This is a genomic window from Desulfitobacterium sp., assembly GCF_034927245.1.
Taxonomy (GTDB): domain Bacteria; phylum Bacillota; class Desulfitobacteriia; order Desulfitobacteriales; family Desulfitobacteriaceae; genus Desulfitobacterium_A.
Window position 1 is genome coordinate 1 of the sequence record NZ_JAYFQK010000020.1, and the last position, 105,281, is coordinate 105,281.

101 protein-coding genes, 1 tRNA gene, 1 pseudogene and 1 riboswitch are annotated in these 105,281 nt (G+C 43.1%); of the genes and pseudogenes, 25 read left to right on the forward strand and 78 right to left on the reverse strand.

Annotation, left to right across the window (positions count from 1 at the left end):
* Positions 1-366: 366 nt before the first annotated feature.
* The 22 genes from VB077_RS05440 to VB077_RS05545 form a co-directional block, all read right to left on the reverse strand.
* The gene (locus VB077_RS05440) at positions 367-1,233 is read right to left on the reverse strand and encodes an isocitrate lyase/PEP mutase family protein (protein ID WP_323414210.1); all 867 of its coding nucleotides are present in this window, start codon (positions 1,231-1,233) and stop codon (positions 367-369) included.
* Positions 1,234-1,266: 33 nt separating this feature from the next.
* Positions 1,267-2,700, reverse strand: coding sequence for a glutamate mutase L (locus VB077_RS05445; protein WP_323414211.1), 1,434 nt, complete (start codon positions 2,698-2,700; stop codon positions 1,267-1,269).
* A gap of 35 nt (positions 2,701-2,735) precedes the next feature.
* A complete protein-coding gene (locus VB077_RS05450; RefSeq protein ID WP_323414212.1) occupies positions 2,736-3,875 on the reverse strand; it encodes a 2-methylaconitate cis-trans isomerase PrpF family protein in 1,140 nt (379 codons plus the stop codon).
* A 1-nt stretch (position 3,876) separates the two neighbouring features.
* Positions 3,877-5,727 carry a cobalamin-dependent protein gene (locus VB077_RS05455; RefSeq protein WP_323414213.1) on the reverse strand — a complete coding sequence of 617 codons (1,851 nt, stop codon included), beginning with the start codon at positions 5,725-5,727 and terminating at the stop codon, positions 3,877-3,879.
* 33 nt (positions 5,728-5,760) lie between these two features.
* The gene (locus tag VB077_RS05460; protein WP_323414214.1) at positions 5,761-6,267 is read right to left on the reverse strand and encodes a 3-isopropylmalate dehydratase; all 507 of its coding nucleotides are present in this window, start codon (positions 6,265-6,267) and stop codon (positions 5,761-5,763) included.
* Positions 6,267-7,478, reverse strand: a complete 1,212-nt coding sequence (locus VB077_RS05465; RefSeq protein WP_323414215.1) for a 3-isopropylmalate dehydratase/homoaconitate hydratase family large subunit — start codon at positions 7,476-7,478, stop codon at positions 6,267-6,269. The genes VB077_RS05460 and VB077_RS05465 overlap by 1 nt, the downstream gene beginning before the upstream one ends.
* A gap of 35 nt (positions 7,479-7,513) precedes the next feature.
* The gene (locus tag VB077_RS05470; protein ID WP_323414216.1) at positions 7,514-8,935 is read right to left on the reverse strand and encodes an L-serine ammonia-lyase, iron-sulfur-dependent, subunit alpha; all 1,422 of its coding nucleotides are present in this window, start codon (positions 8,933-8,935) and stop codon (positions 7,514-7,516) included.
* A gap of 25 nt (positions 8,936-8,960) precedes the next feature.
* Entirely contained in the window at positions 8,961-9,848 is an 888-nt protein-coding gene (locus tag VB077_RS05475; protein WP_323414217.1) for an NAD(P)-dependent oxidoreductase, read from the reverse strand.
* A gap of 135 nt (positions 9,849-9,983) precedes the next feature.
* Positions 9,984-10,562, reverse strand: a complete 579-nt coding sequence (locus VB077_RS05480; RefSeq protein WP_323414218.1) for an amino acid synthesis family protein — start codon at positions 10,560-10,562, stop codon at positions 9,984-9,986.
* A 13-nt stretch (positions 10,563-10,575) separates the two neighbouring features.
* On the reverse strand, positions 10,576-11,421 hold the full coding sequence (locus VB077_RS05485) for a UPF0280 family protein (RefSeq protein WP_323414219.1): 846 nt from the start codon (positions 11,419-11,421) through the stop codon (positions 10,576-10,578).
* 26 nt (positions 11,422-11,447) lie between these two features.
* Entirely contained in the window at positions 11,448-12,920 is a 1,473-nt protein-coding gene (locus tag VB077_RS05490) for an indolepyruvate ferredoxin oxidoreductase subunit alpha (protein ID WP_323414220.1), read from the reverse strand.
* A gap of 26 nt (positions 12,921-12,946) precedes the next feature.
* On the reverse strand, positions 12,947-14,107 hold the full coding sequence (locus tag VB077_RS05495; protein WP_323414221.1) for an amidohydrolase family protein: 1,161 nt from the start codon (positions 14,105-14,107) through the stop codon (positions 12,947-12,949).
* Between the two features lie 19 nt (positions 14,108-14,126).
* Positions 14,127-15,110: a xanthine dehydrogenase family protein molybdopterin-binding subunit gene (locus VB077_RS05500; RefSeq protein WP_323414222.1), complete on the reverse strand. Its 984-nt coding sequence runs from the start codon at positions 15,108-15,110 to the stop codon at positions 14,127-14,129.
* Between the two features lie 18 nt (positions 15,111-15,128).
* On the reverse strand, positions 15,129-16,394 hold the full coding sequence (locus tag VB077_RS05505; protein ID WP_323414223.1) for a xanthine dehydrogenase family protein molybdopterin-binding subunit: 1,266 nt from the start codon (positions 16,392-16,394) through the stop codon (positions 15,129-15,131).
* Positions 16,395-16,416: 22 nt separating this feature from the next.
* The gene (locus VB077_RS05510; protein ID WP_323414224.1) at positions 16,417-16,890 is read right to left on the reverse strand and encodes a (2Fe-2S)-binding protein; all 474 of its coding nucleotides are present in this window, start codon (positions 16,888-16,890) and stop codon (positions 16,417-16,419) included.
* Positions 16,891-16,906: 16 nt separating this feature from the next.
* A complete protein-coding gene (locus VB077_RS05515; protein ID WP_323414225.1) occupies positions 16,907-17,773 on the reverse strand; it encodes a xanthine dehydrogenase family protein subunit M in 867 nt (288 codons plus the stop codon).
* A 367-nt stretch (positions 17,774-18,140) separates the two neighbouring features.
* Positions 18,141-19,760, reverse strand: coding sequence for a sigma-54 interaction domain-containing protein (locus VB077_RS05520; protein ID WP_323414226.1), 1,620 nt, complete (start codon positions 19,758-19,760; stop codon positions 18,141-18,143).
* Between the two features lie 116 nt (positions 19,761-19,876).
* Positions 19,877-20,500 (reverse strand): DUF1287 domain-containing protein, encoded by a 624-nt coding sequence (locus tag VB077_RS05525; RefSeq protein ID WP_416337035.1) that lies wholly within the window; start codon positions 20,498-20,500, stop codon positions 19,877-19,879.
* A 98-nt stretch (positions 20,501-20,598) separates the two neighbouring features.
* The gene (locus VB077_RS05530; protein WP_323414228.1) at positions 20,599-21,153 is read right to left on the reverse strand and encodes a hypothetical protein; all 555 of its coding nucleotides are present in this window, start codon (positions 21,151-21,153) and stop codon (positions 20,599-20,601) included.
* The gene (locus tag VB077_RS05535; RefSeq protein ID WP_323414229.1) at positions 21,146-21,763 is read right to left on the reverse strand and encodes a class I SAM-dependent methyltransferase; all 618 of its coding nucleotides are present in this window, start codon (positions 21,761-21,763) and stop codon (positions 21,146-21,148) included. Before VB077_RS05535 ends, VB077_RS05530 begins: the two co-directional genes overlap by 8 nt.
* 30 nt (positions 21,764-21,793) lie before the next feature.
* Positions 21,794-21,949, reverse strand: a complete 156-nt coding sequence (locus VB077_RS05540) for a hypothetical protein (RefSeq protein ID WP_323414230.1) — start codon at positions 21,947-21,949, stop codon at positions 21,794-21,796.
* 106 nt (positions 21,950-22,055) lie between these two features.
* Positions 22,056-22,757, reverse strand: coding sequence for a hypothetical protein (locus tag VB077_RS05545; RefSeq protein ID WP_323414231.1), 702 nt, complete (start codon positions 22,755-22,757; stop codon positions 22,056-22,058).
* Between the two features lie 339 nt (positions 22,758-23,096).
* Between VB077_RS05545 and VB077_RS05550 the strand changes: the two genes are divergently transcribed.
* On the forward strand, positions 23,097-23,387 hold the full coding sequence (locus VB077_RS05550) for a hypothetical protein (RefSeq protein WP_323414232.1): 291 nt from the start codon (positions 23,097-23,099) through the stop codon (positions 23,385-23,387).
* Between the two features lie 53 nt (positions 23,388-23,440).
* Here VB077_RS05550 and VB077_RS05555 read toward each other — a convergent pair whose 3' ends face one another.
* Together VB077_RS05555 and VB077_RS05560 are read right to left on the reverse strand one after the other, a co-directional pair.
* The gene (locus VB077_RS05555) at positions 23,441-25,120 is read right to left on the reverse strand and encodes an ABC1 kinase family protein (protein ID WP_323414233.1); all 1,680 of its coding nucleotides are present in this window, start codon (positions 25,118-25,120) and stop codon (positions 23,441-23,443) included.
* Positions 25,121-25,176: 56 nt separating this feature from the next.
* Complete coding sequence (locus VB077_RS05560; protein ID WP_323414309.1) at positions 25,177-25,500, reverse strand: phasin family protein; 324 nt, start codon at positions 25,498-25,500, stop codon at positions 25,177-25,179.
* 224 nt (positions 25,501-25,724) lie between these two features.
* Here VB077_RS05560 and VB077_RS05565 point away from each other — a divergent pair, with 224 nt between their 5' ends.
* From VB077_RS05565 to VB077_RS05575, 3 genes are all read left to right on the forward strand, one after another.
* Positions 25,725-26,270 carry a GNAT family N-acetyltransferase gene (locus VB077_RS05565; RefSeq protein WP_416337034.1) on the forward strand — a complete coding sequence of 182 codons (546 nt, stop codon included), beginning with the start codon at positions 25,725-25,727 and terminating at the stop codon, positions 26,268-26,270.
* Between the two features lie 163 nt (positions 26,271-26,433).
* Complete coding sequence (locus tag VB077_RS05570; protein WP_323414234.1) at positions 26,434-27,078, forward strand: C40 family peptidase; 645 nt, start codon at positions 26,434-26,436, stop codon at positions 27,076-27,078.
* Between the two features lie 89 nt (positions 27,079-27,167).
* Positions 27,168-27,482, forward strand: a complete 315-nt coding sequence (locus tag VB077_RS05575; protein WP_323414235.1) for a YmaF family protein — start codon at positions 27,168-27,170, stop codon at positions 27,480-27,482.
* A 3-nt stretch (positions 27,483-27,485) separates the two neighbouring features.
* On the opposite strand, the gene VB077_RS05580 is transcribed toward VB077_RS05575, so the two are convergent.
* A complete protein-coding gene (locus VB077_RS05580; protein WP_323414236.1) occupies positions 27,486-28,355 on the reverse strand; it encodes an SDR family oxidoreductase in 870 nt (289 codons plus the stop codon).
* Between the two features lie 153 nt (positions 28,356-28,508).
* Here VB077_RS05580 and trhA point away from each other — a divergent pair, with 153 nt between their 5' ends.
* The gene (gene trhA, locus VB077_RS05585; protein ID WP_323414237.1) at positions 28,509-29,162 is read left to right on the forward strand and encodes a PAQR family membrane homeostasis protein TrhA; all 654 of its coding nucleotides are present in this window, start codon (positions 28,509-28,511) and stop codon (positions 29,160-29,162) included.
* 64 nt (positions 29,163-29,226) lie between these two features.
* Positions 29,227-29,949, forward strand: a complete 723-nt coding sequence (locus VB077_RS05590; RefSeq protein WP_323414238.1) for an N-acetylmuramoyl-L-alanine amidase family protein — start codon at positions 29,227-29,229, stop codon at positions 29,947-29,949.
* On the opposite strand, the gene VB077_RS05595 is transcribed toward VB077_RS05590, so the two are convergent.
* Positions 29,918-31,513, reverse strand: coding sequence for a peptide chain release factor 3 (locus tag VB077_RS05595; protein ID WP_323414239.1), 1,596 nt, complete (start codon positions 31,511-31,513; stop codon positions 29,918-29,920). The genes VB077_RS05590 and VB077_RS05595 overlap by 32 nt on opposite strands.
* A 198-nt stretch (positions 31,514-31,711) precedes the next feature.
* Here VB077_RS05595 and VB077_RS05600 point away from each other — a divergent pair, with 198 nt between their 5' ends.
* Positions 31,712-32,170, forward strand: a complete 459-nt coding sequence (locus VB077_RS05600; protein ID WP_323414240.1) for a YbjN domain-containing protein — start codon at positions 31,712-31,714, stop codon at positions 32,168-32,170.
* A 142-nt stretch (positions 32,171-32,312) separates the two neighbouring features.
* Positions 32,313-32,519, forward strand: a complete 207-nt coding sequence (locus tag VB077_RS05605) for an alpha/beta-type small acid-soluble spore protein (protein WP_323414241.1) — start codon at positions 32,313-32,315, stop codon at positions 32,517-32,519.
* Between the two features lie 115 nt (positions 32,520-32,634).
* Here VB077_RS05605 and VB077_RS05610 read toward each other — a convergent pair whose 3' ends face one another.
* The gene (locus VB077_RS05610; protein WP_323414242.1) at positions 32,635-32,835 is read right to left on the reverse strand and encodes a hypothetical protein; all 201 of its coding nucleotides are present in this window, start codon (positions 32,833-32,835) and stop codon (positions 32,635-32,637) included.
* A gap of 46 nt (positions 32,836-32,881) precedes the next feature.
* A complete protein-coding gene (locus tag VB077_RS05615; protein ID WP_323414243.1) occupies positions 32,882-33,448 on the reverse strand; it encodes a hypothetical protein in 567 nt (188 codons plus the stop codon).
* A 128-nt stretch (positions 33,449-33,576) separates the two neighbouring features.
* Between VB077_RS05615 and VB077_RS05620 the strand changes: the two genes are divergently transcribed.
* The gene (locus VB077_RS05620) at positions 33,577-33,786 is read left to right on the forward strand and encodes a DUF1657 domain-containing protein (RefSeq protein ID WP_323414244.1); all 210 of its coding nucleotides are present in this window, start codon (positions 33,577-33,579) and stop codon (positions 33,784-33,786) included.
* Between the two features lie 58 nt (positions 33,787-33,844).
* On the opposite strand, the gene VB077_RS05625 is transcribed toward VB077_RS05620, so the two are convergent.
* From VB077_RS05625 to VB077_RS05650, 6 genes are all read right to left on the reverse strand, one after another.
* A complete protein-coding gene (locus VB077_RS05625) occupies positions 33,845-34,225 on the reverse strand; it encodes a DUF4363 family protein (protein ID WP_323414245.1) in 381 nt (126 codons plus the stop codon).
* A 19-nt stretch (positions 34,226-34,244) separates the two neighbouring features.
* Entirely contained in the window at positions 34,245-34,922 is a 678-nt protein-coding gene (locus VB077_RS05630; RefSeq protein WP_323414246.1) for a DUF421 domain-containing protein, read from the reverse strand.
* A gap of 165 nt (positions 34,923-35,087) precedes the next feature.
* Positions 35,088-35,504 (reverse strand): nucleoside diphosphate kinase regulator, encoded by a 417-nt coding sequence (gene rnk / locus VB077_RS05635; RefSeq protein ID WP_323414247.1) that lies wholly within the window; start codon positions 35,502-35,504, stop codon positions 35,088-35,090.
* A gap of 182 nt (positions 35,505-35,686) precedes the next feature.
* Positions 35,687-36,088, reverse strand: a complete 402-nt coding sequence (locus tag VB077_RS05640; RefSeq protein ID WP_323414248.1) for a hypothetical protein — start codon at positions 36,086-36,088, stop codon at positions 35,687-35,689.
* Positions 36,085-37,194: a ParM/StbA family protein gene (locus VB077_RS05645; protein ID WP_323414249.1), complete on the reverse strand. Its 1,110-nt coding sequence runs from the start codon at positions 37,192-37,194 to the stop codon at positions 36,085-36,087. The genes VB077_RS05640 and VB077_RS05645 overlap by 4 nt, the downstream gene beginning before the upstream one ends.
* 104 nt (positions 37,195-37,298) lie before the next feature.
* Positions 37,299-38,690: an ATP-binding protein gene (locus VB077_RS05650; protein WP_323414250.1), complete on the reverse strand. Its 1,392-nt coding sequence runs from the start codon at positions 38,688-38,690 to the stop codon at positions 37,299-37,301.
* 211 nt (positions 38,691-38,901) lie between these two features.
* A riboswitch (cobalamin riboswitch) is annotated at positions 38,902-39,078 on the forward strand.
* Between the two features lie 106 nt (positions 39,079-39,184).
* Between VB077_RS05650 and cobT the strand changes: the two genes are divergently transcribed.
* From cobT to cobS, 3 genes are all read left to right on the forward strand, one after another.
* A complete protein-coding gene (gene cobT, locus VB077_RS05655; RefSeq protein ID WP_323414251.1) occupies positions 39,185-40,312 on the forward strand; it encodes a nicotinate-nucleotide--dimethylbenzimidazole phosphoribosyltransferase in 1,128 nt (375 codons plus the stop codon).
* Between the two features lie 106 nt (positions 40,313-40,418).
* Entirely contained in the window at positions 40,419-41,036 is a 618-nt protein-coding gene (gene cobU, locus VB077_RS05660) for a bifunctional adenosylcobinamide kinase/adenosylcobinamide-phosphate guanylyltransferase (RefSeq protein ID WP_323414252.1), read from the forward strand.
* Positions 41,036-41,845, forward strand: a complete 810-nt coding sequence (cobS, locus tag VB077_RS05665) for an adenosylcobinamide-GDP ribazoletransferase (RefSeq protein ID WP_323414311.1) — start codon at positions 41,036-41,038, stop codon at positions 41,843-41,845. The genes cobU and cobS overlap by 1 nt, the downstream gene beginning before the upstream one ends.
* Before the next feature lie 98 nt (positions 41,846-41,943).
* Here cobS and VB077_RS05670 read toward each other — a convergent pair whose 3' ends face one another.
* On the reverse strand, positions 41,944-43,746 hold the full coding sequence (locus tag VB077_RS05670) for a GGDEF domain-containing protein (RefSeq protein ID WP_323414253.1): 1,803 nt from the start codon (positions 43,744-43,746) through the stop codon (positions 41,944-41,946).
* Between the two features lie 152 nt (positions 43,747-43,898).
* Here VB077_RS05670 and VB077_RS05675 point away from each other — a divergent pair, with 152 nt between their 5' ends.
* Positions 43,899-44,552, forward strand: a complete 654-nt coding sequence (locus tag VB077_RS05675) for a TVP38/TMEM64 family protein (protein ID WP_323414254.1) — start codon at positions 43,899-43,901, stop codon at positions 44,550-44,552.
* A gap of 81 nt (positions 44,553-44,633) precedes the next feature.
* Here VB077_RS05675 and VB077_RS05680 read toward each other — a convergent pair whose 3' ends face one another.
* The 4 genes from VB077_RS05680 to VB077_RS05695 form a co-directional block, all read right to left on the reverse strand.
* Entirely contained in the window at positions 44,634-45,611 is a 978-nt protein-coding gene (locus VB077_RS05680) for a TIM44-like domain-containing protein (RefSeq protein ID WP_323414255.1), read from the reverse strand.
* Between the two features lie 34 nt (positions 45,612-45,645).
* Complete coding sequence (locus VB077_RS05685; RefSeq protein WP_323414256.1) at positions 45,646-46,326, reverse strand: PspA/IM30 family protein; 681 nt, start codon at positions 46,324-46,326, stop codon at positions 45,646-45,648.
* Positions 46,327-46,800: 474 nt separating this feature from the next.
* Positions 46,801-47,568 (reverse strand): acyl-[acyl-carrier-protein] thioesterase, encoded by a 768-nt coding sequence (locus VB077_RS05690; protein ID WP_323414257.1) that lies wholly within the window; start codon positions 47,566-47,568, stop codon positions 46,801-46,803.
* 47 nt (positions 47,569-47,615) lie between these two features.
* On the reverse strand, positions 47,616-48,755 hold the full coding sequence (locus VB077_RS05695) for a glycerate kinase (RefSeq protein ID WP_323414258.1): 1,140 nt from the start codon (positions 48,753-48,755) through the stop codon (positions 47,616-47,618).
* 395 nt (positions 48,756-49,150) lie between these two features.
* On the opposite strand from VB077_RS05695, the gene VB077_RS05700 reads away from it, so the two are divergent.
* Positions 49,151-49,846, forward strand: a complete 696-nt coding sequence (locus tag VB077_RS05700) for a TerC family protein (RefSeq protein ID WP_323414259.1) — start codon at positions 49,151-49,153, stop codon at positions 49,844-49,846.
* Positions 49,847-49,922: 76 nt separating this feature from the next.
* Here the strand turns inward: VB077_RS05700 and hypE are convergent, their stop codons facing one another.
* The 4 genes from hypE to hypF are packed head-to-tail and all read right to left on the reverse strand — an operon-like array spanning position 49,923 to position 54,481.
* On the reverse strand, positions 49,923-50,915 hold the full coding sequence (gene hypE, locus VB077_RS05705; protein WP_323414260.1) for a hydrogenase expression/formation protein HypE: 993 nt from the start codon (positions 50,913-50,915) through the stop codon (positions 49,923-49,925).
* The gene (hypD, locus tag VB077_RS05710; RefSeq protein ID WP_323414261.1) at positions 50,916-52,004 is read right to left on the reverse strand and encodes a hydrogenase formation protein HypD; all 1,089 of its coding nucleotides are present in this window, start codon (positions 52,002-52,004) and stop codon (positions 50,916-50,918) included. It lies immediately after the preceding gene.
* Positions 51,991-52,218 (reverse strand): HypC/HybG/HupF family hydrogenase formation chaperone, encoded by a 228-nt coding sequence (locus tag VB077_RS05715; RefSeq protein WP_323414262.1) that lies wholly within the window; start codon positions 52,216-52,218, stop codon positions 51,991-51,993. The genes hypD and VB077_RS05715 overlap by 14 nt, the downstream gene beginning before the upstream one ends.
* 1 nt (position 52,219) lies before the next feature.
* On the reverse strand, positions 52,220-54,481 hold the full coding sequence (hypF, locus tag VB077_RS05720; protein WP_323414263.1) for a carbamoyltransferase HypF: 2,262 nt from the start codon (positions 54,479-54,481) through the stop codon (positions 52,220-52,222).
* Between the two features lie 277 nt (positions 54,482-54,758).
* Between hypF and VB077_RS05725 the strand changes: the two genes are divergently transcribed.
* Genes VB077_RS05725 through VB077_RS05740 form a run of 4 tightly spaced genes read left to right on the forward strand, consistent with a single transcriptional unit; the run spans position 54,759 to position 58,485 of the window.
* A complete protein-coding gene (locus tag VB077_RS05725; protein ID WP_323414264.1) occupies positions 54,759-55,835 on the forward strand; it encodes a hydrogenase small subunit in 1,077 nt (358 codons plus the stop codon).
* 1 nt (position 55,836) lies between these two features.
* On the forward strand, positions 55,837-57,396 hold the full coding sequence (locus VB077_RS05730; RefSeq protein WP_323414265.1) for a nickel-dependent hydrogenase large subunit: 1,560 nt from the start codon (positions 55,837-55,839) through the stop codon (positions 57,394-57,396).
* A gap of 16 nt (positions 57,397-57,412) precedes the next feature.
* On the forward strand, positions 57,413-58,003 hold the full coding sequence (cybH, locus tag VB077_RS05735; RefSeq protein ID WP_323414266.1) for a Ni/Fe-hydrogenase, b-type cytochrome subunit: 591 nt from the start codon (positions 57,413-57,415) through the stop codon (positions 58,001-58,003).
* Positions 58,000-58,485 carry a HyaD/HybD family hydrogenase maturation endopeptidase gene (locus tag VB077_RS05740; protein WP_323414267.1) on the forward strand — a complete coding sequence of 162 codons (486 nt, stop codon included), beginning with the start codon at positions 58,000-58,002 and terminating at the stop codon, positions 58,483-58,485. Before cybH ends, VB077_RS05740 begins: the two co-directional genes overlap by 4 nt.
* Positions 58,486-58,525: 40 nt before the next feature.
* Here the strand turns inward: VB077_RS05740 and hypB are convergent, their stop codons facing one another.
* From hypB to VB077_RS05760, 4 genes are all read right to left on the reverse strand, one after another.
* A complete protein-coding gene (gene hypB / locus VB077_RS05745; protein ID WP_323414268.1) occupies positions 58,526-59,206 on the reverse strand; it encodes a hydrogenase nickel incorporation protein HypB in 681 nt (226 codons plus the stop codon).
* On the reverse strand, positions 59,206-59,547 hold the full coding sequence (gene hypA / locus VB077_RS05750; RefSeq protein ID WP_323414269.1) for a hydrogenase maturation nickel metallochaperone HypA: 342 nt from the start codon (positions 59,545-59,547) through the stop codon (positions 59,206-59,208). Before hypA ends, hypB begins: the two co-directional genes overlap by 1 nt.
* 124 nt (positions 59,548-59,671) lie before the next feature.
* Positions 59,672-60,871 carry an iron-containing alcohol dehydrogenase gene (locus VB077_RS05755; protein ID WP_323414270.1) on the reverse strand — a complete coding sequence of 400 codons (1,200 nt, stop codon included), beginning with the start codon at positions 60,869-60,871 and terminating at the stop codon, positions 59,672-59,674.
* Between the two features lie 43 nt (positions 60,872-60,914).
* Positions 60,915-62,648, reverse strand: a complete 1,734-nt coding sequence (locus VB077_RS05760) for a cell wall-binding repeat-containing protein (protein WP_323414271.1) — start codon at positions 62,646-62,648, stop codon at positions 60,915-60,917.
* Positions 62,649-63,000: 352 nt separating this feature from the next.
* On the opposite strand from VB077_RS05760, the pseudogene VB077_RS05765 reads away from it, so the two are divergent.
* Positions 63,001-65,127, forward strand: a pseudogene (locus VB077_RS05765) (thioredoxin domain-containing protein).
* Positions 65,128-65,235: 108 nt separating this feature from the next.
* Here VB077_RS05765 and VB077_RS05770 read toward each other — a convergent pair.
* The 4 genes from VB077_RS05770 to VB077_RS05790 form a co-directional block, all read right to left on the reverse strand.
* Positions 65,236-66,303 carry an HD-GYP domain-containing protein gene (locus VB077_RS05770; protein WP_323414272.1) on the reverse strand — a complete coding sequence of 356 codons (1,068 nt, stop codon included), beginning with the start codon at positions 66,301-66,303 and terminating at the stop codon, positions 65,236-65,238.
* Positions 66,304-66,421: 118 nt separating this feature from the next.
* Positions 66,422-66,874, reverse strand: coding sequence for a hypothetical protein (locus tag VB077_RS05775; RefSeq protein ID WP_323414273.1), 453 nt, complete (start codon positions 66,872-66,874; stop codon positions 66,422-66,424).
* A 491-nt stretch (positions 66,875-67,365) separates the two neighbouring features.
* Positions 67,366-68,052, reverse strand: coding sequence for a DUF421 domain-containing protein (locus tag VB077_RS05785; RefSeq protein ID WP_323414275.1), 687 nt, complete (start codon positions 68,050-68,052; stop codon positions 67,366-67,368).
* A gap of 170 nt (positions 68,053-68,222) precedes the next feature.
* Positions 68,223-68,309: transfer RNA gene (locus tag VB077_RS05790), tRNA-Leu, on the reverse strand.
* 142 nt (positions 68,310-68,451) lie between these two features.
* On the opposite strand from VB077_RS05790, the gene aspD reads away from it, so the two are divergent.
* A complete protein-coding gene (gene aspD, locus VB077_RS05795) occupies positions 68,452-70,101 on the forward strand; it encodes an aspartate 4-decarboxylase (RefSeq protein WP_323414276.1) in 1,650 nt (549 codons plus the stop codon).
* Here aspD and VB077_RS05800 read toward each other — a convergent pair.
* Positions 70,098-70,763 (reverse strand): 4Fe-4S dicluster domain-containing protein, encoded by a 666-nt coding sequence (locus tag VB077_RS05800; RefSeq protein ID WP_323414277.1) that lies wholly within the window; start codon positions 70,761-70,763, stop codon positions 70,098-70,100. The genes aspD and VB077_RS05800 overlap by 4 nt on opposite strands.
* Before the next feature lie 303 nt (positions 70,764-71,066).
* Between VB077_RS05800 and VB077_RS05805 the strand changes: the two genes are divergently transcribed.
* On the forward strand, positions 71,067-72,047 hold the full coding sequence (locus VB077_RS05805; protein WP_323414278.1) for a hypothetical protein: 981 nt from the start codon (positions 71,067-71,069) through the stop codon (positions 72,045-72,047).
* Between the two features lie 109 nt (positions 72,048-72,156).
* Here VB077_RS05805 and VB077_RS05810 read toward each other — a convergent pair whose 3' ends face one another.
* From VB077_RS05810 to VB077_RS05845, 8 genes are all read right to left on the reverse strand, one after another.
* Positions 72,157-74,508, reverse strand: a complete 2,352-nt coding sequence (locus VB077_RS05810) for a cytochrome c3 family protein (protein ID WP_323414279.1) — start codon at positions 74,506-74,508, stop codon at positions 72,157-72,159.
* A 32-nt stretch (positions 74,509-74,540) separates the two neighbouring features.
* On the reverse strand, positions 74,541-75,563 hold the full coding sequence (locus VB077_RS05815) for a hypothetical protein (protein ID WP_323414280.1): 1,023 nt from the start codon (positions 75,561-75,563) through the stop codon (positions 74,541-74,543).
* A 294-nt stretch (positions 75,564-75,857) separates the two neighbouring features.
* Positions 75,858-77,408: a cytochrome c3 family protein gene (locus tag VB077_RS05820; RefSeq protein ID WP_323414281.1), complete on the reverse strand. Its 1,551-nt coding sequence runs from the start codon at positions 77,406-77,408 to the stop codon at positions 75,858-75,860.
* A gap of 148 nt (positions 77,409-77,556) precedes the next feature.
* Positions 77,557-78,516, reverse strand: a complete 960-nt coding sequence (locus tag VB077_RS05825) for a 6-bladed beta-propeller (protein WP_323414282.1) — start codon at positions 78,514-78,516, stop codon at positions 77,557-77,559.
* Between the two features lies 1 nt (position 78,517).
* Positions 78,518-79,201 (reverse strand): tetratricopeptide repeat protein, encoded by a 684-nt coding sequence (locus VB077_RS05830; protein WP_323414283.1) that lies wholly within the window; start codon positions 79,199-79,201, stop codon positions 78,518-78,520.
* A gap of 13 nt (positions 79,202-79,214) precedes the next feature.
* Positions 79,215-80,303 (reverse strand): hypothetical protein, encoded by a 1,089-nt coding sequence (locus VB077_RS05835; RefSeq protein WP_323414284.1) that lies wholly within the window; start codon positions 80,301-80,303, stop codon positions 79,215-79,217.
* 5 nt (positions 80,304-80,308) lie between these two features.
* On the reverse strand, positions 80,309-81,523 hold the full coding sequence (locus VB077_RS05840) for a NapC/NirT family cytochrome c (RefSeq protein ID WP_323414285.1): 1,215 nt from the start codon (positions 81,521-81,523) through the stop codon (positions 80,309-80,311).
* 284 nt (positions 81,524-81,807) lie between these two features.
* Entirely contained in the window at positions 81,808-82,467 is a 660-nt protein-coding gene (locus VB077_RS05845; RefSeq protein WP_323414286.1) for a response regulator transcription factor, read from the reverse strand.
* 310 nt (positions 82,468-82,777) lie between these two features.
* On the opposite strand from VB077_RS05845, the gene VB077_RS05850 reads away from it, so the two are divergent.
* Complete coding sequence (locus tag VB077_RS05850) at positions 82,778-83,800, forward strand: hypothetical protein (protein ID WP_323414287.1); 1,023 nt, start codon at positions 82,778-82,780, stop codon at positions 83,798-83,800.
* 158 nt (positions 83,801-83,958) lie between these two features.
* On the opposite strand, the gene larC is transcribed toward VB077_RS05850, so the two are convergent.
* A complete protein-coding gene (gene larC / locus VB077_RS05855; protein ID WP_323414288.1) occupies positions 83,959-85,185 on the reverse strand; it encodes a nickel pincer cofactor biosynthesis protein LarC in 1,227 nt (408 codons plus the stop codon).
* A 1-nt stretch (position 85,186) separates the two neighbouring features.
* Positions 85,187-85,942, reverse strand: coding sequence for a nickel pincer cofactor biosynthesis protein LarB (gene larB / locus VB077_RS05860; protein WP_323414289.1), 756 nt, complete (start codon positions 85,940-85,942; stop codon positions 85,187-85,189).
* 161 nt (positions 85,943-86,103) lie between these two features.
* Between larB and VB077_RS05865 the strand changes: the two genes are divergently transcribed.
* Positions 86,104-86,517 (forward strand): CBS domain-containing protein, encoded by a 414-nt coding sequence (locus tag VB077_RS05865; protein ID WP_323414290.1) that lies wholly within the window; start codon positions 86,104-86,106, stop codon positions 86,515-86,517.
* A 37-nt stretch (positions 86,518-86,554) separates the two neighbouring features.
* On the opposite strand, the gene VB077_RS05870 is transcribed toward VB077_RS05865, so the two are convergent.
* Positions 86,555-87,292, reverse strand: coding sequence for an SDR family NAD(P)-dependent oxidoreductase (locus VB077_RS05870; protein WP_323414291.1), 738 nt, complete (start codon positions 87,290-87,292; stop codon positions 86,555-86,557).
* Positions 87,293-87,521: 229 nt separating this feature from the next.
* Between VB077_RS05870 and VB077_RS05875 the strand changes: the two genes are divergently transcribed.
* Positions 87,522-88,670 carry a VanW family protein gene (locus tag VB077_RS05875; protein ID WP_323414292.1) on the forward strand — a complete coding sequence of 383 codons (1,149 nt, stop codon included), beginning with the start codon at positions 87,522-87,524 and terminating at the stop codon, positions 88,668-88,670.
* Positions 88,671-88,807: 137 nt separating this feature from the next.
* Positions 88,808-89,797, forward strand: a complete 990-nt coding sequence (locus VB077_RS05880) for a polyprenyl synthetase family protein (RefSeq protein ID WP_323414293.1) — start codon at positions 88,808-88,810, stop codon at positions 89,795-89,797.
* Positions 89,798-89,871: 74 nt separating this feature from the next.
* Here VB077_RS05880 and VB077_RS05885 read toward each other — a convergent pair whose 3' ends face one another.
* The 15 genes from VB077_RS05885 to resB form a co-directional block, all read right to left on the reverse strand.
* Positions 89,872-90,909 carry a tetraprenyl-beta-curcumene synthase family protein gene (locus VB077_RS05885; RefSeq protein WP_323414294.1) on the reverse strand — a complete coding sequence of 346 codons (1,038 nt, stop codon included), beginning with the start codon at positions 90,907-90,909 and terminating at the stop codon, positions 89,872-89,874.
* Positions 90,910-91,065: 156 nt separating this feature from the next.
* Positions 91,066-91,281 carry a twin-arginine translocase TatA/TatE family subunit gene (gene tatA / locus VB077_RS05890; protein ID WP_323414295.1) on the reverse strand — a complete coding sequence of 72 codons (216 nt, stop codon included), beginning with the start codon at positions 91,279-91,281 and terminating at the stop codon, positions 91,066-91,068.
* A gap of 166 nt (positions 91,282-91,447) precedes the next feature.
* Positions 91,448-92,209: an SDH family Clp fold serine proteinase gene (locus VB077_RS05895; RefSeq protein ID WP_323414296.1), complete on the reverse strand. Its 762-nt coding sequence runs from the start codon at positions 92,207-92,209 to the stop codon at positions 91,448-91,450.
* Positions 92,210-92,322: 113 nt separating this feature from the next.
* Entirely contained in the window at positions 92,323-92,604 is a 282-nt protein-coding gene (locus tag VB077_RS05900; RefSeq protein WP_323414297.1) for a hypothetical protein, read from the reverse strand.
* A 36-nt stretch (positions 92,605-92,640) separates the two neighbouring features.
* Entirely contained in the window at positions 92,641-93,930 is a 1,290-nt protein-coding gene (hemL, locus tag VB077_RS05905) for a glutamate-1-semialdehyde 2,1-aminomutase (protein WP_323414298.1), read from the reverse strand.
* A gap of 42 nt (positions 93,931-93,972) precedes the next feature.
* A complete protein-coding gene (locus VB077_RS05910) occupies positions 93,973-95,004 on the reverse strand; it encodes an Lrp/AsnC family transcriptional regulator (protein ID WP_323414299.1) in 1,032 nt (343 codons plus the stop codon).
* Position 95,005: 1 nt separating this feature from the next.
* Positions 95,006-96,004: a putative heme d1 biosynthesis radical SAM protein NirJ2 gene (nirJ2, locus tag VB077_RS05915; RefSeq protein WP_323414300.1), complete on the reverse strand. Its 999-nt coding sequence runs from the start codon at positions 96,002-96,004 to the stop codon at positions 95,006-95,008.
* A 42-nt stretch (positions 96,005-96,046) separates the two neighbouring features.
* Positions 96,047-97,018 carry a porphobilinogen synthase gene (gene hemB / locus VB077_RS05920; protein ID WP_323414301.1) on the reverse strand — a complete coding sequence of 324 codons (972 nt, stop codon included), beginning with the start codon at positions 97,016-97,018 and terminating at the stop codon, positions 96,047-96,049.
* A gap of 39 nt (positions 97,019-97,057) precedes the next feature.
* Positions 97,058-98,233, reverse strand: coding sequence for a putative heme d1 biosynthesis radical SAM protein NirJ1 (nirJ1, locus tag VB077_RS05925; protein WP_323414302.1), 1,176 nt, complete (start codon positions 98,231-98,233; stop codon positions 97,058-97,060).
* 2 nt (positions 98,234-98,235) lie between these two features.
* Entirely contained in the window at positions 98,236-99,741 is a 1,506-nt protein-coding gene (cobA, locus tag VB077_RS05930; protein ID WP_323414303.1) for a uroporphyrinogen-III C-methyltransferase, read from the reverse strand.
* A 27-nt stretch (positions 99,742-99,768) separates the two neighbouring features.
* On the reverse strand, positions 99,769-100,689 hold the full coding sequence (hemC, locus tag VB077_RS05935; protein WP_323414304.1) for a hydroxymethylbilane synthase: 921 nt from the start codon (positions 100,687-100,689) through the stop codon (positions 99,769-99,771).
* Positions 100,690-102,024 (reverse strand): glutamyl-tRNA reductase, encoded by a 1,335-nt coding sequence (gene hemA, locus VB077_RS05940; RefSeq protein ID WP_323414305.1) that lies wholly within the window; start codon positions 102,022-102,024, stop codon positions 100,690-100,692. It lies immediately after the preceding gene.
* Entirely contained in the window at positions 102,006-102,638 is a 633-nt protein-coding gene (locus tag VB077_RS05945; protein WP_323414306.1) for a bifunctional precorrin-2 dehydrogenase/sirohydrochlorin ferrochelatase, read from the reverse strand. Before VB077_RS05945 ends, hemA begins: the two co-directional genes overlap by 19 nt.
* 78 nt (positions 102,639-102,716) lie before the next feature.
* Positions 102,717-103,577, reverse strand: a complete 861-nt coding sequence (ccsB, locus tag VB077_RS05950; protein ID WP_323414307.1) for a c-type cytochrome biogenesis protein CcsB — start codon at positions 103,575-103,577, stop codon at positions 102,717-102,719.
* A gap of 34 nt (positions 103,578-103,611) precedes the next feature.
* Positions 103,612-104,934, reverse strand: coding sequence for a cytochrome c biogenesis protein ResB (gene resB / locus VB077_RS05955; protein ID WP_323414308.1), 1,323 nt, complete (start codon positions 104,932-104,934; stop codon positions 103,612-103,614).
* Between the last annotated feature and the right edge of the window lie 347 nt (positions 104,935-105,281).

Genomic DNA, 105,281 nt, shown 5'->3' on the forward strand with positions numbered 1-105,281 from the left:
TTCAAAAAGGAGTGCGGTTAGGCCTTTTTGGCATGCCCATTTTATGAGTGGGGTTCTTCATCTCCTTTTGCTCATCGTAATTCCCAGGGACTTTATCCCATCTTGGAGATTTCCTCCCTTTTTATTCCGAGAGGCTATTTACCATTTACAAAGTATCGGACATAATTATTCGAACCTGAGTATGACTTGGACTTGGGTGCAAACCCTCCTCGACCATGCTTATCGACTTAGCTGTGGGGCTAGAATGCGAAAATATAAAGATGTAAGAATAAGGGCTCGATTCTATACCATCGCTTGTCGAGGTTTAGTCAAAGGGATTCACGATGCATCACCCCCTTAAATAGGATGTTTCATTAGATATACGGCTTATCCTAATACATATTTTGCTTCAATTTCACGAATCTCGGGAAGACCGATCATTTTATTGAATTCAGGGAAAGGAATCATTTGATCCATGAGCCCTTTCGTCGTTCCTTTTGCTTTCAACTCTTCCATCAAATTCTTCATCGCTTGTGCTGTAATATAGGTAGAAGCGGTTGGGAAGATAACTAAGTTGTAGCCGATACCTTCCAATTCGTTCGTCGTTAACAATGGGGTACGTCCGCCTTCAACCATATTCGCTAGGACCGGTACATTAAAATTAGAGGTAATCATTTTCATTTCTTCTACAGATTCGGGGGATTCAATAAAGATAACGTCAGCTCCGGCTTCTTCATAGGCTTTTCCACGACGGATTGCCTCATCAATTCCATGAACAGTACGCGCATCGGTACGGGCAATGATAACGAAATCCGGGTTTTGACGTGCCTCTACAGCAGCCTTAATCTTGCCGACCATTTCCTCCATCGGAATTACTTGTCTTCCTGTCATATGACCGCATTTTTTCGGTGCAACTTGATCTTCCAGTTGAATTGCAGCAACTCCAGCCATCTCATATTGGCGAACTGTACGCATAACGTTGACAGCATTTCCAAAACCGGTATCTCCGTCAGCAATAACCGGAATATCTACAGCGCTGGCAAAGTTATTCGCACGTGCTAACATTTCCGTCATGGTGAGGAGACCTACGTCTGGCGTGCCAAGGTGACTGGCTGCCTGACCATATCCCGTCATGTAAACCGCAGAAAAGCCTGTTTTTTCAATAATCTTTGCAGTCAATGCATCATGAGCACCTGGGGCAACGAGAATCTCTTTTGCAGCTAATAATTCTCTCAGTTTTTTTCCTTTGTTCATCTTAATAACTCCTTTGTTTGCTTAATTCTTTTCTTAATTACCACCATAAATATTGTTAAGAGCCAATTTTAAGGCTTCATTAGGAAACTCTTGGGCTAAAGCGCCAATGGTGTAGAGTAAATAACTCTTATCTATAATAAATTGTGGATTTTCTGGGAGTAAGGATATTCCTCTGTTAGTAAAGGCTTTTATTAGAATTTCTTGACAATCTTCTTCCGATGAATGAGCGAAAATACCGCCCACAGCGACAACTTTCTGAAGCTTTCTTAAATCACGTCCGACAGCAGTTCCCGGAGCAACGCCCATGACCGGGTCAAAATTCTGTGCTAAATATCCCGCATGACGTTTGATGGCGATTTCAATGGCTGTTATCGCCATAGCTTTATCGAATTGTTTTTCTTTTTCAGTGACACTGATGTGTTCGGGATTCTTCTCCAGATTTTTCGTATAAGTGATCAGTTCTTCGCCTAAATCTTCACCTTCTAAACCAACCTTGGCCAAAACTCCTATGGCACCGGCCGTTTCCACGATTCCGGTCGCGCTTACCCGTAATCCCAGATTACCCTCAACCGTCCTATAGGAGACCTGTTTTTCGTTAGAAATAACCAAGCCTTTTTCCTCATTGCTCAATTCGGCTAATTCCGGCACAACGGAATGCACGTCTGTCGTAGCCCCACCAATATCGATAACCATAATGCTGCCTAAGCCTTCATTCTCAGTCGTTCCAAGGGCTAATACCTCAGTTCCCATGAGTACAGCGCCAGGTGTAGGCATCACACTCTTGTTTGAAACCATTTCCAGAAGTCGTCCTAAACCTTTGGCCTGAGTAATTTGACGGATAAACTCCCTATGAATCGCTTCCCGCGCCGGTTTAACCTTAAGCTCATGGATCGTTGGCATGACATTGGGGACCCTGATCGTACGAACATCGTGTGAGCTTAGAAATGCTTCAACCTTCGGTTGAACCTGAGCATTGCAGGCGATGATCACTACACCGCCGCATTTACTTTTCACAATAATTTGAGCATTTTCCAGAACGGAATCCTCATCACCGCCGTCTGTTCCGCCGGCAAGGAGAATAATATCCGGTTTGATCTCCTGTAAAACCTCTTCCCGGAAGTCAACAGGTGTCTCGTGGGAAATAATCTCTAAGACTCTTGCCCCGGCGCTCATCGCTACTTCTTTAGCTGCTTTTGCCGTAACACGCGGCATATATCCCATAGCGATCATTCTAAGTCCGCCTGCTGCCGAGCTTGTTGCCAAAACGTTTTCCGGCGCAACATCGGATAAGCCCATACTTTGAGCGAGGTTTTTACGTGCATTTACCAGCCCAATCTCAATATTCGAGACCGTTGTCGGTGCTTGTGACCGACCGATAAAGCTCAAAATCTTATTTTCTTTCTTAAACGCAGTAACTTTGGTATACGTGCTTCCTACGTCATAGACCAATAAATCTACGTGTTGCATTTTATCATCCCCTGGAAATATTTTTTGACCAGGAGTTACTTCACAATATAACTGTAACCGTCCATGATACGGCGTGAAGTACGCCCAAAAGCCGCCCGTTTAACTTCAAGAGTTTTACCGTTAGCTTCGACCTCAACTTCAATCTCGATAACCCCTGCCGGATGACCGATACGGACTAAGGAGTTTTGAGAACGTGAGACTTCATTAACTATGGTTCCCGGGATTTTAGATGCCGCCCCTGTACATGTTGTACCCGTTCCCGCATAGGTTTTATGCATTACTTGCATGAACATAAGTCTGGAAACCAGATCAACATCGCTCGCCGGAATTGTCCGTCCTGTCGTAAAATCAACATAATCTTGGGATTCGCTGACAAATGCGATCATGGGAAATGCAGGACTGTTTTTAAGAGCATCTTCTTCGTTCTTAGCCATTCCGATTATCGTTGCTGCTTTACCGCGGATTTGCTCAAGAATTCCCAGCATCTTCTTGTTGGCACCGAGTTCGGCCGGTTTTTCAATTCCGGTCAACCCTAAATCTTTAGCTCTTACAAACACCATAGGATTAGCAACATCAACAATGGAGACTTCTAATTTACCGATTTCCGGAATATCCATAACATCAATGGCATTGCCTGTGGGTAATATTTTATTAGTTACAGCTCCGGCTGTACCCGCGAAATCAAGCATAATCTTAGCTCCGGTACCGGGAACGCCGGCAATTTTATAGTCTCCAACCGCGCGGGCCTTTCCGTCCTTAACCGGTACCTCGGCAACAAGAATTTTACCCGTGTTTGTATTATGAATGCGAACCGTTGTAACCGGTTCTACCGCACGCACCAAACCTTCATCAATTGCAAAAGGGCCTACTCCGGCGGAAATGTTTCCACAGTTACCGGAATAATCGACGAGTGCTTCAGTAAAACTGACTTGTCCGAACGTATAATCCACATCGGCGTCCGGACGTGTCGCCGGTCCGATAATAGCTACCTTGCTTGTTAAAGGGTCAGCTCCGCCAAGACCATTGATTTGTCTTACATCCGGACTGCCAAAGATTGCGAGAATCTCTTGATCTCTTTCTTTGGCATCTACTGCCAAATCGTTTTCCATTAAGAAAATACCTTTACTCGTACCCGCACGTAAAATTGCAGTGCGGATTTTGCGTTGATCACTCATTCTACTTTTCTCCCTTACCGCTTACTTTCTCTTGAACCCATTTGATAGCATCTTCCGGATTTGTTCCCGGTCCGAAGAAACCATCAACTCCAAGGAAACCTGTTCCTTCGTTATTTATTTTTGCTTCAAACATCGCATGTTCTTCTTCTTTTTCGGCAATCCGGCCACCCGCCATAAGGACAACCTTATCTCGAATACCGAGTTCATTTAAACGTTGTTCTACCCGCGGGAATAACGTGGTTCCAAGCCCCAGAAGGTTGCTGACCCCGATAACATCAACTTTCGCCTCTGCCGCAACTTCTGCTACTGTTTCCGGAAGATTCATCCCCCGCAGATAGATTACCTCATAGCCTGCTTGTTCAAACGCTTCACGAATGGTGTTAATGCCAACGACGTGTGCATCAGCTCCAACCGTAGCTAATAAGATCTTCTCTTTTTGTGTCACGGTAGCTTTTGCATCAACTTTAACGTTTTCTTTGGTAAAAGACAGCTTCTCGGCGGGAACTCCTACAGGACTGTAACCGGGGATATAGCGCCGTATTCCGTCCTTATCGCGATGTGTTTTAACGCCGCGTTTAAGATCCCAGCCACCGGCCCGTGGGGCATCGAGAATACCGGATTTACCTGCCGCGACAATAATATCAATTAATTCCTCATCACTGTACTTCAACCAGAATTCGGGATCGATTTCCTCAGGTTTAAGCTGTTTGTTAAGACCGAACGCTGCAGTTAAAACAGCCATCGCTTCATTAATAATTTCATCTTTTCTTTGGTCAATAGCCGGATCGTTGATTTCATAAGAAGCAACATTGGTGAACACATTTTGTGTTGCCCAGATCGCCTTCGCCATGGAGGCTCCTGTAGGGATCCCTACGTTTTCGGCAGCCTTAGGACGATAGAAGTTTGCACCGCCTAATTTAGCACTTACGGCCATACGGGCAAAATGAGCTTGTTCGGCAATGAGGTCAGCCGGTGGATTTTGGAAGGTTTCCGGAACAACGATCAGGAATTCACTCCACATGACCTGCTTAAAGGCACGCATAACGGCTAAATCAGCTAACAGATTGATTCCGCCGACATTCATCTGAATCCCGCTAAGCGCCCTTGGCAAGCCGGCATGAACTGCAAGGCCCTCTGCTAAAAGACACATGGCCAAGGCCATACCGTCGGTCCCGCCGATGTTGTTAAGATGCTTATGAGAATCGGTTTGCACAAAGATGTTATTATCTGCGCAGATCTGTAACGCTTTGTAGCCATTGGTCACTTTTGTTTTATAATCATGAATTCCGCGGCCACCGAAGTGAACATGGATAACCGGTCCAATATCTGTTCCATCAAAACCTGCAATCAAGGCATTGATAATGGATAGATGCGGTGTATCCCCTGTTGCATTAATACGAAGGGGATGTTTTACCCCACCGCCAAGCTGAATGAATTCGCGTTCTCCGTTAGGAGTAATTCCGCCTTTTCCTCTCGATTGTTCAATCAGTTCTGCTCCTTTGAGCGGATCAATATGCCGGGTTGCCTCCGAGTGAACAAATTGGAAAAGGGAGATTCCAAGTTCTTCAGCGATTTTATACATTTCCAAAGACTCTCTGTAAGTCTCTTCGGCACTATTTCTTCCAAGGATAGGGTTTTGAACCGGGATTCCTGTCTTAGCCGCTTGGCGGCCTAACTCGGCAATACGATATCCGCTGCGTTCAACACCATTAACAACTCTTGGATACGGGGCCGGCAGGCCTGTAACTGTACCGTCCGGACCTACTTTCGGCATCTCGACGCCAAAGACTCTTTCATAGGCCTGTACACTTTCATAGTCTTCGATGATAATCTTTTTCGTTTTCTCTTGCATTGAAGTCCTTCCTCCTAATAACCTTTTAAAAACCTAGGATAGATGGAGCTGCTTGCGCACCTTAGCAATAAGTCCCCCTGCCTCTAATGTCTCCAAAACATTAGCTGAAAGGAGCTGTCCTTGCAATTTTTCCCCAGTCTCGATGATCGTTATTTCAGCTGTTATTAGATCAACTTCGACCTGTTGTCCGTTTTTTATTTTATCCACTACATCTGCAATCAATACCGGTAAACCAATGTTAATGGAGTTCCGTCTGAAAATCCTAGCAAATGATTTAGCAATAACGACCCCGGTCCCCGCATCTTTTAAGGCAACCGGTGCTTGCTCCCGGCTTGAACCACAACCAAAGTTATCACCCGCAACGATGATGTCTCCCGGCTGTACTTTTTGAGCAAAATCCGGGATTTCACTTCCGGCAAGGGCATAGTCTTTTAACTTATCTATCGGAGCTGCCATAGCGTAGCCCGGTAGAATCTGATCTGTATCAACATTAACGCCGAATTTCCAAACCCGACCTCTTACCTTATTATTCCAAGCCATTAGTCTACCCCCCCTAGAGCGGCAATCGTGCCCGGAGCAACGATTTCCCCTGCGATAGCACTTTCCGCTGCTAAACGCGGTGAAGCAAGATAGACTTTACCATTCCGATGACCCATCCGCCCTGGGAAATTACGGTTGGTCGTCGAAACGGCAACATCGCCTTCAGCTAAAAGTCCCATATGGGCCCCGAAACACGGACCGCATCCCGGACTCGTAACAATACCCCCTGCTTGACGGATAACACGTGTAATGCCTTGATCTTCCATTTCCTGAGCAATGCTTATGGAAGCAGGGATTACTAATAAGGTTACAGCTTCAGCTACCTTGCGGTCCTTGAGCACCTCTGCGGCAATTTTCATGTCGCTTAGACGCCCATTTGTACAACTTCCAATCACAACTTGATTTATCTTAGTACCCGCGATATCGCTTACTTTCGAAACATTACCCGGATTAGGCGGGCAAGCAACACTTGCCGGAATCTCTTCAGTCTTAAATATATAGACTCCCTTAACCGGTCCAACAGGTTCATGTTCATCAGCAAAGTAACTGATCATCGTACCCATTTCAATTCCCATATTGGAAATGGTCATCTTGTCATCTAAGGTTAGATTTTCAATAAGACTGCCTGAATAAATAACTGCCCTGTCTGTAAAGCCGTTCGTTCCAAAATGTCCGATAAGATGCAGAATAACATCTTTCGCATATACCCCGGGCGAGAGCTTTCCTTCTAATCGAAGCTCATAGGTCTCCGGAACTTCTAAATCGAGTGTTCCCGTAGCCATCGTTGCCGCTAACTCCGTGGCTCCCACAGGTATAGCAATTGCCCCATACGCTCCAGCCGTACACGTATGTGAATCGGCACCCATTAGAATCGAGCCTCTGCTTAAACGGTGCTTTTCGGCAATAACCTGATGGATAACACCATCACATTTGTCATATACCTTAACCCCATAATCCTTAGAAAACTCCCTAAGAATATTATGAAGAGCTCTAACCTCCGGAGTAGCAGCCGGAATAATGTGATCTAAAACAAAAACGACTTTATGAGAATCGAAGACCTGATCAACCCCTATTTTTTTAAACTGTTCAACAGCCATAGGGCCGGTTACGTCATGAGCAATGACTAAGTCAACCTTAACGGTAATATCTTCGCCCGCTTGTACTTTCTCCAGCCCAGCAGCCTTGGCTAGGTACTTTTCTACTTGATTCACTTTTCTCCTCCTCCCAAACTCATAGTCCCAGCTATTTAGTCAACGAGTACAATTCCAAGTTTTTGAGCCGCAAGGCGGGCTTCTTCAATAGAAGGGCTGGCCTTCTTCAGCACCAGACGTGCACCGCCTCGATTAAGAGCTTCAACCATGCTATTTTGTTCAGTTGCATAAATTGTTACTTTTTGCAACTGAGGTTCATCGACTTCAACAATATCCACTTTAATCTTTTTATCGAGTACCTTTTGGATAACTTCACGATAAGCTTTACCATTGTCAGTGCTTGCACCAAGAACCGCACCCATGAGGATTCCCGGAACATTGATCCCACGACGGGCGAATAGCTCTGGATATAACTCGATCTTAACGCCGGTGATTTCACCTTTAGCTAACTCATGGGCAATTCGACCCGTATTTGTCGGTGAGCCGACAGCCTGGCTGCTGCCGCCAACGACTGCATCCCCAAAAGGCTTCACAATCGAATTCGCCTTACCGGCTAAAGCACGAGCTTCATTGATCGCTAATTCCATCGTTTGATTGATCGTATCGTGTTCACGATCTTTAATATCATCCGAAATGAAGTGTTCCACTTCAAGATTGGTTTTGAAGAAAGGCTGCATATATTTAATAACTACAGGCACGATTTGTTTCGCAGATACGGGGTGCACGGCAGCTGCCATTGAGATCATAACATCAACCGGAACATTAACCGGAATCGTCGTATAAAGTGCTAAATTGGCTGCAAGATTACCAATGACAACTCCCCCGCCGATATGGGTCGAGCAAAGTCCGGCAACCATAACCCTAGGTGTACATGGGTTACCAATCGTTGGTGAAAGCGCCAACACCATAGCTCTCTCCATCGCTTTGGGGCTTCCTTTACGAAGTTCGACTAAAGTCGCCGCGGTTGCCGCGGCACCTGCCCCAAATCCTTCCATATTACAGCCTGTAGAGGTCTTTCCTGCCCGGAAAATCGTTCCTACCTTAAGCATCACGGAAACTGTCCTTGCCAGTTCCTCTTTATCTTCAACCGTTTCCTGTAAAGCGCGGAATAAGCCGGTATAGGTGCAAGAATCTCCTGTACCTGCACACGGTTGTAATCCGCATGAATGGTTCCCGACTTGTGAGGCTAACGTATATACCAATATCCTGTTTACGAAATCATCTTCAAATAAGCGCTTTTCAAAATTATTGACAGCCAGTTCTTGGGGTACCTTGCCGAGCAAGAAACTTGAACCAGAGGTGATCCCTACCTCTGCGGCGTATAGATTATGAGCAAAAGCATTTAATACGGCATCAATAACCTCTTCCTTGCTCATCGAATTTTTATGCATTGCTTCAGCGATGACCACATCACTGACACGCAAATTTAAGTCATTGGCTACGTCGATGACTTCCCCTATTGTTAAGCTGCCCATTTCGTAGCCTTTTTCTTTTACAACATTAATAATTTCATTCATCTTGAATCACCTCCGGTTAAAATTTCTAGGCCCTGACATTTATATCTAATAATTCTTCAAGCGGTTTAATAATGGCTGAAATATCTTCGCGACCTAACCCTGCAGCCCGTGCATTTTCATAGAGTTGCTGTGCGACATTCGTTAACATCATTGGGACTTTAGCCTCTTTAGCCGTTTGTACGGCTAGTTCAAGATCCTTATACTGAAGATCAATAGCGAATCCCGGGGCAAAGTTTCCTTTCATTACGAAGTTTGGCATTTTAGCTGTCAATGCATAACTGTTACCGGAACTGACGCTGATGATCTCCAATAATGTTTTGGGATCAAGGCCAATTTTAGTCCCAAGGGCAAAAGCTTCTGCAGCGGCAGCCATATTAACGGCCAGAAGAAGATTATTGACAATTTTAACTGCGTCTCCGGCGCCAACACCGCCAACATGATAGATCTTTTTACCCATAACCTCGAGTAAAGATTGGAAACGATCGACTAGTTCTTGTTCACCGCCTACCATAATGGTCAGCGTTCCTTCGGTAGCGCCTTTGACCCCGCCGCTAACCGGTGCATCCATATAATTAATACCCTGATCGGCAGCAATTTTCGCGATTTTTTTAGTAAAACTGGGAGCTACACTGGACATATCGATAATCGCAAAGCCGGGCTTAGCACCCGCAAATACACCTTTTTCACCCAGAAGAACCTGTTCGACAATAGCTCCGTTAGGCAACATCGTAATCACAACTTCAACTTGTTCTGCAAGCTCCCGAGGGCTTTTTGCTTGGATAGCTCCATCTGCCGCAAGTTCTTCAACCGCAGCTGTATTCACATCATTGACAACAAGAGTATGCCCGGCTCGCATAATATTCTGAGCCATCGGCTTCCCCATTGCTCCTATACCAATGAAACCAACTTTCATTCTGTTACCTCCTAAATTTCTTCCGACCGCCCTGTGCAGGGATTTGTGGCGTAGTGCTTTTTTACCCGGAAGGAGAATGCACTACGTCACAAATCATTTTAAATTGTTCTATGTTAAGGTCTCTTCAGTAACTGCTTATCTTAAACCGTCTTCCCCTTTGATCTCCGATACTTGCAAACCGCCGATTCTTGGATGCGGACGTCCGGAGGCAGTTACAATGACAGCAACAACGATTTCGTCTGCTCTGGGAGCGTCAGGAATTCTAACTTCCATAGCATCATAATGGGTACGAACGAAAGCGGCATCTTTATAGTGTACAGGAACATCCAAACCGGTTCCTACGCCACCGAGTTTTTTAGCGGAAGGAATAATGGCTTTTCCGCCGCCGACTGCTTCACGGAAAGGTTTACCCATGCGTGGATGGAGAATTGCTGCCGCATGTTCCAGCTCTCCTTTTTCTCCGACAATGGCACCTTTACCATAGCTATTAGCCTCTTCCTTAGCAATGCCAAGGGCTTTAACAGCCTTTTCAGCTAACATTTGGCCTAATTGTTCTCCGATTTCACTAAGCTCTGTCAGATCTTCAACATATTCACCGGCGAATGGATTCTTAATAACTGCTGCCACAGAAGCTTTACGGGTTGGATTAGCCACAACCTTTTCCCCATCTTTATGAGTCTCTTCAACAACAGTCACAATTTTACGAATTTCCATTTTCATTTACCTCCTAAGAATTTATTGGATAACATAAACCTTCGGGGATCATGGCAACCAGATCATCGACAAAGATTGCTGCTCCCTGGATAACGCCCCTAGATCTTAATTCTTCGGCTTTGACCAAGGCATTTGCAAGCGCTTGACGTTTTGTTTCGGCTTTTAGGTTCTCTACTTTGACTGTAACCATATGACCCGGAATATCCGTATTCGGATCAAGCATCTCAGCAGGCATTTTTACGATACCCGGATCATCGGCGTCACAATGATTAGCAATGAGCGTGGCACAACTATCGGCAATTCGAGCTGTCTTGGCCAACACCGTAACAGAGTTTGCAATCCCTTTGGTGAAACTTCTTCCACCCAAGCCGCTTGTAGCAATTCCCCCGATACTATCCCCAGACGATAGTGACACGACATGAGTGAAACTGGGGGCGCCAATACTTGGCGTTAACCCCACTTTCGTCACTTCTCCATCTAATAGCCGAACTGCAATATCTCCGCCATTATTGATTATTACCTTGGTTGCTTTCTTCTCGACTAACCAATCCGCTACAAGATCCGAAAACGTCCCGGCAACTGCAGCCATTGGCGTCAATGTCTTATCTTCAGTTGCTCGTACTGCTTCGACCATGAGCCTTAGAGGTAATGGCAGTTCGGAAAGATCGGGATAGTTTACTGTTTTAATGTCCTTGGCTAGATTGAGAACCTTTGCAAGTTCTTCCAAAACAGTTATTGCATATCCGGCCGCATCTTGTAGTTCTTCTGTTAATTTATTTCTTTTTGAACTTGCCGCAAGTACCATCTGCATTGGCCCATAGTTTAAAAATACCCGTTCATCTGATAGTACCGTAATCATGCCTGTTCTCCCCGGATCGTACAATCCTATTTTTTGAGTTCGCTTAATTTCTTGATAGCCTGGATGTGTCCGCCGATTTCCTTATACTTTTCCAGAGGCATTGTATATTCTACAGGAGCAACGGTTGCCGGAGTTGGAACCCAAGTAAAGGCTTGGGGTACAACTTTTTCTACATCGACCATGAAGTTAATACCTCCACCCGGAAGTACATATGCTTCAGCGCCCCCGATGGTCATCCTAGCGTCTCCGCTATGAACTGCTTGTGTTACTTTAATTGGATTGGTAGCTACCCCTGCGCGGGCGCTGCCACCGGTACCTCCTACATAAAGGGCAGATACTCTTGAGTTTTCACAGTTTGCGGCAATATGATCAACTGCAGCTTTTACTTCGGGCGTCATAGGAATTTCATGGACGTTTCCCTTTTCATCCACTTGGAAAAGTGCTCCCTTTTGACCTGTTGTTTCCGTGACTAAGATTTTAATACCCGGTTTAGCGATAGACATGTCAACCGATTGGATTGCATCTCTAGGGTTCTCAATATCGGTGCCGCCCCAACCTTTTCCATGTTCTCCGAAATAACGTCCACGAGTACTTCTTCTGGCATTCGGTACAACACCGCTCCAACTGAGTCCGACAACTTCGCCGGCAAGATGTTCGGAAAGAAGACCGACAACGTGATGGTCAAGGATGATTGCCTCGTCGACCACTTCGCTGAGCTTGCCGGCAAACATACCAATCGTGGCACTACCGCAGCCCACCCGCATTTTTGTATCTTCTACACCGTTAACAATCGGAGCATAACCGACTTGGAGCTCTAACGTACTGCCTTCGTCAACTTTTAAAGTCACACGCTGTCCATTACAAATTTCTACAACCGTACGGGCGACGATAAAGCCGTCCTTGCCTGTAAGGAGATTAGCCCCGCCGATCGAAAGCATTTTAGATCCGTATTCTTCGGTATCGACCATCCCTACAACTTTACCGTTTCGTTTAACTTTTGCTCCTTCTTCACCGATAAAGAGATTGGTATCAATCTTAACTTTAGCGCCGCTATAACTCAGTGGGGCTTCGGTAACAACGGTAACAACCTCGACACCATTGACCGTATCTTGCACAATGTGCGGTGCAGGACGGCAGCACGGGTACGTTGTTCCTGCTCCTACAGCAGTAATGAGCGGTCCATTCTCAATGGCGTTGGCAACAAGCTCACGGTTGCGAACTAGCTTACCTTCAACGTTATGATAACGCTGGCAAGCCCCTGAATAACCTACTAGAATTTCACACTGAACCGGGCAAGATGCACATTTTACTGCCCCTTCTTTGATATCCGTGTTTTTAACAGCAGCTTGAAAAGGACAGACTTTCGTACAAACACCGCAACTTGTACAGTTGCTTTGAAGTACTGCTTTTTTATTTTCAATTAAGATAGCTTGGTTAGGGCACTCTCTGCTGCAGATTCCGCAACCTTTACAAAGTTCTTGATTGATTACTACTGTCACTTGAACATCCCCTCTTAAATAATTGTCTATTGAATCGTATAGTTGCGAGTCGTTGGAGGAGTATTCCGGCTTTTCGTCACTTTAATGACACCATCCACTATGACCATCGCAACACCCGGAAGGTCGCCAACTTCTAAAGCTTCCATAGCATCTGAACCGATCGAACCCATTGGAGCATCCATCACGACTAAATCAGCATCTTTTCCTTCTTCAATTAAACCGGTTTCCAATCCGAAAGTTCTAGCCGTATTTCCGCTAGCCATCGCTACGACTTTTTCACCCGGGATATTGGACATGGAAGCGATCAAGCTCATTGTTCTCAAAATGCCTAACGGAATAATACCTGTACCGGATGGGGAGTCGTTACCGAAAATAATACGATGTAAGGCATCTTTTTCAGCAAGTTTTCTAGCCACTAAATCACCGATTCTAGCATTGCCGCATTGAACGATTTCAAGAGTAAGCTCGGTTTGATTGATCAGTTTTTCAACTTCTTCCGGGGCAATAGCAGTGGGTCCACCGTTAATATGAGAAACAACCGTAGGTTGAGCTTCCATAACATCATCAGCCGTCACAGTGGAACTGCCTGGGATCGAGGTACCACCGCAATGCATGGCCACTTTCATGCCCCGTTTTTTAGCCCACTCGACCATGGGTCTTGCTTCTTCCGGCTTTTTAACACTGCCAAGACCGATTTCTCCGACTAACCATACGCCTTCTTTAGCCATTTCATCGAAATCAGCTTCAACTAAACCTTTTTCAAGAATGACAGCACCGCCATGAACCTTAAGTCCAGTGGAACGTAAGTTGTTATAAGACTTGTGGGCTAAAATCGCCAGTGCTTTTGTACCCGCGGGATCCTTTGGTCTTCCCGGTGTATGACATTCCCCGGCAGAGATAAACGTTGTCACCCCACCATGTACGGCACCTTCGATATAACCAATGGTGTTTTGACGGGGCGTAAAATCCCCAAGTACGGTATGAACGTGGGAATCGATAAGACCAGGGGTTACAGTCATGCCTGCAACATCCACCGTTTTTTCCACGTTGAAATCTTTAATGATATTGGAATTTCCGACCTTTGCAATTTTCCCATCTTGAATTACGATGGTGTTTGCGCTGCTGACGGGATTTTTAATATCCCCGGTAACTAATTTTCCAATGTTGGTAAGTGCTATGGTTGCCATAAAAATACCCCCTAAAGTTTTATTGTTTTATTTTTAATTGGGACAAAACTTTCTCTGGAGTTACGGGCAGTTCCATGATTCGGATTCCTAAAGCGTTATATACCGCATTGGCAATTGCAGCAGCGGTTGGAATTAGTGCAGGTTCCCCAACGCCCTTAGCTCCAAAGGGTCCGTTTTCAACAGGATCCTCTACAATAATCGGATAAACAGTTGGAACATCCATTGCGGTTGGAATGGTATAGGTCGCAAAAGATGGAGTTTTGATTTTGCCATCCTCTTTTTTGATTTCCTCGTAAAGGCCATATCCTAAACCCATCGTGCTTCCACCCTCAATTTGCCCTTCAACTTGCATAGGATTGATCGCAGTTCCTACATCATGGGCTGCAAAAATGTTAATAACTTCTACTTGTCCGGTCTCTGTATCCACTTCAATTTCTACGACTTGGGTCGCGAAAGCATAAGCTCCGTAAGGACTGCCTTCACCGGTTTCGCTTTCTAAGGCGGTTGTATTTGGATTGAACCAACCGTGGCCAATTGTTATTTTCCCTTTGCTGCGGCAACTGGCAATAACATCTTGGATCTTTTTAGCGTTGTCTTCTTTGCCTTTAACATAAACGCGATGATTCTTAACCACGATTTCTGAAGCTTCAGCACCGAATAGCTCAGCGGCTTCTCCGACTAATACTTTTTTAGCTTCCCGAGCTGCGCGCAACACGGCATTTCCTGAGATATACGTCTGACGGCTGGCAGAGGTAGCTCCCCCTTCGGGAGTAATTCCGGTGTCGGCAGATGTTATAAGAACATCATCAAAATCGACACCCAACTCTTCCGCGACGATTTGAGCCATTATTGTGTTTGAACCCTGACCAATATCAGCCGCCCCTGATAAGAGGTTGACAGTCCCATCATCTAATAAATCAACAAACGCCCCGGCGGGATTGGGTAAACCCGTGTTACCTACTCCATACCACATACAGCCAACACCAAAACCTCTTTTTTTCATCGATGTCTACCTCCCCTCTTAGTAAATCTTGCCTGCGATTTCGGTTGCTTTGTTATAAGCTTTATTGATCGTCTCCGAGATTCCTACACTTGTTTCTAATACTTGTCCCGTACCCGTTGTGCTTCCCGGTTTTAGAGCGTTAAGCAAACGAATTTGGATTGGGTTAAGCCCTACCTTTTCAGCAAGCATGTCCATTTGCTGCTCGTGCGCAAAAGCCACTTGTGGAACACCGAAACCACGCATAGCTCCGGCAGTCGGATTATTGGTGTAAACGGTATAAGCATCGACTTTTACATTAGGAATCTCATAGGGTCCGGTAACATGAACAGCAGACCTTGTGATCGTTCCCGGACCATAAGATGCATAAGCGCCCGTATCACCGATAATCGTTGCCTCAATTGCCAGCAGCTTGCCATTTTTATCCGCTGCCGTTTTATAATAGATTACACACGGATGACGCTTGGTGGTTGCCACAACCGATTCTTCCCTGCTATAAACTAGTTTTACCGGCCGTTTTGTCCGCAACGCCAAGATAGCGATATAAACTTGAACGGAAACATCCAGTTTTCCGCCAAAGCCGCCCCCGGTGGCTGCTTGGATAATTCTTACTTTGTTAACCGGTAAGGAGAGGTTGCGGGCAACTTCTTTACGGTCGAAGTGAGGATTCTGGGTACAAACATTTAAGACGACATTATCCCGATCGAGATAAGCAACACCCGCTTCGGGTTCAATGTAGGCATGTTCTTGCATTTGGGTACGATAAACATTTTCAATCACGATGTCTGCCTCAGCAAAGGCTTTCTCAACGTCCCCCTTGCGAACTTTTCTAAGCTGGACAACGTTCCCGCCTTCGTGAACCTTAGGAGCATCCGGTTTCATCGCTTCTTCAGGGTCAAACACAGCCGGAATCTCTTCTAATTCAACCTTAATAAGCGCTAAAGCTGCTTCGGCAATTTTCTCGCTCTCCGCGGCAACTACTGCTAAAGGTTCTCCAATTTTGCGGATTCTATCAATCGCCAAAACGGGCTCATCTTTGAGAATAATTCCGTGGCTATTGCTTCCGGGAATATCTTTAGCCGTCAGAACTGCATATACCCCAGGCAAAGCTTCAGCGGCGCTGGTATCTACGTTTTTCAAAATAGCATGGGGGACTTTGCCGCGCAGAATCTTTGCATAAAGCATTCCGGGCAGCTTCATATCAGCGGCAAATTGCGTTTTGCCCAAAACCTTATCTATGGCATCTTTACGAATTACGGATTTGCCTACGACGTTGAAATCCTGCATTATTTTCAACTCCTTTTTCAGCCTATTCCTTGCTTTGATTGGCAACCTTTTCGATTGCATTGGCGATCTTGGCATAACCGGTACAGCGACAAAGATTTCCGGAAATCTCGCGAATGATTTCTTCTCTATCCGGATGGGGGTTCTTATCAAGCAAAGCTTTTGCCGACATAATCATTCCCGGAGTACAAAATCCACACTGGACAGCACCCTCTTCAAGAAAGGCTTGCTGAAGAGGATGAATGTGCTCATAATCACCCAATCCCTCTATCGTTACAACTTCTTTCCCATCAACTTGAGGAGCCAGTACTAAACAGGAATTCGCCGTTTCTCCATTGATAACCACGGTACATGCACCGCAATCCCCTTCGCCGCAACCAATCTTTGTCCCGGTAAGCCCCAGATCTTCCCTTAAGAAATCGACCAGACGCATATCCGGTTCAACCTGAGTCGTCAGTTTTTCACCATTTAGAATGAAACTTATCGTTACTTTTGACATATCATCTACCCCCAAGCTAATTGCTCATCGTTCTCCAGGCATTTTCGAGTGCCCGCTTAATCAAGGTACCTGCGATCTCTTGACGATAGACCGCCGTTGAACGAACATCATCAATCGGTTTTACCGCATTGGATACAACGCCGGCGACTTCTGAAAGCAATTTTTCCGAGATAACATTCCCGATTAAACATTCTTCACCGGCGGGTACTCTGATCGGTGTAGCCGCGACAGAGCCCAGAGCAAATCTAGCCTTGTTCACGATTTTAGTCTTAGGATCCGCTTCAATAAACACTGCGGCATTCACAACCGAAATTGCCAAAGCTTTACGCTTGCCCAGCTTTTCAAAGCTGCTGCTTTGATTGACCCCTTGAGCTTCAAAGGATATTTCCGTGATTAACTCCCCGGGTTCGAGGTAAGTGCGCCCCGGACCCTTGAACAGGTCTTTTAAAAGGATTTCTCTGGTTCCGGTTGCACTTGCTATTGTGATTGTTGCATCGTAAGCCATCAGCGCAGGAACGGTATCGGCGGCCGGGGAAGCATTCCCCATATTTCCCCCTACAGTCCCATTATTACGAATTTGTGGGGATCCGACTAAACCTGCCGCTTTAGCTAAAGCCGGTGCATATTTCCTAATGGTATCTGATTCAAAGAGTCGAGTGTGCGTAGTTAAAGCACCGATGGTTATCTTGCCGCCCTCGACTTTTATACCTTTTAAACTATCCAAGGCGCCTAAATCTAAAATAGCTGAGGGATGAATAATGTTTTCTTTGATTTTAACCATGACATCAGTCCCACCCGCTAAAAGACAATAGCTCGGATTTTCCCTCATCAATATAATGGCTTCTTCTATCGTGTTTGGTCTGAAATACTCGAATTTGCTCACCTTTACTTGCGCCTCCCTTATCGAGCCCCAAATGTAAGCCCTTTGGTTTTAGTTTTTCCCAAATTTACTTATACTATTTGAGAATCTCATTTCTTCAAACTTTTTGTTACGTGCATAATAATAAGCAAGATTCGTGCCAACGCTTTTTAGTATGTCCCCAAAATAAAAAAAGGCCCCAAAGCCTTATTGTATGATCATTCTTTACTGAAAGAACGCTGACATAATAATCCATATTTCGATAGTCCATTCATTTTTATTACATAAATGAAACGTTTTTTTGTTAATTTTTTTGTTATTCTTTTCACTTTTGTAATATTTATCTTAGAAATAAAAAGAACCATTTCTATCGTGAAATGGTTCTTGATTCCTAATCTCTTTCCAGTTTTTCATCCAAGCCAAACTCAACTATTTTTCTCCAAAGTGTTGTTGTGCTTATTCCTAAAAGCCGAGCCGCTTTTACTTTTTTATATTTTACAACCTCTAAGGCTTCCTTAATTATTTTCTTCTCAGTCTCGCGTAAAGCATCCCCGAGGTTAAGATTGCCTGGCTTGATTTCAAGAACTACGGCATCTTTTACCGAATCCGATTCCTGACGCAAATATGATGGCAGATGTTTTGGCAAAAGTTCATATGTATCGCGTCCAACCATATTCATAGCATGTTCGATACAGTTTTGCAGTTCACGAACATTGCCAGGCCAATTATGATTTTTTAAAATTCCGATTGTCTCCGGATCAATTTTTTCAATAGCCTTACCAAAGGCAACATTATATTTCTGCATGAAATATTTTGCCAGTAAAATAATATCTCCTTGACGTTCTTTGAGAGGGGGTATTTTTATCTGTACCACATTTAGGCGATAAAATAAATCCTGTCGAAACTTGCCCTCGGCGATCAAAACATTTAAGTCCTTATTTGTAGAAGCGATAACACGCACATCTATTTTCTTAGGTTTTAAACCGCCAATACGAACGACTTCCCTCTCCTGCAGCACCCGTAATAACTTTGTTTGCAAGCCCAGTTCCATCTCACTAATCTCATCGAGAAAAATAGTACCCCCATTGGCTTGTTCAAACGCACCCGGGCTCCCGCCCTTTTTAGCTCCTGTAAAAGCTCCTTCTTCGTAACCAAAGAGATTGCTTTCGATAAGAGTCGCCGGCAAAGCTCCACAGTTTAGAGCTACAAACGGTTTAGCTCTTCTGGGACTTGCATTATGAATAGACTGGGCAAACAACTCTTTACCTGTCCCCGTATCCCCATAAATTAATATCGAGGAGATTCCATTGGCTACAAAATTAGCCATACTCTTCGTTTTTATTAAAGATTCACTTTCACCGATAATATCTTCAAAAGTATAGCGCGTATTTTGTAATTTTTTAACTTCTTCATATAATTTTTGCTGCCGCTTGGAAGTATCTTCGTTATTAAAACCGAATCCAAAGTTTTTAGTAATCGGTATGCGCACCGCCATAGCTCCCTGAACCGAAAAAGATTTACCAACTACCGGTTCTTGGGATTCCATCGCTGTCAGTGCTTGTTTACTAACTTTCCCTTTTAACTCTAATCGCTCTGTACCATCCGAATTATAACTGCTAGTGCGTTCACCAAACTCATTAAACAGAACTGCCTCACCGCCGGCTACCTGTGCAATCATAGGCAATGCTCGCTTTAATGATTCTTGTAACTTCTGTTCCTTTTTTAGCCGTTCCACATTACTGCAAGACAAAACAAAGTTACCTAAAGGTAAGGCCCAAGCATCCGCCAAATCGACAATCTGAGAAGAACCAACAAGCGGCTTCCCTTCAATCGCTGCTTTTTTGGCCAATTCATAAATCTTACCCTTAAGACTGGGAATTTCTTGACCATTATAGTCAAAGGTAGATATTCTTCTACCTTCATAATCAGTAATAACGGCATATCCCCCTGTTGTTTTGGCAAGTATAGGTAATAATCCGACAAGCTGTTCAAACTCCAAATGCGTCTCCATAATTAGCCCCCAAGGAATATATTGCTTCCGTTAAAGATAATACCATGCAGCACATCCGATGGCAATTACACAAAATTTTTCTTCTCCGCTCTTTCATACACCATTCACGAGTCTGGCTAAAAACGGGGAAACCGATAATGTCCGGTAATAGGTGACGGCCAACTCTGCAATTGGTCCGTCTCACTTGCAGTCGGTCCAGCGTTATGAAGCAAATAGGGTACACCATCCGGGCGGCGCTTATCTGAAATAATAGCGATGTGTTCATGCGGTGTACCAAATGTTACAATATCTCCCGGTTGCCACATATAAAGGTTTTCTACATCACCCGGTCTAATCTCCTTCGTTAGCTCCAAACCATGCCTGCTGAAGAAAACCTGAAGATTGGGAACTCTCCTGTAATCAATGTTTGGGTCAGGTTTTCCTTCAACACGAGGGTACTTTGATATGTTTTCACGTATATCTTTATCTACCATATCCTTGAGGTTGTAACCTGAATCTCGGAATGCCCTCCACACTACATCAGTACAAACCCCTTCTGTCTCCGGTGGATTCCCGCCTTGGTAATAAGCACTGCGGTATTGTGGTTTTCTGCTGACTTCCGCCTTGGCACCGGCTACAATATCCCTTAGATCATCTAAACCATCGCCGTCTTTATCAATGGGGCAAGAAATTTGTGCTATGTCTAGGGATTTTTCAAAAGGCAAATGGTTTTCGAGGGGTAACGGCTTCAACCTTGGCATAGTTGCAGCCGCTAGGACAAGGGCTAAACCAAGAAAACAGATACCGAGAGCAATGAACCTTTTCAAGTGTAATCCACCCCCTTTAGATATTCAGCTAATCATTCCTTATCTTCAGAACCATTCTCTTTCTTTAATCCAGCGGTTCTAAGGATATTTAGAAAATTAACCAAACCCTGTGATCCAAAGAAAATCCCTAAACCTATGATAAATTCTGTTATTCCACCTACAGAACCAAGAATTATTCTCGTAATAGAATTAGGAGACCCACTCAACGTGGATAAATTGGTTACTAACCTTGGTAGGGAGTTACCCATAAAGTAAAGGCCTAGAACCGAAAAAGCTACTCTTTGAATATCACCGGCCTCTATTCCTGAGCCCTTGTTAGAATTACTTTCCCCGGTAACCATAATTGCTGACATTTTATCAGAAAGAAACCATAGTAAAACTCCAACGAATATATAAAATAACGAAAAAATGATATTTAATGGCCTTTCATTTGCTATTGGGTCCGGCGTTGCCATTGAATAGAGAAGTATATTGGATAATACATTAGTCCCTTGAATAATAAAGAAGATACCCAAGACTTTACAAGCGAGGCTTGCAATTTCACGTTTACTCACTATTCTCCCTTCCCTTTCATAAGGCTCAAACAATTTCCAAGACCCCTGCGCACGATGAAATCTGTGTATATATTGGACTAAACCCTCTAATTCTCAATTTTTCCGTTATTTCATCTGCAACAATGTAGATTTCATCTACATCCCAGCCTTGCGCTTTTTCTCTACAATGTCTAAGCTCGTCCCGTGTTCGAAATGCTATATCTGCAATAACAACTTTCCCATCTTCTTTTAGGTTACCTTTGAGTAGTTTAAAAAAGTCTACCTTTTTATCATCCTCAAGATGATGAATGGCATAAGACGAAATTATATAGTTAAATTTCATCTGCTCAAATTCATTCGGTATACCTTTTGAAAAATCATGACATACGAACTGGCCCTTAGGCATATTTCGTTTTGCCAATTCCAGCATTTTTGGTGAAAAATCAATTCCATAAATCTCTGCGCCTTTATTGTATAATTCTTTGGTCAGTAAGCCGGTGCCGACACCAATATCTAAGATACTAGCACCGTCAGAGAAATTCACGCATCGATTTACGAAAGAAAGCACTTCGTAATAACCCTCAAACGGATAGCCTTCACATAAACGGGAGATTGACTCATCATATTCTCCAGCCCATTTATCAAACCCAATACTGTTTAACATTCGGAGCCTCCTTATACTAAATCCTATTATTTAGCCTCCTTTCTTTATAAATATGTCGAGTGCTTTAATACCCTTAGTTAAAAAACGGAAAAGTTGAATTAAACAAGCAAAACCTACAATCCATAAAACAAAATTAAATACAACGGCTAAACCAAATACGCCGGAATTGACACTTATAGGATTCATTTTCTAACCTCCAAATCATCTCGCTATTCTAAAAATTCATATTAATAAACTTTAGTGGTATATTTCTCCAGCTAATATAGTAAATCCTTCTATTCTATTTTTAGATTTAATCTATCGGTGAACGATATAAACAATCCCGCTTTTTATTGCAGTATAGGCACTGATCGTCCTGAAATGAAGGTAAGTCCTTACCGGCTAAAATGATCCCCATTAATGACTTTAGGGGATATAATGATAAATCTTTTTGGATCGTTATCCCAATTGCATAAGCTTCAGTAACCTGAAACAGTTCTTTTTCCGCTGCGATGGGTATACCTTGACATCCCGGGCTGAGCGTATGGCTTATTGTTTTAATATTGGTATTGACCTCGTTAAGTTGAACGTGAAATTCCCGGCGAATCCTTACTTCGGCCTCCCGCAATGCAGCAAGCCCAATCGCTTCAAGCATATAACCTGAAATATAATCTTTGGCCTTAAAAAATTCCGCAATCCATTCATCGATCATCGGGCCTAAAGTAATCGCAAATAAAGCCGCATACTTGCTCTTGTTGAATAAGGGATGTTTGTATGGTAATAACACTTTTCCTTCTTTGCTTTCAAGACGATCAGAATTTGGCTCGACTTCGGTAATAACAAACGTCCCTTTAGATTTTATCTCTTGGTTAAAAACTTGCAGGCATTGATCATATGTTTCTAATGGAAATTCAGAAGCATGATTTGTTGATAGGTAAGGTGCCAGATAATGTCTTACTTGCAGCGGGTCGTGAACCAATTCTTGGGATATAAAGTTGATCCTACGCTTAATCATGATCACCTCCGATATAGGAAACTTACTTCAGGTGGAGTTTTGACTCCATCTGAAGTTTAGTTGACTTATCCAGGGACTTAGCGCCACTTGCCTCCCACTTAAGAAGTGGGAGTCTTAGTGGCGGTTAGTCATCGGATATGACGGCGGGTATTAAAGCCATTAAAAAGCTTAGTATAGAAACTCTTCCAATGACCGAAGCTAAAACAGAATCTATATCAAAATTATACCGAAGATTGGGAAAAATGTGCAAGGAGGATAATAACCATGGGTGAGAAGAATATTCTGGCATATTTTTAAACTGTTGATGAAGCGGAGAAAACTGCGAATCAAATAAAAAATATGGGAATATCCAATGTCAAAATTGATCGTATTCACCAGTATGTACAAGATCCGACGGACCAATTGATGAATCCAATCACCGGACAAGTCGGAAGTATATCTGACTTAACGTTAGGCGATATCAGCGGCAATGCCAGTCCCTTAACCGCAGCCAGTACCTCTGCAAGCGGAATGAGTGACGGTGGCGGCTCCCATGTAACAGGCCGTGATATCCTTTTAGCGGCAATTGTAGATGAATCCCAATTCGAGTCTCTGCGCGAAGAAATCCGTTCCAATGGCGGATTGATCTGATTAGCAAAAGAGCACCGAACCACTTCGTGTGATTAGGTGCTCTTTTCACAAACCTAAAATCGTCCTGACCTGAATATGGAAACAATCAAGAGTATAAACATAATAAACGCGAAGGTAAAGCCGACATCTATTGCCGGGATACGGCCAAAGAGCATAGGCTGACTGCCAAAGGCCGATGCAATAATCAAGCCGGCCATGATGATACTAAACGCAAGAAGGACAAGGCTAAACGAAAGCTGATTACTTTGTCTGTCCATCTTTTTTAGGAAATTTCCGAGTTCAGGGGTAACGACTTCAAAACGGATTTTTCCATTTTGGGCAATGCGGAAAAACTCTTTCGCCTGTTGAGGTAGATCTACAGCTAAATCCAGCGTGTCCTTAATATTGTTCCATGTCATTTCAGCAACATTTTTGGGTTCAAAACGTTCCCTTAAGAGCCGTTTGCCATAAGGCTCTGCAATATCAATGATGCTTATTTCGGGATCTAATTGCTCAACAAGTCCCTCTAAACTTAAGAGGGATTTTCCGAGCATTACTAAATCAGAAGGGATCTGAATATGATGGCGGTAGGCAACTTTAAACAAGTCATTGACCGCTTCTCCCAAATGGATTTCGCTCATAGCTACATCCAGGTATTTTTCCCGAAGCCTATCAACATCCCGATAAAGAAGCTTCATATTTATATCTACCGGGACAATTCCCATATCAAGGACAGCATCAACCATATCTTTAGTTTTCCTGCGCATCATTCCGATAACAAGGGAAGAAAAATTGTACTTCATCTCGGTCGAAATGTGTCCGACCATGCCAAAGTCAATCAGGGATATGACTTGCCCCGGTAAAATTAATATATTTCCCGGATGTGGGTCCCCGTGAAAAAAGCCGGCAATCAGAATTTGGTTAAACATGATTTTTACTAAGTCTTCGGCAATCGTTTTTATGTTATAGCCCAATGATTTTAGTTCATCAATCTGACTTAATTTGACCCCATTTATATATTCCAAGGTAAGAATTCTCTTGCTTGAATAACCCCAATAAATCTTAGGAATATGAACCTCTTTTGATTTCTCAAATTGTGAGCTGATCTTCTCCGTGTTATGGCCCTCAATAGTATAATCAAGCTCCGCGCGCAAGGAACGAGCAAATTCCTCAACCATTTCTTTCAGTTGGTACTGTTTGGCCCAATCTATTCGGCGCTCGGCAATTATCGCGAGATCAAAAAGAATCTCCAAGTCCGTTTCAATTCCCTGCGTAATTTGAGGTCGCTGGACTTTAACAGCGACCTCTTCCCCCGATTGAAGAACGGCTCGATAGACTTGGCCTATTGATGCCGCGGCAATAGGTGTTTCGTCGAAGCATTGAAAAGCTTCTAAGGGTTTCTTCCCCAATTCTTGCTCGATGATTTGGCAGGCCTCACTATAGGGAAACGGTGCCACCTGATCCTGGAGTTTTTCCAGTTCCCGAATTAGGAAATCGGGTAAAATATCAGGGCGTGTGCTTGCGATCTGCCCTAATTTCACATAGGTTGGTCCCAGTTCCTCTAAAGCGTGACGCAAGCGCTCCCCGATGGTTTGAGAATCGATTTCCTCATGATTGCGAAAGAACAATCGTTTCGGTAAAGACAATAGATTAGTGAGCCCCATTTCTTCAAGGATAAGTCCAAATCCATGTCGTGCAAGAACAGTGGCAACTTCCCTATATCGATTTATATGTCGAATTCTTCTTCCAATCATTCTAGGCTCTCCTAATCCATTGATGCTCTCCCTTACTCAATTAAACCCCTTAAATCTTAATCATTGCCAGGCGTATGGGTATGAATATTACCCACTTGATTTTCCAAATCCGCGATTCTCTTTTCTAAACGCTCCATATCGGCATGTGTAGGAATCTTAAGTTCGACTAAGAGTTTTTGGATTTGTTCCTGCATTTTTGCATTGATTTCCTTCTGTTGTTCCTCACCCTTTTGGACAAGATCATTCACCAGATCCTTTGAATCCGAAACCGAAACTTCACCTTTTTTAACTAATTCATCCACTGTTTTCTCAATTTGCTCTTTGCTGACAATCGCAAAACCCAGTCCAAGTGCTAATCCCTTTTTTAAAAGATCAATCATCACATCATTTACCTCCCTAAATAATCATACCGTTAGTTATTCAATTCTTGTTCCTTGAGCTTTTTCCTTCTCCTCTAAAAAAATGTTTCCGGCCGCGTTTCCTTTGACTACGGAATGGATACCCACTTTTCATATCCTTATTGCTATTATTATGAACAAAGCCCTTTAAAATATAAGTTTTTTAAAATAATCTATTGGATAATTAAGGATTGTACATTATAATTATGAGAGCTTTTTGGAAAGGAAGATTTATTTTGGAATTAATCGCTACCCCGTTAAATGAACTAAAATTGAGATTTGCGGATATCAACGATGTTTCGCTGATCTTTGGATTCATTAAAGAATTGGCCGAGTATGAAAAAATGTCACAAGAAGTTATTGCCACTGAAGAAATTCTCAGGGATTCTCTCTTTAATCGAAAAATGGCGGAAGTCATCATTGCCGAATACAACGAAAGGCCGGTAGGGTTTGCCTTGTTTTTTCATAACTTTTCGACGTTTCTCGGGCTTCCGGGAATCTACCTAGAAGATTTATATGTCAAACCGGAAATGAGAGGAAAAGGGATCGGTAAAATTCTCCTCGAATTTCTCGCGAAATTGGCAATTGAACGTAATTGCGGCCGATTAGAGTGGTGGTGCTTAGACTGGAACGAGCCCTCCATCCGGTTTTACAAGAAATTGGGCGCTGTCCCCATGGATGAATGGACCGTTTATCGCGTAACCAACCAAGCTTTGAGCAATTTGGCTAAAGAGTTTGATTCCGCGAAGTAATCTATCACGCACATCTACCTTGTCTGCCATGTCTGCCAGGTCTTTTATGCACTGCCATATTTTATACAAGGACAAATTTAACATCAGTACGTTATACTAGAGACAACCCACTAATAAACAGTGAGTTGTCTTTTTATTATTGTTTCTTGAGAGGAGTTTTTTGATGAGTAAACTCATTAATATTGGACTGTCATCGATTTTATCCATAGGGCTGTTTGCCGGTTCTTTAACAGTCGCACCGAGCCAAATAACCTATGATCAACCTAATGAAGCTATAGCGGTCCAAGCAGAAACCGTTCAAATGCCTGAGGATAATACCATTTCTGTGGTAGAAGCTTCCCAAACTGCCTCAACTTCTCTAACACCTCGTCCCCAAACTCCAACACAAACATCGGTGTCAAGGAGTACCACCGGCCAGAAATCGATAGCATCAACCTCCAATCAAAAAGCAGCCGCAATTATTTCAACGGCCAAAAAGTACATCGGTGTAAACTATGTTTGGGGCGGTACTACACCAAGTGGTTTTGACTGTTCCGGTTATACCCAATATGTCTTCGCTCAAAACGGCATTTCTCTTCCGCGCATTTCCCGTGACCAATTTGATAAGGGGCAAGCTGTCTCCTTCGGCAATCTTAAGGCTGGGGATTTAGTCTTCTTCTCCTTAGATAACGATAAAGTGATTGACCACGTTGGTATTTATATTGGCAATGGGGAATTTATCAATGCGTCCACCTCAAAGGGGGTAACCATCTATCCCCTGGGTTCATACTGGAAATCCCACTTTGTAGGGGCCAAACGAGTTCTATAAAGGATAAATTTCTAAACCTCCTTATGATTCACTTCTAAGATTACATTTGCGTAGACTAAAGAAGTAATTTCAAAGGAGGTTTTTTTATTATGCAATATGCTCAATACGCCCCTAATCACAACCACGGAAGCGTCACTCATACATCATGTGATCATGGTCATAGTCACCAATGCCTTGATGTTACCGGTCCGGCTGTTCCAACCGCTGACGGAAGTCATGTGCATTCTTCCGAAAGCTATGTCCTCTATGAACACGGGCATTCCCACTACTACAAATCAGTATCCGGTCCTGCCCTTCCTCTTCCCAACGGTTTTCATGTTCATAATTGGAACTTCTACACCTTGGTTGATGAAGGCCATCGCCATCACGTCAGCGGCCCGGATATGCCGGCCCCCGGAATATAGCCATCAGCCATTGATAACTGTTCCCCCATTGACATGGAGAATTTGCCCCGACATGTAAGATGAATCATTGCTCGCCAGAAAAACATAAACAGGCGCGAGCTCCATAGGCTGCCCTGCGCGCTGCATCGGAGTTGTACTTCCAAAGGTCGCAACCTCAGCGGCCGGAAAAGATGAAGGAATCAGCGGTGTCCATATCGGTCCGGGTGCAACTCCATTTACGCGGATTCCTTGTTTAACCAAAGACTCGGATAGAGAACGGGTAAAGGAAACAACCGCACCTTTACTCGCCGAGTAATCAATCAGCTGTTCGTCGCCCTTATAAGCCGTGATTGATGCCGTATTGATAATGCTGGCCCCGGCTTGAAGATGGGGCAGCGCGGCACGTGTCATATAAAAAAACGAAAATATGTTTGTCTTAAAGGTTCGCTCCAGCTGAGCGGAAGAAATATTCAGCAGGCTTGTTTGCACATGCTGTTCGCCGGCATTATTGACAAGAATATCAATCCGCTTAAATATTTTGATGACCTCATTTACAACATTTTGGCAGAAGCTTTCATCACCCACATCCCCGGCTAGACTAAGGCAGCGTCGACCTAAGGCTTCTATCCGCTTCTTTGATTCTTCGGCATCCGCCTGCTCATTTAAATAAACAAAAGCGATGTCTGCTCCTTCTTTAGCATATGCCACTGCCACCGCACGGCCGATTCCACTATCCCCTCCGGTAATCAGGGCAACCTTGTCCTGAAGTTTTCCGTTTCCAATGTATTGCGGATCATCGAACAACGGCCGCGGATTCATCATTGCTTCAATTCCCGGTTTTTGATTTTGATGCTGCGCCGGAAACACGGATACGGGTTGTTTGGTTTGGTTCATATACATAAGACTCCTTTCGACGTTTTCCATGTGATCCATACACAATATCTATTTGCAATTATATTTATAAAATACTAAAATTAAGTAGATATTCGCTTACCACTACATATAATCAATATTTCAACAGAAATTTGCAATATATAGGAGGTTCACATGAAACTATCGAAAATCAAGGAGCCCATGAATACTCTTACCCACTTTATTCCCTTCATCGCAGCTTGGTTTGGGCTTGTTTCGTTACTTATCTTATCCCATGGGAATCTGTCTAAAACAATTACCCTGAGTATTTACGGATTAAGCGTTATTGCCCTATACGGTGCAAGTTCCCTTTATCATGCCCTTAGAACCACTCCCGCCAAAGAACTGACCTTACGCAAAGTCGACCATATGATGATTTATGTTCTCATTGCGGGCTCTTATACACCGGTCTTTTATTATGGCTTAAATGGCGTTTGGCGCTGGGTCATGCTCCTTGCCGTTTGGATCCTGGCAATTATCGGAATTATCCTGAAAATATGGTTTATGAACGCTCCTCGCTATGTATCTACCGCCTTTTATGTCACTTTAGGCTGGATTGCGCTTGTTCCTATTGTCCAGCTTATTCATAATCTTCCGTTGGGTGCTCTGATCATGATGGTGGCCGGAGGTGTCATGTATACCGTTGGCGCAGTAATCTATGCCGCCAAAATTTTCAAAATTCCCCGCTTACATCTTGGCTTCCACGAAATCTTTCACATCTTTATTGCAACGGGAACTCTGATCCATTTTCTTATGATCCTTATCTATTTTGTACCGATGACTGTTTGATTAAGTATGAACTCTCCTCTTTGCTCATATCTTTTTAAAGACACCGAGCAAAGGAGAATCTAAAATGATGCGCAGGCCAATTATCCTCTTCCTTCCTAAATCTGGGTTGCCTTTTTTATTCCTGGGAATTCTTCTTCTCTGCGGCGGAGCTTGGTATGCCTTCACCGAAACAATTCATCCGAGCTTAAAGGATAAGATTGTCATAATCGACCCCGGTCACGGCGGGCAAGACCCAGGTGCTCAATATGGTGGAATTGAAGAAAAGAATATCAACTTAACCATCGCTTTGCGTTTAAAAGAAAGCTTAAATGATAAAGGATGTAATGTTATATTGACTCGGGAGGTGGACAAGGATTTCTACCTCCCGAATTTTGTTCTCGGTAAAATGGCCAAACGTGCAGAACTTGACCAACGCATCAAGATGGCTAACATGAATCATGCGGATTTATTGATCAGCATTCATGCGAATAGTTATCCCGGTGGAAATTCTTATGGTATGGAGAGCTATTACCCTGTCAATTCACCGGAAGGCAAAGCCTTAGCCGAGTTTATTCAAAGCGAATTGAAACACATTCAACCCGATAATAAACGCGTCGCCAAAATCGGAGATTATTATCTTCTCAATCAAACCAAAATGCCTTCGGTATTAGTTGAGGTCGGTTTCCTTTCCAATCCCAAAGAACGCAAACTTTTGCAAACAACATCTTATCAGGAGAAAATCGCCGAAGCGATCACTACAGGCATTGAAAATTATTTTACACGGTTAGAACCGGTGGCCGATCCATGAATTCAATGGCGTAACGCTCACTCATCCAGTTCGCCTTCCATTTATCGAGAAGCAGAACAGCGTAATTTTCATCCTTATCTAAAACGACCATACTCATGCTTGAATCCTTAAGGATTCGTATCTTTTCCTCATCTTTAGCAATCCAGCGAACGATTTCGTAAGGCAAATGATTAATCTCAACATCTACCCCGTACTCATCACGCAAACGGTACTCCAACACATCAAACTGCAGCTGGCCAACCACACCGATTATCGGTGCCTCGACACCAATGTTCAAATCGTGGAAAACGTGAATCGCACCTTCTTCTTCCAATTCCTGAATGCCTTTGATGAACTGCTTCCGTTTTAAGGCATTTTTTATACTGACACGTGCAAAATTTTCCGGGCTGAAAAAAGGCATGGCTTCAAATTCAAGGCCGTCTTTTTCTGCCAAAACATCGCCGATCCGTAGAATTCCATTATCATGAACTCCAATAATATCACCGGCGTAAGCTTCATCCAAAATCGTCCGTTCTTGCGCAAAAAGCTGCTGGGGTTGAGCCAGACGAAGTTTGCGGTGTGAGCGCGTATGAATAACATTCATGCCGCGTTCATATTTTCCGGTGCAAATCCGGATAAAGGCAATGCGATCACGGTGCATCGCATTCATGTTCGCCTGAATCTTAAAGACAAACCCCGAGAATTGCGGACTCATTGGATCAAGCTCACCTTGGTTGGAGGTTCGCGCTCCCGGCCCGGGGGCAAGCTGTAAAAAGCTGTCCAAAAAATTAGGCACTCCAAAATTGTTAAGAGCACTTCCAAAAAAGACCGGCGTAACCTCTCCTCGATTGACTCTTTCTAAATCAAACCGATTACCCGCCATATCGAGCAATTCAATATCTCCTTGGAGATGTTGCAGGAGTTCCTCACCAATTCCGGCTTGGACTTCAGGATCATCGATTTGTCCTGACTGTGGAGCACTCGACTTCTCATAACGGGTACCTGCGTCATAACGAACCACATAACGGTTTTGACGATCGTAAATCCCTTTGAAGTTTCCCCCCATGCCAATCGGCCAGTTCATCGCATAAGCTTCAATTCCCAAGACTTTTTCTACTTCATCCATTAAATCGATCGGATCTTTTCCTTCTCGGTCAAGTTTATTAATAAATGTAAAAATTGGGATTCCCCGCCGTTTACAGACTTCAAACAACTTAATAGTCTGAACCTCGACCCCTTTAGCCACGTCGATCAACATGACTGCACTATCGACTGCTGTTAAAGTCCGATAGGTATCCTCACTGAAATCTTGGTGACCGGGAGTATCCAAAATATTGATAACATGCTCCTTATAGTTAAATTGCATTGCGCTTGATGTGATGGAAATTCCCCTTTGACGTTCCAGTTCCATCCAATCCGAGGTCGCATAGCGCTGAGTCTTACGGGCCTTTACATTACCCGCTAAATGAATTGCCCCTCCAAAAAGAAGCAGTTTTTCCGTCAAAGTTGTTTTTCCCGCATCAGGGTGTGAAATAATCGCAAAAGTCTTCCGTGATTGAATTTCGTCTTTCAATGACACGCTCACAATTATCTAAACTCCTTATATTTTCTTCACAGTATTATATTATATCATGCCAATAGAATCCTTGCGAATACCCTGCAAAAAGGAATCACAATAATTTGCCTGTTTAAGATTTTACAAACAAATATCTTTCGGCAGGAATACTTCACCTAAATGTGGAAAGAACAAACAAGAAATAGGATCGGTAAGGGAGGCAAGGAGATGACGCTGTTTCAAATTCTTTTTGAAACGTTAAACGACAATGGTTGGGAATTTGTTTATGATGACAAAAATGAAATTTTCCGTTTAGAAATTCGAGGAGTTAACTCTGATTACCATTGTTTTATCATCGTCGATGAAGAGCAAGAATCCCTTCTCTGTAATACCCATATTAATGAAAAAGTTCCGTTTCCTAAGCGACTGGAAATTTGTAATTTCATCAACCGTGTGAATTACGAACTTGCCAACGGAAATTTTGAAATGGATATGGACGATGGTGAAATCCGTTTTCGCACTTTTCTTGACCTTGAAAATACCGAACCTTCCCAAGAACAACTGATGAACCTTATTTGGAATGGCTCACAAAGCTTTGATACCTATTACCCCGGAATTATAAAGATTATCTGTGATGGCATGACTGCTGAGGAAGCCATGGCAATGTGTACACAAGAAGACGAATGAGTTTCCGCGATTTCCTCTATAAACCAGTTTTGGATATCTCTTAGTTAGGACGCAACAATTACCTGATTAAAGAAGGCCATTCAGCAAATAATAAGAACGTCCCAACTACTCGAAATTCAAAATTTTTAAGGAGGGAATAATCATGGCAGGAGAAAGAAACACAAACCAACCAGCAGCTCAAGGTGCATCTCAAGGTCTCGACCAATTCAAGTATGAAGTTGCAAACGAATTAGGCGTACAATTGGGCGGAGACCGCACCAGCCGTGAAAACGGTTCAGTCGGTGGCCAAATGACGAAACGCATGATTCAATTTGCTGAAGAGAACCTCAAAAAAGGAACTCGCTTCTAATCTTTCCGTCTCGTACATGTAGGGGCTGTCGCAAAACAGCCCCTTTTTCGTGCAGCGCCGGAGTGAACGAATAGGCTTGCGTTTATTTACCGACGCAAGCCTATCCTTCTAAAATCTAATATTTTATAGTACCATCCGTTTCTTCTAAGAACTTTTTCTTGGAGGCTAAATGCTCTTTAACATCCTTCAATTGATGAGGGGTTAATTCACCTGCATTCTCCGCCAAAAACTTTTCATTTTTGCTGATGTTGTTAAGGGTTAACTCCATTTTTTTTAGATCTTCATTTTGGAACTTGTTCCCGTCTTTGCGCGGCATTTTAATCACCTCTATTCTAGTTTTCCCGGAGCATTATTTTTGATTCTTAATTAAAGTTTATCTGATTCGTCTCTAAATAACGCGATATCTTTTCCTTTTCCTGGGCTTGGACATGAATAATCGCCTGTGCTTTTCCCTCTGTAATTCCATTCCACTTGAAAAGCAAACTCTGCTGATATTGCCGATCAATCACGGGGTCGATATACTGAAGCAAAACAACAAGATAGTACGCATTTTCTTCAATTTCCTCCGGTGTCAAACTGATGACCAAACTTGAACTTGTATCTTTGGGAATTTCATTGACCAAGTCATAGCGTTCATTATGGGTGGGCTTTTGTTGCAGATTCTGTTCAAAAACAACCGTTTGACTTGATAAATTTACCGCCGGATGAATTCCCACATTGTTAAACTTAAACTCAAACTGTACCCCTTTTTGTACGGTAACCTGGGGTGATTCTTTCAGTGATAAATAGGGTCTGGCATCTTCGCGCTGAATCTGCCAGGCTTTTAATGTTACATAAACTGTAATAAGAGCGGTCGTAGCAATAATCACTGTTCCAATTGTAGCTATAATACTGCTCCATTTTAATAATTTATCGTCCTTCTTCGACATGACCCTCTCCTTATTTTCTTAAAACGGAATTTACCAATTGTTCCAAAACCTTAACATTATAGAATTTAAGTCTGATTCATATAATAAGAATGTTTGCAAAAACAAAAGAAAATTAAGGAGGGATTGACTTGACTGTACAGGAAGATATACAAAAAGCCGCAGCTGCAGCTAAATCCGCTTTAGGAACGTATGAGACTTTTTCCCTTTCTACCCAGGATCAATCGGCTAAACAAATGTTTCAAGATATGTCTACCGATATGCAGCGTCATGTGGCACAGCTTAACAGCCGTTTAAATTATCTTGAGTCAAACAACGGATTAAATTCGACACAAGGATAATAACGGAAACTTACTTCAGATGGGGTTTTGACTCCATCTGAAGTTTTGTTGATTGGTCTTATAATATATTTTTAAGGTTAAAAATTTCCGCATCCGCAATATGTTCAAAAAGCAGCTGCAAAGTCGCTATTTCTCCGGAAGCTAAAACTGCATTTTGGGCTTGAATGTATTCGGACAATCGCACAATAGTTATATCGATTGTATCAATTTCTTGATGATTTACTAAAACACTCCATACATCTTTTGTCTCATTCCAAGCCTGTTGCAGGTTATTTAACTGGCGATGGGCTTGTTCCCAATCATGTTGATCAATTTGTTCATCAGCCGATTCAACGAATACCACTAATTTTTGGGTCGATGTATTGATATAATTATTGCCCCAGAAAGATCCACCGGCAAGCAAAACTATGATCGTAATAATAATGAGATAGGACCTCATAAATTCTCAATCCTTTCTGCTAACGCTTTAGTTTTTTTTGGATAAAAAGCGTTCCGCAGGTATCGAGACTCGCCAGAAATACATCCTCGATCCGATGGATATTCTGCTTTTTCAACTCATTCAGAAACCACGGTAAATCGATCTTATCGCGTTCAAAATTGTTTTTCTGTAATTTCCCATCCATGACCAATACGCTTGGCAATCCCTCGTAGGATGGAGCTATTCCGAAATCCTCCGGCGTTGCAGGCCTTTTCAGCGACTTCGGAAGAATACTCAGTTGCCCATTAGTTTCTAATACGGCAAACTCAACATCCGATATATTCGGGACATTTTTAATGCGTAACTCTACGAGTAAGTCTGTTAAATTATACCTATTTCGTTTAAGTTCAGCCTCAACAATTTTTCCGCGGGCGATTAAGACCGAAGGCGTACCATTCAAAAGAGCCCGTGCCCGTTCACTTTTTAATTCAAGAACAGCGAGCAAAGTACTTGCGAACAGAATGACGATAATTGGAATAATACCCGCGATTAGTGGAATACCCACATTTTCAGCCGGAATAGCCGCCAATTCGGAAATCATGATAATCCCAACTAAATCGAAGGGCTGCAATTGACCGATTTCGCGTTTACCCATAAGACGCAAAGCAATGACAACCAAAGCATAAAGAATCAGCGTTCGAGTCACAACAATCAACATTCTTATACGTGAGCTCCTTTCCTTCTCTTCACCATGCTTAATCTGTGTAATCTTAGGAGGGATATTATATTTTCCCCCACATTGTCCTTATTATTCCAGATTGTTAGTACAAAAAAAACTGTCCCAGAAATAGAGATCGTCTTCTATTTCTGAAACAGTTCCTTTTTAAAGTTCATACTCTCCTGCCGCTTCCGGCTGATAAAGTATTTTTTCCACTTTCAATTTAACGATTCCATCCGGAACCTTCCAATCAATAACATCGCCTTCGCGGAATCCAAGGATTGCCGTCCCAATAGGGGCTAAAACGGATATCCTGTCCTCAAAAAGATTCGCCTCATCGGGATAAACCAACGTATAGATTGACTCTTCACCGGATTCTAAATCCCTTAAGAGAACCTTCGAGTTCATGGTAATGATATCCGACGGGATCATCTTTGATTCCTCAATATTGGCCCGGTTAAGCTCTTGTTCAAGATCTTTCAAATAATCCTTATTCTTTACCGTACCAAATTCTCTTTCACGACTGATGAGTTTGCGTAAGCGTTCGCGGTCAGCTAATGTGATATGAATGGTGCGTATCATTTTTCATCTCCTCCTTTTTCTGTATAAAAGATAGAGCGACCATCTTACGCCTTACGCAGGATAGCCGCTGACTTAACCGGACTATTCAATCATTCATATGTATGCCACTCATACCCTATTATAGTTTATATTTCTAAAAAAGTAAATCTATTACTGAATTTGTATAGTAAGACTCTAATCAACTATTTTCCTTTATTCTTATCCGGTTGAAAGAAGCGAAGGACATCTTCGTCCTCTTCCTCACCGATAACGGTAAGAAGATTATTAACAGGATCAGATTTGGGATTAGGTTTGGCTTCCGAAGGGTTCATTTTAAAAAGGGATTCCAGACTAAACTCAGACTGTCCGGGAGCGTCCGCCTTATCGATGACCGCTTCTTTAGAATACAACTCATGATCCATATCAACAGCTTTAGCATCATCAGACAAAACGGGCAGCATCTCCGGATGATTTTGAAAATACTCGCGCAGAGCCTTAATTGTTAGTTCCACACATCTTTCCGTTGGCAGCTTCTTAAGCGTATTCCAGAGAGCTTCATCTTCAGTATGAAAAAACAAAGACCCAAGGGAGTTTCCCATGATCATGAATTATTATTCGTCTTCTTCGTCAGGCTATTCACTAGGTTAGCTGCCATAATCCGAAACCCCGTCGCATTGCCAAACTGAGGATCATCTATCAATACTTTGTTTTCCAACTGAAGATAATCATAAACAAGTTCTCCAACCTTACCGGCCACAAGAACAGTATGAATTTTTCCCAGCATCGGTTTTAATACTTTTTTCACTTCCCGTGAGATATCTGTTCCCAATTGAGCCAACATTTGGTTCATCACCGGGTTTAAATTAATCGTCCCATTATGCCAAGGATAATAGCCTTCATGAACACGGAAAATCTTATCCAGCTCTTGGTCATCGGTCTCGATCGGGTTCTGCTGACTCATACTCATTTCTTTTAACTTTTCGGCAACTCCGGTATAGGCCCATTTTAAGCCTTTTTCGATACTAAAGGAATTGGGCGGATCCAGCATCACTCCGTCATAGAAGGTTGCAATATCCGTCGTTCTAAAGCCGGGATCGATTACCACGACATAGCCGTTAAAAAGCTTCGGGCTTGTCGGCATCCCGTACTCATTCAATGTTTCTTTAATAAAAACACCATAGCTCTGCGGCAAGACCCGAGAGCGTATAATGGTTAACTGACGTTCCTCTCCCTTGTAAGGACCGGAAAGGAATTTAACAGACCAAGACCCTTTTAGCTGCGATTCGTACTGATCCTTAAGTACAGCATAATATTTAACCGGAACGCCTGTTCCCAAGTAAATATTGGCTTTCGGGGTTTTCTGGGCTAATGCTAAAGCGACCACGAGAAGGGCCGTAGCCTCTTCATCTGTCGATTTATCCTCATCCCAGCAATAATGTGCTTCATTTGGATTAAGACTTTCGGCTAAATTCCCCATAAAATAATGACGTTCTACACCTGTGGAATTGTTTTTTACGACAACATCTAAAGAAGCAATTTGTTCTTCCAATTCCGAACCGCGCGTTACAATAGGATTTCCTAACGTCGAAAAAATTCGCTCATTGCCTTGACAGATCACCGCCGGAAAAAGGACTTTTCTATCTCCCGCATCCAGTTTTATTGCTCCAAATCCAGGATCTCCTCCTGCTACAAGTATGTCGTTTTCAAACACTTGTGTTCCTCCCCGTCACGATAAAATCTTTTCCGACACAAATCCATTTTCTTAATTATATATCATCAAACCATATCTTACCACCCGGTATTTGGGTTCAAGTCTTAGGAATTATGCGAATCAGTCTTCTGTTGAGCCACCAAATAATCTATGAATTGGCGAGCAGTACGGCCTGAACGCGCATTATGCATCATAACCCAGCGAAGGGCTTGCTGACGAAGCAGGTTTTTTTCAATTGTTATGCCTTCCTGTACGGCCAATTCGTCAACAATCCGTAAAAATTCCTCTTGATCCGGAGATGGGAATGTAATCGTGATCCCAAAACGATCGGCCAGGGATAGTTTTTCATCCATTGTATCCCGGACATTAACCTCGTCACCTTGACGCTCGGAAAAATTTTCACGGATAAGATGCCGGCGATTCGAGGTAGCATAGATAAGAACGTTATCAGGCCGCTTTTCTAAACCCCCCTCTAAAACGGTCTTGAGTGCCTTATAGGCTAATTCCGTTTCTTCAAACGAAAGATCGTCAATGAAGAGAATAAACTTTTGAGGTTGAAATGCCAGACAACGAATAATCAACGGGAAATCGATTAAATCTTGCTTGGAAAGTTCAACTAATCTTAACCCCTGATCACAATATTCATGAAGAAGAGCTTTAACGAGTGAGGATTTACCCGTTCCCCGATTTCCGTAGAGAAGCACATTATTGGCAGGATAGCCGGCAATGAAGAATTTTGTGTTTTCCAGGAGAATCCCTTGTTCGCGCTCTTGCCCGATTAACTGCTCCTTACGGATCGGATCAGGCATAACGGGTACAAGGGCTTTAGCTTTTCCATCCCATTTAAAGGCTAAACCAGTAGACATAAGCCCTGCACCGATTTTTTGGTAGAACAATGCCAATTCACATGCAGCCTCTTCATTAGCTTTGGTCCGCAGAACCTTTTTAACCTTATTGCGTGTTGTTTCCAAGAATTGGCCTGCCCTGCTTAGATCTCGGCATACCTCACCCGCTTGGGGAGCCCATATGGACCATTGTTCCGGTCTACTCAACCACGCCGCTTTAGGATCTGATTCCGGTTCATTTTGTTCCGCGATTCTGTCATAAACCATCTGCCGCAGCTCTTCCGGCTGAAGAGAAGCAATCTGCTGAAGAATCATGATGTCGTGAATTGCAAGAGTTTTAAGTCCGTCCTCCAGATTATCCCACCCTTGGGAACCGGCTTGCCGTGAAAAGACATTATCTGCTTCCAGAACAAGATCCCATAAATACTCCGGCCAATTCTTTTCAGTGGCGAGAGCACAGAATGTATGATACCGTTGATAAACTTCACCCAGATTAAGCTCCTCTTGTTCTAAAGAAGTAAACACGCTCTGTAAACTTTTCACGACCGTGTCCTCACGAAGCGATCTATAAATCACTAAACCCTCTAAGAGGAAAGCATATCTTTGAGTTTTTTTTAATGGTTCTGATTGTCTCAATTCTCCCCGTTTCATAAGCTGATACTCCTTTGATTAAGGTGTTGTAGAACAAATCCCACTTCACTCCATTTATATTAGCTGTATTATATCATAGATTTAGCATTTTCCCACACCCTTTGTTTAATTCCATTCATTTGTATAAAGATTGCTTAAAGATTTTTCATGGTACGAAATTTGAAATTTGATCTTGACTTTCTAAATATTTTTGTTAATCTTAATTTAAATAAATACTCAATGATTCTTAGGTGCCCCTCATGGGGAGAATAGGGAAACCGGTGTCTAATCCGGTGCGGACCCACCACTGTAAGGACAAGCCCTTGCTAAACCACTGGCATCTGCTGGGAAGGAGCATCAGGGCGCTTGAGTCTGAGCCAGGAGACCTGCCTAAGAAGAAAAGTCTTTCCGGGGTAATGGAAAGCGACGGCGACGACGGCAAAGTCCCGACCACAATTGATTTGTGGCGGGACTTTATTTTTTACTAAAAACCTATAAAAATGGAGGAGATTAATATGACAACAGTAAACAAAAGTATCAATTTCCACGGTCTGGACAGTCTGAGAGAAGCAAATGAGCAAGCCCTTGAAACTGCCTTAAAAGAGCTTACGAGCAAAATCGAGAAATTGGATCAAGAAGCAATCACCGCCATGCAGCAACGTTTAGATGCTAAAATTAAACCGACAAGAAGTTTAGGCGTCTTAGAAGATATAGCCCAACAACTTGCGGGAATCTACCGCACATCACACCCTGCAATCAAAGGCAAGGCGGTTCTGCTCATGGGCGGTGATCACGGTGTCGTCGCCGAAGGAGTCAGTGCCGCGCCACAGGAAGTAACGGTTCAAATGTTTTACAGCTATCTCAAAGGTGGGGCCGGCATCAATGTTCTTACTGATCATGCCGGAGCTAAACTCATTGCTACTGATATTGGGATTGCAGTTCCCCTAGATCCCCCTGAACTCATGGCCAACCGAGTCAAAAACGGAACCGATAATATGGCTCACGGCCCGGCTATGACTCGTCAAGAGACTCTGCTTGCCCTTCTCACCGGTGCCAAAATTGCCGCTCAAGCTATCGCCTCCGGCATTAACCTCTTAGCAACAGGTGAAGTAGGCATCGGCAATACGACCCCGAGTGCTGCCCTCGTCTCCGTCTTTACCGGACACTCTGTAGAAGAAGTCGCCGGGAGCGGTACAGGACTCAGGAACGATGCCCTAATCCATAAACAAGAAGTGATTAAACGCGCCATCGAAGTCAATCAACCTGATCCCACAGACCCCATGGATACCCTCTCTAAAATCGGCGGTCTGGAAATTGCAGCTTTAACAGGAGCAATTCTTGAAGCCGCCTATCAACATGTCCCCATCATCCTCGACGGCATTATCTCTTCAGCTGCCGCACTCACAGCAGAAGAACTGGCTCCTCTCTCTGCCTCTTATATGATTTCATCGCATAATTCAGAGGAACAGGGCCACCGTTTAGCCCTAAAAAAACTGGGTCTCCAACCGCGCCTTGACTTCCACATGAGACTGGGCGAAGGAACAGGAGCTGCCCTCATGTTCCCCATGGTCGAAGCCGCCCTCAAAATTGCCGATGAAATGGCCACCTTTGAAGCAGCCGGTGTTTCTACCGGAGACTTCTAAGCAAAAAAACTTCAAAGATCGCTCATACTCAATAAATTGCAGGTAAAAAATGCAATTAAGCGAATAATATACGTATTAATACCAATCAAGGAGGCAAATCATCCTCATGTCTAACTTCGCACTCATTACCGGGGGGGCTCGCAGCGGTAAAAGTAGTTTTGCCGAACTCCTTGCAGCCCATCCCGGCAAACCCGTGATCTATATTGCAACTGCTCAAGTCCTCGATGACGAAATGGCCTTACGCGTAAAAAAGCACCGGCTACAACGTCCGAGCGACTGGCAGCTTATCGAGGAACCTTTCGATATCCAAGCAGCCTTAAATGAAATTCGCGATGAAGATTCAGTGGTTCTTCTGGATTGTGTGACAATCTGGCTTTCCAACCTCATGCTAAAATCCCTGGGTTCTAACTCGGAGTCCTCCTACCCGGATACTCTCTCTCCGGAAGCTGAAGAAGAAATTATGGCACAAGTCCGGGAAGCCGCGTCACTTGCTAAGGAAATAACCCCTCAGGTTATTATGGTTACCAATGAAGTAGGACAAGGAATTGTTCCCGATAACCCCATGGCCCGCTCTTACCGTGATTTGGCCGGGCGTGCCAATCAACTACTTGCCCATTATGCCCATCAGGTTTTTTGGGTCGTCGCGGGGTATCCCATCGAGGTTAAGCAGAACGGTCAAGAACTGCTGGACTCATTAAAACCTCAACAGGAGCGTTTATTATGATCCGAGGATTCTTAATCGCTGTAACCTTTCTCACCCGTCTTCCTTTTCCCGCACCTCAGGACGTCACTCATGAGGAATTCACAGCCAGTCAGCGTTATTATCCACTCGTCGGTCTTCTCCTCGGCGTTATCTTGAGCCTAAGTGCGTTTCTCCTGCAAGGCATATATCCATCCCTCGTTGTCGGAGCCATCTTAGTCATTGAGGAATTGCTTTTATCGGGTGGAATTCATATGGATGGTTTTATGGACAGCATGGATGCCCTCCTTTCTGCGCGAACCCCCGAAAGAATGCTTGAAATTATGAAAGACAGCCGAGTTGGATCTTTTGGGGCTTTGAGTGCAAGTGCCCTTCTTCTCCTTAAATTCTCACTCTTTACAGCCTTGCTCCAAACCGGGGCTCCACCCTTTTCCATGTTCTCATCTTTTCCTAATCTAACCTTTCAGCCCATAAGTCATTTAGCACCTCTTTTGGCATTTTTGGTCATGCCGGCGTTATCGCGTTGGGTCTTTATGTTTGGGATTCTATTTTATCCCTATGCCCGAAAGGAAGGATTGGGAAAGGGATTTCATGAAAGCACACTTCAAAAGCCTAGGTTCTTTTGGATTGAAGGACTGCTTTGCATAGCTTTAACTATTTTCTTCTTAGGTTGGGCTGGACTGATAGGATTTGTTGTTTCCGCTTTCTTTATTTTTTATTATTTCCGTAAGGTTGCACGCCTTTTAGGCGGCTTAACCGGAGACCTTTACGGTGCCGGTATCGAGCTGTCAGAGCTCATCTTTTTATTGGGCGCAGTTCCCTTTTTGACATAATTTGAACACTCATACAAATTTCCATATGAAAAGCCGTTCTCCTGACTCCAGAGATTAAGGAATCAAGAAAACGGCTTTTCATATACTTTAAACTTAACCTAATTAAATATAATCTTTCCTTTACCCGTGTTTTTTCCGACATACAAGCGTTGATCCGCCAGTCGATACAACTCTTCATAATTTCGGCCTTCCGCCGGAAATTCTGCAACCCCAATGGAGACATCTAAATCAAACTGTTTAAGATCAAGGCTGGATTTCATGCGTTCAACAACCTGCTGAGCCTCCGCTGAAAAGTGTAAATCTGCCAAAACAACTGTAAATTCATCCCCTCCGGTCCGAGCAACGATATCATATTCTCGAACAGAGGTGGATAAATTATGGGCAATCGTCTTTAACGCCAAATCACCGACAGGATGACCTTTTGTATCATTGAGACGTTTAAAATAGTCAAGATCAAGAATTAATAGCAAGAAAGAAGATTTGCGACGCAAGGTTCCCGCCATTTCCTCACGGATCCGTTGATCAAAGCCCTGGCGGTTCAATATGCCTGTGAGACGATCCGTTGAGGCCAGACGGGATAATTCATCACGCTGCCGAATCGCATCTAGGGCGACTCCAACATCCCGAACATAAGCCGATAAGATTTCCTGACGTTGTTCTGCTGCCCATTCCAAATCATCGATTAACCAAAGTTCGCCCATCAGCCCGCTATGATTAACGATTGGCTGAATTAAGACTTTATGCCATTGCTCAGGATTGTCCTCAACCTCTAAGAAATGGGATACGGCCTGGGGATTAGTAAAATGATCATACTCATCACGTACCATTTGTTTCCATACCCAATCTTGCCATGCCCATTCCGCTTGTTTTAAACGCCCAAAGGGTGCGCGAATTTTCCATTCTCCCTCCTCGTACAAAAAGAAAAATCCACCGGGGAGAAAGAGTATTTCCATCGCCATTTCGCCGGCCTCGGTCAGCAGCTGTTCCTCCGTTTCCGCCTGAACAAGAATTTCTGTTCCTCGCAGCAGCAAGGTTAAAGCCTGCTCTCGTTCCAATGAGGCAATTCTCAGATGTTGCTCATATACTGTGGAAGAAACGAAGGGTACAATTTGGCGCAGCCAGTAAACGTTTTCATCATCAATATTCCTATTGTTTTGAGAAAAGAGAATAATTTGCCCAAAAGTTTGGTCAAAGTGAATCAGCGGTATACAAACAAAGGAATACAGCCCAAATTCCAGGAGTACTTCGGCCCAAGGTTCGTTAAATTGGTCTAAATTAGATCGTATAAGGCATTGCGAACCATTTTTTTGCTCTTCTTCAAACTGTTTAAACCATTCTATACCGAAATCAGCAGGAAACTTTCTGCTTTGTACAAAAGAACGTAATTCCTCATTATATGTACTAAGAGAGCCCATTCCATATTTTCCATCCGTCCAAAGCCATAAGCCAACCATGGCAACTTGAAAAAGGTCTAAACTACGATGGGTTACAATATTTAATGCGGTAAACAGATCTTCTTCGCGGGCCATATCCTGAGCCAGATTTAACACATCATTAGCTCGTATTTTATTGTGGAACTCTGTTACAACGAAAAAAGCGCCTTCAACTTCACCCGACTCATTAACGAGGGGAACCCCGGTAATTGTACTCGAACGCTCCTTGTCCGCCCGCCACCCTTGTTTTATAAATCTGATTTTTTCTTTCTTATTAAAAATTTCGTTATACCAGGGTACTTCTTGCGTTGACATTCCTATAAAAATTCCCGTTTCAAGTTCTGCACCATCACTAAGGTAAAAGACTTCTTTACGGTTCATCAAAACCCACTCATACTCATCTTCGCACAATGCAGATAATAGTTCATGAAACAGGGGAATATATTCTTGGAAGTTTTGTTCGAACATTATTCCACACCCTTACATCTCCACACTACTTCATTATTTTATCACATAAATCTCCTCACCAGGAAATATCGTGAAATTTTTTCCGTTCTCTTGAACATTTTACATGAAATCAGCTATACTCTTTCTATATATGTGTAGAGGAGAATTAAATAATGTGTTTCCGACAAAAAAAAGTACCGATCTTAACCCTAGTTCTTACGATTATCATAATCGTTATCCTTTATCCAAAGCTTCAGCATCCTCAGGCAATCCAATCACTCATTCTTCAACTGGGCTGGAAAGGGATTATTCTTGATCTTCTTATCATAGCTGTACAAATACTCTTTCCTTTCATGCCTTTTGCTCTTCTCGCCGGAATGAATGTTCTCCTCTTTGGATGGTTGCTTGGTTTTAGCCTTTCACTTTTGGGAAGTCTTATCGGTTCGATAATCGGCTTCTGGCTTGCCCGCACACTTGGTCAAGAATGGGCCCGCCCCAAACTCGCTAAGCTCGGCAAATGGTCTAAACTATCAGAGGCTAAGAATTTTTATATGATTGTTATCGCCCGCCTCATTCCTATTCTTCCCGCTGCAGCAGTTAATTACGCCGCCGGTCTCTCTCCAATCAAATTTACTTCTTTTTTCTGGGCTACCTTATTAGGTAAAATACCGATGATTGCTTGGGAATCTTGGGTAGGTCACGATTTTTGGAAACTCGTCGATAATCCATGGCGTTTTTTACTCGCCCTTCTCATCGGTGCAATCGGTATCTGCTGTGCGTTTTATGGTTGGAAACTCTTGGACCAACGCGAACAAAGGAAAATATAACATAGATAATTCGTAGCATAAAGCAAAAAACCAGTCGTTTTAATATAAGGCGACTGATTTTTTAGATTTAATCCACAAGTTTTAACGTTCATCTCCACGAGCGATCTTGGCAATCTCCAAGGCATCTTCTTGATAAATATTCGAGAGAAGCCATTGATTCCTTTCCCAGCTGAATTCCCAGAATTCAGTGAAATATAGGCGATTATCATCTTCACCCGCGATTATTTTACCTGTTGCATCCACCGTATAATCAAACAAACTCGCTGATATCATCACAATGAACTGTTGTGTCGAATCATCAAGATGACTATGGATGAACTCCAGATCACCCGGGTGAAGTGTAGGTTCTTTGATTACATTCCGTTCGCCGCGATTGCGCATATTTGCAAGATCCGTACGGTATTTTGCCAGAAGGGACGGACTTAAATTGTCCTCACCGCCGCTTAGATCCTGACGCGTCCAGGCATCTTGCAACCAAAAGAACACCTGCCGTACCCGTCCCACGAGGAAGTCCCTATCCCAACGCGGAAAGGTTTCGGAATAATAACGCATATTTTCACGGGTGAATTGAATTGCTTTACCGAAACGTTGGAGATTATTGTCATTCGTTATCGGGCGCCCGGTAACATCAACCGGAGATAAAGGTGATGGATTCCTTTCCCACTCTTGGGGAGAACGCGGGGAATAGGGTTTACCAAAACTTCGGCCGTTACCCCTTCGTCCCCATGAACGCCTGGAAATGCGTAAAGCCTTAAACACCAGGTACAGTATGAACAGCATAAAGAGCAAGCTGAATAATCCACCAAAGAGGGAGCCTCCCCCACCTACTCCAAAGAAAGACGGTCCCCAGAAAAACGGAAAGAAAGAGAAACCACCGATTCCGCCGCTGCTGTGAACTCCTCCTCCCGAGAATGAGCCACCGCTAAAGCTGCGACCTGCACTGCCACCAATACTTCCGCCTTTTCCCCCGCCGGCGCGAGCCAAGGCCACACTGGCCTGGCTCGCGAAGATCAAGAGGGTCATAACAGCAATCTTAAAACTTTTTGTCCGCCTCTTCATGCCCTAAACACCTACTTTAATCTTTTGCTCTTTTCTATTCTTCCTTTTTAAACTGTGCTTTCAGCTTTGCTAACTCATCCTCAACTTCTGTATTGCCTTGGTTCTTTTTTAATTCGGCGAATTGATCCTCCAATGAATTCCCGTTGCTCAGCATCGTTTTGGACGCTTTGGCTTCGGCTTCCATGCGTTCGACGCGATCGCCCATACGTTCAATATTTCCCATAGGATCCAATTTTGACATCCCGGATATCGTTTCATTGGCCTTTTTCATGGTTTGCGCACGGCGTTGACGCATCACGAGATTATTACGTTCTGACTTAGCCTTCTCCAACTTTTCAGTTAAAATACGCAGATTTTCCTGTAAATCTTCAACGGCTTTCGTTTGATCGGCTAACTGAGTTTGAAAATCAAGAATACTTGTTTCCGCTTGTTTTTTCATGGTCAACGCAGTTCGGGCTAAATCATCTTTGCCTTGTTGTACGGCTAAGGTCGCTTGCTCTGTCCGCTCGGCAATTTCTTTATTGAGAGTTTCAATTCGTTCTTCCAGTTGAATTTTATCCGCTATGGCACGATTGACTTGAATTTGGAAGTTACGAACTTCATCAGATGCTTGTTCGATGTAGAGATTTAACATTTTTTCAGGATCTTCTGCCTTATTCACCAAATCCATGATATTAGCTTGCATTAAATCCTTGACGCGTGTAAATAAACCCATTTTTATTTCCCCCTTCAACATTGCTTTTGTGTATATACTAATTTTCAGCTATAACTATAACTTGCTACGATATATATAACTCTAAACTAATTACTTATTCTCTTACAGCTCTGTAAAATCCTTTACATTTTGTGATTCGAAAATATTCGGCTTTCGGCAGGTACGGGAGGCGAACCGTTTACACTTAGTATAACAAAGAGGATCCACGAAATCATGATATAATTATTAATTTTCCGTGAACATTAATTTGTTTCCTCTACTCACCACCTTTATAAAAAAATAAAGACCTTACCCCCTGCTGTGGGTAAGGTCTTGCAATTCGTAAACGTAGATAGTGCCGAGTCTCATCGACTGGATGACGACGCTATCAACAGCATTTCTGCCGCTCGCTACTCCCCTTACTTTATGCCGTTTTCCACTTCACAAAGAACTGGAAAAACATTACCTGTAGTATATATAAATCAAAAACAAATGTCAAATTATTTTTTGTTTGGACCAAAATGTTTTAGCGAGGGCTAAGACTACTTTATTTTCTCCCTCTTGTTTATGAATCTGATGATCATAATACACTCTCTGCTCTGTTTTCTGTTGTTCTTCTGTAAAGGCATGAATAATTTGGCCATAGGTACTTTCTTTTTTATAAATAACCTCAAGTGATGAAATTTTAGAGGTACGGTACACGTCTTCAGGGATCGTCTCTAACAGCCATTCAATATATTTTACATTATTCACATGCGCATTGGTATCAATATCACTTCGTCGGACCATAAATTCACATTCTTCCGTTTGACCTGAATGATTATCGTTAAAATCGGGAAAAGGAAGCAATTGAACCTTTTCCGGAACCAGAGAGTAGGCCTCTTGGATTTCCTGGGGAATACGATGCGGTCGTCTTTTCTCCAAATTTAAAAAGATCCATAAAGAGTTTGCCTGGGCGATCACTTCATTCTCAGCACTAAGAACTAAAAATTCCCGTTCCGCATAAAATCGTTTAGAATTAGACATCCAGGTTTGAACCTTAATTCTATCTCCACGATGAGGATAATGTATAATTTCAATTTGCCAACGATTCAATACCCAACCATAACCCCTCTCTTTAAGGCGGGTTATTCCATACCCAACTGCTTCAGAATGGGCAATCGCTGTCTCTTCCAGATAATCGAGAAGTGCCGGCAGCGTAAGTTCTTGATAAACATCAACCTCATAGTAATGAACTTCAAACTCTTTTTGATACTTTTGCATTTATTTTCCCTTTCCTCGCCAGCAATAACAATTATGACCAAAATGCTCTAAACCAGGGCGCTGCCGATCTTCAAAATACGAAACGTTCTCTCCGCTGCCTCTCTTGTCAATTCATACGCCTGTTCAATTGACTCTTCAAGTGTCATTGGACCATTTACAATGCTCACAATCGAACTGATTCCATGTACATAAAGAGCTTCCGCGCCGGGTCCAATCGATCCGACAATGGCTAGGACCGGCTTAGCGTGTCGAACAGCTCTCATGGCCACCCCCATGGGTACCTTGCCAAAGAGCGATTGGCTGTCGATCCTGCCTTCACCTGTAATAACCAGATCCGCCCCTTCAAGCATCTGATCAAACTTAACCGTGTCTAAAATCGTCTCTATGCCGCTTTTTAATGCTGCATTAGTGAAGGCTAATAAACCCGCCCCTAATCCGCCGGCTGCACCTGAGCCTGGGATATCTTTCAGATCGACATTGAGTTGGTCTTTAATGATTTTTGCATAGTGCTCTAAATTAGAATCAAGCACTTTTACCATTTCAGGAGTTGCCCCTTTTTGAGGACCAAACACTGATGATGCTCCCCTTATACCGCATAAAGGGTTGTCGACATCACACATAACCGTTATCTTGGTGCTTTTCAACCGGGGATCCATTTGACTTACGTCTATCCTAGCCAGTCGTCCTAACGCCCCGCCTCCCGGCGGCAGTTCTTTTCCTTCTTCATCCAAGAATTTGACACCCAGTGCTTTCGCCATTCCGGCCCCGCCGTCATTTGTGGCGCTGCCGCCAATTCCCAGAATAATATGATGTGCTCCTTGATTCATAGCTTCGATTATCAGTTCCCCTGTTCCCTTTGTTGTTGTAACCAAAGGATTCCGTTTTTCAGGCGGAACAAGGGGTAAACCCGAAGCAGCAGCCATCTCCAAAACGACTGTATCCTCGGGCAATTCCCCGAGGAAACTTTCGATTTGCTCACCGATCGGAGAAGTTACCTTCGTTCTTAGAATCCTGCCTTGTCTTGCTTGAACCAGGGCCTCAACTGTTCCTTCTCCTCCGTCAGCCATCGGTAAAATAAAAGTTGTAGCATCAGGGAAAACCTTATGGATTCCCTCGTCAATGGCCTCACCGACCTGACGGCTGGATAAACTCCCCTTAAAAGAATCAACTGCAATAACAATATGCATCTGCTAACTTCCTCCAGGTATATTTAATCTGATGACTAACCACAAAGTTCCTGAAATAAGCATTTCTTTATTCACTCTGATAAGCCATTATGATAAGTCATTAATTCAAGAGCATATAAATCAACTCCTTCCGTCATATAAAAATCAAAAATTTTTATTGACCCACAGTCCCTAATCCTATATACTCTTTTTAAGTGTTCAAAGGGGAGTAGCTGTTACAGCAAAGTCGTCAATACGGAATTTACATTCCTGGCTTTGCTGGCAACTCAAGTTGTTAGCAAGACCTTTGCCCATAAGGGGGTGAAGGTCTTTTTGTTTTAATTTTTAATTTTTAATATTGATTCCCGAATTTAGGTATACTAAACGTATTTTGAAATGAAGAGAGGAAAATTGTTATGGAGCTTTTTCATCCTGAATTCTTAAATGCCCTTCTCTCCATCGTACTCATGGACTTAGTCCTTGGTGGGGATAATGCCATTGTAATCGGAATGGCTGCGCGGAATTTACCGGCCAAAGATCAAAAGAAAGTCATCTTTTTGGGTACCGGAGGAGCAATTCTCATTCGTTCCCTTGCAACCCTCATCGCAGTGTGGTTATTAAAAATTCCGGGACTCATGTTAATCGGCGGTCTTTTTCTTGTATATATGGCTTATAACCTTCTGGTCGAAGAAAAAAGCGAAGAAAATAATATAGACGCAAGTTCCAGTTTCTGGGGTGCTGTGCGAACAATTGTCGTAGCGGATGCTGTGATGGGATTAGATAATGTCCTTGCCGTAGCCGGGGCCTCACATGGCAGTCCCTTGCTTGTCATCTGCGGTCTTCTGATCAGCATTCCGATTGTGGTCTGGGGAAGCACACTCGTTATTAAAGCCATCAATCGCTTTCCAATCATCATTCCGATCGGAGCCGCTGTTATTGCTCATACCGCCGCGACAATGATAACAGGTGAATCATTCGTTAAAAACTTTATCGGAGAAAATGTATTCATTGAATGGGGTCTAAGTGCCGTTTTAATTGCCGGCGTATTATTTTTGGGCTATCGCAGGAAAAAGCAAAGCGTTGACTCTAATAACCAAAGAAAAATCGCCTAGGCAAAATTATTAAAGCGCAAACAAAAATGGGCTGTTGACATGAACTCGAGTTCATTGTACAACAGCCCATTTTGCCTTAGCATATACGGGGAAGATGTTCGCCTTCAAGCATTCCGACTATTCGTTTTCCGCCCAGAGGTGTATCTAAAAGAACAAGTCCCGGTTTTCCGTCTTCAACACGGCCGATCTTGGCGGCAAAACGTCCCAGGGGATGCTCCTTCATCTTGGAAAGAACTTCTTCTGCAACCTCAGCAGCCGCAATAACCAAGGCTTTACCCTCATTCGCTAAGTACAGGGGCTCAAGCCCTAACATCCCACAGGCCCCTTGGACACTAGGCAAGAGGGGCAGCTTCTCTTCTTCCAAAATCATGCTTACACCCGCTTGCTGCGCCAATTCATTTAATGTTGTCGCAACACCGCCGCGGGTAGGATCTCTCATACATTTTACTCCCGGAAGATAAAAATCATCAATCAATCTGTTTAGGGGTGCGCAATCACTGAGCACCGGAGTCTGAAATTCAAGACCCTCCCGCTCTGACAAAATCGCGATTCCATGATCACCTATCGTTCCGGTAATAAGAATTTCATCGCCGGGCTGAATGTACTTTGGACCGACTAAGCGATTGGTAATATAGCCGATTCCGGTTGTGTTAATGAAAATCTTATCCGCGTTACCCCTTTCCACTACTTTTGTATCGCCGCAAACGACTTTAACGCCGGCCTGATCAGCGGTTTGAGCCACACTTTCAATAATCTCCTCTAAATCCCGGATAGGCAAACCTTCTTCTAAAATCAGGGCCAAGGTTAAAAACTGGGGTATAGCTCCGCTGACCGCCAGATCATTCACTGTACCGCATACTGCCAGCTTGCCGATATTCCCTCCCCGAAAAAAGAGCGGAGAAATCACAAAGGAATCTGTAGTTACCGCAATGTTATCATTGCCCGGCAATACAGTGGCATCATTCATCTGATCCAAATACATATTTCCCAGATGTTTTTGAAATAAAGCTTGAATTAATTCATGACTTACCCGTCCGCCGCTTCCATGGGCCATCATAATACGTTCCATTTATTTTACACTTCCTTGTAAATAACGATAATATGCCGCGCATGACCCTTCCGAAGATACCATGCAAGGGCCTACCGGTTTCATGGGTGTACAATGCTTGGCAAATAGAGGGCACTGTGTGGGATAGATAAGTCCTTTCAAAACATCACCGCAACGGCAGCCCGGTGTTTCTTTCGAATGAAAAACGGGAAGAGAAAACTTGCGGATTGCATCCCATTGTGAATATTCTTCGCGAATTCCTAAGCCGCTTTGAGAAATTAATCCTATACCGCGCCACGAAGCATCAACAGGCTCAAAGACTTGATTCATAATCAATTGAGCATGAGGATTCCCCTTGGCTTTGACCACACGATTGTATTGAATTTCAATTTCCGATCGCCCCTCCTTACGCTGTCGGAGGAGCATTGCTATGGCCTCTAAAATATCCAGTGCTTCAAACCCTGTCACCACTCCCGGTTTCCCATATTTCTCGGCCATAAACTTAATCGGTTCTATCCCGATAACTGCACAGACGTGACCCGGATCAAGGAAGGCATCGACCATAATCTCCTTGTCCTCAGCCAAAAATCTTAATACCGGAGGTACGACCTTATGCATGGACAGCACACTGTAATTCGCAATATTTTCCTTTTGGGCCGTCTTGATACTTACGGCTACGGTAGGAACTGTCGTTTCAAAGCCGATTCCCAGAAAGACAACTTCTTTTCCCGGGTTATGCCGTGCTAATTCTAAGGCATCCTGAGTTGAGTAAACGATGCGGACATCTGCTCCTTCAGCCCTCAGTGTCTGAAGATCTTTTTTCGTACCGGGAACCCGAATCATATCGCCAAAGGTTGCTGTGATCACGTTAGGTTGAGCGGCTAAATAAAGAAAACGGTCAATATCACTGTTATCGGTCACACATACGGGACAACCCGGTCCGGAAATTAAGTGAATGGTATCCGGCAGCAAATCACGCAGAGCGTTTTTGGCAATGGCCACGGTATGGGTTCCGCACACTTCCATAATATTATAGGGACGCTGGGCTAAATCTTGAATTTCTGCGCGGTAAGCATCTGCTTTGGCCCGCAGTTCTTCATTCTTCTTCATAGCTATCGGCGACCTCCAACCATAGTTTTTCCGTCTCTTGGGCAATCTCATCATCAATAATCTCAATCGCAAATCCTGCATGAATTAAAACAAACTCACCGATCTGAACTTCCGGAACTAAATCAATACTGACTATACGTTCATTCCCCATCATGTCAACTTTTGCAATAGAACCATCCATCGAAATAACTTTGGCAGGTATGGCTAAACACATATTATAACACCTCATTCGCTATTAATAACTGTCCAAAGGCAAGTCCTCCATCCCCCGGAGGAAGAGTTCGGGAACGCAAAGTTTCAATCTGTTGATCTTGGCACTGCTTAAGAACCTCTTCGGTCAGCAGTTTATTTTGGAAAACTCCGCCGCTTAAAACTAAAGGACCTTTTCCTACTCCACCTTGGATCGCCAGGTCAACGATCGCCTGAGCAACAGTCCGATGAAAACGATAGGCGATTTCTTCCCGGCTTACGCCATGCCCTAAATCTTGGACAAGGGCCTTAAACAAAACCCCTACCTTTAAGATCAATTGGGAATCCTCAACTTGCACTTCATAAGGATAGAGTATCTGGTTTTCTCGCTTATAGTTCAAAGCGGTACTTTCCAGTTCAATCGCCGCTTGTCCTTCATATGTCACTTTCCGGCATACCCCAAGCAGCCCGCTCACCGCATCAAAAAGCCGTCCGGCGCTTGACGTCCTGAAAACTTGAATTCCTGTTTCAAGCTGGCGATTAATGATTTGACACTCCTCTGCCGAAAGATCAGTCCATAGATTTTTAGTTTGCCCCCATTCATCCTCGGATAAAAGGGTTTTGAGATAAGCATAGGCAATACGCAAAGGATGTTTGGCTCCGGCATCCCCGCCCGGGAGCGGTAAATATTCGAGATGGCCTCTACGCGTAAAGCCTGAAGCATTACCGTATAAAAGTTCGAAGCCCCAAATACATCCGTCATTCCCAAAACCCGTTCCGTCACAAATAACCCCTAAGGCAGGCTCAGTTCTGTCCCATTCACCCAAGACACTCACTAAGTGTGCATGGTGATGCTGTACGGAATGTTTAGGTAATGGCTGCTCCAGCGCAAACCGCGTCAGTTGATAGTTGGGATGTTTATCATAGGCCAGCGCCTGGGGGGTGATATTGACTACTCTTTCGAAAGATTCCAGTTCTTGATGATACCTTTGAAGATTTTCATACCCTTCCATATCGCCGAGGTATTGGCTGACAAAGGCTCTTTCCCCTGAGGCCAGACAAAACGCATTCTTAAGTTCACCGCCCACCCCGAGCAGCGGAGTCTTTACCTGGATTGAAGTCATCAAAATGGGTAACGGCACATAACCGCGGGCACGCCGGAAAAATACAGGCTCCCCGCCAATAACCTGCACAACCGAGTCATCACAGGGGTGATAAATATCTCGGTCATGAATTAAAAAATAGTCAGCTATTCCTATTAAGTCTTTTAAAGCTTCGTCATTTTTATAAATAAGAGGGCTGCCGCTGCGATTTGCACTTGTCATCACTAAAAAATCATACGGACCCTCTAATAAAAGATGATGAAGCGGTGTATAAGGAAGCATAATTCCCAATGTGTGCAGACCTGGGGCAAGTTCCTCAGGCAAAGCATGAGCAGAATTTCTCCGACGTTCTAAGATGACAATCGGAGCGGAAGGGCTTCGTAATAACTTCTCCTCTTCGTGACCAATCATGACCTGATCACGCGCTTTCTCAACTGAGCTTGTCATTAAAGCAAAAGGCTTTCCGCCCCTCTCCTTTCGTGCACGCAAGAGACGCACCGCTTCCGCGTTGTGAGCATCACAAACAAGATGAAACCCTCCGAGCCCTTTGACGGCAAGAATTGCTCCTTGTGCGAGTTGGGCTATGCCTATTCCCGGGATCAGCCGGCCCTTTGCATCCAAAAGCTGAACTTTTGGTCCACATTCAGGACAGGCAACCGGTTGAGCGTGAAAACGCCGATCCCCGGGATCATGGTATTCAGTCAAACATGACTCACACATTGTAAAATCCGCCATAGTTGTTTGAGCACGATCATAGGGAACATTGCGGATTATTGTATAACGCGGCCCGCAATTTGTACAGTTTGTAAATGGGTATTTATAGCGGCGATTTGCAGGATTTCTCATCTCTTCAAGACAGTCATTGCAGGTAGCAATATCAGGAGAAATGAGGACATCCGCCTCTGTTTCCGCATCGCTCTGAACAATTTCGAATGTTGGATAGTTTTTAAACTCACTTGCTACGGCTTGATGAGAGACAATCTTGGCCAAAGGCGGCGCCTCCGTAAGCAAGCGCTGATAAAAGATGTCAAGATTATCCCCTTCGGCATGGATTTTTACACCTCTGCTTGAGTTATTGACCCAGCCCGTAATATTCATTTCGTGAGCAAGTTTATAAGCAAAAGGCCTAAACCCAACTCCCTGAACAATTCCTTTCAAATAAATCATCTTTGCCGCATTTTTCATCTCAATTGACCCGCTTTCCCAGCATTCCAATTGTCTAGTCTAATATTTTCAATTATACATACAAATTGTAATATCTTTCAAGGCGATAAGATTATTTGCGAAAATTTATATATTTAGGGGAGATTTTCAACTTTATAGAATATAGTAAAAGTTCTTTTTAGTATTATGCAGGAATTATATTTTTCTTAACGAATAAAAAGTAATATGTGATAATAGTATATTTTAACTATTTTAAGTTTTCATACTATTTGAATTATTTGGAGGTGTTTAGCTTTTTATGGGAAAGTTTGATTTACTCAATGCAAAAGGTGTTTCTCGTCGTGACTTTATGAAGATTATCGGAGCAACAATAGCGGCTTTTGGCTTGCCCGACCTGGCAGCCCCGCAAGCTGCTAACGCGGTAGAACAGGCACTAAACAAACCCCCCGTAATTTGGTTGGAAGGGATGGATTGCACGGGTTGTACTGAATCAACAATTGCTACGTTAAATCCCTCCGCTGCTGAACTTATATTGGATATGATTTCACTTCGCTATCATGAAACTATTATGGCCGGATCCGGCAAAACATCCGAAGAAGCTTATCAAGAAGCTCTCAATGATAAGTTTATTCTCGTCGTCGAAGGTTCTATTCCATTTAAAGAAGACCGATATTGTATGGTTGGAGGAAAACCTTTCCGTAAAACCGTAATCGAAGCTGCCCGAAAAGCCCAGGCAGTTATCGCCATTGGCAGCTGTGCCACCGAAGGCGCAGGAATTCCGGGTGCTTGTGCAACCGGTGCCGTCGGCGTATCCGAAATTCTCAAGGCAGAAGGAATCACGACACCGTTGATCAATCTTCCGCGATGCCCGGTTAAACCCAATACCTTGATCGGAACAATCATTTATTACTTGACCTATCAAAAAGTTCCTCCCCTTGATTCTGATAATCGTCCGATTGCTTACTACGGAACGCTGCTGCATGATAACTGCCCAAGGCGGGGTCATTTTGAAAACGGAGAATTTCTCACGGATTGGAACGACCCGGTTCAAAAGAATTATTGCTTATTATTAAAAGGCTGTAAAGGCCCGAAAACCCATACCGACTGTGCCCAAGTCTGGTGGAATGACAACACGAACTTCTGCATCAATGCAGGATCACCCTGTTCGGGTTGTGCTGAGATAAATTTCTATAATACGAACAGCCCCCTTTATTCAAAACATGAAGACGCAAAACTTCCCGGCATTGGCCAGGTCAGTGCAGATACCGTCGGCAAAACAGTCGGAGGAGCCGCAGCCATTGGCGTCGGCGTCCATTTAGTTGCCACAGCGGCAAGCGGTAGATTAAAAAAGGATCACCACAAGGAGGATATGTAAGATGACAAAAATTGTAGTCGATCCGATTACACGCATAGAGGGACATTTACGTATAGAAGTAGAAATTGAGAATGGTAAAGTTTCCGATGCCCATGTTATAGGAACTATGTATAGAGGATTTGAACCCATGCTTCGCGGCCGCGATCCCCGCGATGCCACTTATGTTACGGAAAGGGTCTGCGGCGTTTGTGCCGGTTCACACGGATGGGCCTCCTCCTTAGCTTTAGATCAAGCTTTTAATGCCAAAGTTCCTGCCGGCGGACGGCTTATCCGTAACCTTATCATCGGGGCGATGTGGCTTCATGATCATCCGCTTCATTTTTACCACCTCAGTGCTCTGGATTACATCGATGTCATGGCTGTCACTCATTACCAGGGAAAAGACCCGGGACTCGTTGCGGTTAAAGAGAAAATCGGAAAACTTGTTGATGCCGGTGATACCGCTCCCTTAACTCCCCGCTACAAACCGGATGAATTCAGCGTTAACGACCCTGAATTGGTTACAACGGCTGTCGCTCATTACCTTAAAGCTTTAGAAATGCAAGCTAAGGCTAAGAAGATGTCTGCATTGTTTGCCGGAAAACAGCCCCATCAATCTTCGATCGTGGTTGGCGGCGTTACAATGCTGCCGAACATTCAAACAGTCGAACAATTCCGCTCGATGCTTTTAGAACAGCTTGATTTTATTGAAAAAATCTATTTAGCCGATGTCTTAAACTTCGGTACCGGTCCACTCTTGCCCTTAGCTCAAGCAGGTGTCGGCGGAGGCAATGGCAACTATCTGTCTTATGGCGGATTTGCCCGTGATGATGAAGGAAAGGATTTGTTCCTTAAAGCCGGTATCATTATGAACGGCGATTTAAACACCATCATACCTGTTGATCAAGCAAAGATCATGGAAGATGTGCAATATTCATGGTATAAAGATAGTGCAAACGGCAAAACACCGTTCCTATCTGACACAACACCGGATCTTGATAAAAAAGGTGCTTATTCATTTGTCAAGGCGCCTCGTTATGACAGCCAGCCTATGGAAGTCGGTCCCTTTGCGCGCATGCTTATTATGCAACCCCAAGAGCTCATGAATATTATCACCCACTACGGTATCAAACCCGGTGCGGTAGCCAGACATGCCGCCCGCGCTTATGAAACCCTCCTTCTTGCTAAAGAAATGTTAAACTGGGTCGATGCCCTGGAGAAAGAAATGGGTTCGAATTTCCGGATTCATGATACCAATCATTGGGAAGCTCCGGCAACCGGGCAAGGTGCCGGCATGACAGAGGCCCCACGCGGTGCACTCGGTCACTTTGTTAAACTAAACGATCATAAAATCGAAAACTATCAAATGGTTGTTCCAACCACTTGGAATTTTTCGCCACGGGATGATAAGGGGATTCTCGGACCCGTTGAACAAGCCTTAATCGGCGTACCCGTTCCCGATTTAGAAAATCCTATTAATATTGTACGGGTTGTCCGTTCGTACGATCCTTGCCTTGCTTGTGCGATTCACCTTATCGATCCGGTCACCAATGACATTCATAAGTATCAAATCGGCTGGTAGAAAAGGAGGTAACAGCATGGCTAGCCCACTTGATCACCCCTTATTTCAGCGTGTAAGTCACTATATCAATCTCATCAATTTTGCGGTATTAATTACCACAGGTCTTCTGATCCATTCACCCTACCCCGGAATGCCTATGAATCTGATCCGCAATTTCCACTTTATTTTCATGTTTTTATTGATCATTAACGGGGTTGTTCGTTTCTATTACTCTTTTAGAGGAAAATATAAAGACTATGATTCATTTTTCCTCAATAAACAAGATCTAAAAACCATCTGGCCGCAAATCAAGTACTATTTGTTTATCGGCGAACATCCCGAAACCGGGAAATATAATCCGCTTCAAAAAATGGCTTATATAGCCCTGCCGATTCTCACCGTCTTTCAGGCATTTACGGGCTTTATCCTCTACAAACCCGAGATATTCAAGAGCCTAGCCAGTAGTATGGGAGGCTTGGCAACGGTTCGAGGAATTCACTATATCACAATGTGGATACTCATCGCGATCATTATTATCCATGTCTATCTCGTTTTTACCGAAGCTTACGAAATGTTTCTGCTCATGTTTTTTGGAAAAACTGAACAAAAGAAGGGTATTAAACAATGAATACTCCCCGGATTATGGTGATGGGAGTAGGAAATGTTCTTTTATCGGATGAAGGTTTAGGGGTTCGCTTTCTCGATGAACTTTCTAAAAGAACACTTCCGGAAAATGTAGAACTTCTTGAAGGCGGAACAGCCGGACTAGAATTAATTCACCTCATCCAAGAAGTCGACTTTCTCATCATTATTGACGCAGTCAACGCTAAAGCTGAACCTGGTGCATTGTTCCGTTTCCAGCCGGAAGATCTTCAAGTCTTTCCTGAAAAGTTTGAGGTTTCTTTTCACCAAGTCGGGATTATTGAAGTTTTAAACATGGCCCCGTTGGTGGGTCAAGCTCCGCAGACCTTAATATTCGGTGTTCAACCGAAAAGCTTAGAATGGGGCATGGACATCAGTCCGGAAATACAAGCCCTTTTTCCCCGCTTAGCAGACTTAGTCATGAACCAGATTGATTCCCTTCAAAGTGAAGGAAAATTTAGTTTGTAACGAAAACAGCCCTCGTCATCTAGTATGGCGAGGGCTGTTTTTATTCCTTAAATTCCTTAAAATCTTTGGCCTTCTGAGTTAACCAGTTTACCCACTCTGTCAGTCCATTCCCGTTGCGGCAAGAAACTTCAAAGATTTGAATATCCGGATTAATCTGCCGAATATCCCGTTTCATATGATCCATATTGACGTCCGTCAATCCTTCAAGATCCATCTTATTGAGAACAACCGCCTGAGCATTGCGGAAAATCACAGGATATTTAGACGGCTTATCATCGCCCTCGACAATGCTTAAAACGATCACTTTAAATGCTTCTCCAAGATCAAAGTCTGCCGGACAAACAAGATTTCCCACATTCTCGATAACCATGAGATCCAGTGCCTTCCAATCAAACTCCGGCAAGACCTTACTGACCATTTTACTGTCAAGATGACATGCACCGCCTGTATTGATTTGGATAACAGGAACCTTATAAACCGCTATGCGGTCCGCATCTTTATTTGTAAAAATATCTCCCTCGATAACCCCCACATGCAATTCAGCCGATAATAAGGGCAAGGTTTTTTCCAAAAGTGTTGTTTTCCCTGAGCCCGGTGATCCTATTACGTTAATGGCCAAACAATTATTTTTGCGAAAATGGGTTCGATTAACGTCAGCCTGCAGATCATTTGAGCCCAAGAGATTCGCCATCACTTCAATTTCACGTCGATTTGATTCCATTATTCAACCTCCATGCTTTCGATTAAAAGTTCCTCTCCTTGAATCACTTCAATGCCCGTATCACCACAATTTGGGCAAATAAATATCATTGTATTAACATTAAACTCATGGTGGCATTTACGACAGCAACCGCGTATAGGAACCCGCTCCACAATCAGCTCTGCTCCTTCACACAAAGTATCCTTGCTATACGCTTCAAAGGCCATCTGCAATGCTTCCGGTACTGCATTAGTCAGTTCTCCAACCTTGAGTTTAACCTGTAGTACCCTCTTGACTTCATACTGGGAAAGAGTTTTTTCAATGGCCTCAAATACTCCCCCCATCAAAGACATTTCGTGCACACCCTACCTCCTATGTCCTTCGAAACTATTCTATCCATTATTGAGCATATTAATGTAATGTTTCGACATTTCAAGCAAATGTCCTCCATAAATATGTCATAACTGCGGCAGATGCACAACGACCCTACTCCTTAATTCTATTATACATATTTAACATATCCGTTTCCGACATAATCTTAGGTACAGGATATAATGGGTTGCTTTCGGCAAGCGCACGCTTTGCCATTACCGGTATATCGCTGTCAGTAATACCGCTTACCTTTTTGGGTATTTCCATGCTTTCATTAAGTTTTTCGATCTCTTGGATGAATTTTAACGCCTTTTGTTCCACAGTATCACCGATTAACGCAATTCCTGCCCAATCGGCCAGCTCTGCTAAGGGTTTATACGCAGTTGCTCCGTAGTATTTTAAGACATAGGGTAGAATAATGGCATTCGCTAAGCCATGCGGGATTTGGTAAAATCCGCCGAGTGTATGTGCTATCGCATGGACATTACCGACATAAGCTCGTGTGAAGGCTATTCCCGCATAGAAAGAAGCCTTTTGCATATTCGCACGCGCGGCAAGGTTTGTCCCATTCGAATAGGCTTCATAAAGATTTTCAAAAATAAGCTTGACCGCCTCCCGAGCATACTTTTTCGTCTGTCTTGTATTGCTTCGGCCAATGTATGCTTCAACAGCATGGGTCAAGGCATCAAGACCCGTAGCAGCGGTAATATGAGGCGGGAGTTCTACGGTAAGCATTGGATCAAGAATTGCATAAAGAGGGATAAGTGAGATATCATTGATAGGATACTTTTCATGAGTCCGACTATCGGTAATCACGGCCGCAAGTGTTGTTTCACTCCCCGTACCGGCTGTTGTGGGAATTGCAAACAGGGGCGGAATCTTACGCCTAACTTTAAATAAGCCCTTCATTTGAGAAATGCTTTTTTCCGGTCTTGCTATACGGGCACCTACGCCTTTAGCACAGTCCATAGGTGATCCCCCGCCAAAGGCAACAATTCCCTTGCATCGGTATGCTTTGTACATTTGTAATGCTTCCTCAATATTATCAATCGTAGGGTTTGGAACTGTCTTGTCATACACTGCATAGTCGATGCCTTGATCTTTTAACCCCTTGAGCAGTTCGTCCATCAGTCCTAAGGATGAAATCACTGGGCCGGTTATAATCAAGACCGCTTCGATGCCCTTACTTTTAATGATTTCCGGAAGCTCTTGAAGACTATTTTCGCCCTCTAATAATTCCGGCTGACGCCAGGGCAGGAGGTTACTCAATACTTTTAAAGTGACTTGATATGTTCGGCAATACAGTTTATACATTCATAACCTCCTCTTTCCCCTATCGTGCTATAGGACCCGTTCTTTACTGTTTGTAAAATTGAATGGTTAATGCATTTCCTTCAATAAAACTACGGATTAAGAGAGTCGTATCCGTATTATTCCTGAATTTAAAGTCAAGCACAGGAAAGGCTACTGTTGCATCCCGACCGGGTGGAACGTAACTGACTGGCAAAGAGTGAGGATGTCTTTCAATAACTTCTAGATGGGCAAGAAGCACTGTATTATACAGTGTGGAAGAAACTTGGCAGATTCCCCCGCCCAGTCCGGGAGCAAAGGCATCTCCTTCAATAATCAGCGCCTCTTTATACCCCGCTTCACTTGTTCGCTCACCAACACTCTCATTGAATGAAAAGCGTTCACCGGGGGCAAGCTGTTTTCCGTCAAGTGCTTTTGCTGCAAGACGGATATTCTCGGTACGGTTAACTTGACTTGAGTCAAATTGAGTCGAATATTGGGCGATAGGCACCGGTTGTTTAACGGTGAGATTAAGTTTAATCGATTTGTCATATCCATCTACGATTCCCTCAAAGACATATACCCCGGGTTTGCCGGTATCAACCGATGTAGAGCTCCACTTTACAGGCACATCAAAAGTATCACTGTTATAAAGCTTAGCTTGAACCGTTTTCGGCAAAACATAAGTTTCGTTTTGAGTAACCGCCGTATTTATATCTTCTACAAAGCATATATTTGTTCCTTTTACTTTTCCTGAAATCAAGTCACTTGTATTTTCGATGATCTCACTCGGTACAACGCCGCTTCCACCAAAGGCCACAATGTTTGGGCTTACATGGTTCTCACAAAGCCTTTCCAGATATCGTGCTGTAGATTTTGGCAATGATGGTACAGAGGGATCAATAAAGAGGATGGGGTCTCCATATTTTGAGGCAACAGCACTGCCTGCCAAAGCATCGGCGAATCCGTAACCGTTAGCTAGGTAAACTGTTGATGGACTCGGTGCAAAGGTTTCCGCAATCGTTGTATTCGTATCAAAGCGGGATTCGCCTGTTAACCGTTCAACACTCGCATCAGGTAACAACTCCCTAATTTCTGATTGGACATGGTCTGAAATTACTCCTGTTCCCCCGGTGATATAGACTTTCGCAGGCTTCGTTTCATCAATATAGTTTCTTATCCTTGCGGGGAGTGTATCTTGGGAAGTTAATAAAATAGGCCAGCCATTATTCGCGGCAAAGCTTGAAATACTTAGGGCATCCGCATAGTGTTCACCTGGGGATATCACGACTGTCGATACTGATTTGTCATTAAGGGATCTCGCTATCTTATACGAGGTATCATACCTATCTAAGCCGATAATCCTCACTATATTTCTAAAACCAAGATCATTAAGACGTGTCTCAAATTCCGTACCTATTATGCCGGCACCACCGATGAGATAAATCGTGCCTGTTGGTTCTAGATGAACACGAACATAGTCAAGGGCATCTTTAAAACTATCGCTAGATGGATCAACGAGGAGGATAGGGGCCTCCTTTTGAAAAGCTAAGACACTGGCCGATAATGCATCAGCGAAATCATTGCCCGTTGCCAATATGACATTCTTGACCTTTTCGTTTGCATAATATTCAGAGATAGCTTTAGCCGTCTCATACCGTGTGTCCCCTGCAAGCCGATACGTCCTTATTATTGGCGGTGCATCAACAGCGGGATTTAAACTATCCGCACCATAAACAGGTAGGCCGATAAAAAGGCTGCTCCATAAAACTAAAATAGATATGGGTATCTTCGTATTCACCTCAACGCCACTCCTTCAAATTCGAAATCCGAATAATTATCTCATGTTGAAGAAGTAAAGCCTGTCGAAAGAGATGCTAGTCTATCGTATTATTAATGGTAAAACAACCCCAAAGAACAAATATTCGAAACCATCACCTTTTTCATGCGCGAAAATAGATAATATACTGTTTAATACCCCATTTAAAGCTGATCAGCATTACAAACGGGTTCAGCTTTTATTACGCTGAACCCGTTTTTTATCCTACTTATTTAGTACAGGGTGTAAGGTTATTTCTCCATTTTTCTTATTTTTGGTATCTTATTTTAATTTGGGATATAATAATTAAAAAATTAGTCTAGGAAAGAAGGTGATGCCCTTGACAACTAACAGAACCCCCAATAGATTAGCTCAAGAAAAATCTCCATATCTCCTCCAGCACGCGTATAACCCCGTAAACTGGTACCCCTGGAATGAAGAGGCTTTTCAAAAAGCGAAAACAGAGAATAAACCTGTTTTCTTATCTATTGGGTATTCGTAGTGGTTTATATCCACATGTCACTGGTGCCACGTCATGGAACGCGAGTCTTTTGAAGACACGGAAGTCGCGGAGCTGCTCAACCGCAGCTTTGTCGCAATCAAGGTTGATCGTGAAGAACGGCCTGATATCGATCACCTGTACATGGAATTCTGCCAGGCTTTAACCGGTTCAGGGGGATGGCCGTTAACGATTCTCATGACACCTGAAAAGCAGCCCTTTTACACGGGAACTTATTTTCCCAAACACAGCCGCTACGGGCGACCCGGACTTGTCGACATCCTCAGCCAGGTCAGTGAACTTTGGGAAAAAGATGAAGAGAAACTTCGAAAATCCGCTAAAGAAATCATAAGAGCCATTACCTCTCCTAAAAAGCAGGGGCTTCTTGAACCTCAAAATTTAGGAGACAATTCCCTTGATTTCAGATCCTGGGCAAGTGATCTGATTGAACAAGCTTACCAAACCTTAGCCAAGAACTTTGATTCCCGCTTTGGCGGCTTTGGTCAAGCTCCCAAGTTTCCCTCCCCCCATAACTTGACTTTTCTGCTTCGCTATGCCAAAGACCATCCGGAAAGCCAAGCAAATACGATGATTCGAAAAACCCTTGATTCGATGGGTCAAGGAGGGATCTATGACCATATTGGCTTTGGGTTTGCCCGCTACTCTACAGATCAAAAATGGCTTGTGCCCCATTTTGAGAAAATGCTCTATGACAATGCCTTGCTTGCTATTTCATATATAGAAATGTACCAAGCGCAAAAGGAACCCCGGGATGCCCAAAAGGCAAAAGAAATCCTAACTTATGTTCTCCGTGATATGACTTCACCGGAGGGAGGCTTTTACTCTGCGGAAGACGCTGATTCCGAAGGAGTAGAAGGCAAGTTTTATGTCTGGACACCTGCAGAAATAGATGAAGTGCTCGGGAAAGATCGTTCTATGCTCTTCTGTGAGGCCTTTAATATTACTGTTACGGGAAATTTTGAAGGTAAATCGATTCCGAATCAGCTTTCTGTAAGTTTAGAAGAACTCGCCAGGAAGCATCATCTCAGCTTTGAAGCGCTCACCGCCCTGTTAGAAGAGGATCGCCAGAAACTTTGGCAGTCACGGGAAAAACGGATTCACCCCCATAAGGATGATAAAATTCTAACCTCCTGGAATGGGATAATGATTGCTGCCTTAGCAAAAGGCGGACAAGTTTTGGGCGATGCTCAATATATTCAAGCCGCTGAGAAAGCGGCGCACTTCATATTAGAAAACCTTTGTCCCAACGGACGACTATTGGTCCGTTTTCGTGAAGGAAATGCTGCCTATCTCGGCTATCTCGATGATTATGCCTTTTTCATCTGGGGGCTTCTCGAACTCTATATGACCGGCGGCAAATCTCAATACTTAAAAATGGCGCTCTCCCTCCAAGAAAAGCTTGACACCCTTTTTATGGATGAAGAAGCCGGCGGATATTATCTAACAGGCTCTGATGCAGAAGAACTCCTTCTCCGTCCCAAAGAAATCTATGATGGGGCACTTCCTTCAGGTAACTCGATCACAGCGCTTAATCTTCTTCGGCTTGCCCGCCTCACCGGGGATGAACGATGGGAACTAAGGGCAGAACAACAACTTCTTTCCTTTCGTTCCACCCTTGATAAATACCCCGCCGGCTATACTGCCTTTCTCCAAGCCCTCCAATACGCGCTGCATCCCAGTCAAGAACTCCTCTTTGTCGGTCCACTTGACCATCCCGGACTTTTACCCTTAAAGCAAACCTTCTTTTCACAGTTTTTACCCTATTCTTCATTGCTTTACCATGACGGAACGCTTGGAGAACTTCTTCCCTGGGTTCAAGATTATCCTTTAGAGCCTGACAAAGTATTGGCCTATTTTTGTACAAATTTCACTTGCCAAAAACCTGTCGAATCACCGGGTGAACTCGAAACCCTGCTCAAAAATAGTATCAAGAATACTTAATGAAATCCAAGCAGCAAAATTGCGTTATCCGAAAAAAGCTAAATTCCAATAAAGAAGGGACAGATCAGATTTATTTCAATCCGATCTGTCCCTTCCTATTATATTTTTTTATCTATTTTCCACTGTAACTATCATAATAGACGGATGTTCAGCTAAATTAACATCAACAGGCTGGCGCAAGCGGCTATCCCCCTTATGCGTCATGCGTACAAAGGGGCGAGTCGGGAATGATGGATTTTGACGAATAACATTGCCCCGCAATCCGTTGCTTAACTCTATACCACACCCTGAGGGATAAACAGCAATGCATTTTGAAAAAACATCAAGGACCCTAGGTTCAAAATGCGTCCCCCGTTGAGCCATAACATATTCAAAAGCTTCGTGGGGCTGCATTTCATTTCGATATACTCTTTTGCTCGTTAATGCTTCGTAAACATCTGCAATAGCTGTGACTCTCCCAAACTCATGAATCTCGGTTCCTTTGAGTCCGCGCGGGTAACCTGACCCGTCCCATTTTTCCTGATGCTGGTAGGCAATATGAGCGGAGAGCAAACTAAAATCTTGATTTTTACGTAAAAATTCAAAACCATAAATTGTATGTTTTTTAATTTCATCAAATTCAAAATCTGTTAATGGTCCTTGTTTGTTCAGAATTTCTTGAGGAATTTTCATCTTTCCAACATCATGCATAATAACTCCCATTCCAAGTTCTAAAAGCCGTGCATTAGACCAACCCATGGCAATCCCCTCAAGAAGGGCAATCACTGTTGTATTGATGGAATGGCGATAAGTGTAACTATCGTAATCTCGAATTTCAACAATATTACTTAAGATATCACGGCTGGACATAAGATCATTAATCATTTGCTCAATTACGGCTTGAATCTTTTCCACGCCAAGTGTATTTAATTGACCATCTTTTATATAATTAGTTAAATTACTCATTGTGGAGAAGGCCTCTTCCCGTGTTTGGGCCGAAATCCCGGTATAAATCTCCACATCATCAAACAAATCGTCTTCAATAAATAAAACATCAACCCCCATCTGGATTAAACGGTTAATATAGGAGCGCATTAACGGAATTCCGGATTGGAGCATAACATTACCATATGGACTTATGATTGGGCGAGCCAAAACCTCTCCCTCTTTAACGTAATTAATATTGACTAAACGCATTGATTTACAAACCTTTCAGTAATTAAAGTAATTAGACTTAATATAATTATTGAAATATTTATTTCGGGGAATATTATTATATTCCTCCTTAATTTCAACTTCTGTTCCGGTTATTTCTTTAAAGCATTTTCGTACAAAGAACCGTTCCCTTCAGTTCAATAGGACACAGACATGAATAGCCTAATTTTTGAAATTTGGGTAAAAGAGGTTCCGAACCGCTCTTCTCCGAAAACATATACTTTATGGAATAAGCATTCCACTTCAAGGCAACCCTCTCTGCAAAGTTAAGCATTAGCATGCCCAGATCTTGGTCATAGCTTTTGGGTTTAATATAAAGCAGGTCAATGGTCACAGCGGCCTCTTTTTTCGTAAGAGAAATAAGTACCGCGATCGAATCGTCATCGTCACGGTAATAGTAAATCCGTCCATTTCGGTTAACGTGATCCCAATACTCCCGTTCGTCCCCTATCACTGAAACAAGTGACAGTCCGTAAATATTCTGCCAATCCAGACTTAATTCTTCAGTCACTTTTTCGAGTCGAGTAGAGGATACTTCATATATATGGTTCATTTCTCTTACCCCCTATTTACGTCATTCTCTATGTAGTTATTCTTTTACAAAAATGATTGCTAAAAAAGGAATGCATAACAATTAAGAACTTACTATATTTATTTTAGCATTAATTTCGAGGGCATGCTTCAATTTACTTATGAATAGAAAAAACCTTCGGAATATCCGAAGGTTTTTTCGACTGAACGGGAAATTGCAAACTCTACCTGACTCTAATTCTCTCACCCGGATAAATTAGATTAGGGCGGTGACGTAGTCTAGGATTCAAATGAAGTAGATGATGAACATGGGTATGATGGTGTCTAGCTATTCCATGAAGGGATTCTCCCCGACGTACTATATGATGCATAGGATTGTTCCTCCTTTTATTACCAGGTTAATCCATTATATGTAGGGACAAAATTTTCAAGTGCAAGTACTTATGAAGATTTTCAGAGATAAAATAACACAAAAAACCGAGGGATCATAACCTCGGTTTTTATATATGTAGCCTAGTTAGTTTTATTTTCATATTTATCAATAAAGAGCCGGCCGTCATTCTCAAGTTCTGCGTATAAAATTTCATTTACCGAATTAAACCCGGCTTTTCTTATTTGTTGGTAAACCCATTGATAACTTATGTTTAACTCCAGAAGGTTTTTCTTGACTATTTTCCCTTCCACAATAATCTCAGTCGGCAAAATACTTCTGCCACCTTTTATGTTCAAATCCCGCTTTATAACCGTTTGTTTATCCGGCTTTTTCAGTACACTTAGATGACCATCAGTTTCCATAATTGCATAATCTACATCCGTTAATGAAAAAACATTGCAATTTCTGAGCATTGTAAGTAAGCTCTCTAAATTTAACCTCATTTTGGACATCGCCTGTTGTTGGATTTTTCCTTTCTTAATGATTATAGTTGGTTCTCCATTAAAAATTCTTCTGATTCTTCCCGATTTTAAACTAATAAACTCAACAATAATTGTTAATCCCGTCCACACAACTAAACTAATTAAACCTTCAAGAATCTTTATATCTTTCTCACTTGCAAGCTCAGCAGCAATGTTACCGAAAGTAATCCCTGTTATATAATTAAAAAACGTGAGATGGCTTAGTTGTTTTTTTCCTAAAATCCGCGTCAGAATTAAAAGGACAAAAAAAGCGAGTATAGTGCGAAGTAAAATGTCATAGTGCATTCTGTATCGCCCCGATCAATCCCCATTCATTGTATACCTCGCCTATAGTATGCCCAAGCCATTTTATTCTATGAAGTTTGTACGGGTTAGGTAATACGCCTGATCCGCTTTTATTAAAAGATTATAAAAAGAAAAAGCCCTTAATATCAAGGGCTTGAGTGTTTAAATATTGGTGCGGTCAAGAGGACTTGAACCTCCACGATATTGCTATCACTAGGACCTGAACCTAGCGCGTCTGCCAGTTCCGCCATGACCGCGTAACAGAGATTATTATATGGCTTGGTTTAAAAAAAGTCAATAGAATATCGTAAAACTTATATAGACCTTATCTCTTGTGTACATACTATCAACGATAATCATAAAAAGTATCGGGGTAGATAAGAATGGGGGAAACACAAAATGACGAAACCTGACCTTATCCGTCTAGAGATTGAAAAAGTCTATGGACAGATTAGTCCATTTGAATTAAAAGATCAACTAATCAGCCTTGCCGAAGACAGTCGCCAAAAGGGTACCCATACCTTGCTTGATGCAGGAAGAGGTAACCCCAACTGGACTGCCGCTGCTCCCCGCGAAGCTTTCTTTACTTTTGGTTTATTCGCGGTTGAAGAAACGCGCAAAGTTTGGAATCAGGGGGATCTTGCGGGAATGCCCCGGCATGATGGAATTGCCGAACGATTTTATGGTTATGCGCAAAATCATGCAGACGCTCCGGGAATGGACCTTCTCCGAAAAATGATTGATTACGGGATTCAAACTAAAGGTTTTAATCCCGATGATTGGGTCTATGAACTGGCGGATGGTATCATTGGCGATAACTATCCCCTGCCTGACCGAATGCTTGTTCATGTCGAAAAAATAGTAAAAGATTATCTTACCCAAGAACTATATAGTCTCAATCCTCAAACTCCCCATCTAGATTATGATATATTTGCCGTTGAAGGAGCAACGGCGGCAATGTGCTACATTTTTGATTCTTTAATCGCTAATAACCTATTGGCCAAAAAGGATAGCATTGCCGTGATGGTACCTGTCTTTACCCCGTATCTTGAAATTCCGCATTTACCGCGTTACGATTTCAAAATTGTGCCTATCAACGCTTCAGAGGTGACCTCTGACGGCACTCACACATGGCAATATCCGGAATCCGAAATTGAAAAACTAAAGGATCCCGAAATTAAAGCATTATTTATCGTCAACCCCAGTAATCCTCCTTCCGTGGCAATGAGACCGGAAACAGTAGAACACATCAGGTTAATCGTCAACAAACATAATCCTGATCTAATGATTATTTCGGATGATGTATACGGAACATTCGTCGATAACTACCATTCCTTGACTGCTAGCTTACCCTTTAATACAATCGGAGTTTATTCGTTTTCCAAATTTTTTGGGGTCACCGGATGGCGCCTGGGGGTAATTACCCTGCAGCAAAAAAATGTCTTTGATCACTTGCTCAAGAAATTGCCGGAAAAGCTGCAATTGAAAGCCAAAAAACGATATGAATCTCTCTCGACCCACCCTGGAGATATCCGTTTCTTGGATCGGGTAGTTGCCGATAGCCGTCAAGTTGCCCTTAAGCATACGTCGGGCTTATCAACTCCCCAGCAGGTTCAGATGGCTTTTTTTGCTCTTTTCACCTTGCTTGATAAAGATAATCGCTATAAGGAATTAACGAAACAAATCTGCCGTCATCGTCAAAAGTTGCTATTTGACAGTCTTGGACTGGATTTACGTCCTGACCCTTATGACGCGGCCTATTACACTGAATTTGATCTATTAGAATGGGCAACCCATTATTATGGAGATGATTTCGCTAAATATTTGCATGAACAATATAAGCCTATTGATATTTTGGTCCGCCTCGCAGAAGAATCTTCCATCGTCTTATTAAATGGCGGCGGCTTCCACGGACCGGAGTGGTCAATCCGAATATCCCTGGCTAACCTTAAAGATGAAGATTATTCGCATATTGGTCAAGCGTTGCATCGTATCCTTGAAATGTATATTGACAATTGGAAGAATTCCGCTCCTATGCCCAAGAATTAGGGCAAAGATTTCGGGATTATAACGAATGAGGGCATTGTCATTTTCGGAGAAGGCAACCCCTCTAACCGACCGCGTACGGCTCCTGAAGTTTTCATTAGCTCATTAATTTCCCCATACTGAAGCGCCTTCGCTGGGCAAGCCCTAACACAAGCCGGTTTTTCTCCTTGATCCTGAAGAGGATAACAAAAATGACATTTACTGATTGCGCCCGATTCCTCACCGAATTGCGGTGCATGGTAAGGACAGGCATATAGACAATATTTACAACCCACACAACGCTTTTTGTTATGAATGACAATCCCGTCTTTCTCACGTTTCGAATACGCTCCTACAGGACATACCGACGCACAAGCCGGATCTTCACAATGGTTACAACTCATGGACAGATTATGCTGATCACCAATAATGAGCTTGCGCCACTGAACACCTTCCTCCCAATTATTGGCCTGTTTGCAAGCTTGAACACAAGCCCCGCACATAATACATTTCGTTTCATCATATAGAAAACCGAGTTGTTTTTTTCTATCGGTAGCCGTTTTTGTTTCAGCTTCTGCCTGCGCAACTTTTCCGGGAAGAATCCCTAGCGCCAGGGCTCCTCCCATAAAGAAACCGCCTTTTATAGCATTTCGACGGGTTAATCGGATCTGTTTTACCCTATCCATTAAATGAACAGCCCCTTTCTTTTTGGCATGTAAACTTTTTAGATAATTATAACATATAATTGATATACTGGTATTTATTTACATATACTAATTTTTATGATATTAATTAGTAGTAAAGAATTTAACTTTTTATTCCTTTTCATGTGAATTTAATAATTTAGTTATCGGACCTTGATTTTACAGCTCATAACATTCGCGAAGCTTAATATATTTTAATGAGCTAATTCAATGATTCAGGCCCATCATGAGGGGGTGTACTTACAGTTTTACCAAAATATAAAAGTTAAGAAAGGAAGGTAATCCATGAAACCAAAGAAGCTTCTGCTTATTGCCTTGGTTTCCCTTACAACTCTCGTTGTTTTGTCCGGATGCGGGAAGGCAAAACCAACGGTAACCGAACCTGAAAATCCAGCTCAGCAGATCTCAACTCAACTTAAAGCCTCAAGCATTATCGACCAAGTCCGAGAAAGTCAACATTTTAAAATGTTTCCAACGTTAATTAATGAAAAAGAGAAAGACGCCAATTTCGACTATTCGGACTTATGCCTCCGTTGCCACTCTGAAACGGCTATTCTAAAGGATCCTAACGCCAAATTGACTGATTTCTTTAAAGGTGGGAAATATGCCACAGATCGTGAAGGCATCACTTGCTTAGTCTGCCATAATGTCGGAGGCGAAGAAATGATTTCTCTCCGTAAGCTAGGTTGGGAAACCTGCACCACCTGTCATACCTCCGGCGATACGGTTACACTTGGGAAAGAAGTGCACCACTCACAAAAGGAAATGATTGAAGGCATCGGCGTTGGCGTCGTCCCCACAACACCCTCGTACAAATGGGTGGCCATGAAAGATTCTTTTTCCTGCACGGATTGTCACGTCACCAACGGGGTTAAACATGATTTCATGGTTCCCGGTGTAACAGCTACCTATGATGACTTAGGAACGACCCGAACAGGTACAAAGATGGATTACGCCAAATTTGCGGATATGTTCAAACAAGATAAGTGTGTTACCTGTCATTATGATCCTTCTTCCACGATCTCTAAAATCCAACAACGTCAAACGGAAATCAGTCAAAAAATAGAAGCTCTAAAACCGAAATTTGATAGTTGGGAAAAGAAAGTCCAGTCCCTTGACCCCAAAGATCCAAAAGTCGTTCAATTTAACGCTGCCCGTACGTACTATATGTATGTCACCTCAGATGCTTCCAAAGGCGCGCATAACTATGCGTTAAGTAAAGCACTTCTACAGCAAGCGGAAATTGAGATTAATAAATTGAACTAATTTTTGATTGGAAAAATCGTTTGAACGATTCAAAACCTAAAAACCGTAGGGTTAGCCAAATAAGGCTCTATACCCTACGGTTTTTTGACACTAAAGGCATTAAGGCTTTTTAATTATGGCACTCTGTTACCGTACCACAAGACTCCTTGGTCCAGCTATTAGTTGACCCAGAATTAATTGAAACGATTTTACTATTACTGTCAATTGATGTCGTAGACAGTAGTTTGGGATTTGGTGATCCATGGGGTGTTTTAACATGGCAGTCAGAACAGTTAATGTTATGTTCAGGCTTAGTCAGATGCAAATTGTCACCGCCTGCCTCTTTTGTAAATCCTGAACCCTTTGTTGACTGAGTATGACAATCAAGGCATAGATCGTTTCCTTGTTTAACAGTTAAAGCTCCACTTGTTACACTATGCGGATCGTGACAATCTACGCATTCTGCATGTCGATTATTCGTGCTTAATTTAGATGAAACCGTTTCTGTATCTTGATGTTGTCCGACAATTTCGAGAGTTGGATGATGAGACGTTTGATTAAATGAAGGTCCGATATCATTAGAGTGACAGGATAAACATTCTCCGCTTGTACTTGTGGTTGAATTATCTTCAGGTCGGCTCTGCAGTCTAGGGTTTGAGGAACCATGGGGTTCGTGGCATTGATTACAGGAGATCCCGTTTGAAAAATGAATACTACTTTGATAGTTTGTTTTATTCCAGCCGCTATTGATGAAGGTCGTTTGAGGAAAAATTATACTAAAAGGAACAACCTGAATTGCCGATCGGGCTGCGGTGGGCGGATTATCACCGTGGCAACGGAGGCAAAAATCTGTCATATTGCCTATAGTTGCGTTTGGTGTTCCTGCGACTGTCGTAAACACATTTTTTGTATTCTGAGGATCTGATAGATCTGAATACGCTTTTCCTTCACTTAAAGATGCCGCTCCCACAGTATGTGATCCATGACAGCTTGTGCATTCAACTTTACCCTCAGTTGAGGAGGTAATATCATGCTTAGAAATAATGGTCACTGTCGAACTCCCAAAAAATTGTTCTTGAATATTTCCTTGTCCACTATGCGAATTTGCCTGGTTATTATGACAGCTTAGGCAAAGATTTTCTTCAAGTTGGTCTGTAAGTTGAGTATATTTTCCACTATGGGAGGTATGACACTTTGTACACGTAATCTTAGTCACCGAATCAAGTATCGAATTTGTTGTATCATAATGTGCAGCTATAGAATCGTGATGATCACCTGCGGAATTATTATAATAAGTGTCTGTAAACTTTCGATCGGTCTTGCCATGACAGGCAAGGCAGAATTCATTTCCTTGATAAACGGTGTTTGTTCCATCATTAACTCTCAGCAGCTTTTCATAGGTATTCCCAAAAGCATCTGCATCTCCATGAGGATTATGGCAGTCACTGCATTGAAACAATTGTTTTGCTTGGGGATTTCCGGTATCCATAATTGGATGAAAGGACTGATTATTTGAAGAACTGAGCATTCCGGAACTAATATTTATATTACTCCCAGTCCCATCATGGCACGTAAAACACAACGCCGTTTCCGTCGTCTTATTTATAAGAGATGTATTCAGAGCATTATGCGTTTGATGGCAGGTAGCACAGGCATTAGAATTGATCATATAAATTCCGTGAGGATCATAAAACTCGGTATTTCCGGTTGTAAAAGCCCAGACATAATTCTGGTTAAGATTTACGCCGGCGCTATCCTTAACTCCGGAACCATCCGGAGCTCCTTTTATAGTCACCGTATATTTTGTATTGGTGATTAATTTACTTGCCGGCACGAAGGCAGCAATTCGGCTCGATTCATCATAGGTTATCGATTTGGCCGTAACCGGATTATTGTTCTGATCAACCATTGTAAAGGTCGCGGTGTTAATTGATTTGGGATCCATATCATGATTAAATTGAGCAGAAACAACCCTTTTAGTCCCCACCTGAGAAATCGATTCCTTGGGAATCGTATCTATTACAAGGGGTTGAGGGGTATCTGAGGAGAGTGTTGTTTTAAAGGAGCTAACATAGTTTGCTAAAAGGGGGAGGCCAGTCGTATCTTTAATCCCCGTCAAAATTGTTATTTCGTAGCTTTCATCCTGTTTAAGTGAAGTTTGGGGGATAAATACCGTTGTTTTACTCGTAGGATCATAATGAATACCACGTGCCGGAACGCTTTGTCCCTTACTATCTTTAACGACTATATTTGAGCCAGTCATTGTTGAGTCATCCATGTCACGATCAAAGGTAATATAAATAGGTAAATTAATATCCACCCGCTCCTTTTGATCTTCCGGACTTGTTGACGTAACAATGGGATTACCGGTTAGGGCCTGAACAGGTGTTATAAAACAAACCATCAGAGCAGCCAGGATTATAAAATTCAAAATTAGAATAATTGATTTTTGTGTATAATTTATATCTCTATTATTACGCAAGGCACCCGACCTCCTTCTTGTTAAATACCTCTTTACTTATAGCCAAAAACTTGGATACGATTATTTTCTCGATCCGTTATATAGATAAGTCCTTTATTATCTATGCATATTCCGTTGGGAAAATTGAATTGTCCTTGGTTACTTCCCATCCCACCTAAAACCCAGAGTTCATAACCTGTTTCATCATAAACACGTACCGAATTTGAAAAAACATCAACAACATAAATCTGTCCTTGATCATTTACCGCTACACCGCGGGGTAGGGTCATCGCCCCGAGTTTTCCATTCGAACCCGTAATCTTAGTTAAAAACTCTCCTTCACTGTTAAAGATCTGAAGTCGTGCATTGTTCGAGTCGCTAACATAGATTTTATTGTCCTTATCGATAAACAGAGCATTTGGATAATTAAATTGCCCATCGGCAGTTCCGGAACTCCCGAAACTTTTAAGTATTTTTCCCTGTTGATCGAGAACAACAACACACTGATTCGCTATATCTGTGATATAAAATAAGTGATCCGAACTTACTTGAATATTAGAAGGCCTAATGACTTGGCCCGGTTTGCCATCTTTCAGAATTAACTTTTGATGTTCTAAAAGAGTGGGAAGCTCCTCTCCATTTTCTTGGTAGACAAAAATTTTCTGAGCTTGTGGATCACAGACATATAATTTCTGTTCAAAATAAGCAAGTCCAGTTGGATAAGATAGGCTACCTCTACCAAGATCTTTTTCCCACTTTCCACTTGCGCTTAAAACTTGAATTTGAGAATGGCCTGTATCGGCAACAAAAATTTTCCCTTCGGTTGAAGTAGTCACAGCGAGGGGACTTTTAAATTTTTGGTTACTTCCATTAAATTCATAAAGAAATTGCGGAGGTTGAGTATCGGAAAAGAATGATCCACTACTATTGGCTAAAACCTTCTTACCGGATAAAGGACTTTTAAATACCATTCCTCCTACGATTAAGATAATAATTAAGATGAAAGCAAAGATCAGTCCATGGATTCTTTTTCTCGTTCCCCTTTCGATATCAAGATTAATGATCTGATATAGCATATGACATCCCTTCTTTACCTAGATTTCAGGGCTACTCCTACTTTCCTTAATTAAAAGTCCTATTCATTTATTCTCTAAAAACCGCATTTCCCCTTTACATATATTCCCATATATTTATACTCATTTCATCATAATATTCCAATATCTGTATTCCCTCTTCACATTTCTAATAATATTTTATATAATAAGAAAAAGCCTTATAAAGGCACTGCGAATACCTTCATAAGGCTATTCATACTAAATAGAATTCCTAAATCATTGCTTTGACTAGCTGAACATTTTAGCTAGTTCTTTTTATTGTGCGGGAGCTGCCCCCGTCTTGTTGTGGCAAACTTGGCAAACACCCATGTTCGGTAAGCGTTTGAGAGCCGTTGTACGGGAAGTATCGTAAGTTTGAAGGATCTTGTCGCCTGCAGCATTGTTGCCGGCAAAGGTGTCAATTTGTCCGAGTTGAGTTAGAGAAGCTTCAATAAACGCATCGCTGGTTCCATGAGCATAGTGACAGGTTAAGCAGTCAACGGTAGGTGCAACTGTGTCAGGTTTCTTCGGATTAGAGGTGTCAAATTTGAGTCCGGCATAAGTAGAAATTAGGGAATTGGGATCTGCAAACGTAGGATCAGCAGCGGTCATTGTACGTGTAAAGCCAACGGAGTGACGATAAGCTTGACGATACTCTCCAAGAAGAGCACCATAGGCACCGCCGGTTTTGAATCCGCCTTTACCGTCAGGAACTTTATTAACGTTGTTATAGTCCGTATGGCAAGCGCCGCAGAATTGGTTGATACCATTTTCATATTTAACGGTTTCATTAGCGGCTAACTTATTTGCAACTGTCATTTTAACGGTCAACGCCGGTTTGTAAGCGACTGTAACTACATCCGAAGCAGATAATGCACTATTGAATGTAACAGTACCCGCTAAATATTGAACTGTATAGTCCGTACCCGCTTCTTTCGCAGTTCCATTGACTTTAACAACAGGTTCTTGATTACGTCCACCCATCCAGTTTCCTTTTTTTGCTTTGTATACTTTGTAATCAGTGGATGTCATTGTTTCAGGAGTAGTTTGCAAAGCAGTATAAGCAGCAGAAGCAATTCCGTTGACATCAGGGTTGAGAATACGAGCATTTCCATAGGTTCCGTGAGGATCATGACAAGCGATACACGTAAATTCATTAGTCCAGTCTCCATTGATATCCTTGTTGGCAGTAGCAGAAGCGAAGGTTTCAGCACCGCCGGGGGCAGCGGCTGTTGTTACGAAAGCGGTTTCCTTCGGAGACATACCATGGTTGGAAAGACCGGCCGCAGCCACTTCCGAACCTGTTCCGAAAAGTCCACCGGAATTCATTACAGTGGTACCACCATCAGTGTGGGTACCGGTAACTACGTCATATGTGGAAGCGACTGTACCGTCATGGCAAGCCCAGCAAGCTGTTTGCGGGTCTTCCCACTGTAATAATGCACCTTTGTTAACCGAGGTGTGGACTGCATGGCAAGAAGAACATGCATCAGAGGTTTTGCTATAAGCACTGTGGATAACTTTATTGTTCGGGCTATCATAATTAATATCCGGGGTAGCCGGACTTTCAAAACCTGTTCCGCCATTACCACCTGTTTTACCTTCATCAGGGGTCATTCTATAGGACTGGCCTGTAAACGTAGCATTATTTTCTCCGTCTGTCCAAGTTTGACCATCTGTTGTCCCTACCCCAGTTGCATTGGTGTCAACATTTTGAACCCCTGTCCCTGTAAAGTTTGGGGGCGCTGTCTCATCTGCTAAAGCAAATGCTGGGAAAGCCAATGTAGCTGCCAATGCCAGCGTTGCTAATAAGCCAGATTTGCGCATTCTATATTTCCTCCTTCCGATTGTCGAACATCCCTAATTCTTTATGTTTTAATATCCCTTTTTGCTCCCTCCTTGTATATAAATTTGGAGACCTGCCGAGGGATGTTCAAAACCAATTGGCGGTACCTCCCATTGGGAAAAGTGACACTTATTGAAAGATAACAGTCCGGCCATTTCCGACATCGGTAATATATAACCGACCCTGGTTATCACGAGTCAGACCATTAGGAAACCTTAACTGCCCATCATCGGAGCCAATTTGACCAATAGTCGTTAATTTTTCACCATTTGATTTAAAAACCACTACTTTATTCGTTAGATTGCTGACTACATAAATGTTACCCTGTGGATCCACGCTTATCCCGCGTGGATTGGCGAGTTGACTTGAAGCTTTAAGAAGAAAATTGCCTTGCTCGTCAAAAACCTCAATTCGATCATTGCCTGTATCTGAAACATAGATCTTATTTCCAACATGCACAAGGGCATTCGGTGAATTCAATTCACCGTCTCCTGTACCTTTTTTCCCAAAGCTTAGAAGTTTCGTCCCGTCAAGCGCAAATACTATAATTTCATTCTTAGCCACATCACTGACATAAAGCTTATCTCCATCGATTGACAAACCGGCCGGACGTACAAATTCGCCTTTTTGTCCAAAATACTTAATGAATTGTCCATCTGCACTAAAAATCGAGATATTGCCGTTATAGAGATCGGCAATATAAAGTTGCCCTTGAGCATCACTGGCAATTCCATAAGGGAAGCGAAATTGCCCCTCTCCCTCTCCATTTTCACCAAACATGGAAATCGGATTTCCGTCATAATCAAAAACTTGTATTCTCTGGTTATTGGTATCTGCTATATATATCGTGCGATCTACTACGGCAACGGCCATTGGCTTACTAAACGGATCAGATAGAGGTCCATAAATATTTGCTTGAAAAGTCGGTACTGTTGAGCCTAAAGGTAAATATTGGGTGACTGTTTTAACCGGATTTGTTTTTGAAAAGAAAGACCAAGCGAATAATCCCACCTCAAGGAGCAAAATAAGGACTAAAATTAAATACATATTTCGCCTTCTCATAGGGCGATTAAGGATGCTCGTTGACATGTTACTTTACACCTCCCAGGCGGCTTAAGGCTTCTTGTGCTAATGTATATTGAGGATCAAAATTTAGGGCATCCTGATAATCTTTTTTAGCTTCCTCGAGGCTCCCCATTTTTTCATGGAGTTGTCCAATATCGTAAATAATTTTTGTCGACCCGGGATGAAGTTTGTCTGCAAGGAATAGTTCCTCCAAGGCCTGGTCTAACTTACCATTGCGTTGATAGGATAGGCCAAGGTAATAGTGGGCTTCATAGGACTTTGGAGCAAGCTCAATGGCCTTTTGGAGTGTAGTAATGGCTATATCAATCTTATCTACCTGTTGATAGGCAATTCCTAAGTTGAGATACGCTTGAAAATTCTTTTCATCTAACTCTGTTGCTTTTTTATATTCCGCTAAAGCTTCATTATATTGCCCTTTTTGAAACAGTGCCCAACCGAAATCGACGTGATTCGCTGCACTATCAGGATTCTGCTTGACCTTCTCCATAGCGCTCTGATACTGTTTATCCAGTAATGGAGTCTGATCAAATTGGTTCCAAAAATAGGTGTTGCCAATAAATATCCCGATACTAAAAAGGCCTAAGGTAAAAACTAATAGGATCAAAACCTCTTTCCAAAGCTTAATCGTTTTATAGGGGATAAATCCTCCTGAGGCCTGATTAATACTCGGGTTATTGGGATCAGTCATTACGATTTCCTCCTTACTTATGGCACGTCGAACAATTATTTTTTGAATGACATTTATAACAGCTTGGTACGAGTCCAGTGTCTGACTGAATTGGAACAGGATGAAGATAAGAAATAGAATGCTGCTTCTTATGGCATGAGATACACACAGTTTTATTCGCTACATTTGCTTTCTTCGTTGTATTTTTTTCATGACAGACCAGACATCCTCTCTGATCCTGTGAGGCCCGCTCACCATGCAAAAATGGTTTTACAGTATGACTTGATGGTTTCTTTGCATGACATTCAACGCAGAACGAATTGCTGCGTGCATAGGAAATAACTTTATCATCGTTCTGAACGCGTACTAAGTTTAGCGAATAACTGTGACACTCATCGCAAGAATCAAGATTTTGTAAGGCATCCTGACCATGTATCCCTTTTTTTACCCATTCCTCAGTCTGATGCGACGGTGGGGGTACGATTCTGCTATGGCAGGATTCACAATCCTGAGGCCCTTCACGGTCTTTGTGACACACTAGGCATTCTTCCATATTCATCGTCTTATACTGCCAAACCATATTTTGTCGTCCGGTAACCCCGTCCCAACGGTTAAAGTCACCGTCGATCGTTTCTTGACGCTCTGCAATTCCGCCGTGGGCTACACCGATATGACAAGTAGTACAAGAAATACCCTCTTCCGCATGTTTTTGATGGGGAACAATCAGATCACCGCGTGGCGTGACCGCACGATTTTGAGAATGACAATTTTCACAAACTTCATTACCGACAGGTGCCTTCACTTCGATAGGCAAGTAATATTTTTTAGTAAAGTGCTTTGCTTGTAAAAAGTGAGTTGGTCCAATTTCGGTATGGCAGTTGATACAGGCAATTCGAGAATGATCTGACGCTTTCCACGTTGCGATTTCAGGTTTCATCTCGTGGCAACTCTCACACATAAAGCTGGCACTTGGCGATTGAGTAAATCCCATAGCACCAAAAGCTAGGAAACTGAAGATTAAGAAAAGTATTATCCTTTTGAGCCAGCGTTTCTTGCGCTTGCTTTCTTGAACATCTACCCTATTCAATGTCTTCGTCTCTGAGGATGTCTCGCTATTGTCCATTACCCTTATCTCTCTACCTTCCCATTCTTAAACCAGTGACAAGTATTACAGGTTACGGCGTTTACTCCGGGCATCTTCTGGTTATTCTGATCAGTTACCTTATCTATTTCATGGCAGACGAGGCAGTTCTGGGCTCCTTTATCCTTCACAATATTGGAGTGGGCCGGCAGCCATTGTTGTTTACTAGCCAAGTGCCCTTGAGGTCGTTTTTCATGGCAGGGAGCACATAAAGTGTTGGTACGGGCATAATCTTGAACCGTTGTTTGGGCAGTAATCAGGACTCGATCGCGTTGTCTGGAGTGACATTCAGCGCACCATTTGATATCCTGAGCTGCTGTAATTCCATGGGTAGTCCCCCACGATTTATCGACATGATTGACTGGCGTTTGGATCTTCAGATGACAAGGTGCACAGCGCATTGGAGCCGTAAGTTCACTGTCCCCCACTTTGGCCAGCGTTTTAAATGATCCTGTGAGTTTGCCGTTTCCTTCTTGTGCTTGTTTTGCCGAATCTTGGCGTTCGGCTACGCGTTGAGCTTCTGTCTTACCAAGTCCTTGATTTTCTTCCCAAGGCCTTTGGCCTTGGTTTACTTGCTCATGGCAATCCATACAAGCTTCCATGGCTGTTTTAGTATCATCAAATTTGCTGACTTCTTCCGCCTTAGCTACTGTCCAAGTTGCTAAGTTTTCTTGGGGCGTCAAACCCCGCTCGGCCACAAAAGCGTGGGCTACTCCTCCGTGACAGGCTGTACAAGCGATATCATGTTGCAGGTGCTTATCGTGTGGGATGTTGATGTCACCGGAAGCCGTTACTTTCCGCATTGTTGAATGGCAACTTTCACAAACTTGATTAGGTATAGGTTCGGACGCAACGATCGGTTTTGTGTATTTTCCAGTAATATGCTTGCCAATATAGCCAAGAACTTTGACTTTACTCTCAAAATAATTTCCAACTCCGGGTGTAATATGGCACGTAGTGCAAGAAAATTGGGCATGAGATGTCACCTGAAAAGTCTGATGCTCTGGCTGCATTTCATGGCAGCTTATACAGAATGAATTTGATGAGGTTACATTTAACCCCACCCCACCAAAAAATATAAGAATGAGTACTATAGCGAGCAGTAATCCTAACCCGTTTACGCGTTTTTTTAAACTAATTTTCTTTTGTTCTTTTTTGTAGAATTTTAACTTTCTAAGGATAGTTCTTAGTCTTTCTTTCACGAATTATATCCCCCCTCTTTGGAGCTTTATTAAAATCTGTTCACCTCCCAAGATTTCAAAACTAAAATGGAAGATCTCAAAACTTTTAGTTCTAGTTTACTTATCTTTTTTTAAGAGAAATAACTCTCTTGAACGTATGCTATCTACCTTCGAGTGAGTATTTTAACCTTCTCTCCTATTTCCATATCCCTCCATATGCCCGTCAAATCCGCTTTCCCTGGAATTCCGAGTTACGTTAAAAATATATCTCGCCTTCAAAGAACTTGAAGATTATGTGAAATCACTTACTCTTGAAGGGCGATAATTCCTTTCCGAATCGCATATTTTACGAGATCCACGCGATCGTGAAAGCCTAATTTGTCCATAATATTACGGCGATGCGTCTGAACCGTCTTCGTGCTGATAAAAAGTTTCTTTCCAATTTCTTGATTCGTGAATCCTTCCGCCGCTAAATGCAAAACCTCCATTTCCCGCTCAGTTAAAGATGGATCCATCTCTGTTCCCACGATAACCTCGTGACCATGATGCGTAATATCACGAAGAATAAGTTTCGAAACGATCGGATGAAAATATGAGTTTCCCTGAGAAATAGACCGAATAGCATGGAGCAATTCATTAAATGAGCATTGCTTTAAAAGATACCCAGAAGCACCCGCTTCTAGAGCAGATCGAATCGCCTCAATACCGCATAGGTTTGAAAGAATAAGAATTCTTATCTTGGGATAGCAAGTATGAATTTGGCGGATCGCCCTAATTCCGCAAAAAATTGGTGAATGGAGATCCATTATTAGGATATCCGGCTGTGAGTCGGATATTTTGTTCATTATTTCTTGTTCATCCTTAACCATTTGTTGAACTTGAATGTCCTCAACTGTCTCAAAAAGTTTCTTTAGGCCTTCCAGCTGTAAATAATTCTCATCTTCCATCAGGATCTGAACCGACATTTCATCACCCCCCTTCACTCTAAAATACTTTATACAGGGTAGCTTTTTGCCTATAGGATTACTTTGTTACCCGTATTTACGATTTCCAGATATCGGTATATACTTTATTAGTCATAATTGTTTTAATATGGTAACCATAAATTTATTCTATGGTCCCACGAGTTTTCCTTTCGCGAATTAACATTTATAAAGTGATTCTTTGACTAATCCTCTTCTTTCTTAATACTTTTTGTTCGCGTTATAGATTGGAAATCTTTTTCATACTCATTAAATAGATTATTTTCTATGATGACGGAATGGAGGTATCGTTGTGAAAATCCATAATATACGTAACACAGTTATTGTTGTGGCTATTTTCGGATTGCTTGCAGCTTCCCTTTATGGAAACTCTTATACGGTCGATAATAAAGTATCAAAAAACGATTTACGACAATCTTCCAACCTTCTTAATCAAGCTAACCTTTCCTCAGCTGATTCGTACAGCGACTATACAACTCAACTTTCTTTAAGCCCTTCTACGCCCACTTTGTCGTCAACCGCTGCCTCGACAAATGAAACTTTAACTGCAGACTCTTCTTTGCCCTCGCAACCAAACCCGGCTGTGTCTGCAGCGGGTAGTGAGGATCGTTCAATCCTAGCCCAAGTTCAAAACAGCGTCCATAATAAAGTTTTCCCGAAAACAGAAGGGCTGGCCTGCCAGGTCTGCCATAAAATGATCAATGATTCATATCCCTTGCAAAAAAAAAGCTGGGAATCCTGCGGATCTTGCCATGTTAACCCTAATGGTAACCCTGTTTTGGGTAACGAGATCCTGCATCCTCAGTTCCAGATGATTCAAGGAGTTGCGGTGGGTGACCTTTTGCCGATGCCCTCCTATAAATACAAATATATGAAGGATACCTTCGCGTGTACAGATTGCCATTTAACGAATTCGACCAAGCACGACTTTTTGGTGCCAGGGGTTACTATAAAACACGATAGCGACGGAATTCATCGGATCGAAACTGAAATCGATTATCAAGACTTTAAGACCATTTTTAATCAAGATAAATGTGCTGTTTGTCATCCTTCGAGCGCCGATATGGTTGAGCGGGTAAAAAAGGAACAATTAACTATTTCTCAGAAGCTTGCCGAATTAAAACCGATCTATGAAAAATGGGGTGCGAAAACCGCTTCGATGAATCCTGAAGATCCGAACGTTATTGCCTTCAAGAATGGAGCAACATATTACACTTTTGTGGATAGCGATGGTTCAAAAGGGGCTCACAATTTTCCTTATGCGCTAGTTCTCCTTGAAAAAGCCGAAAACTATTGGAAGATGCTGAAGCAATAACGAACCTTCATGCGCCAAAAATTGATAAAGAAACGTATTATAAAATACAGAAAAACGAGATTCCAACGCGGTAATCTCGTTTTTCTTTTTAATCTCTATTTGATTTTAGGGTTTTCTTAATTTAAGATATTGCAGATTTAGTTTAATCCTTGTTTATATTAATTTACGTTCAGATTGACTAGCTTAAGCCCTTGCTTTTTTACTTCCTCGTAAACATCTTTTAAGGGAAGATTCTCAGCTTCCGCGATTCGACGACAATCTTCATATTCCGGAGAAATCGTCTTATATTCTTCCCCAACCTGAACTATTTTCACCTTGGCCTTGCCCCAAGGGGTATTTACTGTTATCACTTGATAAGGCAGCATATATTTTGTCACAGGATAGACTCGTACCCCAATTGTCGTTGTTTCCTTCAAAATAAGCGTAGTAAACTTTTCCAACTGAGTTGGGTGAATCTGTGCCGAAAGGGTAACTGCCGGGCGATTTTTCTTCATCTGAATGGGTTGAAGAAAAACATCCATGGCTCCTTCTTTCAAGCATTTCTGAATGAGATAATCATAAAACTCCGGATTCATATCATCAATATTGGCCTCAAGCATAAGTGCTTGACCCACCTGGATGGAATACGTATCTAAAAAACGAGCTTCACCTTGGGGAGGAATTTCCTGCGCACTTCTTTCCCCAATCATGACGCGCAATAAATTAGGAATCGAAAGATCTCGCTCCCCTGCTCCGTAGCCAATCTTTTCAACCTCCATTACGGGCATCTCCCCATAATCACCGCAATAAGCAGAAAGAATGGCGGCGCCTGTCGGCGTAACTAATTCAAAGGGAATATCCTGGGTATAGACCGGGATACCTCTCAGCAATTCAAGCGTTGCCGGTGCGGGAATAGGGATCGTTCCGTGCGCCGCTTGGGTGAAACCTTTCCCCGTGTGAACAGCGGAAGCATACACTTTTTCAATACCGAGCTGATATAAACCTATAACCGCGCCGACGATATCCACGATTGCATCAACTGCTCCGACCTCATGAAAATGAACCTGCTCCGGCGTGGTTCCATGCACTTTAGCCTCAGCTTCGGCAAGACGCCGAAAAATTGCCACGGCTTTTTCCTTCACTTCTTTAACCAGTTCGCTATCTTCTATAATCCGCACAATGTCCTGTAAGTGACGATGAATATGACCCTCTTGACACGTTACATGAATTTTGGTCCCAGTTATGCCTAACTTAATCACTTTTTCCTGCCGAATTTCATAATCATGGAGGTGCAGCTTTTCTAATTCTGACTTAAGCACTTCAATGCTAAGTCCGGCATCGACGAGTGCTCCCAGTGTCATATCGCCGCTGATCCCCGCAAAACAGTCAAAGTAAGCAATTCGCATTCTAGTTCTCCCCTAAACGATTAATTAGGCCGGCCTGATAGCCCGCACCAAAACCATTGTCGATGTTAACGACACTTACCCCGCTGGCACAGCTATTAAGCATGGCGAGAAGTGCCGACAGCCCCCCAAAGTTCGCACCGTAGCCCACACTCGTCGGAACTGCAATTACAGGCTTGTCCACAAGTCCCCCGACAACACTCGCTAAAGCCCCTTCCATACCTGCCACAACAACAATCACACGGGCATAGCGGAGTTTTTCCGTTTGACTGAGCAGACGGTGAATTCCGGCAACGCCGGTATCATATACTCTTTCAACATGATTTCCCATCATCTCAGCTGTTATTGCCGCCTCTTCGGCAACCGGCAAATCCGAAGTCCCCGCACTTAAAACAAGAATATTACCTTGATCTTCTTGCTTTCCCCGTCGAATCATAATGGTCCGGGCTAAAGGGTGATACTGGGCATCCGGTATTTTTGTAAGGACTGCCTCATATACCTCAGGGGTCGCCCGCGTTGCCAAAACATTTCCTCCCCCCTGCTCAGAAAGCTTTTCGGCGATAGCAACAATTTGTTCTTTTGTTTTCCCGGCACAATAAATCACCTCGGCAAAACCCTGGCGAAGCTTGCGGTGATAATCCACTTTTGCAAATCCTAAATCTTCAAAAGGGAGAATTTTTAACTGCTCGACCCCTTCTTCAATGCTTATCTTCTGCCCTTTGATTTTTTCAAGCAGGAGTCGGATCGTTTCTTCATTCATACCCACTCTTCTCAATCCTTTTTGTGAATTCTTGATTCTGACGATGATCCAGTAACTAAAATATAGCATAGCATACTTAAAGTCTGTTTCATAATCTTTGCCCAAAATCCTTGTTTTCTGTTAAAATAGAAGAAGAAATAAATGAGGAGAAAAATCTTGCAATGAATGTACTCTTTTTTTTGATCCCCAAGAGCGATGTGGTTTATCTAAAAGATACCGCAACCATGAGACAAGCATTAGAACGAATGGAGTATCATCGTTATTCGGCCGTTCCGCTTATTGATGAACAAGGACACTATGTGGGAACCCTCACTGAAGGGGACCTATTATGGAAACTTAAAAATACACCCGGTCTTTCATTTGCCAATACCCATAATATTCGTCTGACAGAAATCGAGCGGCATATTCAAAATTACCCTATTTCTATTGGTGCACATATCGAAAATTTGCTGTCACGAGCGATTGACCAAAATTTCATTCCCGTCGTGGATGACCAGGATATCTTCATTGGCATTGTCCGACGCCGCGAAATTCTCGAATATTGTATGAAACATTTAGAAAAAAGAGAGGATTAGCTCAGTTCAAAGCTATCCTCTCTTCCCATCTAACGCTCTAAATAAAATTGCCCCCATCGACAACAATGACCTGTCCTGTAACAAAGCTCGCCTTGTCAATTAAACCATAGGCCACTTCGGCAACATCTTCCGGGGTTGCAATCCGCTGAAGCGGAGTTCCCTCCCCGAGATGCTTAATATGTTCTTCCTGTCCCGCAACCCACCGCGTTTGGACAACTCCCGGCGCAATTGCATTGACACGTACTTCCGGTGCGAACACTCGGGCTAAGGACTTGGTGATGCTAATATTTGCCGCCTTTGAAGCCGAGTACGCAATTGAGCTTCCTAATCCTGTAAGTCCTGCAATGGAAGCCATGTTGATGATACATCCTTTTTGTTTTCTTAACTCCTCAGCTGCGGCCCGACAACAGAAGAAAAGCCCTTTTACATTGACTGCCATAATATCATCCCAATATTCCTCTTTCATGCCCTCCAAATCCGCATGATCGACAAAATGAGTCATACCGGCGTTATTAATCAGTATATCCAACTGCCCGAAATCAGAAATTACGTTGTTTACCATTTTCCTTACTTCACAATCTGACGCGACATTCGCCTGGTACGTTTTGGATCTCACTCCCAAGGCTTGGACCTCTGCTTGTGTCTGCAGCGCTTCCGCAGCTGAACGCGAATAATTTAAAGCAACATTCACACCCTCACGTCCGAGCATTAGAGCAATAGCTCGTCCAATTCCAGTACCCCCACCCGTAATCAGTGCTGTTTTTCCCTGCAGCATAAACGACACATCTCCTCTCACATCTGTAATTAGTATAGCTTACTCAGTTAGGTTCAGCAAGAAACGTAATATAACAATTCCTATATCAGCGATGTGTTTTATAGAAGATAATTTTTTATTTATAGAAGGAAAATCTTTAGAAAAATAGAATAAGTATATTTTGTTATTATTAGCAACTTCTCTTCTCCCGCCATAATTTGTTGCAGAGAAGAAAAAGGAGGAGTAGAAATTGGAAGTTAAAACCGCACAGTTAGGACAGCCTAAACCGAATTCTCATAAGAAAATGATCATCCTATCCCTGACCATCCTTCTCGTACTTATATTTTTTGGGTGGGGAGGACTTTATCTTTACACTCGTGATAATGGGCTGATCCTTGACGGTGTTAAGATCGGTAATGTAAACGTGTCAAACCTAACCCAAGATGAGGCTGAACAAAAACTTGCAGAAAGTATTACACCGATTCTGGATCAAAAAGTAGAATTTAAGATTCAATCCTCTTCAGAAACCCTTGAATTTACGCTGCGGGATTTAGGGCTTACCTACAAACTTGAACAAGGTATCCAGCAAGCTTATGAAATGGGCCATAATGGCACTATTGTGCAAAAGGCAATCCAGAAGTATCATTCTAAAAAGGGAACTGCGGTTCTTCTTCCTCTAGATTATGAATGGAATTCGGACCAGCTTCAAAATACACTGCAAACCGCTTTTGCCCCTTACAATAAGCCGGTGTCAGATGCCACCTTCAGCATTACACCTGATAACAAAATGGTTATTCAAAAAGAAACCTTTGGGCAAGAAGTCAACCTTGATGAAGTCATCGCTCAAGTAGAAAGCCTAGATCCGTTAAAGCCTTCTTCTATCAATGTAACCCTTAAAGTTTTAGATCAGCCTAAAGTCACAGCAGCCCAACTTGAAGGGATGAAAATAACGGGCTTACTGGGGCGGTATTCAACCTGGTTTGATGCGAATAATAAAGAACGCACGGAAAACGTCCGTATCTCTACTCAGTCCCTTGATGGCGTAATTCTTATGCCGGGTGAGGAATTTTCCTTTAATAATACCGTAGGTGAACGAACCTCCTCTGCCGGATATAAAGAAGCTTTGATCATTGTGAATGATGAATTTGTCCCTGGGTTAGGCGGCGGAGTCTGCCAAGTTTCCTCCACCTTGTATAATGCAGCCGTTGCTTCCCGACTCCAAATTACCGAACGTCACGCTCATTCCCTAGAAATTACCTATGTACCGCCGGGTCAAGATGCAACAGTCGCCTATCCTTATCTTGATTTTAAGTTTAAGAATAACACACCCGGTTTGGTCCTGATCCGAAGTTCGATTAAAGGAAGCACACTAACCTTCGATCTTTACGGTCATGTATAAATAATAAATAGCATTACACGAGAAAACCTTCAGACGAAGTTTCGTACTTCAAGCTGAAGGTTTTCTTATTATTTATGACAATTTCAGGCATACTACTCTCATTGGAATTATTAAGCCTGAAATAAAGGATGGTTAATATGAATATCCAAAGTGAAAATCTTGTAAACTTTTCCGAGGGCACACCTTTCGTTCTTCCTGAATTACTGATTGTTGAGGAAGAGCTTCATAAAACGATCGAAAAAGCACAGGGAATGATCCGTGAATCCTGTTCTCATCTTTTGTCCTCGGGTGGAAAAAGGCTTCGTCCGCTGCTAACCCTGCACAGTGCTATGTGCTTTGGTCCTTTAAATACAGCAACCATCCAAGCCGCCGTTGCCGCCGAGCTGATCCATATGGCTTCCCTAATCCATGATGATGTCATCGATCATTCAGACCTAAGACGCGGGCAGCTAACCATTAACGCTCGGCAGGGTAATCTTAACGCTGTCCTTACAGGCGATTATCTTTTTGCCGAGGCTTTTCAGATTTTATCTTCTTACCAGCTTATGGATAGTATGAACTACCTTGTTGCGGCAATTCAATCGATGTGTACCGGTGAAGTCGAACAAGCTCATTGTCAATTTGATTTATCCATTAAACTTGAAGATTATTTTGAACGCATCGCCCAAAAAACGGGGATTCTTCTGGCTAGCTCTTGCCGCTCCGGAGCAGCTACAGCCGGTGCTTCACAAAGGGATATCGAACGATTGGGAACATTCGGGATGTACCTTGGCTATGCTTATCAAATTATCGATGATCTGCTTGACTTCACAGGAGATGAGGGCAAAACAGGCAAACCGGTTGGGGCAGATTTGATCAACGGTAATCTTACCTTACCGATGATCTATCTCTTGAATAACCCACTCTATGGTCCATGGGCCCGCGAAATGCTTCAGGACAAGTTGACACCTCAGGGTCTCCATAAAATAATTCAGGCTTTGATCTCCTCAGAAGCCCTAGATGAAGCCTTTTCTGCCGCACGCAGATGTGTGGAAACCGCTTTATCCTATCTCGAAAAGATTCCGGCCTGTTCTTCCAAAACCTTTCTCAAAGACACAGCTTATCAGGTTCTTTATCGTACGCACTAAGACTCCCACTTCCTAAGTACGAAAGTATCCAGTGACAAAACCCGGGTGAGGGTTTCGCCCAAGCCACCCTTTCCTTATAGTACCCCTTTCCGGCGAAGTCTGACACATAACCAATGAAGTATCCTAACTTTGATTCCCCCTGCGGAAAGCAAGGCACGTGTTCCTCCGTTCAACTCCTCAATTTCGCTTTTGGGGTCGGATAAATACATGGCTATTAGTCCGTTGACCACTGTTAGATGAAATTCCGGGTTAGATAACTGATGAGCACGCTCTAACGATACCTGCAAAAAGAGAACAAGCCGCTTCTCTCTCTCGGAAATACTTGGATAATACTGAACGAAATTGAGTTGATCCGTCTCACGGTCTTCAATATAATCAATAAAATAATCAAGGAGAATATGTAAACCACAGATCCATGGAAAATACGCCTGCTTTATCGCTTTGACGGTATTAACCGTAAGTCCGGGTTGGTGGGCAGCGGCGACTAAACAAAAGATTCCAAGCGTCGAACCTGTGGCAGCCGCAAACTCCCAAACCGATACTTCAGAATAAATGACCCGGCTTTGTTCTAACCAGGCTAACATTTTCTCTTCCCTTTCCTCCGGTTTCAGGTGTTTATAGGTTTGTAATGAAGAATATTGGGCAGCCAACCAAGTGGCCTCCGCTTTCACAACGGAATACGAGGGTAATAATTTTAAGTTTTCCTGGCATGTTCGCACCAATTGATCTAAATATCCGCCATCCTCTTTATAGGGATATTCTGCGTAATAATCAGAGCACTCCGCTTCAGGATCCAGAGCTTCGGTCATCGCTAAATGAAGCTGAGCAAAAGCTTTTTCGTCCTGAACATTTGCTGCATCGACAAGATTATCCAGATAATCGCTGATGGTTTGATAAGCCACGATAAACTGAATCATGGCATCCTGTTTTGCACCGGGATAAAGAGCATAGATACTTCCCCCCAGGCAATGAAACGCTTTACTCTGCAAAGAAGCAAGAGCCTGCTGGGAGAGCAATGAATCCGGTGTTTTCTCCGCTATCAATTGCCAGGAATGGAGTTCTTCCTTGACCTTTGGAAAGACCTCTTTCACAAATCGCCTAATTATTAGCACATTTATTACTCCTCATGGTATCCTTTACTCCTATTTTCTCCCTAAAAACACACTTTATAAACATATCTCCAAAACAAAGAGCATTTGCAAATAAAAACTACCAAGGTAGATCACTGCAAATGCTTCAAAAAACATTATTAAATTAGCTCGAATAAATTATTCCTTATCTTCTTTTTTCTCTTCTTTTACTTCACTTTTGACTACTTTCACTTCCTCTTTGTCATTACCGTTTGTTGCATCTTTAAATTCAGAAATACCTTTTCCTAAAGCCTTTCCAAGATCAGGCAGCTTTCCGGGTCCAAAAATGACCAAGGCAATAACAAGGGCTATCACTGCTACAGTAGGGGTAATCATGCCAAAAGTTATGAACATATTTATGTCCACCTCCGAACCTTAATAAAGATAATGATACTATACCACAAACATTAAGAAGAATCTAATTGCGAATCGCTTGTGAAGAATCCCTTGTCCTCACATTACTTATCCTAAACTAGATTCCTCAAAGATGCAATAATATTTTTTTAAACATCTTAGTTAACTACTCAAGCTGACTAAATAATTCTTCATACCCTAAATAAAGACTCCAAATAACATCCCAGAGTTCATCATCCGCATCCATAACCTTTAGGCCGAGTTCTTTCGCTTCACGGCGGCCAATCGGATAACCGTGAGAGAAATATCCTTCTGTCAATGCATGCGTAACGCTAGACACTTGATCAGGAGATTCCTTTAACATGAAGCGGGAAAGAAGGGCTTCTGCATACTGATGCGAGGCCTTTAGTGATTTTTCATAGTCGCCGATTAACCAAGGATCTAATTTATTCAGAACCGGATTTATAATAAATGTGGACAGCTCCGGATCAGGACTGTTTGTAATGGTCCTATGAAGATACTCTAAACAATGACGGATAGCCTGTACCGGCACCCATAAATCCTTATAAAGGGGGTGTTTAACTAAAGGATCTATCGGGCCGAGTTCAGAAACGGGTCCCATGACCACTTCGTCGGCTCCTAAAACGACCATTGAGGCAGCAGACTTTGCTGCCAGCGGCACGATCACTCCAAACTCCTCACAAAATTCTCGGATCAGCATCACAAGCTTATACGGGGTATCCACAGCTCCGCCATAGCTATGCAACAGCAAATCGATTTTCTGGGTATGCCCAATCGCTTTAAGCTGCTTATAGAGGGGAACTAAGATACTGTCGTCCAATGGGGTATACGCAAAATAGACTAAAACTTTTGAACCCCGAAGTTTCTCTAAACGTTCCAAATATTGAAAACGGTTCTCTGCATCCACCGTCCCCCCCCCAATTCAGAAGAATATAGTGCATTATATTCCATTTTTATCCATTGCGTGCACTATATGGGGGGCAGAAGTATTTAATAATACTATTTCTATCTAGGAATTCATTAAGGCAAATTAACCTCAACCTCAGACTGCTCATGGCAGGATTGACAATAAGCCTCACCGCCCAGTCCCTTTTTTTCATGGCAAGGATAGCAACGATTGGCGGGGTCCTGATTGTTATTAACGACAAAGCCATGGCCTTGTGCTCCACTGATCCAGGTCTCTCTCGGAATTCCCGAGTGGGGATTCGAAAAATCGTGATTTTGTGAAAGAATAATTACGGCAATTAATGCTGCAAAGAGGCAAATTGTGATAATACGTCGAACGATTTTTCTTCGTTCCATGCCATACCTCCTAAAATCCTCTGCAGATACGACAGTCTACAGTGCCTTTAAGACTGCCCGAGCTTGTTCAAGCGTATAGTTTAGGTCCTCATCGGTATGCGCTAAAGAGAGGAAAACTGCTTCAAATTGGCTTGGTGCAAGATAAACACCCCGCTCAAGCATACCCTTGAAATATCCTGCAAACTGTTCAACATCTGATGTACAAGCACTCCGGAAATCTTTGACCGGTTGTTTGGTGAAAAACGCTGAGAACATTGCCCCAATAGAATTGATCCATATCGGTATACCGCATTCTTCGGCGATTTTTGCAAGTCCTGTTGCCAGATAAGTGGTTTTCCGTTCCAGTTCTTCATAAACACCGGGTTTTTGTAAAAGCTTCAACGTAGTTAAACCGGCTGCCATGGCCAGTGGATTTCCCGAAAGGGTTCCCGCCTGGTAAATAGGACCATTCGGTGCGACCTGATCCATATACTTTTTCTTACCGCCAAACGCCCCGACCGGAAGCCCTCCCCCGATGACCTTGCCAAGACATGTGAGATCAGGGTCAATGCCAAAACGTCCTTGTGCCCCGCCATAACTTACGCGAAAACCAGTCATGACTTCATCAATAATCAGTAAGGCGCCATATTGACGCGTTACTTCCCTAAGGCCTTCCAAAAAACCGGGTTCAGGCAGAACAACCCCCATATTCCCCGCTACAGGCTCTATGATAACCCCGGCAATATTTTCTCCTTCTTCACGGAAAAGCGCTTTAACCCCTTCTATATCGTTATACTGAGCAACAAGGGTCATCGAAGCAGTCGCGTTAGGAACCCCGGGTGAAGTCGGAACGCCAAAAGTCAGTGCGCCGCTTCCGGCTTTAATCAAAAGCGAATCAGAATGGCCATGATAACAGCCTTCAAATTTGACGATTTTACTTCGTCCTGTGATACCCCGAGCAACACGTAAAGCACTCATTGTTGCTTCGGTACCCGAATTGGTCATCCGTACTTTATCCATCGAAGGGTAGGCTTTCAGAGCTTCTTCTGCTAATTCGGTCTCCAGCTCTGTCGGAGCACCATAACTGGTCCCCCGTTCTGCTGTCCGCTTAATAGCTTCAACAACCTCAGGATGGGCATGTCCCAAAATCAAGGGACCCCACGAACCGACATAATCGATATAGGTATTTCCGTCGATATCCCAAAGATGCGCTCCCTTTCCATGATCAATAAAAACGGGATCTCTGCCTACAGAACGGAAAGCACGCACCGGGGAATTAACCCCACCGGGAATAACCGCTTTGGCCCGTTCAAAGGCTTGACAACTCCGTCTATCTTGAAAACTCAAACGAAAAACCTCCCACATATGTTATTGTCTTTAATGGCTACTTCACATTATACCTTCTATGAAATATTTCATACTGCTTTTCTTAAGTTCGGTTTGACTGAATAGCATTCGATACTCTTTTACTCCCGTAGCCTGAGCGATGCGTTTCATAATATCTTGACATTCTTCGGCTGAGCGGCCGTGAATCATGGTGAAAAGCGTATATGGCCAATCCGGAAGCGTGGGCCGCTGATAACAGTGGCTTACTTCGCGAAATAAAGCCATCTTAGCGCCTATTTCTTCCACTTGATCTTCCGGTACCGTCCAAACCCCCATCGCGTTAGCCGTAAAGCCTGCTTTTTGGTGACGCAAAACCGCACCAAATCTACGAATCATGCGTTTTTCAAGCATAGTCTGTGTTTGATTCAGAACCTCATTTTCCGTCCATTGTAAAGTCTCGGCAATCTCGGCAAAGGGCGTAAGAGAGTATGGTAAGTCCTCTTGAAGGAATCGAATAAGTGCTTTATCGCGTTCAGTAATCTCTAACGTTTGGCCTTCGCCGCTTTCCCAGGCCCCGGGGGCTTTTGAGGATTCTTCTTCCGTATCTTCCTCTGCATCTTCGTCCGGATCATCATCGATCTCTTCAGCCTTAAAATTAAAATCAACACTAATTTTAAAGAGGCGGGTAGCCGGCAGAGAATAAATTTCTTCCGTTCCTGCAATCTCGCGTACTTTATTAACGATCTGTTCAACTTCCGCCTTTGTTGCGGCAATAACGGTAAACCACATATTATACGAATGCGAACGCAAGTAGTTATGGGTAACACCCGGGATTCCATTCAAAAACTCTGCTGCTTCGGCAATTTTATTCTCAGGAACTTTACCGGCGCATAATGTGCTATGATACCCTAAACGATGGGAATCAAACACACCTCCCAAGCGCCGGATAATTCCTTCTTTCCGGAGTTGGACAATCCTCTGCCAAGCATCTTCCTCTGAAACACCGGCGAGTTCACCGAGAGTTTGATAAGGACGGGAAGTGACAGGAAAAGCTGTCTGGACGGTATTAAGCAATATCCGTTCGACGGTATCCAAGTTATTTAACTCCCTTCCGCCCATGATACAGGCACCAAGGCTCCTCTGCCATATAATCTCCGTTTTCGTAATATGCAGCGCGAGCTCGGCAGCCGCCGCAAACCTTTTTATATTCGCAGGTTCCGCATCCGCCCTTGTAATCCATCGTTCTTAATTCTTGCAAGACAGGATTGTTCTTCCATATCTCATCAAATGGGGTTTCCCGAACATCTCCCAAAGGGATATTCAAATAAGCACAAGGCTGAACTTGACCTTTAGGGCTGATAATACAGTAGGAAGTACCCGCCAAGCAGCCGCGGCCATAACGCATCTTCATTCCCATTTGTTTGGCAATTCGCATAAACTGCGGAGCACACGTCGGTTTCAGCTCGATATCCACGGTTTGCTGTTTCTTCATAATGCGGGTTAATACATCTTCATACGCTTCGGCACGCAGGGATTCTTCCTCGATTGAAACAGCTCTGCCGGTTGGAACAAGGAAGAAGAAATGGTGGGCAACCGCACCTTCCGCTACTGCAAAATCGGTGATGCTTTCCAACTCATCCTGATTCCAATCCATGACTGTAGTATGGATCTGAAACGGCAGGCCGACTTCACGGCAATTGCGCATACCCTGAACAGCGCCTTCCCAGGCTCCCGGAAACTTCCGAAATTGGTTGTGTTTTTCCTTGTCCATTGAATCAAGTGAGATCCCCATTCCCATAGCGCCTGCCTCTTTAAGCCGGCGAGCCATATCTAAGGTAATAAGGGTGCCATTCGTACCAAAGACCGGCCGTAATCCCAATGAAGTGGCATAGGCGACCAGCTCCACAATATCCGGACGCGTCAACGGTTCACCACCGCTGAAGATCATAATTTTAAAGCCCGCTTTGGCAATCTGTTCCAATAGTGTCTTACCCTCAGAGGTACTCAATTCTTCCTCTGCCTTACAACCGGCATCTCGGTAACAATGATCACAATACATATTGCAGGCATTGGTTGTATTCCAGGAAACAATCATCTCTTATTTTCTTCCTCCTTTTAGTTCTTTTATCTTTGTTGCTTATTTTCGCAGCCAGCGTGCCGCATCCAAAGCATGATAAGTAATAATTAAATCTGCTCCCGCACGCTTCATACTGACTAAGGATTCCATGACGATACGTTGTTCATCAATCCAGCCTTGAGCTGCGGCTGCTTTAACCATGGAGTATTCACCGCTGACATTATAAGCAACGACGGGAACTCCAAAGCGTTGTTTTGTCCGATAGGTAATATCTCCGTATGCCAGCGCCGGTTTAACAATGATCAGATCTGCTCCTTCTTCGATGTCTAACGCGGTCTCTAACATCGCCTCGTTACCATTAGGCGGATCCATTTGATAGGTCCGACGATCTCCGAACTGCGGTGCAGAACCGGCGGCTTCCCGAAAAGGTCCATAGAAACCGGAAGCAAATTTGGCAGCGTAAGACATCACCGGAATATTCGTAAAGCCGGCTTGATCAAGTCCTTGACGAATGGCTCCGACACGACCATCCATCATGTCTGAGGGAGCAACCATATCCGCTCCCGCTTGGGCATGCGATACCGCTGTTTGAGTTAATAGGTCCAAGGTCGGATCATTCAGAATCTTGCCGTCCTTAATAACCCCGCAGTGCCCATGATCGGTATATTCACATAAGCAGACATCGGTAATCACATAAAGATCGGGGAAATGCTTTTTAGCTACCCGAACCGCTTCTTGAACGATACCATGTTCATGATAAGCACCGGTTCCCACTGCATCTTTTGATTCGGGAATTCCAAAAAGCAAGATCGCCGGAATTCCCAAATCTACGACTTCCTGTAAAGCCTCAACGAAAAGATCCAAAGAGTATTGGTACACTCCCGGCATTGAAGGTATTTCATGCTTAGTCTTTTCTCCATAAATGACAAACATGGGGTAAATTAAGTCATCAACACGCACATGGTTCTCGCGAACCATATTGCGTATCGTATCATTGGCCCGTAAGCGACGCGGGCGATGAATCAGTTTCATCAAGACACCTCCGTTGTTTTTACGATTAAAGAGCTTAGGTTATTTTATCCCAATCTCCTCATCCGTCAGATAACAGGCCGGATCTGATTCCCAGAAATCCCCTGTAACTGCTTCGGCACGGGTTCGGAAATTTCCATTGCAAAAATCGAGATACTGACACTTCGAGCAACGTCCCTTAAGCAAAGGTTTACGATCTTTCATCCCCGCGAGGATGGGATTCGATAGATCTGTCCAGATATCCCCAAACTTCCTTTCCCGGACATTACCAAACGTAATGTGCTGTGTAAATTGATCCGGGTGAACATAACCCATCGGATCAACCTCAGAAAAAGCAATTCCGGAACGGTTTCCACCGTTGAAGCTAATTAAACGTTTTATTTCTTCGGCCTTCGCCGGATTCTCTTTCAGGGTACGGAGATAAAGGTAGACACCATCACAGTGATTATCAACAGTCAGAATTTCTTTTTTTAAGCCCCGATTTTCAAAATCGATCGTACGACGAATAATGGTTTCCATCGCTTGACGTGATTCTTCAGGACTCACATCTTGAGCAATCATTTTATTACCGCGTCCGGAATAAACAAGATGGTAAAAACAGACCCGATTAATATTTTCTTCTTCAATGAAATCAAAAATATGATCAAGTTCCCTTAAGTTATGGCTGTTAATCGTAAAGCGAAGTCCCACTCTTTGATCGACAGCGACACAGTTCTGAATCCCTTCCATCGCCTTTTGGAAGGCTCCTTCTTTACCCCTGAATTCATCATTGACTTCACGTAAACCATCAAGTGAAATGCCGACATAGCCAACACCGATCTCTTTGATCTTTTGGGCGACTTCAGGGGTAATCAAGGTCCCATTCGTAGACAACGTGGGCCGAATTCCTTTGGAAGCAGCATATGCTGCAAGCTCAAAAAAGTCGGGACGGATCAAAGGTTCACCGCCGGAAAAGAGAAGGACGGGTACCCGGAATTCAGCGAGATCATCGATGAATCGCTTGGCCTCTTCCGTTGTCAACTCACCTTCGTATTTTTGAGCATCCGATTCCATATAACAATGAATACATCTCAAGTTGCATGTCCGAGTTGAGTTCCAAACAACAACCGGACCGCTTTCCAGCGTCGTTCCGTTCTTTGCACCTTGAGAATGGACACTGTAGCGCAGTGAATCGCCAAAGTACTCTGTATTAAAAAGTAGTTTTGTGACGCTTATCATTTCTAACCCTCCACTAAGGCTTGAACCAGCCCTTTAATCGTATATTTTTCGGCTTCACGATGAATCGTTAAGCCCAGCTCCCGTGCTGTCGCACTGGTAATCGGGCCGATCGAAAAAAGCTTAACCCCTTCCAGTAAAGCGGTGTCTCCATCAAGCAGTTTTAAGAAGTTGCGTACAGTGGATGAACTTGTAAACGTTACGGCATGGATCATTTTTTCACTTAACATCGTTTTAAGTTCTTTTTTATCAGCTTGTCCTAAAACTGTGCGATAGGCAGGAACATCCCAAACATCCGCTCCCAGGGCTTTTAAGGACTCGGGCAAAATATCTCTTGCCTCTTCCGCCCGGGCGAGAAGCACACTTTGACCGGGAAGGACGCGACTGGCAAGCCCTTCAATAATCTTTTCGGCACGATATTCCTCCGGTACAAAGGTAACCCGCAAGCTACGGTTTTCCAAAGCTTTCTGAGTTGCGGGGCCGATTGCTACAAGCTCAATTCCTGCTAGATCGCGAACATCTTTCTTCTGCTCTTTAAGCACCTTGAAAAATTCTTCAACCCCATTGACGCTTGTGAAAACCAACCAATTAAACCGTTTAAGCTCCCGGACAGCTTTAATGAGTTGGCTGGGATCACTGGGAGGGGCAAGCTCGATAGCAGGAAATTCCCAAGGTTCTCCTCCCAGATCTTCAATCTCCTGTGACAGGACACTCGCTTGATGGCGTGCCCGTGTAACAACGATCCGTTGTCCAAAGAGCGCTTTTTTCTCAAACCATTGAAGTTTTTCACGAAGGCTCACAACTTCTCCGACAATAATAATCGAAGGATTCGTAAACCCTTCTTGTTCGGCACTTTCAGCAATATCATGCAATTGGCCAACCAGTGTTCTCTGTTCAAGACGAGTCCCCCATTGAATAAGAGCAACCGGAGTCGTTGCCGCACGGCCGTTTTCGATCAATTTATTGGCAATCATGGCCAAATTCTCCATACCCATTAGGAAAATTAAGGTTCCGTGAGAATTGGCAAGATGTTCCCAGGCAATCGCCGAGCTATTCTTATTCGGGTCCTCATGACCTGTAATCACGGCAAAAGAGGAGGTTAAATCCCGATGGGTCACCGGAATTCCGGCATAAGCCGGTACAGCAATAGCTGACGTTACGCCGGGAACGATTTCATACGGTACACCGGCATTAAGTAAAGCTTCAGCCTCTTCTCCACCCCGCCCGAAAACAAATGGGTCTCCCCCTTTTAGACGGGTCACAATTTTTCCCTCCAGCCCTTTTTTAACAAGGACTTCATTGATTTCCTCTTGGCGCAGGGTATGACGATCCGGAGATTTACCCACATAAATCATTTCACATTCAGGATTTGCAAGACTCAGTAAGCGTCTGGATGCCAACCGATCATAGACAAGTACTTCAGCTTTAGCGATGCATTCAGCTCCCTTAACCGTAATAAGCTTCGGGTCCCCCGGACCTGCTCCCACTAAATAAACATAACCTATATTCAAATTTCCACACTCCGTTTCAACTCATAATTAACTGAGAGACCTGATCTGATCAAGAATATCCTTCGCACCCTGGGCGATAAGCTGATCTGCAACGTTATAGCCAATCTCTTCGGGATTCTTCCCTTCGGCACTTCCTCTGAGAAGATGTTGACCATCTAAGGAAGCCACCATTCCCTTCAATTGAACTCCATTTGGGCTGACGATTCCCAGAGCCCCGATCGGAACTTGACACCCGCCTTCTAAACGACGCATCAGTGCTCTTTCCGCACGAACCGCCAAACTGGTTTCTTCATGATGAAGGGGGTTTAACAATTGAAGGATCTCTTTTCGTTCAGCACTAATTTCAATCGCAATCGACCCTTGTCCAACCGCCGAGAGCATGATATTTTCAGGGATAAGCTCAGTAATCCGTTCTTCCCAGCCCAAACGTTTTACTCCGGCATAAGCCAAGACAATTCCAGCCATCGAGGATTCTTCAAGTTTGCGCCAACGGGTTTGCAGATTCCCTCGTAAGTCGGCGAACTTTAAATCCGCCCTGTAATGCTGCAACTGAGCTTTGCGCCGCAGGCTGCTTGTACCGATCACCGAACCCTCAGGAAGATTTTCAAGACGGGTACCATCCTTACTTAGAAAAACATCACGGGGTTCTTCACGTTCACAAATCGCCCCAATGCTTAATCCCTCGGGCAAGATCGTCGGTAAATCCTTAAGGCTGTGTACGGCAAGGTCAATCTCGCCGCGCAGCAGACCATTTTCAAGTTCTTTCGTAAATAATCCCTTGTCTCCAATCTTGGCAAGCGGTACATCGAGAATTTTATCACCCTTGGTCTTCATTGAAACAAGCATAAATTCATGTTCAGGATAGATTACGCTTAGCTGTGACTTGACCCATTCGGCTTGCCACAACGCCAAAACGCTGTCTCGTGTCCCTATTCTAATGATACTCATTTAGCCCTCCTTTGTTTTAACCTTGCTATGTTTCTGTGATACGCTCCGCATCGTGCGAACCGACTCTTCATCAACATCCAAGCTAAATAAGTTTTGTAAGATTTCAGTATAAAGATGTCCTTGGCTGGTTGTCGCAAACTCCTTCAAGTTAGTAATCGGGGTATGGAGTAATTGATTGATAATCGAATTTGCCATAGAACGAACTATTTTCTCTTGTTTCTCTGTGAGTCCCCCTAATTTGTTAAAGGCATGTTCCAGTTGATAGTTTTTGATTTCTTCTCCCCGCTGCTGCAAAGCAACAATCGTTGGAATCACAAACAGCGAATTATGCCATTTCATAAATTGCTCCATTTCCTCTTCTATGATCAATTCTGCTTTTTTTCCCGCAATTCTTCGAGCGTTTTGATGCTTATCAACGACTTCGCGCAAATCATCTATATCAAATAACTTTACCCCGGGAATCTTGGCAGCATCCGGGTGAATATCCCGTGGCACGGCAATATCGATGAGCAATAAAGGCCGATGGTTTCGCTGCTCCATGACTTTTTGAATCTGTTCGGGGGGGATTACGAAGTTCGCCGCAGAAGTCGCTGAAATGACAATATCGACTTCCTGCATACTTTCCGAAAGCTTTTCAAAGGGAACTGCAATTCCATTAAATTCGGCAGCTAAAGTTTCAGCTCGGGCATGAGAGCGATTGGAGACGATGACTGTACCTGCCCCATTAGCTACAAGATGTTTCGCGGTTAGAGAACTCATCTCGCCCGCACCTAAAATAAGGATGTTTCGGCCTGCGAGATCTCCCAAAGCGTGTTTAGCGAGTTCGACCGCAGTGTAGGAAATAGAAGTCGGATGTTGATCAATTTGGGTCTCCGTTCTAACCCTCTTGCCTACGGTTAAGGCGTTCTGGAAAAAAACATTGATGACTTTATTGGTCACCCCAGCTTTTACAGCCTTTTCGTATGCGGAAGCGACCTGTCCGAGAATTTGTGTCTCACCTAAGATCATTGAATCCAAACCGGAAACAACACGATACAGATGGCGAACGGTTTCATACAAGGTGTGAACAGTGAGGTACTCGAACAGAACTTTTTCTTCGAGCTGAGCTTGATTAGCAAGAAAACTTTTTATTGAGCTAATCCCTAAATCTATATTTGTCGTTGCGGCATAAATCTCGAGTCGATTACACGTGCTGAGGATGACAACCCCTTCAAGACCCGGATAAGACTTCAATTCATGAAGTGCGGCTTCAATTTTATAATGGGGAAAGCTCACCTTCTCGCGGATTTCAACCGGGGCGCTACGATGATTTAATCCTACAGTGACCGGAAACAATGCTCGATCACTCCTTTCGCTTCACTAAGTCGGCCATTTTTAATCAACGCTAAAACATCACCGTCGGTTGCTTTAGACCAAAACCTTTTTTTCTGTTCCGGTGATAAATCCGACTTAACTCTATTACGCCATTCTTTTAGTAACGCAAGATATTCCGCATATTCCTGGCCGTATTGCGTTTGGAGTTGTTCCCGGATTTGCCGTGCCACGATCGGACTGCTTCCGCCTGTAGAAACGGCAACCTGCAAGTCACCGCGTTCCATGATGGAAGGAACGATAAACGTACATTTTTCGGGATCATCGACTACATTGATCAGACGTTTATTCTTTTGGGCATCACATGAAACAACAGCATTGACCTCATCTTTTTCAGTACAGGAGAAAATAAGCGCAGCATCCTGAATATCATCTGCACTGTATTCTTTCTTTAACCAAAAACAGTGTTTAGAATCCACCAAGGCTTCTAAATCCTTGACCAGCTTTGGAGAGACAATCCACACAATTGCCCCATGCTCTAACAATGTTTGAACCTTGCGGTATGCAACATTTCCTCCACCAACCACTAAAACCGTTTTTTGTCTTAAGTCAGCAAAAATAGGATAATAATCTGCCACTACATTAAGCACCTTCTTTTACATCCGAAATTCAATAATCATCAATTGACCTAAGACCTTCCCCTTTTTTGCTAATTCTTATGCGTAGGAATGAAGTCCCGGCAAGAAGTAATTAACGCCAAAGAAGGTAAACAAAACAGCGATAAAACCAATAACCCCAAGCCAGGCGGCTCTTTTGCCTTTCCATCCATACATAAGCCGAGCATGAAGATAGGCGGCATAAATAATCCAAGTAATTAGGGACCACGTTTCCTTCGGATCCCAAGACCAGTATGTTCCCCAAGCATAATTTGCCCAGATCGCACCTGTAATAATGCACAGAGTCAGCATGGGGAAAGCAAAACCAATGATCTTATAAGATAACTCATCGAGTACCTGGGATGCAGGAAAGCGTGAAGTCCATCCTTTATCTACCGATTCTACTCCGAATTTCTCTTCTTTCTTTGCTTTAATTAAATACATCAAGCCCAAGCCAAAGGAAATTGCAAAAGCACCATAGGAAAGCATGGCGGTTAGAACATGAAATGTTAACCAATAGCTTTTAAGCGCCGGAGGAATAGCCGCGGCAACGCGCTCATCTGGACCCATTGTCATGATAATGAATACAAGAAGAAGAAAAGGAATAGGCATAACAAAATTCGCTAAATTCCTCACCTTGTATCTTAACTGAGCAAACAAGTAGATTGCAACAATTCCCCAGCAAAACGTAAGAATAAATTCATAGCCATTAGACAGTGGGGGTCTTTGTGAGATGATCGTTCGTACCACAATGGCAACCGTATTTCCAACTAAACCGATAAACGCCATTCCTGTGGCCAAATGTTCAAGCCATTCTTTTTTGACAACAAGCGTTAACCAAGATATTGCAGCACTCAAAAAGTAAGCAGCAACCATGATATAAAACATCATCACTTCGATGTTATTTAAGGTCACATTCATGTTACCATCTCCTCTTTTGACGAATTTTCATCGTCTAACTTCTGACTGAATCAGACGCAAGCCGCTTCTTTATATCAGCAACAATCTGGTTAAACTCCTCTTGTGTTCCCACTGCAAGTTTACCACGAATCGCACCCATATGCAGGTAGGATTCCTCTTGCATTTCAAGAATACCAGAAATTGTGTGCGGTCTCCAATAGAAGGAAAGAACAAGCCCTATCATCAATAGTGCACATCCTAACCAAACCAAGTTTACCCCGGGGTCTTTTTTTACCTGAAGGCCCGTAAAACTTGATAATCCATCAAACGTCAAGGAAACGGTATCATTAATTTTATTGACTTCCCCTAAATTCATTTGACCCATTGCTAAGGGTTGTGAAGAATTCCCTTGATAGACTTGGTAAAGAACAATAGGTGCTTTGGGATCAGCCTTCACCGCGGCAAGAATGAAATAGAGGTCAGTTCCCGGAGCCTGAAAATAATTTCCGCCTTTATTCTGTAAGATAAAAGGAACCTTCTGCCCATTCACATTGACTGTAAATTTACCCCCTTGGGCAAAACTGGATTGATAAAAAGTAACCCCTTGATAAGAAAAGGGATGATTAACAGATATCGTTTGACGGGCGACTTCTTGGCCTGATTCTAAAATACTGAGATCAGTATACCAATTATCGCGTTCCCCATTCGCTAAGACCCGATCCTCTGCCGAGTTGATTTTAACGTAAAAATTCTCTGCAACATTGCCCTTGCTTACTTTTATTTGCTGAATGGGTAAGGTTTCCCCTTCCCCCGCCATAAAGAAACCTTTAAAGCCGGTCATTGAGCCAACTAGAGCCCCCACAACAAGGACAATAAAAGCAATGTGTGTGATTAAGGAACCCCAATTCCCCCATTTGTGTTTTTGGGCGATAAAACTCCAACGTCCTTCTTGCTCATTTATCTTTAATTGATAACCTTTGTGTTTAAGTACTTCGGATACAGCTTCACGCAGTTTTTTATCGTTTCCCGAAATTCGGGTCTGAATTTTGGACGGTATGGATGAAGCTGATTGCGGCGGCTGAGGCTTAAAAGTTTTACGATAAATACCATTAAAACGCTGAATACTACAGACCAAGAGATTGATGCTCAGCAGCCCGAGAATAAGCCGAAACCAAGACGTTGAGTAAAGATGCGTGAAACCAAGCATTTTCCATAAAGAATTTACACTTTTTGCCCCCCCGGGGTCTAGCGCTTCCTGCGGAATGAGAGTACCGATGCCGGATACAACAGCGATAACTCCCAAGAGGACTAGTCCTGTTTTCATCGAACTGAAAATATTCCAGACCTTATCCATAATGCTTTCAGTTTGTCTACTCATTAAATACTTCCACCTCCTCTAAAAACTTGCACATATTAAAACTAGCACATATATAATTTTACTATATAAGTTGCGATTCTCCTATCGAAAATGTCCTTTCATTTCCATATTTCATAATTCGATCACATTTATATAAAAGAAAGAGCATCGCTAAATCCAATTATCTTTCAAATTGTATAAAAGCTTTGCTCATTCATATATTAAACCTGAAGTTTCGCACCCCTTTAGGTGCTATTAGGTAAAGTTTTTGCAAACTCAAAATTGTAAATTACAACTCGTTATTACTTTTTAGCTAGCCTTTTCAACGTTTTTTAGCTGATTATTTAAAAAAGAATTCTCGAAAAGCT

What these genes read in the sequence shown, in the direction of transcription:
- VB077_RS05440 (WP_323414210.1), bottom strand. Translation starts at nt 1,233, where the DNA reads ATGAACAAAGGAAAAAAACTGAGAGAATTATTAGCTGCAAAAGAGATT.
- VB077_RS05445 (WP_323414211.1), bottom strand. Translation starts at nt 2,700, where the DNA reads ATGCAACACGTAGATTTATTGGTCTATGACGTAGGAAGCACGTATACC.
- VB077_RS05450 (WP_323414212.1), bottom strand. Translation starts at nt 3,875, where the DNA reads ATGAGTGATCAACGCAAAATCCGCACTGCAATTTTACGTGCGGGTACG.
- VB077_RS05455 (WP_323414213.1), bottom strand. Translation starts at nt 5,727, where the DNA reads ATGCAAGAGAAAACGAAAAAGATTATCATCGAAGACTATGAAAGTGTA.
- VB077_RS05460 (WP_323414214.1), bottom strand. Translation starts at nt 6,267, where the DNA reads ATGGCTTGGAATAATAAGGTAAGAGGTCGGGTTTGGAAATTCGGCGTT.
- VB077_RS05470 (WP_323414216.1), bottom strand. Translation starts at nt 8,935, where the DNA reads ATGAATGAAATTATTAATGTTGTAAAAGAAAAAGGCTACGAAATGGGC.
- VB077_RS05475 (WP_323414217.1), bottom strand. Translation starts at nt 9,848, where the DNA reads ATGAAAGTTGGTTTCATTGGTATAGGAGCAATGGGGAAGCCGATGGCT.
- VB077_RS05480 (WP_323414218.1), bottom strand. Translation starts at nt 10,562, where the DNA reads ATGGAAATTCGTAAAATTGTGACTGTTGTTGAAGAGACTCATAAAGAT.
- VB077_RS05485 (WP_323414219.1), bottom strand. Translation starts at nt 11,421, where the DNA reads ATGATTACGGTACTATCAGATGAACGGGTATTTTTAAACTATGGGCCA.
- VB077_RS05495 (WP_323414221.1), bottom strand. Translation starts at nt 14,107, where the DNA reads ATGGCAACCATAGCACTTACCAACATTGGAAAATTAGTTACCGGGGAT.
- VB077_RS05500 (WP_323414222.1), bottom strand. Translation starts at nt 15,110, where the DNA reads ATGAAAAAAAGAGGTTTTGGTGTTGGCTGTATGTGGTATGGAGTAGGT.
- VB077_RS05505 (WP_323414223.1), bottom strand. Translation starts at nt 16,394, where the DNA reads ATGCAGGATTTCAACGTCGTAGGCAAATCCGTAATTCGTAAAGATGCC.
- VB077_RS05510 (WP_323414224.1), bottom strand. Translation starts at nt 16,890, where the DNA reads ATGTCAAAAGTAACGATAAGTTTCATTCTAAATGGTGAAAAACTGACG.
- VB077_RS05520 (WP_323414226.1), bottom strand. Translation starts at nt 19,760, where the DNA reads ATGGAGACGCATTTGGAGTTTGAACAGCTTGTCGGATTATTACCTATA.
- VB077_RS05525 (WP_416337035.1), bottom strand. Translation starts at nt 20,500, where the DNA reads ATGCCAAGGTTGAAGCCGTTACCCCTCGAAAACCATTTGCCTTTTGAA.
- VB077_RS05535 (WP_323414229.1), bottom strand. Translation starts at nt 21,763, where the DNA reads ATGTTAAACAGTATTGGGTTTGATAAATGGGCTGGAGAATATGATGAG.
- VB077_RS05540 (WP_323414230.1), bottom strand. Translation starts at nt 21,949, where the DNA reads ATGAATCCTATAAGTGTCAATTCCGGCGTATTTGGTTTAGCCGTTGTA.
- VB077_RS05545 (WP_323414231.1), bottom strand. Translation starts at nt 22,757, where the DNA reads ATGATTAAGCGTAGGATCAACTTTATATCCCAAGAATTGGTTCACGAC.
- VB077_RS05550 (WP_323414232.1), top strand. Translation starts at nt 23,097, where the DNA reads ATGGGAATATCCAATGTCAAAATTGATCGTATTCACCAGTATGTACAA.
- VB077_RS05555 (WP_323414233.1), bottom strand. Translation starts at nt 25,120, where the DNA reads ATGATTGGAAGAAGAATTCGACATATAAATCGATATAGGGAAGTTGCC.
- VB077_RS05560 (WP_323414309.1), bottom strand. Translation starts at nt 25,500, where the DNA reads ATGATTGATCTTTTAAAAAAGGGATTAGCACTTGGACTGGGTTTTGCG.
- VB077_RS05565 (WP_416337034.1), top strand. Translation starts at nt 25,725, where the DNA reads ATGAGAGCTTTTTGGAAAGGAAGATTTATTTTGGAATTAATCGCTACC.
- VB077_RS05570 (WP_323414234.1), top strand. Translation starts at nt 26,434, where the DNA reads ATGAGTAAACTCATTAATATTGGACTGTCATCGATTTTATCCATAGGG.
- VB077_RS05575 (WP_323414235.1), top strand. Translation starts at nt 27,168, where the DNA reads ATGCAATATGCTCAATACGCCCCTAATCACAACCACGGAAGCGTCACT.
- VB077_RS05580 (WP_323414236.1), bottom strand. Translation starts at nt 28,355, where the DNA reads ATGAACCAAACCAAACAACCCGTATCCGTGTTTCCGGCGCAGCATCAA.
- trhA (WP_323414237.1), top strand. Translation starts at nt 28,509, where the DNA reads ATGAAACTATCGAAAATCAAGGAGCCCATGAATACTCTTACCCACTTT.
- VB077_RS05590 (WP_323414238.1), top strand. Translation starts at nt 29,227, where the DNA reads ATGATGCGCAGGCCAATTATCCTCTTCCTTCCTAAATCTGGGTTGCCT.
- VB077_RS05600 (WP_323414240.1), top strand. Translation starts at nt 31,712, where the DNA reads ATGACGCTGTTTCAAATTCTTTTTGAAACGTTAAACGACAATGGTTGG.
- VB077_RS05605 (WP_323414241.1), top strand. Translation starts at nt 32,313, where the DNA reads ATGGCAGGAGAAAGAAACACAAACCAACCAGCAGCTCAAGGTGCATCT.
- VB077_RS05610 (WP_323414242.1), bottom strand. Translation starts at nt 32,835, where the DNA reads ATGCCGCGCAAAGACGGGAACAAGTTCCAAAATGAAGATCTAAAAAAA.
- VB077_RS05615 (WP_323414243.1), bottom strand. Translation starts at nt 33,448, where the DNA reads ATGTCGAAGAAGGACGATAAATTATTAAAATGGAGCAGTATTATAGCT.
- VB077_RS05625 (WP_323414245.1), bottom strand. Translation starts at nt 34,225, where the DNA reads ATGAGGTCCTATCTCATTATTATTACGATCATAGTTTTGCTTGCCGGT.
- VB077_RS05630 (WP_323414246.1), bottom strand. Translation starts at nt 34,922, where the DNA reads ATGTTGATTGTTGTGACTCGAACGCTGATTCTTTATGCTTTGGTTGTC.
- rnk (WP_323414247.1), bottom strand. Translation starts at nt 35,504, where the DNA reads ATGATACGCACCATTCATATCACATTAGCTGACCGCGAACGCTTACGC.
- VB077_RS05640 (WP_323414248.1), bottom strand. Translation starts at nt 36,088, where the DNA reads ATGATCATGGGAAACTCCCTTGGGTCTTTGTTTTTTCATACTGAAGAT.
- VB077_RS05650 (WP_323414250.1), bottom strand. Translation starts at nt 38,690, where the DNA reads ATGAAACGGGGAGAATTGAGACAATCAGAACCATTAAAAAAAACTCAA.
- cobT (WP_323414251.1), top strand. Translation starts at nt 39,185, where the DNA reads ATGACAACAGTAAACAAAAGTATCAATTTCCACGGTCTGGACAGTCTG.
- cobU (WP_323414252.1), top strand. Translation starts at nt 40,419, where the DNA reads ATGTCTAACTTCGCACTCATTACCGGGGGGGCTCGCAGCGGTAAAAGT.
- VB077_RS05670 (WP_323414253.1), bottom strand. Translation starts at nt 43,746, where the DNA reads ATGTTCGAACAAAACTTCCAAGAATATATTCCCCTGTTTCATGAACTA.
- VB077_RS05675 (WP_323414254.1), top strand. Translation starts at nt 43,899, where the DNA reads ATGTGTTTCCGACAAAAAAAAGTACCGATCTTAACCCTAGTTCTTACG.
- VB077_RS05680 (WP_323414255.1), bottom strand. Translation starts at nt 45,611, where the DNA reads ATGAAGAGGCGGACAAAAAGTTTTAAGATTGCTGTTATGACCCTCTTG.
- VB077_RS05685 (WP_323414256.1), bottom strand. Translation starts at nt 46,326, where the DNA reads ATGGGTTTATTTACACGCGTCAAGGATTTAATGCAAGCTAATATCATG.
- VB077_RS05690 (WP_323414257.1), bottom strand. Translation starts at nt 47,568, where the DNA reads ATGCAAAAGTATCAAAAAGAGTTTGAAGTTCATTACTATGAGGTTGAT.
- VB077_RS05695 (WP_323414258.1), bottom strand. Translation starts at nt 48,755, where the DNA reads ATGCATATTGTTATTGCAGTTGATTCTTTTAAGGGGAGTTTATCCAGC.
- VB077_RS05700 (WP_323414259.1), top strand. Translation starts at nt 49,151, where the DNA reads ATGGAGCTTTTTCATCCTGAATTCTTAAATGCCCTTCTCTCCATCGTA.
- hypE (WP_323414260.1), bottom strand. Translation starts at nt 50,915, where the DNA reads ATGGAACGTATTATGATGGCCCATGGAAGCGGCGGACGGGTAAGTCAT.
- hypD (WP_323414261.1), bottom strand. Translation starts at nt 52,004, where the DNA reads ATGAAGAAGAATGAAGAACTGCGGGCCAAAGCAGATGCTTACCGCGCA.
- VB077_RS05715 (WP_323414262.1), bottom strand. Translation starts at nt 52,218, where the DNA reads ATGTGTTTAGCCATACCTGCCAAAGTTATTTCGATGGATGGTTCTATT.
- hypF (WP_323414263.1), bottom strand. Translation starts at nt 54,481, where the DNA reads ATGAAAAATGCGGCAAAGATGATTTATTTGAAAGGAATTGTTCAGGGA.
- VB077_RS05725 (WP_323414264.1), top strand. Translation starts at nt 54,759, where the DNA reads ATGGGAAAGTTTGATTTACTCAATGCAAAAGGTGTTTCTCGTCGTGAC.
- VB077_RS05730 (WP_323414265.1), top strand. Translation starts at nt 55,837, where the DNA reads ATGACAAAAATTGTAGTCGATCCGATTACACGCATAGAGGGACATTTA.
- cybH (WP_323414266.1), top strand. Translation starts at nt 57,413, where the DNA reads ATGGCTAGCCCACTTGATCACCCCTTATTTCAGCGTGTAAGTCACTAT.
- VB077_RS05740 (WP_323414267.1), top strand. Translation starts at nt 58,000, where the DNA reads ATGAATACTCCCCGGATTATGGTGATGGGAGTAGGAAATGTTCTTTTA.
- hypB (WP_323414268.1), bottom strand. Translation starts at nt 59,206, where the DNA reads ATGGAATCAAATCGACGTGAAATTGAAGTGATGGCGAATCTCTTGGGC.
- VB077_RS05755 (WP_323414270.1), bottom strand. Translation starts at nt 60,871, where the DNA reads ATGTATAAACTGTATTGCCGAACATATCAAGTCACTTTAAAAGTATTG.
- VB077_RS05770 (WP_323414272.1), bottom strand. Translation starts at nt 66,303, where the DNA reads ATGCGTTTAGTCAATATTAATTACGTTAAAGAGGGAGAGGTTTTGGCT.
- VB077_RS05775 (WP_323414273.1), bottom strand. Translation starts at nt 66,874, where the DNA reads ATGAACCATATATATGAAGTATCCTCTACTCGACTCGAAAAAGTGACT.
- VB077_RS05785 (WP_323414275.1), bottom strand. Translation starts at nt 68,052, where the DNA reads ATGCACTATGACATTTTACTTCGCACTATACTCGCTTTTTTTGTCCTT.
- aspD (WP_323414276.1), top strand. Translation starts at nt 68,452, where the DNA reads ATGACGAAACCTGACCTTATCCGTCTAGAGATTGAAAAAGTCTATGGA.
- VB077_RS05800 (WP_323414277.1), bottom strand. Translation starts at nt 70,763, where the DNA reads ATGGATAGGGTAAAACAGATCCGATTAACCCGTCGAAATGCTATAAAA.
- VB077_RS05805 (WP_323414278.1), top strand. Translation starts at nt 71,067, where the DNA reads ATGAAACCAAAGAAGCTTCTGCTTATTGCCTTGGTTTCCCTTACAACT.
- VB077_RS05815 (WP_323414280.1), bottom strand. Translation starts at nt 75,563, where the DNA reads ATGCTATATCAGATCATTAATCTTGATATCGAAAGGGGAACGAGAAAA.
- VB077_RS05820 (WP_323414281.1), bottom strand. Translation starts at nt 77,408, where the DNA reads ATGCGCAAATCTGGCTTATTAGCAACGCTGGCATTGGCAGCTACATTG.
- VB077_RS05825 (WP_323414282.1), bottom strand. Translation starts at nt 78,516, where the DNA reads ATGTCAACGAGCATCCTTAATCGCCCTATGAGAAGGCGAAATATGTAT.
- VB077_RS05830 (WP_323414283.1), bottom strand. Translation starts at nt 79,201, where the DNA reads ATGACTGATCCCAATAACCCGAGTATTAATCAGGCCTCAGGAGGATTT.
- VB077_RS05835 (WP_323414284.1), bottom strand. Translation starts at nt 80,303, where the DNA reads ATGGACAATAGCGAGACATCCTCAGAGACGAAGACATTGAATAGGGTA.
- VB077_RS05845 (WP_323414286.1), bottom strand. Translation starts at nt 82,467, where the DNA reads ATGTCGGTTCAGATCCTGATGGAAGATGAGAATTATTTACAGCTGGAA.
- larC (WP_323414288.1), bottom strand. Translation starts at nt 85,185, where the DNA reads ATGCGAATTGCTTACTTTGACTGTTTTGCGGGGATCAGCGGCGATATG.
- larB (WP_323414289.1), bottom strand. Translation starts at nt 85,942, where the DNA reads ATGAATGAAGAAACGATCCGACTCCTGCTTGAAAAAATCAAAGGGCAG.
- VB077_RS05865 (WP_323414290.1), top strand. Translation starts at nt 86,104, where the DNA reads ATGAATGTACTCTTTTTTTTGATCCCCAAGAGCGATGTGGTTTATCTA.
- VB077_RS05870 (WP_323414291.1), bottom strand. Translation starts at nt 87,292, where the DNA reads ATGCTGCAGGGAAAAACAGCACTGATTACGGGTGGGGGTACTGGAATT.
- VB077_RS05880 (WP_323414293.1), top strand. Translation starts at nt 88,808, where the DNA reads ATGAATATCCAAAGTGAAAATCTTGTAAACTTTTCCGAGGGCACACCT.
- tatA (WP_323414295.1), bottom strand. Translation starts at nt 91,281, where the DNA reads ATGTTCATAACTTTTGGCATGATTACCCCTACTGTAGCAGTGATAGCC.
- VB077_RS05900 (WP_323414297.1), bottom strand. Translation starts at nt 92,604, where the DNA reads ATGGAACGAAGAAAAATCGTTCGACGTATTATCACAATTTGCCTCTTT.
- nirJ2 (WP_323414300.1), bottom strand. Translation starts at nt 96,004, where the DNA reads ATGATTGTTTCCTGGAATACAACCAATGCCTGCAATATGTATTGTGAT.
- hemB (WP_323414301.1), bottom strand. Translation starts at nt 97,018, where the DNA reads ATGAAACTGATTCATCGCCCGCGTCGCTTACGGGCCAATGATACGATA.
- nirJ1 (WP_323414302.1), bottom strand. Translation starts at nt 98,233, where the DNA reads ATGATAAGCGTCACAAAACTACTTTTTAATACAGAGTACTTTGGCGAT.
- hemC (WP_323414304.1), bottom strand. Translation starts at nt 100,689, where the DNA reads ATGAGTATCATTAGAATAGGGACACGAGACAGCGTTTTGGCGTTGTGG.
- ccsB (WP_323414307.1), bottom strand. Translation starts at nt 103,577, where the DNA reads ATGAATGTGACCTTAAATAACATCGAAGTGATGATGTTTTATATCATG.
- resB (WP_323414308.1), bottom strand. Translation starts at nt 104,934, where the DNA reads ATGAGTAGACAAACTGAAAGCATTATGGATAAGGTCTGGAATATTTTC.